Origin of the sequence: Rathayibacter sp. AY2B9, assembly GCF_002931595.1 — a bacterium.
Lineage (GTDB): Bacteria > Actinomycetota > Actinomycetes > Actinomycetales > Microbacteriaceae > Rathayibacter.
In genome coordinates this window covers 163619-277228 of record NZ_PSUB01000001.1, presented here as the reverse complement: position 1 = coordinate 277228, position 113610 = coordinate 163619, and the positions used below count along the sequence as shown (strand labels likewise).

Sequence of the window (113610 nt, the reverse complement as noted above, 5' to 3'; positions counted from 1 at the left end):
ATCCGCCCGCCCGACGCGCCTGGGGAGGAGCATCCGGGGAGCGCCGTCGTCGACAGGGCTCGTCGTCGCCGACAGGACCCGTCAGGACCCCATGCCGGTCTGCGTCGCGAGCAGCCGGATGTCCGTCGCGGTCGTCTGCCAGGCCGAGCCCCGTTGCTGCCGGAGCTCCCCGCCCTCGGCGAGGATGCGGACCTGGGTCGAGGTGTTGCCCGCGGCGATCTGGACCGTGCCCGTCGTCGTGCCGAGCGCCGTGGCGCCTCCGCCGAGCAGGTTCATCGTGACGGCGTCCTCTCCCGTCGAGCCGCGCACGACCGACACCACGTCGAGCTCGTCCGTCCAGGCCGCGGCGACCGCGGTCCCCAGGGTCGAGCGGAGGACGACCGGCTCGCCGACCGCCACCGGGTCGCCGTCCCGTGAGCGGGTGATGCCGGCCACCAGCACCGTGGCCTGCTGCCCGTCCTGGGCGAGCGCCAGCATCCGGGTGCCGTCGCGCGACACGGCGATCGAGGCGAGCGACTCGACCTCGCTCCAGGCCGTCGCGACCTGCATCGAGCGCGAGCCGTCCGCGGAGTACGCCACCAGCTGCCCGGGCGAGGCCGACGGCACCGACCAGACGTACCCGAGCGGATCGATGGACGGCGCGACGAGGCCCGACCGCGCGTCGAGGAGGACGTCGGCACCGTCGGGCTCCACGAGGCTCACGCCCGCGGCGGTGAGCACAGCGGCCGATGCGTCCGAGTCGGCCCCGCGCTGCTCGCCGAGGACCGCGGCCCGCGGCTGCAGCGCCTCGATCCGATCCGAGATCCCGAGGCCGGCCAGCCCGGAGGAGCCGAGGAATCCGAAGGCGTCGTCGGTCAGCACGAGCGGCCGGGTGTCGACGCGGGGCGAGGTCGGCAGGCCGGTGACCTCGGAGGGGACGTCGATCGGGTTCTGCTCGACCGAGAGCGCGACTCCGGTGACGTTCGAGACGTTCGCGAGGCTCCGGTTCAGCTGCAGGGCCATCAGCCGCCACTGCGCCGGATCGGCCTCGAGAGCGGCCGGGTTCAGGTCCACCACGGCGCGCTGCGACTCGACCGGGACGGTCTCGGCCGCCAGCGTCGTCCCGGTCGGGAAGGCCGACACGACGGCGGCGGAGTCCCGCAGCCACGGCGTGGGGCCGCGCAGCAGCTCGGTGACGATCGTGGTGCTGGTGGAGCTGTCGGCGCGCGAGGCGAACCAGCGCAGGTCCGGCACGAGGTACTGGTATCCGGGGTCGAAGAAGTAGAGCGCGTGCGTCGAGAAGACCTGCTCGAAGGTGGTGCGGTCGATCACCACGCCGCTCGGCGGCGCGCTGATGCGCCACTCGCCGTTCTCCTGGACGAAGCCGTAGTCGAGGGTCAGGCCGGCCGTGGTGGCGACGTCGGTGTAGACGCCGGTCGCGTCGACCTCGGCGACGGGCGTGATCGTCAGCGAGAGCGTGGATCCCGACTGCGGCGAGGCGGAGCGCTGGCCCTCGTCGACCGTCACGTGCTCGCCCGGCGTCCAGTCGGCTCCGGTGGAGAGGAACTCGCGGGCGATCTTGTAGTTGTTCTGCGGGCTCGACGCGGCGTCGATGAAGCCGGTCAGGATGTCGCGCTGCGACGCACCGACGGCGGGTCCCGACGGGAGGAAGTCGTACTGGAGGTCCTGCGGCGCGGTGTCGGGCCGTCCGACTCCGACGTCGCCGTCCCGCGGGATGCCGGCGCACCCGGCCAGCCCGAACGCGAGCAGCGCGGCGGCCGCGACGGCGCGGAGGACGCCGCGCCTCACGGGAGCACCCCCGCGGCCCCGACCGGAGGAGCCTGCAGCGGCGGGAGGACGATCGGGCCGCTGTAGGCCTGCTCGCCCGCGTCGACCGGGGGCAGCGGGAGCGGCGAGGCCTCGATCCGCTCGCCGCGGTGCCGGGGCACGGTCAGGCGGAAGCAGGCGCCGCGATCGGGCACGGACCAGACCTGCAGCCAGCCGTGGTGCAGGGCGGTGTCCTCCTGCGCGATGGAGAGGCCGAGGCCGGTGCCGCCGAGCGTGCGGCGGCGGGACGGGTCGGCGCGCCAGAAGCGGTCGAAGACGCGCACCACCTCCTCGCTGCTCATGCCGTGCCCGTAGTCGCGCACCGCGAGGGCGACCGCGCTGGCGTTGCTGTCGACGGTGACGACGACCTCGCGGCCGTCGCCGTGCTCGATCGCGTTGCCCAGCAGGTTGCGGACGATCCGGCGGATGCGGCGCGGATCGAGGTCGGCGTCGAAGTAGCCGCCCGGGGCGGAGAGAGTGAGCCGGGAACCGTTCGCCTCCGCGATCCCGCGCATCGCCTCGATCTCGTCGCCGGCCAGCTTCACCAGGTTGACCGGCTCGAGCTCGAGCTCGGCCGATCCCGCGTCGTGGCGGGAGATCTCGAGCAGGTCGGCGAGGAGGCTCTCGAAGCGGTCGATCTGGCTGTGCAGCAGCTCGACCGTGCGCTCGGCGACCGGGGCGAAGTCCTCGCGCTGGTCGTACAGCACGTCCCCGGCCAGCTTCATCGTCGTCAGCGGCGTCCGGAGCTCGTGCGAGACGTCCGAGACGAAGCGCTGCTGGACCTGGCTGAGCGTCGCGAGCTCGCTGATCCGGTCCTGCAGGCTGTCGGCCATGCCGTTGAAGGACCGGGCGAGGGTCGCGATCACGTCCTGGCCCCGCTCGGGTATCCGCACGTCGAAGTCGCCGGCGGCGAGGCGCTGGCTCGTCTCGGCCGCGACCCGGACCGGGGCGACGACGATCCGCACGACGACCCAGCTGACCGCTCCGATCAGCAGGATGAGCAGGATCCCCGCCACGTTGAGCACCTGCTGCACGAACTGGAGCGTGCGCTCCGCGTCCGCGAGGGAGTAGCCGATGTACAGCTCGTAGCGCCCGGCCGAGCTCGGCAGCTCGAGGGTCGAGCCGACGAGGATGCCGGGCTGCTGCTGACCGGAGGCGTCGAGCGTCACCGACTGCCAGTACTGCCCGTCGGAGCCCGCCTGCACCCGCTCGCGCAGCGCGTCGCTGATCACGCCGTTCTGCAGCTCGCGGTTGTAGATGTCCTGAGGCGCCAGCGAGGACGCCTCCTGGTCGGGCGAGCGCACGACGGCGATCAGCGCGGAGGAGGAGGCGTCCCGGACGGCGGTGCGCACCGAGCTCATCACCTCCTCCATGTCCTGGCGGGTGGAGACGGTGGCGGCGTCGAGGTATCCCTGCGCGGCCCGGGTCGCGCGCGACGTGTCGCCCGTGACCTGCGTCAGCCGTGACTGGAACAGGTTGTCGCTGATGCTGTACGAGAGGTAGACGCCGGTCGAGCCGATGGCGATGCCGCTGAGCAGGACCGTGATCGCGACCGCGCGGAACTGCAGCGACGTGCGCCACACCCCGAGCACGCGGCGGGGCCACCGGCGCACGTCGGGAGCGGCGAGGCGGGGCACGGTCAGCCCAGGAGGACGGCGCCGGCGCGGTAGCCGACGCCGCGCACGGTCATCACGATGCGGGGGTCGTCCGGGTCCTTCTCGACCTTGGCGCGCAGGCGCTGGACGTGCACGTTCACGAGGCGGGTGTCGGCCTTGTAGTGGTAGCCCCAGACCTGCTCGAGCAGCATCTCGCGGGTGAAGACCTGCTGGGGCTTGGAGGCGAGGGCGAGGAGGAGGTCGAACTCGAGCGGGGTCAGGCCGATGCGCGTCTCGCCGCGGCGGACCTCGTGGCCGGCGACGTCGAGGCTCAGGTCCCCGACCTGCAGCACCGCGTTCGCGGCGGCGGTGGCGGGACGCAGGCGCGTCCTGATCCGCGCGACGAGCTCCTTGGGGTCGAACGGCTTGACCATGTAGTCGTCGGCGCCGGACTCGAGGCCCTGCACGACGTCGGAAGTGTCGGACTTGGCCGTCAGCATGATGACGGGGACGCCGGACTCGGCGCGGATCGCGCGGCACACCTCGATCCCGTCGATCCCGGGCAGCATCAGGTCGAGCAGGACCAGGTCCGGCCGGGCCCGCCGGAAGGCCTCGAGGGCGCCTGAGCCGTCCGCGCAGAAGGAGACGTCGTACCCGTCGGCGCGCAGGACGATGCCGATCATCTCGGCCAGGGCGGCGTCGTCGTCGACCACCAGAATGCGCGCGCTCATCGGTCTGCTCTTCCTCGTCTCGGGTCGCGCCCGCCCACGGCGCGCACGGTGACCCGACCCAGGCTAACCGACGCACCTCTCCGTGGGCGGGGAGCGGGCTCTGCGGGCGAAGGGGGTCCGCTCGGGGGAGGACCCCGCCCGCACGCCTGTGACAGCATGGAGGGGATGACCGACGCAGCTCAGTGGCCCCCGCCCGCAGGGCGTCCGGACGACGCGGCCGTCCCGGCGCAGGACGGCGACCGGCGCAGGCCGCTGCCCGCTCCCGTCGCCCCGGCCTGGTCGCCCGCGCCGCCGAGCGCAGGCCCCGTACCACCCGGTCCCGCCGGGGGCTCCTGGTCGCCCGCCGGCGCCGGCCCCTGGTCGCCCGGACGCCCAGCGCCCGGCTGGACTCCCCCGCCCAAGCCCGGTCTCGTGCCGCTGCGCCCGCTCGGCTTCGGCACCCTGCTCGGCGCCCCGTTCCAGGTCCTCCGCCGCAGCCCCCGCACGACCCTGGGCGTCGCCCTGCTGGTGCAGGGCCTCGGGTCGGTGCTCGCCCTGGCGGTCTACGGCTTGATCGCGGTGCTCGCCGTCGGGCGCATCGCGCAGGCGGAGTCCGCCGACCGCGACGCCGTCGGCGCGGGCTCCCTCGCGGTCGTGGTCCTGGCCGCCCTCATCCCCCTCGCCGTCTCGCTCGCCAGCGGTGCCCTCGTGCAGGGCGTGGTCGTGCTCGAGGTCACCCGCGGCGTCCTCGGCGAGCGGGCGACCTTCCGACAGCTGCTCGCCCGGCTGCGGGGCCGCTTCTGGGCGCTGATCGGCTGGACGGTCCTGCAGGGCGTCGGCTACCTCCTCCTGGTGCTCCTCGCCGTGGCGCTCGCCGTGCCGCTGTTCGTCATCGGAGCGATGGACGGGACGTCGAGCGCGATCGTCGGCGGGATCCTGGTACTCGTCGGCTCCGGCCTGGTCGCCCTCGCGCTGGGGGTCTGGCTGTCGACGAAGCTCGCCCTGGTTCCGAGCCTGATCGTCGTCGAGCGGCTGCCGCTGCGCCGTGCGGTGGCGCGCTCCTGGCGGCTGGTGGCGGGCGGCTTCTGGCGCACCTTCGGCGCGCTCGCGCTGATGACCGTGATCATCCAGGTCGCCGGCCAGATCGTGGCCACGCCGTTCAGCCTGCTCATCCCGATCGCCGGCGCCCTGATCGCCCCGACCGACCCGGACGCGCAGCTCGTCACCTCGCTCGTGGTGACGATCGCCTCCGTCGCCGTGGGCTTCGTGATCGGCGCCGTCGGCACCGTGCTCCAGTCGGCCGTGACGGGCCTGGTCTACCTCGACCGACGGATGCGCCGCGAGGGCTTCGACCTGGTGCTGATGCGCCACGTCGAGGAGCGCGCGGCGGGCCGCCCCTCCCCCGATCCCTTCCCCGTGCCGGAGCGCCCGTGATCCTCGCCGCGGCCCCTCTCGAGCCCGACGCGGAGCAGGCGCGCCAACTCCTCCTCGAGGAGCTCGCCGACCCGCGCTACCGGGCGGCCGAGCCGACCCTCTTCGACCGGGTGGTGCAGGCGGTGCGCGACTGGTTCGCCTCCCTCACGCTGCAGGGCGACGGCCCGCCGGTGCCGATCGCCGCCGTGATCGGCGTGCTGGTGCTGGTGGCGCTCGTGGTCGCCGCGCTCGTCATCGCGGGACGGCCCCGCGCCGGTCGCCGCAGCACCGTCACGGGAGCGGTGCTCGCCGACGACGACACCCGCTCGGCCGCGATCCTCCGCTCGCTCGCCGAGGCCGCGGCCGCCCGCGGGGACTGGGACGAGGCGCTCGTCGAGCGCTTCCGCGCCCTGGTGCGCTCCCTCGACGAGCGGACCGTCCTGCGGGTCTCGCCCGGCACGACCGCGCTCGGCCTGGCGTCGCGCGCCTCTGCGGCCTTCCCCTCCTCCGCCGCCGCGCTGCGCCGCACGGCCGACGACTTCGACCGCGTGCGCTACCTCGGGCAGCCCTGCGGCCCGGCCGAGTACGAGCGGGTCGCGGCTCTGGACCGCGAGCTCGCCGCGGCCTCGCCGGTCCTGGACGCCCTGGCGGCGCCCCGGTGAGCGCCGACACGGTCTCCAGCCCGACCCTCGGCGCGCTGCTGCGCCGCGGACGGGTGTGGGTGCTCCTGCTCGTGATCGTCGCGGTCGGCACTCTGCTGCTCACCGTCGCGACCGGGACCCGGGTGGCCGCCCCGGACCTCGACGTCGACAGCGCGACCCCGGACGGCGCCCGCGCGCTCGCCCAGGTGCTGCGCGATCAGGGCGTCGAGGTCGTCCGCGCCGACGACCTGGACTCCGCTCTCGCCGCCTCCTCCCCCGACGCTACACTGCTCGTCGACGACCCGGACGTGGCCCTCGACGAGGCCCAGTACCGCCGGCTCGCCCGCGCCTCGGCCTCGCTCGTCCTGGTGACCCCGGGAGGAGCCGCGCTCGACGCCCTGCTGCCGGACGTCCGCTTCGCCGGCTCCCCGGCCGGCGACGGCCCCTTCCGCGCCGAGTGCCCGCTCCCCGCGGCTGAGCGCGCCGGGACGCTCCCCGCCGGAGGGAGCACGTACCGGATCCTCGACGACGGCGACGCCGTCGGCTGCTTCCCCTCGGGCGACGACGGCTTCCTGCTCGTGAGCACCGGGTTCCCGCAGGGCGCCGAGGTCACCGCGATCGGCGACGCCGACCTCCTCCGCAACGGCACCATCGGCCAGGACGGCCGCGCCGCTCTCGCACTCGGACTGCTCGGCGGTGAGGACCGGCTGGTCTGGTACCGCGCCGGAGCCGCCGACTCGGCGAGCACCACCCCTGCACCCGCCGACCTCGCCCCCGGCTGGGTGACTCCGGCTCTCCTGCTGCTGGTGGCCGTGTTCGTCGCCTCCGCCGTCTGGCGCGGCCGCCGGCTCGGCCCGCTCGCGGTCGAGCCGCTGCCGGTCGTCGTGCATGCGAGCGAGACGGCCCGCGGCCGCGCGCGGCTCTACGCGCGCGGAGCCCTCCGGCCCCGCGCCCTCGACGCACTGCGCATCGGCACCCTCCGGCGGACGGCCGCGCTCCTGGGACTCGCTCCGGCGACCGGGGTCGACGAGATCGTCGCCGTCGCCGCCGAGCGCCTCGGCCGCGATCAGGCCGCGCTGCGCCGTCTGCTCGTCGACGACCTGCCGGGCGACGACGCCGCCCTCGTCGCCGCCTCCGACGAGCTCCTCCGCTTCGAGAGCGCGCTCCGCGCCGCCCTCTCCCCGACGACCGCCCGACGACCGGAAGGCCACTCCCGATGAGCGACACCACCCCCTCCGCCCGCGACGGAGCGCCGGTCTCCGACGACGACCTGCGCGCCGAGCTCGACCGGGTCCGCTCCGAGGTCGGCCGCGCGGTCGTCGGCCAGGACGGCGCCGTCTCCGGGCTCCTGATCGCCCTCCTCGCGGGCGGCCACGTCCTGCTCGAGGGCGTCCCCGGAGTCGCGAAGACGCTGCTCGTGCGCGCCCTGTCCGTCTCGCTCGGCCTCGACACCCGCCGGGTGCAGTTCACGCCGGACCTGATGCCCGGCGACATCACCGGCTCCCTCGTCTACGACGCCTCCACCTCCGGCTTCGCCTTCCGCGAGGGCCCGGTCTTCACGAACCTCCTGCTGGCGGACGAGATCAACCGCACGCCGCCGAAGACCCAGGCCGCGCTCCTCGAGGCGATGGAGGAGCGCCAGGTCAGCGTCGACGGGCGCACCCTGCCTCTGCCGGACCCGTTCCTCGTCGCCGCCACCCAGAACCCGGTCGAGTACGAGGGGACCTACGTGCTCCCGGAGGCCCAGCTGGACCGGTTCCTGCTCAAGCTCGTGCTCGACATCCCGCCGCGCGACGTCGAGGTGGAGGTGCTCTCGCGCCACGCCGCGGGCTTCGACCCGCGCGATCTCGACGCCGCGGGCGTGCGCCCCGTGCTCGACGCCGCTCGTCTGCGCGCCGCCCAGGCGTCGGCCCGGCGCGTCGGAGCCGGCCCCGACGTCCTCGGCTACATCGTCGACCTCGCCCGAGCCACCCGCGAGAGCCCGAGCGTCAAGCTCGGCACCAGCCCCCGCGGCTCGACCGCCCTGCTCGCGGCGTCCCGCGCCTGGGCCTGGCTCAACGGCTACGGCTCGATCACCCCCGACCACGTGCAGGCGATGGTCCTGCCCGTGCTGCGCCACCGCATCCAGCTGGAGCCGGAGGCGGAGCTCGAGGGCGTCCGCACCGAGGCCGTCCTGGGCGGGATCCTGCAGCAGGTCCGCGTCCCGGTCTGAGCCGTGCACCTCACCGGACGCAGCGTCCTCGTCCTCCTCGTCGGCCTGGTGCCGGTCGTCCTCCTGGGCGGCCGCCCCGAGGTCGCCTTCGCCGTGCTCGGCCTCTGGCTCCTGGCCTGGGCGGTCCTCGTCGGGATCGACGTCGCGGTCGCGGGCTCGCCCCGGGCCGTCGTGCTCGAGCGGCGGGTGCCGGACCGGGTGCGGCTCGGCGAGCGGGCCGAGGCGACCCTCCTGGTCACGAGCACCGGCCGCAGGAGGATCACGGGGGTCCTCCGCGACGCCTGGGAGCCCTCGGCCGGCGCCCTCGAGACCCGGTCGTCCCTGCGTCTGCCGCCGGGCGAGCGCCGCGCGGTGACCACGGTCCTGGAGCCGCTCCGCCGCGGCGAGCGCCGGGCACTCCACGTCACCATCCGCTCCCGCGGGCCGCTCGGGCTGGCCGGCCGCCAGGCGACGCGGGCCGCGCCGGCCGTCGTCCGGGTGCTGCCCGCCTTCCGCTCCCGTCGCCACCTGCCCTCGCGCCTGGCGCGGCTGCGCGAGCTGGAGGGGCGGACCAGCGTGATGATCCGCGGGCAGGGAACGGAGTTCGACAGCCTGCGCGAGTACGTCCGCGGCGACGACGTCCGCTCGCTCGACTGGCGGGCGACCGCGCGGCGCCGGGAGCCGGTCGTCCGCACCTGGCGCCCGGAGCGCGACCGGCGCGTGATCGTCGTGCTCGACACGGGCCGCACGTCCGCCGCTCGGATCGAGGACGAGCCGCGCCTGGACACGGCGATCGAGGCGTCGCTCCTCCTGGCGGCCCTCGCGGCCTCGGCCGGCGACCGGGTCGACGTGCTCGCGTTCGACCGCACCCGGCGAGCCCGCGTGCACGGCGCGACCGGCACGGAGGTGCTGACCCGCGTCGTGGACGCCCTCGCCCCCGTGCAGCCCCAGCTCATCGAGACCGACTGGGCGGCGGTCCCCGCGCAGGTGCGCACCCTGGCCTCCCAGCGCTCGCTGGTGGTCCTCCTCACCGCGCTCGACTCGGTCGGCTCGGCGGAGGGGCTCCTCGCGGTGCTCCCGCAGCTCACCCGCGTGCACACGGTCGTGGTCGCCTGCGCGCTCGACCCCGAGCTGCAGCGGATGGCGGAGGACCGGAGCGACCGGGCCGCGGTCTACTCCGCCGCCGCCGCGGAGCGCTCGCTCGCGGACGTGGACCGGCTCTCGGCCGCCGTCCGCCGTCTCGGCGGGGACGTCGTGCTCGGCAGCCCCTCCGCGCTCCCGCCGGCGCTCGCGGACCGCTACCTCGCGCTCAAGGCGGCCGGACGGCTCTGACCTGCGAGAGGGGCCGTCGTCGGTCCCGGGAGCGCTGATCGACGGCCCCGCTCCGACGGCCGCGCTCGTCCGGCTCGGCTCAGCCGGCCGCGATGCTCCGCGACCCGGCCTCGAACCGGTCGAGGTCGCCCGTCTCCCCCGCCCGCACCGCGCGCCCGCCGACGACGATCATGTAGAAGAGGAACGCGCCGAGGGCGAGCGCCCCGATCCCGATCTTGAGCCACCAGGGCCAGGGTGCCGGAGTGACGAACCCCTCGATCACGCCCGAGACGAGCAGCACGAAGACCAGGCCGATCGCCACCGTGAACAGGCTCCGCGCGTCCTCGGCGAGCGCCTGGCCGCGGGTGCGCGCGCCGGGAGCGATCCAGGCCCAGAAGATCCGCAGGCCCGCAGCCGCGGCGACGAACACGGCCGTCAGCTCGAGCTGGCCGTGCGGCGCGATGTAGAGGAAGAACGTGTCGCCCTCCCCCACGTGGAACATCACCGCGATCGATGTGCCGAGGTTCTGCGCGTTCTGCAGCAGGATGTACGGCACGTAGACGCCGACGATCCCGAAGGCCACGCACTGCGCCGCGATCCAGGCGTTGTTGGTCCAGACCTGCCCGGCGAACGAGGCGGCGGGGTTCTCGGAGTAGTAGTCGATGAAGTCGCCTCGGGCGAAGCGCCGCAGCTCCTCGTCGTCGCCCAGCGCGGCGAGCAGGCGCGGGTCGCCGAGGATCCAGAGCGCGTAGAGCGTCGCCACCACCGCGGTCGCGAGGGCGACGGCGAGCGTCAGCCAGCGCAGCCGGTGCAGAGCGGCCGGGAGCGAGAGGACGACGAAGCGGGAGACCGCGGCGAGCGGCTCGTCTCGCGTGCCGGTCAGGCGTCCCCGAGCCCGCGAGAGCGAGACGGCGAGCCGAGTGCCGACGGCTGTCGATCCGGCGGTGGAGGAGATCGTGGCGAGGTCCGCGGATGCCGCCTGGTAGCGCTCGATCAGCTCGTCCGCCTCGGCTCCGGTCAGGCGGCGCCTGCGCGAGAGCTCGTCGAGGCGGGTCCACTGCGCAGCGCGGGCGGCCGAGAGAGCGTCGATGTCCATCTCCTGACAGGATAGCCAGGCACGCCGCCGAGGCCGAGCATCCGGGAGGAGCACCGTGGAGGAGCAGCGCACCGAGTTCGACGACGCCGACCTGGTCACCGGCGAGGCGATCGCGCTCGAGGTGCCCGTCACCTCCTTCGTGCTCCGCGCGGTCGGCGCGATCATCGACCTGATCGCGGAGCTCCTGCTCGCGCTGGGCCTGTTCCTGCTGGTCTCCTCCCTCTCCGGGGACGGCGGCCTGGACCCCGCCGCCTCGGCCGCCGTGGCGATCGCGGCCCTCGTCATCGCCGTGGTGATCGTGCCGGTCACCGTCGAGACGGCCAGTCGCGGCCGCTCGCTCGGGAAGCTCACCGTCGGCGCTCGCGTCGTCCGCGACGACGGCGGTTCCATCGGCTTCCGGCACGCCCTCGTGCGCGGCCTCACCGGCGTCCTCGAGATCCTGATGACCTTCGGCGGGCTCGCCGCGGTCGTCGGCCTCCTCTCGCGCCGATCGCGCCGTCTCGGCGACGTCCTCGCGGGCACGCACAGCCAGCTCGAGCGCGTTCCCCGCGCGGAGCCGCTGGTCGTCGAGATCCCGGAGCCGCTGCGGGGCTGGGCCGTCACAGCGGACACCGCGCGCCTCCCCGACGCCCTGGCGCGCCGACTGGCGCAGTTCCTCCGTCAGCGCCACGGCATGACGGAGCCGTCGCGCTCGCAGCTCGCCGCCGCGCTGGCCGACGAGACCGCGGTCCACGTCTCCCCGCTGCCCGCCGCGCCCGCGGAGGACTTCCTCCTCGCCGTGGCCGCACTCCGCCGGGCGCGGGAGGAGCGCGCCCTGCTCCTGTCCGACCAGCGCCTCGAGCGGCTGGCCCCCGTGCTCTCGAGCACGCCGCGCGGCTTCCCCGAGCGGCCCTGACGCGCGCGGCAGCGGCCTAGGCGGGCCCCGCGCCGTAGCGGACGGTCTCCCAGCCGCGCGGGACGAGGAGCCGCCGGTCGTGCTCGGCGCAGAGGTCGTAGCCGTGCGGATCCGGCGCAGGACTCAGCGGCCCGACCGCCACCAGCGAGTCGCGGTAGTCGTAGGTCAGCGTGACGACGGCCTGCGCACGGCAGCCCGTCCGCGAGCAGTGCCGTCCGGTCATCGCCGCCCACAGTAGCAATAGGCTGGAGCCATGCCCCGTGCTCGTCGTTCCGCCGCTCGCCCGACGAGCGGGTCGCGCGGAGGCTCCCGCGACCGGCACGGCCGCGGCGCACGAGGGCCGATCACCGGTCCGCACCTCCCCCTGCTGCAGACCCGCTCCGACTTCTTCGAGGCGACGATCGGCTCGGCCTTCGACTACCTGCGCGGCACCTGGCCGGAGGAGCTCGCCGGCATCCGCGTCGACGTCGCGGCGACTCCCGACGTCGACCCCGACCGGCTGCAGGGCACGGGCATCGCGCGGTGGCGCGTCGACCACGCCGCGCGCCGCATCACGCTCTACCGCGTGCCGATCGAGCGCCTGGCGAAGCTGCACCGCCGCGACGAGTGGCACCAGCGCATGCTGATCGAGAGCTACGTGTTCCGCGCCGTCGCGGAGCTGCTCGGCCGCGACCCGTGGGACATCTCCCCGGACCGCTACCGGCACCCCTGAGGCGCCGGCAGCTCTGAGGCGCCGGCACCGCCGAGGCGCCGCCGCCCCGCGTCTCAGTGCGAGTAGACCGTGATCGGCGAGGAGAGCGGTCCCGGCGGGACGATCGTGTACGAGGCGATCCGCCCGTCGCGCGCGATCGAGACCGAGGCCTGCACCGGCTGAGTGCTGCTGACGACCACGCCGTCGCCGTCCAGCGGGGTCGCGAGAGCCGCGAACGGGCCGAGCTCGAGCGTGCGGGTGCCGCCCGGGGCCTCGATCTCGACCGAGGCGGTCGAGTCGCTGCCGTTGACCAGGTGCAGCCGCGCGTCGCCCTCGCCCGTGCCGGCGACGCCGAAGGGCGTCGTGGTCGCGGTGCCGGAGGCGAACCAGGCGAAGTCCGTGCCGGCCGAGCCGGTCGAGGTCGTCCGCCCCGCCGCGACGATCGGCTGATCGGCCCGCAGGACGATGCGGTAGGAGCCGTCCGCCAGGCCCGTGAGCGGGACCTCGCCGACGAGGCCGGCGGGGACGACGACCTGGGTGGAGGTGCCCGACCCGCTCGGGTCCTCGTTGGTGACCTCGACCGAGACCGTGCTGTCGGCGTCGCCGGGGGTGAGGATGCGCAGCACGGGGCTGCCCGCGCCGCCGCTGCCGTCGTCGCTCGCGGTCTCGGCCGGAGGCGACGTGACGGTGAAGCCGGCGATCACGGCGAGCGTGTCCGGGCCGGCGGAGGGGCCGGTGGTCTCGACGCCCTCCGGGGTGAGCCCGGAGATGGCGCTGCTCTGCATGCTCGCGGCGACCTCGCCGCCGCGAGCGGTCACATGCACGACGGGCTGGACGACCCCGGGGGCGAGCCCCGCGAGCGGGAGCGCGCGGACCGCTCCGGCCGGAACGACGATGCCCGTGGCGCCGGTGGCCTGGACGGTGCCGGTCTCGGAGAAGAGCGTGAGGTCGACGGTGGAGGCGACCTCGCTCGGGTTCGCCAGGATCAGCACGGAGGTGCGCCCGACGTCGGTCGAGCCGGCCACGAGCCAGCTGTCGGCCGAGGGCTCGGCGCAGGCGCGGGCGGACAGTCCGGAGAGGGTGTCCGTGCCGATGGCCTGGACGGTGGCTCCACCGGGAGCGGGGTCGGAGCCCGCGGGCACGCTCAGACCGGTGATGCCGGTGCCCGGTGCGGCGACATCGTCCTCGTCGAGGACCGTGGGGTCCGAGGTGGAGCCCTCGGGCCGGACCGCGGTCGCCGCGCCGTCGAGGGCGCGCAGCTGCTCCGGCTCTCCGGCGTCGATCAGATCGCCGCCGCAGACCAGCGAACTGTCGGCCGCGACGGGCGTCACGACGACGCCCTCCGCGGCGCTCGAGACCAGGGGGGACGGGAGGAGCTGGGGCACGACCACGGCGGCCGCGGCGATCACGACTCCGGCCGCGCCCACCGCACCGCGCAGGGCCGTCCGGCGCCGACGGGCGGCCGAGGGTGCGCGATCGGGCGTCGAGGCCGCGGCGCGATCGGCGCGGCGCTCCGCGCGGGAGCGGCGGGCGGAGGACTCGGGCATCTGCTTCTCCTGGTCGGCGGGGTCAGACATCGTCGTTCCCGTCGTCGAACTGGCCGGTGGCCTCGCCCGGCTCGTCGTCGATCCCGGCGACCGCGCCGCTGGAGCGGCCCCGCTCGAGCGAGAGCCCGGTGGGCACCGCCAGCAGGAGGGCGACGACGAAGACGAGGAGGAGGGCGATCGTGTAGGCGATCCCGAAGGGCCCGACCACGCCGGACGGAGCGGCCTCGGTGCGGGTCCCCTCGGTGTCGACGGCCGTCCAGAGGAGCCCGTAGCGGGTGTCGCCGACGGCCGAGAACGCCGCGTTGCCGTCGAGGGAGACGGCCGCCCGCGCGCGCACGGCGGCGGCCGCGTCGCCGACCTGGGTGCCGGCCGGCACGGTCAGCACGACGAAGCGCACGCCGAGGCTCTCGAGCGCGGAGGGGACGTCGTAGCCCGTCCGCGAGACGAGGTTGCCCGCCAGCTCGTCGATCGCGTCCGTGCTCTCGGCGCCGGTGTTCGCGAGGGTCGACTGCTGGTCGAGGGTCGCGCCCGCTCCGCGCTCCAGCCGGGCGAGGACGCCGCCGTCCGCCTGCGGGACGAGCACGATCGTGCCCACCCGCGGGTCGTTCCGGGCCTCGGCCGCCACGTAGGCGGGGAGCGAGCGGTCCGACGTGGTCGACACGGACGTGCCGGCGCCGGTCGGGAAGGCCACCGCGAGCGGACCGACCAGTGCTGCCGCCGCGGCCGTGACGACGAGCGCCGGCACCACGCGCACCGAGCGCACGGCGGCGAGCGAGAGCGACGCGCCGATCACCAGGCCGAGCCAGTAGAGGCTGAGACCGGTGCCGCTCCAGACGGAGACCGCCTCGGAGCCGGTGGTCGCGACCTGCACGCCCTGGGCGAGCGAGGCGGTCACGAGACCCGCCGCCGAGACGCCGACGCCGCCGAGGGCCGAGAGGTTGTTCGGGAGGAGGAGGGCGGCCAGCGCCGCGACGATCAGCGGCACGACGAGCACGGCCGTGACCAGCGGGGCGGCGGAGGTGCCGATCCCCAGACCGCCGAGGAACGCGAGCCATCCGTCGGGCAGACCGGCCGGGAAGCCGGCGAGCAGCGCGACGAGGTCCGACTGCGCGGAGGGCAGCGGGACGCCCGGATCCGCGAGGACGCCGAGCCAGTCGCCCCGCGGTGCGCGGGCGACCACCAGCGGGAAGAGGAGGACGGCCGCGGGGATCGGCAGGCCGATGAAGCGGCCGATCCGCCGCCCCGAGGTGGCGACGACGACGAGCCAGATCACCAGGAGCGGCACGGCCAGCACCGGCGCGCACGCGACGACGGCCGCAGCCAGGATCGAGGCGCTCGCGGAGGCGGACCAGGAGCGGTACGCGCCGAACCCGGCGAAGAAGAGCCAGGGAAGCAGCACGTGCACCAGCAGCGGGGCGGGGCGCCCGTCGGCCTGCGCGGCGAAGAAGGCGGGAGCGAGGATGTAGACGAGGGCTCCGGCGGCGCGGGCGGTCGCGCGCGGGGTGAGCCGCGCGATCATCAGCCAGGCACCGAGGGCGGCAGCGGGGAGCGCGACGAGGTAGAGCAGCACCATCGAGTAGCTGGGCGACCAGAAGGTCAGCGAGCCGAGCACGGCGAGGACAGCGGCGAACGGGTCCGCCGCGCCGATGAACCCCGAGCCGAGGTCGCGCCAGCCGTAGGCCGCGTTGCGCCACAGCTCGCCGACGGTCGGCGAGAGCGTCAGCAGACCGCCGCCGCTGAGCGCGGGAGCAGCGAGGAGCGGCGTGTAGACCACCAGGCCGGCGAGCGCGGCGATGAGGACGACCCACACTCCCCCGCCCTGGAAGAAGTGCAGCGGATGGCGGTCCCGCCCGGCCTGCACGCGCACGGCGTCGTGGCGCACCGAGCGCAGCTGCCGCACCACGTCCAGCGGGATGCGCAGCGGCGCAACGGCCTTCCAGCCCACGTTCTTCGACGAGCGGAGAACGGTGCGGGCCCGCAGCACCTTCGTCCCCCCGAAGGCGACGACGAGGGCCGCCAGCAGCTCCCCTCCGACCAGCCCGGGCTGCTTGCGCAGCAGGCGCACGACCGCGCGGCCGATCGCCAGCGGGACGAGCGAGAGCCAGTGCAGGAGGAGGAGCGCGACGGGCGCGTAGGCGAGCCGGCGGTGCAGCTGCGCGGTGCGGTGCTGACGCGCCCGGCGCCGTTCGCCGCTGTCGATGCGGCGGCCGTCGGGGCGCTGCAGCCCGATGCGGGCGGTGGTGACGCGGGCGTCCGGCACGCGGCTGACCCGGTGCCCGGCGAGCCGGGTGCGGATCGAGAAGTCGAGCGCGTCGTCGACGACCGGCAGGCCGGGGTCGAAGCCGCCGAGCTCCTCCCAGAGGGAGTGGCGCACGAGCATGCCGCCGGCGGCGACGGCCAGGACGTCGGGCGTGGAGTCGTGCTGGCCCTGGTCGAGCTCGTCCTCGACGAGGTGGACGGTCGTGCCGTGCTTGGTGATCGACTCGCCGTAGCTGCGGATGTAGCCGGAGCGCGTCCAGTCCATGATCTTGGGACCGGCGACGGCGACGGAGGGGGCGACCTCGACGGCTCCCAGCAGCGCCGCGAGGGCGCCGGGCTCGGGGGCGGAGTCCTGCGCGAGCAGCCACAGCCACTCGTCCTCTCCGGCCGGCGGCTGCATCACGCGGACAGCGCGGGCCACGGCCTGGCCGAAGGGGAGGTGCTCGGCGACCTGCACGAGCTGCGTCGGACCCCAGGACGCGAGGAGCTCGTCGGTCGTGTCCTTCGAGCCTCCGTCGACGAACACCGTCGCGTCGGGCTGACGGGTCTGCGCCCGCAGGGCCGCGAGGGTTCGTTCCAGATAGGCCGCGCCGTTGCGCGCGACGAGGACGGCGGTGACTCGTGGATACATCGCGGACCACCCTAAGCGATGCCGCCGCGCCGCCCGCCTGCGGCTCGCCGCCCCGTCGGTCGGGTCGCGGCGAGGAGGGGACTAGGCCCGGCGGCGCAGCTTCCGGCGCTCGCGCTCGGAGAGGCCGCCCCAGATGCCGAAGCGCTCGTCGTTCTCGAGCGCGTACTCGAGGCACTGGGCCCGGACCTCGCACGAGGTGCAGATCTTCTTGGCGTCGCGGGTCGAGCCGCCCTTCTCGGGGAAGAAGGCCTCGGGATCGGTCTGCGCGCACAGCGAGTCGACCTGCCAGGAGAGCGCGCCCCCCGGCGCCTCGGTCGCGGTGTCGATCCCGGGTCGGACCCCGGGCACGCCCAGACGGACCGGATCGACGAACCAGTCCTCGGGGACTCCGGAGTGCTGTTCCGGAAGCGTCATGCCGTCTCCTACCCCGCCTGCGAACCGATGATCGGCGGCCACTCCTCCCGGAGCCGCTGCCTAGGTAATTACAGCGGTGTCATTCGCTCAGGTCAAGTCGCGGACCATAAACCCTCAACCCGCCGTGGAGGGTTCACGACACACCGGCGTGTCGCGAACGTGAGATCCGATCAGGCGGTCGCGGCGCTCCGTGCGCGCCAGGCGCTCTCCACCATCTCGGCGACCGTGTGCCGCATCTCCCAGCCCAGGTCGCGGGCCGCTGTCGCGCCGGAGGCGACGATGCGGGGCGGATCGCCCGGCCGCCGTGGGGCGACCTCGGGCGTGAAGGCGATGCCGGTGCTGTCGGCGATCGCGCGCATGATCTCGCCGACGGAGGCCCCGGATCCGCTGCCCAGGTTGTAGACCGGGTCGATCGGCTCGCCGGCGGCCAGGCGGCGCGCCGCGGCGACGTGCGCGAGCGCCAGGTCGGCGACGTGGATGTAGTCGCGGACGCAGGTGCCGTCCGGCGTCGGGTAGTCGTCGCCGTTGATCCGGGGCGTGCGGCCGTCCAGCAGCGCCTCGAAGACGAGGGGGAAGAGGTTGTGGGGGCTGGTGTCGTAGACGTCCGGGTAGCCGGATCCGACGACGTTGAAGTAGCGCAGGGAGGCGTGCCGGACGCCGTGCGCCCGCCCCGCGTCCGCGAGCAGCCACTCGCCGATCAGCTTCGACTCGCCGTAGGGCGATTCCGGGCTCTTGGGGGTGTCCTCGGTGACGATCTCGACGTCGACCGCGCCGTAGACGGCAGCGCTCGAGGAGAAGACGATCGAGGAGACCCCGGCGCGCTCCATCGCCGCCAGCACGCGCATGGTGCCGGTGACGTTCTGCTCGTAGGTGTGCAGGGGGCGCTGCACCGAGACTCCGGCGTACTTGAACCCGGCGACGTGGACGACGCCCTCGATGTCGTGCTCGGCGAGCACGCGGTCGAGCAGGGCCTCGTCGAGGATCGAGCCCTGGTGGAACGGGACGCCCTCGGGCACGAACGACGCGTGCCCCGAGGAGAGGTCGTCGAGGACGACGGGGTCGATGCCCTGCTCCGAGAACGCGCGCACCACGTGCGCCCCGATGTACCCGGCTCCCCCGGTGACCAGCCATGCCATGTGGATCCTCCTCGGTGCGGGCCCGCGACTCCGCGCGCCGGAAGACACCCTAGCGGCGGGGATCGACGGCGCGGATCGGCCGGATGACGCCGGGTGGCGATATCCTGCCGTCGTGCTCCGCTCCGTCGCCCTCCTCGCCCTGCCCGGCCTCGCGCCGTTCGAGTTCGGGGTCGTCTGCGAGGTGTTCGGGATCGACCGCGGCGTCGACGGAGGGCCCGCCCTCGACTTCCGGATCGCCACTCCCGATCCGGGCCGCGTCCGGACGAGCCTCGGATTCGACCTGCTGATCGCCGATGGTCTCGACGCGGCCCGGGACGCGGACCTGATCGCCGTCCCCGCCCACGGCCGCGGGCCCGCCGACGAGCGGGTCCTCGACCTCCTCCGCGAGGCTCACGAGCGCGGCGCGTGGATCCTCAGCGTCTGCAGCGGGGCCTTCACCCTGGCGCAGGCGGGCCTGCTCGACGGCCGGCGCGCGACCACCCACTGGATGCACGCCGCGGAGCTCGCCCGGCGCTTCCCCTCCGTCACGGTGGACCCGGAGGTCCTCTACGTGCAGGAGGGGCGCATCGTGACGAGCGCGGGCACCGCGGCCGGCATCGACGCGGCGCTGCACGTGGTGCGCGAGGAGCTGGGCGCGACGGCGGCGAGCGTCGTCGCCCGGCGGATGGTCGTGCCCCCGCAGCGCCACGGCGGGCAGGCGCAGTACCTGCGGACCCCCGTTCCCGAGGCGCGCGCGGACTCGCTGGCCGAGGTCACCGAGTGGATGCTGGAGCACCTCGACGAGGACCTCTCGATCGAGGCGCTGGCCCGTCGGGCCCTGATGGCCCCCCGCACCTTCGCGCGCCGCTTCCGGGCCGACCTCGGCACGACTCCGCTCGCCTGGCTCACCCGCCAGCGCCTCCTCCGGGCGCAGGTGCTGCTGGAGGAGACGGAGCTGACCCTCGAGGCGGTCGCCGCGCGGGTCGGCTTCGGCACGGCCGCGGTGATGCGCCACCACTTCACGCGCGTCCTGCGGACCACGCCGGCGGCCTACCGCCGCACGTTCGCCGCCTGAGCGGCCGGCACCGGGATCGCTGGAGGGATCAGACCGTCGCGACGAAGAGCGTGCCCCGTCCGGTGACGGCGAGAGTGCCCTCCGACGGGGTCACGAACACGCTGCCGCCGCGCTCGACGCGGACCGAGCCCTCGGCGCCCTCGAGCGAGAACGAGCCCTCGGTCGCGATCGCGATGGCGGGTCCGTGCAGGGCGACGCGGGCCGGCGTCTCCGACTCCGGCTCCACGACGGCGAGCACGAAGTCGGGGACGTCCGGACGGTAGACGCGCACGCCCGGTCCGGCCTGCTCGGCCGGGAGGTAGGGCACGGGCAGCGGCGAGAACTCGAGCACGCTCACCAGCTCGGGCACGTCGATGTGCTTGGGCGTGAGGCCCCCGCGCAGCACGTTGTCGGAGGCGGCCATCAGCTCCACGCCCGTGCCCGCGAGGTAGGCGTGGATGTTGCCGGCGGGGAGGTAGAGCACCTCGCCACGGGCGAGGCGGACGCGGTTGAGCAGGAGCGAGAGCACGATGCCGGGGTCGCCCGGGTAGCTCTCGGCCAGGTCCCGGACCGTGGTCGTCTCGAGGCGGTCGTCGCCCGCGGACGCCGCGACGACCGCGGACACCAGCGCGGCGACCTCGGCGCGGTCGCCGTCGGCGAGCAGCCACGACACGGCGCCGCGGAGGACCTCCGAGGGCTCGCCCTCGAGCGTCCGGGCGAACCGCGCGATCGCGGCCGCCTCCTCCGCCGGGGCGCGCCCGGCCAGCTCGGCGAGCAGCGCCCGGGCGTCCGCCGGCTCGCGGAAGCCGCAGAGCGCGTCGAAGCTCTCGCTGAGCGCGTAGATCAGCTCGGGCTTGTGGAACGGGTCCTTGTAGTTGCGATCGGCGGCGTCGCGGGGGATGCCGGCCTCCTCCTCCTCGACGAACCGGCGCCGGGCCCGCTCGGACGAGGGGTGGGCCTGGAGCGACAGCGGCCCGCCCGCCGCGAGGATCTTGAGCAGGAACGGCAGACGGGGAGCGCCCGAGACCGGATCGACCGACCCCTCCACTCCGGCGAGCGCCGCCTCGGGGTGATCGGCGATCCACTCGGCGAGCGTGCCGGCGCCGACCGAGGCGGGGTCGAGGATGCGCGCGGGCGAGCCCGGGTGCGCGCCGAGCCAGAGCTCGGCCTCAGGGGCGCCGGAGGGCGCGGTGCCGAGGGCCTCCGAGATGCCGGTGAGCGAGCCCCAGGCGTAGTCGCGGGGGGTGTTGCCGATCGGGATGAACACGGGAGCGCTGGCCTTCCGTCCGAGGGGTGGGTCCGAGCCGCTCAGCCGGACGCGCCGGGGCCGCTCCGCTGCGACGCTAGCAGGATCCACAACGCGGGCCCGGGAGGAGGGCCCGCCTGTTGGTGCTCTCCGCCAGCGGACGCGGCACTCGCAGGCGCGCTTCGTACGCTGGGAGTCGCAGCACTGTCGCCGTCGGAGCGGTAGCCGTGCCGCATCCGACGAGCGAGGGAGCACAGAGCATGGACAGCACGACCTTCGAGACCCTGGGGGCCGACTTCTACGGGTTCGAGGCGGCGCTCACGCCCGCCGAGAAGGAGCTGCTGGTCGGCGTCCGCGCGTTCCTCGAGGAGCAGGTGCGGCCGATCGCCGACGAGTACTGGGAGCGCGCGGAGTTCCCGCGGCAGCTGATCCCCGGGATCCACGCCACCGGCGTCATCGGCCTCTCCTGGCCCGAGACCCGCGCGATAGAGAACTCCGCCGTGTTCCGCGGCTGGGTGGCGCTCGAGCTGGGCCGGGTGGACGCGGGCATCGCGACCTACGTCGGCGTGCAGAACGGCCTGGTGATGGGCACGGTCGGCGTCGCCGGCTCCGACGAGCAGCGCGCCGAGTGGCTGCCGAAGCTCGCCTCGGGCGAGGTCGTCGGCGCCTTCGGCCTCACCGAGCCGCACTCCGGCTCCGACTCCGCCCAGGGCCTGCGCACCACCGCCCGCCGGGACGGCGACGACTGGATCCTCGACGGCGAGAAGCGCTGGATCGGCAACGCGACCTTCAGCGACGTGACCGTGATCTGGGCGAAGGACGCGGAGGACGGCCAGGTGAAGGGCTTCCTCGTCCCCACCTCGACACCGGGCTACCGCGCCACCGCCATCGCGCGCAAGCAGAGCCTGCGCACGGTGCAGAACGCCGACATCGTGCTCGAGGGCGTCCGCGTCCCGGAGTCGCTGCGCCTGCAGGGCGCGAACTCGTTCCGCGACACCGCGAAGGTGCTCCGGCTCACCCGCGCCGAGGTCGCCTGGCAGGCCATCGGCGTCTCGATCGGCGCTTACGACGCGGCGCTGCGCTACGCGAAGGAGCGCGTGCAGTTCGGCAAGCCGCTCGTCGGGCACCAGCTGGTGCAGGACCTCCTGGTCAAGAGCATCGGCAACATCACGGCCAGCATCGCCCTGGCGACCCGCGTGTCCGAGATGCTCGACGCCGGCGAGCAGCGTGACGAGCACTCCGCCCTCGCGAAGGCCTACGCGACGGCCCGGATGCGCGAGACCGTCGCCTGGTGCCGCGAGGTGATGGGCGGCAACGGCATCGTCCTCGACTACGGCGTCGCCCGCTTCTTCGCCGACGCGGAGGCCCTTTACTCCTACGAGGGCACCCGCGAGATGAACACGCTGATCGTCGGCCGCTCGATCACCGGCACCGCTGCGTTCGTCTGAGCCTCCCCGGCCGGGGAGGGTGCGGCGGCGCGCCCGGCACGCCGCCGCGCCGCCCCCGCTCCCTAGACTGGTCGCCATGATCCGACGCGCCGCCCCCGCCGCTCCCCGAGCGCTCGCGGTGGCGGTGCTGGCCGTGCTGCTGGTCGGCCAGTCGCTGCGGAACCTCGCCGGATGGTGGGGCTGGGGCGTCGTCGTCGCGGTGCTCCTGGGCGCCTCGATCGCCGTGCTCGTCCGCGCCCGCCCCCGCCTGCGCTGGGCCCGCACGCCGAAGTCGCTGGTCCTCTTCCTCGGGCTCGCGGTGCTCTCGCTGCTGTGGTCCGCCTATCCGGGAGCGAGCGCGATCGGAGTCACGGCGCAGCTCGCGACGACGCTCGGCGGCGTCGTCCTCGCCGTCACGCTGAGCAGCCGGGAGCTGCTCACGGCTCTCGGACGGGCCCTGCGCCTCTCCGTCGGCCTGTCGCTCCTTTTCGAGCTCGTGATCGCGGTCGTCGTGCGGCAGCCCGTCCTGCCGTTCGGCGTCGAGCCTCCCGCCGACGGACCGACGCCCGACGCCTTCTACTGGTCGCAGGCCGCCCTCTTCACCGGCGAGCCCGTCCAGGGGATCGTCGGCAACCGCAACCTCCTCGGCTTCCTCGCCCTGCTCGGCCTGATCGTGATCGCGATCGAGCTGGCGGCCCACTCGATCCGGCGCCGGTGGGGAGCGGTCTGGGTCGCCCTGTTCGTCGCGACCCTCCTGCTCACCCGCTCGGCGACCGTCCTGCTCTGCCTCGTCGCCGTCGTCCTCGCGGCCGCGTTCGCGCTCTGGGCTCGCCGGAGGGGCGAGTCCCGCCGGCGTCCCGTCTACCTGACCGCCGCGGGGCTGGCGGTGGCGGCCGTCGCCGGAGGCGCCGCGGGCTGGGGCGCCCTCCTCGGCCTGCTCGGCAAGAGCGAGGACGCCACGGGCCGCCTCGACATCTGGGACTCGGTGATCGCGCTCACGCTGCAGCGCCCGGTCCTCGGCTGGGGCTGGGTCAGCTACTGGGCTCCCTGGGCCGCCCCGTTCGACACCCTCGCCGAGCGCAAGGGCGTGCTCTACCTGCAGGCCCACGACGCCTGGCTCGACGTCGCCCTCCAGCTGGGAGCGGTCGGCCTCGTCCTCTTCGCGGCGCTCGCCGTCTCGACGCTGTGGCGCTCCTGGTTCCGCGCGGTCGACCGCCCGCGGCGCGACGCGACCTCGACCCTCCCCTACACGGCCGTCAGCCTCGCTCCGCTGCTGATCGTGGTCGCCCTCCTGGCGCAGTCGCTGTTCGAGAGCCGGATCCTGATCGAGGGAGGCTGGCTGCTCCTCGTCCTCTTCGCGGTGCAGACCAAGCGGCCGGCGAGCGAGACGCCCGAGGTCCTCGCCGCGACCCCGCTCCCCCTCGCCGACGCCTCCCCGAGGCGATGAGGCCCCGCCGCCCCTCGCTCCCCGCCTCCGTCGCCGACGCGACGGCGTCCCCGCAGTTCGCGGCGGCCCTCGCGCAGACCACTCTCGTCACCGTCCTCTGCGCTCCGGCGGTCCGCGGACTCCTCGGCTGGCCCGGCTACATCGCCGCCGTCGCCACGCTCACCGCCCTCGCCGCGGTCATGCTCGTCCTGCGGCGCGGGCGGCTCGACTGGGAGGGCCTGCTGCCCACGAGCATCCTGGTGTTCCTCGGCTGGATCGCGCTCAGCGTGCTGTGGAGCGACTACACCTGGGCCACGGTCTCGAGCGTCGTCTACCAGTTCGCCCTGGCGTTCCTGGCGATCGCGATCGGCCTCACGCGCGACATCATCCAGATCATCCGCTCGGTCGGCGACGTGCTGCGGGTCGTGCTGATCGCCTCGCTGGCCGTGGAGGTGCTCTCGGGGGTGCTGATCGACCAGCCGCTGCGCTTCCTCGGCGTGGAGGGCCTGCTCGCGGTCGGCGGGCCGATCCAGGGACTCGTCGGCACGCGCAACCAGCTCGGGCTGGTCTGCCTGCTGGCGATCGTGACGTTCTCGGTGGAGCTGATGACCCGCTCCGTCGCCCGCGGGCCGGCCGTCGCCTCGATCGCCCTCGCCGCGGTCACCCTCCTCTTCACGCGCTCCGCCGTGAGCGCGGGCGTGCTCGCCGTGGCCGTCGTCGTCGCCCTCGCTCTGCGCTGGGTGCGCCACGGCGACGGCACCCACCGCCGTCGGCGGCAGCTCACGGTGCTCGGCGTCGCCGCCGCGGCCTCCCTCACCGTGTGGCTCCTGCGCTACCGGGTGATCGAGCTGCTGAACGCGGGCAGCGAGTTCGAGTTCCGGCTGCGGCTCTGGCAGCAGGTCTGGCGCTTCACGGACCTCGCTCCGATCGTCGGCTGGGGCTGGGTGGGCTACTGGCGGCCCGACCTCTACCCCTTCACCGCCATCGACTACCTCTCGGGCCGCCCGCACTCGTCGAGCCTCAACGCGCTCTTCGACGTGGCCCTGCAGGTCGGCGCGGTCGGGGTGGTCCTCTTCGTCGTGCTGATCGGCCTCGCGCTCTGGCGCTCCTGGCTGATCGCCTCCGAGCGCAAGGCGGTCGTGCACGTCTGGCCGGTGCTGGTGCTGACCGTGCTGATGGTCACCGCGCTGGCCGAGAGCTCGATCCTGCTCGACGCCGGCTGGCTGCTCGTGGTGCTCTGCGCGATGCGCGCGGCCCAGGGACTGAGCTGGCGTCGGCTCCTGCACCCGCGGGACTGACCGGACTCCTCAGCGCCCGCGCCGCCGCGCCACCTGGCGGAGCACGGCGAGGTGCTCCTCCCGGCAGCGCTCCCAGCTGAAGGACCGGGCACGCTCGACGCCGAGCGGGCCGAGCTCGCCGGTCCGCTCGATCGCCTCGAGGATCCCGTCCGCGATCGAGCGCGGCTCGAGCGGATCGACGTAGACCGCGGCGTCCCCGCAGATCTCCGGGAGCGAGCCCGCGTCGGACGCGGCGACCGGGCATCCCGACGCCATCGCCTCGATGGGAGGGAGGCCGAAGCCCTCGTAGAGGCTCGGGAACGCCAGCACCGCGGCTCGGCGGTAGAGGTCGGCGAGCTCCTCCGGAGTGACGTGGCCGCGCCACTCGACGAAGTCCGGCAGCGGGCCGAGGCGGTCCAGATCCCCTCCGGTCAGCACGAGCCGGAGGGCGTGCCCCTGCTCCCGCAGGAGGCGCACCGCCTCGAACAGGCGGGCGTGGTTCTTGTGCGGCCAGGCGCGCGCCGGGTAGAAGACGAAGTCCTCGCGTGTGCCCAGATTCGCGACGAAGCGCCGGGTGTCCACGCCGAGATGCGACACGTGGATCCGCTCCTCCGGGATGCCCAGCAGCTCGACGATCCGCCCCTTGGTGAAGGCGCTGATGGTGATGACCGCGTCGGCGCGGCGAGCGGTCGCCTCGTAGGCGAGCCGGCGGAAGACGCGCTCGACGCGGGGGAAGAGGTGCGGGAGGTCGCGGTGCTGCAGGTCGAACAGCATCTGCACGTGCCCCTGCCGCCGCGACGGCCACGGGAGCGGGACCGTGAACGGGAAGTAGAGCACCGCGTCCCGGCCGAGGCGCCGGCGCAGGCGCGGCGTGCGCAGGAGCGCCTGGAGCATCCCCACGGCCCGGCGGCGGTGGCCCGCCCCGCTGACGACCCCCTCGGCCACGACCTCGGGCACGCCCTCGCTGAAGCCGCGGGCGTTCTCCGGGACGAGCACCTGCACGTCGGGCCCCTCCTCCCCCGGCCGCGGCGCCAGGAGGCGCGTGAGCGCGCGCGCGTAGGTCTCGCCGCCGCCCATCCCGCCCGGGTCGACGGTGAGCACGGCGAGCGTGACGGGGCGGAGTTCCGGCATGGCGTCCAATCGGTCCGAAGCCCGGCCAGGATACCGGCGGGCCGCACCGCTCCCGGCGCCCGGCCGTGCCCGTGGGTAGTATGTGTCCCGCTGTCATCGACCCCGACGAATTGGACCACCACGTGCCCCGCGCTTTGATCACCGGAATCACCGGCCAGGACGGCCTCTACCTCGCCGAGCTCCTCCTCTCGAAGGGCTACGAGGTCTTCGGGCTCGTCCGCGGGCAGAACAACCCCAAGTACGAGCTGGTCCGCCGCACCGTGCCCGAGGTGACCCTGCTCACCGGCGACCTCACCGACGTGTCGAGCCTCGTGCGCGTGCTCGCCGCCGCCCAGCCCGACGAGGTCTACAACCTCGGTGCGATCTCGTTCGTCGCCTACTCGTGGGAGAACGCGTCGCTCACCACCGACGTGACCGGCAAGGGCGTGCTCAACATCCTCGAGGCGACCCGCCTCTACGCCGGCTCCGACATGTCGCGCGTGAAGTTCTACCAGGCCTCCTCCTCCGAGATGTTCGGCAAGGTCCAGCAGGTCCCGCAGAGCGAGGAGACGCTGCTCTGGCCGCGCTCGCCCTACGGCGTGGCCAAGGTCTTCGGCCACTACATGACCATCAACTACCGCGAGTCGTACGGCATGCACGCCTCCTCCGGCATCCTCTTCAACCACGAGTCGCCCCGCCGCGGACCGGAGTTCGTCACGCGCAAGATCAGCCTCGCGGTCGCCCGCATCAAGCTCGGCCTCCAGGAGACGCTGGAGCTCGGCAACCTCGACGCGAAGCGCGACTGGGGCTTCGCCGGCGACTACGTCGACGCGATGTGGCGCATGCTGCAGCAGCCCGAGGGCGACGACTACGTGGTCGCGACCGGCGAGACCCACGAGATCCGCGAGTACCTCGACATCGCCTTCAACCACGTCGGCATCGAGGACTGGACCCCGTACGTGACCCAGAACCCCGCGTTCATGCGTCCCGCCGAGGTGGACCTGCTGATCGGCGACCCGGCGAAGGCGCGCGACGTCCTCGGCTGGGAACCGAAGGTCTCGTTCCCCGAGCTCGTGGCGATGATGGTCGAGAACGACCTCGCCGAGCAGTCCGCGCTGATCAAGTAGTCATGCCTGCCGCTCTCGTCACCGGAGCGAGCGGTCAGGACGGGGGCTACCTCGTCGAGCGCCTGCTCGCCGACGGCTGGGAGGTCTCCGCGCTCGTGCGCGGGACCGACGACGCCGCTCTTCCCGCCGCCGTCCGCCCCTTCGAGGGCGACCTCCGCGACGCCTCCGGCCTCGGCCGTATCGTCGCGGAGGCGCAGCCGGACACGGTCTTCCACCTCGCCGGCCTCTCCTCCGTCGCGCTCTCGTGGAAGGAGCCCGTGCTCACGGCCGAAGTGACCGGCACCGCGGTCGCCGCGCTCCTGGAGGGCTCGCTGGCGCTCCAGGAGTCGGCGGGCCGGGAGGTCCGCTTCGTCCAGGCCTCCTCTTCCGAGATCTTCGGGGCCGCGACCGAGAACCCGCAGACCGAGCGGACCCCGATCCGCCCGGTCTCGCCCTACGGAGCCGCGAAGGCGTTCGCGCACCACCTCGTCGCGGTCTACCGCGGCCGCGGGCTGCACGCCTCGTCCGGCATCCTCTACAACCACGAGTCGCCGCGTCGGCCGCTCGGCTTCGTCACCCGCAAGATCACCGCCGGAGTCGCGGCGATCGCGACGGGCGCCGAGTCGGAGCTCTCGCTCGGCAATCTCGACGCGCGCCGCGACTGGGGCTGGGCCCCCGACTACGTGGACGCCCTCGTGCGCGCCTCGCGCGCCGAGGAGGCGGGCGACTACGTCGTGGCGACCGGAGTCGCGCACTCGGTCCGCGACTTCGTCCGTGCCGCCTTCACCGCGGCCGGCATCGACGACTGGGAGCAGCGGGTCACGATCGACCCGCGGTTCGCGCGCCCCGTGGACACCCCCGAGATGCGCGGGGACGCCTCCCGGGCCCGCGAGGTGCTCGGCTGGGCGCCGACCGTCGGCTTCGAGGAGATCGTCGCCCGCATGGTCGAGAACGACCTCGAGCTGGCGCGCCGCTCCCGCTGAGCCGCGCGCACCGCGTGCAGAAGGCCCTCGCTCCTGGAGCGGGGGCCTTCTGCACGCGGTGGATCGAGGACGCCTAGGCGGTCGCGTCCGACTGCTCGGCCCGGGCCCGCTCGTCGACGCCCTCGCCCTCGACGAGGTACGACCAGACGCGGGCGGCGTACTCGTCCCAGGTGCCGCCGTCGATCGCGAGCGCCTCCGCCGAGAGCCGCGCGTGCAGCTCGTCGTCGGTCAGCAGCCGCTCGAGGGCCGCGGCGATGTCGTGGTCGTCGTGCGGATCGACGAACAGCGCGCCGCCCGAGGCGGAGACCTCGTGCATGCTGCCGAATCCGGAGGTCACGACCGGGGTGCCGACCGAGATCGACTCCACGATCGGGAGACCGTAGCCCTCGTTGATCGAGGGGAACACGGTGCACCGGGCCAGGCGGTAGGCGCTCCAGAGCAGCGCGTCGGTGATCTTGGAGAGCGAGCGGACCGGACGGCCCTGGCCCTCGAGGACCTCGAGTCGGTACTCGAACTCGGCGCTGCTCCAGGCGTTGCCGCCGATGAAGACCAGGCTGAAGCGAACGCCCCGGCGCCAGAGCAGCTCGGCGGCCTGGAGCACCGCCAGGTGGTTCTTCCGCGGCTCGTGGCTGCCGACGCAGACGACGAGCGGGAGGTCACCGGTCACCAGCGAGCGCGCGGCGGTGGCCAGCTCCTCGTCCGAGACGCTCTCCGGCTGCGAGGGCAGCAGGATCGGCCGGATGTCCGGCCCCTGCATCCCGACGCTGCCGAGCATGTGGCGCCAGCCGGAGTACTCGGTCGCGGCCGCCTCGGAGATGGTCGCGATGCGGTCCATGTGCGACACGGCGACGAGCGTGCGCGAGAAGGCGGCGCTGATGCCGGTGCTCGCCGTCTCGGCGGTGGTGACCGGCACGCAGTCGAAGCCGATGGTGCCCGTGCGGTTGCCGCTGAACTCGGCGAGGGCGGAGACGCGCGACGTCCGCTCGTCCTCCACGGCGAGCTCGGGCAGGAGGTAGGTGCCCTGCCACGGGACGATCACGCGGGAGCGGTCCTCCGCGGCGTCGGGCACGTCGCCCGAGACGGCGTTCCGGCTCTGCTCCGGGGTGAGCATGACGAGCGACTCGTGGGTCGAGTCCCAGCCGGCGAGCAGGATCTCGTGGTCGCGCGTCCAGCGGACGAGGCTCTGGCGCACCACGCGCTGGATGCCCGTGGCCAGCCCCGTGCGCGCGGTGTGGTGCACGTCGACGACGACCGCGCCGACGACCACCTCGACCTCGGGGTGGTGGAAGCGGGCGAAGACCCGGTTCGAGGCGATGGTGGATGCGGCGTGGGTGAGCAGACCGGCGGTGCCGTCCAGCCGGGCCCGGCGGCGGCCGTCGACGACGTCCTCCCGGCGCGGGAGCGTGCCGCGGAGGACGGCGAGCACCAGCCAGACCTCGCGGTCGGTGGGGGCGGGCAGCAGAACGCTCAGCTGTCCGGTGAGGGCGTCGACGCTGCCCAGCGGCTCCACAGTGGGGGCCAGGGTGCGCACCAGGGTGGCGAGGCGGTCGACCAGGTACTGCTTAGAGCGCACGGGGCGCCTCCTCGTGCTCGATGAGGGCCGAGGGGCCGATCAGGGCGGCCCACAGCTCCCGGGCGTAGTCGTCCCAGGTGCGCTCGGGCCGCTCTGCCGCCTCGAGGCGGAGCTCGTCGACGAGCTCCAGCGACGTCAGCAGGCGGCGCATGCCGTCGGTGATCTCCTCGTCGGACTCCGGGTCGATCAGGACGCATCCGCCGTGCTCGGCGATCTGCGCCGTGCTGCCGTAGCGCGAGGTCAGCACGGGGAGCCCGATCGACAGCGCCTCGGCGACCGGCAGGCCGTACCCCTCGTGCAGCGACGGGAACGCCAGGAACAGCGCCTCCCGGTAGCTCGCGATCAGGACGTCGTCGTCGGCTCCGCGGAGCACCTCGACCGGGCGTCCGGCGGCGACCAGCTCGCGCACGCGGGGATCGAAGACCTGGTGCGCCCAGGGGTTGGCCCCGCCGATGAAGCGGACGCGGAAGCGCAGGCCCTCGCGCCAGAGGACCTCGGCGGCGTGCAGCACCGCGAGATGGTTCTTGCGGGGCTCCTGGCTGCCGACGCAGAGCACGAGCGGCAGGCCGGACGCGCTCCGGCCCTCGGAGCGCAGGCCGTCCGGGAGCTCCACGGGCAGCGGGACCGGGACGACGGTCGGGCCGGTGAGGCCCTGAGCGGGGAGCGCTCGCACGAAGCCCTCGAACTCCAGCGCAGCCGCGGCGCTCACCGTGGCGACGCGCTCGGCGTGCTTGACCACGGAGAGGAAGTTGACGAAGCGCACCGTCTCCTCCGGCGGCACCGTGTCGGCGCTGACGACGGGGATGGCGTCGTGGCCGAGGACGACGACCTCGTTGCCGGAGTACTCGGCGAGGGCCGCGAGCGGCCCGCACTGGTTGTAGTCGGGCACCGAGGGGATGACGACGACGCTGCGGTAGGGCACGACGAACTCGATGCGCTCCGGATCGCCGTGCTCCCAGTCGCGCCGCCCGGCGGAGGACCAGTCGACGACGCGCTCGTGCTCGATCGCGCTCAGGCGCCGGAAGGACATCGATCCGTGAACCCAGGCGACCGGGACGATCTCGTGCTCGGCGTCCCAGCGGGACACGGTCTGGCGCACGACCCGCTGGACGCCGGTGTTGTGACCGTGGCGGGCGGGGAAGTCGACGTCGATCAGGACGGCCCCGGTGACGACCTCGACACGGGCGTCCAGATCGGCGAACCCGGTCGCGGTGCGGGAGCCCGCCTCGAGGAAGATGCGCAGCGCCGCCTCCTCGGGGGCGAGCTCGAGGGCGCGGCGGAACCAGTCGAACAGCTCGCTCGTCGGGTACGCGGCCGTGAACGACACCAGCGCGACCCAGGTCAGCTCGTCGTCCTGGCGCGAGCGGATCTCTCGGGCCACCTCGTCGAGGTACGGGCCGGGCCCGCGGGTGCGCAGCGAGGCGCGGCGCTCCTCGTCGAAGAGGAGCGCGCCGATCTGCTCCAGGCGCTGCAGCATCGCCTCCGTGCGGTGGGCGCGCGCGGCGGCCGAGCCGGCGGCCGAGACCTGCGACCGGTCGCTCATCGCGCCCGACCGGACAGGCGGCGCTTCACGAAGCGCGCGCTGTGGCCGACGGCGCCCGACAGCCCGAGCTGCTCGACGCGGATCTGGAAGGTGCGCACCAGGCGGAGCGGCTTCGTCACCCGCCAGGAGAGGGTGCGCTCGAAGCCGGAGGCGGTCACTCCGCCCACCTGGATCCGCTCGACCCACTCGTCGAAGGGGTCGTTGAGGAGGGAGTCGACCTGCGCGCGCAGGCGGGCGAGCTCCTCGTCCGGGGACTCGGGCTCGGCGAGACGGGGCTCCACCGGAACCCCGGACGTGCGCGCGGGCTCCGCCGGGACGGCGGCGGGAGCGGCGTCGCCGACGGCCGACTCGAGGCTCGGGTCGGGAGCGGGAGGAGCGTCCTCGCCCGTGCCGCCGAGGACGGGGGCGGGGTCCCCAGCGCTCTGCGGCGCCGGGTCCAGGGGGACGTCGGAAGGCTGCGTGGGCATGGCGAACACCTCGTTCGTGTCGTTCAGTCGGCGAGCGGGAGCAAGACTACCCGCCATGCGCCGCGCACCGGCACGCCAGCCAGGGGGCTCCAGGGTGGGCCGCACGTATAATGATGCGGTCCGTCGCCCGGCGGAGGCCGAGAGCTTGGAGTTCCATGCCCAGCAAAGCTGTGGATCGCGCGCGCGCGATCGCCGACGAGCCGTTCCAGATCGCCGGCACCACGTCGGCCGTCGGCGGCGGCTCGGGCGGCTTCGTCGCCTCCCTCGCCGAGATCCTGCGGCACCGCGAGCTGCTCCGCCTGCTCGTGGGGCGCGAGCTGAAGTCGCGCTACAAGGACAGCAGCCTGGGCTTCGTCTGGAGCCTCGTCCGGCCGCTGATCATGCTCCTCATCTACTACGTGGCGATCGGCCAGATCCTCGGGGCCTCTCGCGGCGTCCCGAACTTCGCGATCTTCGTCTTCTCGGGGCTCACCCTCTGGGGCCTGTTCAGCGAGATCGTGACCGCGGGCACCACGTCGATCCTCGGCAACGGCGGACTGATCAAGAAGGTGTACCTGCCGCGGGAGATCTTCCCGGTGGCGGCCATCGGCTCGGCCCTCTTCAACTTCGGTGTGCAGTTCGTCGTCCTGATCGCGGGAGCCGTCCTCACGGGCTCGCTGATCTTCGGCGTCCAGCTCCTCTACATCGTGCCCGCGCTGGCGATCGTGCTCGTGTACGGCCTCGCTCTGGCCCTGGCCCTCTCGGCCCTCAACGTCTACCTCCGCGACGTCCAGTTCCTCGTCGAGGTCGGGCTGCAGATCTTCTTCTGGCTCTCCCCCATCGTCTACGCGTGGAACTTCGTCGTCGCCGCCTCCACCGGAGCGGGCCACGGCTGGGCCGAGCAGCTCTACCTGATCAACCCGATCTCGAACGCGATCCTCGCCTTCCAGCGCGCGATCTGGGGAGACGGCTCGCGCGTCAGCATCATCGACGGCAACGAGATCGCCCCCCAGGTGTGGCCGCCGGACATGGAGCTGCGCCTTCTCATCGTCCTCGTCGTCGGGCTGGTGTTCGTGTGGATCGGCCACCGGATCTTCCGCCGCCTCGAGGGCAACTTCGCCCAGGAGATCTGATCGTGACCCTCACCAGCAAGCAGGAGTCCGTGCCCGCCTCCTCCGGCACCCCGACCGTCGTCCGGGTGCGCAACGCCTCCAAGCGCTTCGTCATCCGCAAGGACAAGTCGTTCAAGGAGCGGATCGTCAACTTCGGCCGCGGGCGCAAGCACCGCGACGAGTTCTGGGCACTCCGCGACGTCGACCTCGAGATCCCACTGGGCTCGACCGTCGGCCTCATCGGCGCGAACGGATCGGGCAAGAGCACGCTCCTCAAGCTCATCGGCGGCATCGTGCAGCCGACGACCGGCACCGTGGAGCGCCGCGGACGCCTCGCCGCGCTCCTCGAGCTCGGAGCGGGCTTCCACCCCGACCTCACCGGGCGCGAGAACGTCTACCTCAACGGCGCGATCCTCGGACTCTCGCGCAGCGAGCTGGACAGCAAGTTCGACTCGATCGTCGACTTCTCCGAGATCGCCGAGTTCATCGACACCCAGGTCAAGTTCTACTCGTCGGGCATGTACGTGCGGCTCGCCTTCGCTATCGCGATCCACACCGATCCCGACCTGCTGCTGGTCGACGAGGTGCTCGCCGTCGGCGACGAGCCGTTCCAGCGCAAGTGCATGGACCGCATCCGCGCCTTCCAGCGCGCGGGGAAGACCATCGTGCTGGTCACCCACTCGCTCGAGCAGGTCGGCGAGCTCTGCGACCGCACCATCGTCCTCGAGAAGGGCACCGTCGTCTTCGACGGCGAGACCTCCGAGGGACTCCAGGTCCTCCGCGAGAGCTTCGAGGACCGTCGGGCCGCCCGCCAGGAGCGCGAGGCCGAGGCCGCCGAGGCCGCGGACGAGCCCGCCCCCCAACTCATCGAGATCCTGGGCTGCCGACTGCGCGGCGGATCGATCGAGCACGGCGGCACGGTCGTCCGCAGCGGCGAGACCCTCGAGTTCGACGTCACGGTGCGCACCAGCCGCCCGGTCGACGACTGGAACATCGGCATGGGCATCGACACTCCCCTCGGCCAGCGCGTCTTCGGGACGAACACCGAGCGCATCGGCACGCCGCTGAGCGCGGTCGACGGAGAGATGACGGTCACGTTCACCCTCCCCGACCTGCACCTCGGCGCCGGCAACTACGCCGTGCACGCCTCCTCGGCCACCTTCTCGCAGGGCGAGACCATGCGGATCCCGGTCGCCGCGACCTTCACGGTCGAGCGGGCCTCCGTGCACGACGGCGTCGTCGACATCGACTCCACCGTCCGCCTCAGCAGGCCGTGACCGCGCGGCGCCGCCGCCTCCTGGTCGACGCGACCGCCCTCGCGGCGCCGCGCCTGACCGGGGTCGGCCGCGTCCTGCTCGGCCTGCTGCACGCGCTGGACACCGACGCGACCGCCGCAGAGGTCGAGGTGCTCCTCGTCGTGCCGGCGAGCGAGGCGGGCTCGATCGAGCGCTTCGGCTTCCGTACGCTGCGCGTCCGACCGGTGCCGCTGCCCCGGCCGGTGTGGAGCGCACTGACCCGAGTGCCCGCGCCGGGGATCGACCTCCTGCTCGGCCGCGGCGCCTACTTCTTCCCGAACTTCCGGAGCTGGCCGCTCGCCCGCTCCCGCTCGCTCACCTTCGTGCACGACGTCTGCTTCGCTGTGATGCCCGAGCTCGTTCCGCGCGAGCGCCGAGAGCTGCTGTCGCGGTCCGTGCCCCGGTGGATCCGGCGCAGCGACCTGGTCCTGACCGGCACCCCGTCCTCCGCGGCCGAGGTCGAGAGCGCTCTGGGCGTCGATCCGGCGCGCGTCCGCGTGCTGCCGACCACGATCGACGCCGACCTCTTCCACGCCCGCGGCGAGGAGGAGGTGGCGCGGGTCCGCGCGGAGCACGGGCTCGGGTCCTACCTGCTCTTCGTCGGATCGATCGAGCGCCGCAAGAACCTCGTCACCCTGGTGGACGCGTACCGGCAGGCCGAGCGGCCGGAGAACCACACCCTGCTCCTGGTCGGCGGGGACGGCTGGGACAACGAGGACGTCCACTCCGCCGTCGCTCGCGCGGTCGCCGCAGGAGCCGACGTGCGCTTCGCCTCCTCCTACGTCGCCGACGAGGATCTGCCGGCTCTGCTCACGGGCGCCGACGCCGTCGCCATGCCCTCCTGGCACGAGGGCTTCGGCCTGCCCGCCCTCGAGGCCGTCGCCTGCGGCACCCCGGTGCTCGCGGCCGACATCCCCGGCCTCCGCGACGCGCTCGCCGGGCGGGAGTCCGCCGCCGTCTTCATCGACCCGGCGGACCGCACCGGGTGGTCGGCCGCGATCGGAGAGGCGCTGCGCCGTCCCCGGCGACTCGCACCGGAGCCCATCCCGGGGTGGGACCGCACCGCCCGGCGCCTGCTCGAGCTGGCCTTCGACGACCGCTGATCAGCGCCGGGTCGTGAACAGCAGCCAGCGCCCGGAGGCGGAGGCGACCTCGGGCTCGACGTCCCCCGTCGCCGCCTCGACGTAGGCCCGCCAGCCGTCGGGGTCGTCGGTATAGCCGGCGGTGTCCACGTAGACGGCGCAGGCGCCGCTGCCCGCCACGGCGTCGGCGAACTCCGCGGGGTCGTCGACGTCGCCCCAGACGTCCCAGCCGTAGGTGCCCTCCACCGCCCCGTAGCTCCAGCGGAGGCGTCCCTCCTCGGTCGCGAGGTAGGGCAGCGCCTCGTCGTAGTCGGAGAGCGCTCCGATCCGCCCGCTGTCGGGGAAGCTCTTCAGGGGGAGCTCCACCACACCGCAGCCGTCGTCCAGCTGCGCGTCGGCCTCCGACACGAACGAGCGCATCTCGGAGTCGTCGGTCGGAGCGATCGGCACCGCGGCCGATACTCCGGCCAGCTGATCGACCACGGCGACGGCGGCGAGCAGCGCCGCCACGAGGATCCGGACACCGCCACGGGCCGTGATCCGATCGAGCAGGAGCGCGAGCACGCCGAGGACGAGGACCGCGATGACGATCGACATCCGCGCCCACGCGCGGATCGTCGGCCCCGCCACCAGCGAGACCACGACGCCCAGGCCCGTCACCGTGTAGAAGAGGAGCGCGGCCAGCGTCGCCACGGCGAGGACGCGCACGCGGGCGTCCGAGAAGAACCGGCCGACCGCGGTCGCACGGAGCGCCCGTCCGCCGCCGAGCGCGGTGATCGGAAGCGCCACGAGCGTGATCAGGAGCGCGACGCTGGCGAGGATCGAGAACCCGGGCGGTTCCGTCGTCGGCGCCACGCCGGACTGGCCCGCATAGGTGTTCAGCAGGCCGTACCCCTGCGGCAGCCCGGTCCCCGACCAGGGCAGGCCCAGCAGCACGAGCTTGCCGGCGTAGGCCTCCGACTCCCCCACGGTCCGCGACGTGAAGTACGGGCTGTAGCGCTCCCCGAAGTCGAGCGAGAGCAGCAGCAGCGAGAGCCCGACGAACACGCCGAGCGCGAGGATCGGCACCGACGAGACTGCGAGCACGCGCAGCCGCTCGCGGGAGAGGAGCCCGGCGGCCGTGCTCACCGCCCAGGTCGCTCCGAGGACCAGGACCGCGAAGACGTAGTAGTAGCCGCCCGTGCTCGCCACCAGGAGCCCGAGCACGACTCCCGGGACGACGGAGCGCAGCACGCGGCTCCTCCGCGTCGCGCCCCGCTCGGCCCAGGCTCGGAGAGGATCGGTGCGCGGTCCGGCGACCATCAGCACCATCACGCCCAGGAGCGGGATCGCCCAGTAGTTGGCGAGGAACGCGTGGCCGAATCCGATCCGGAGGAAGTGGTACGGCAGCAGCGACAGCAGGACCGCGGAGAACGCCGCGACCCAGGGCCGCGTGCGGAGGGCGCGGAAGAACACGTAGCCGGTGACGGCGACCGTCGCGAACGTGCCCAGGTAGAAGACGTTCAGGAGCGTCGTCCCGTCGCGCACCACGAGGGCCAGGACCGACACGGCGAGGGCGGAGGCGACGTCGAACTGCGCGCTGAAGAAGGCGTTGAACCCGTCGGGGAAGCCGAGCGCCGCGTTGCCGTCGAACGGGAACGCCTGCGTGGCGCTGGTGAAGAGCGTGTAGTGCAGGATCTGGTCGTCGCCGCCCACGGTCCAGCGGGCCGTCAGGTCCTGCGGCCCGATCCCGAGCGCGAGCACGGCGGCGACGACCGAGACGAGGGCGGCGACGAGGGCCCATCCGAGCTCGACGAGCGTCCGGCGCCGCCGACTCGCCGTCCGCGGGCCGCGCACGTCAGTAGCCGCGCTCACGGCGCTGCTCCTCCACGCTGGTCTGGACGATCCGGTTCAGCTCGGTCTCGCCGTCGGTGCCCGCGTAGTCGTAGATGTCGAACCCCCCGCAGGCGACGATATCGGAGGGAGCGCCGAGCGTCCCGCGCGCGAGCCCCGCCCAGTCGGGCGAGCGGTCGGCCAGGACGAAGCTGTACTGCCGGTCGCGGTAGTCGCTCAGGTTGTTCATCCACAGCTGCACCGTGAAGTCGAAGTTGACCTGCTGGACGTGCAGCGAGGCCGGCCCGTAGAGGTCCAGCGGCCGCGTTGACCAGAACGAGCCGACGCCCGCGAGCTCGCGGCCGTCGATCCAGCGCTCCAGGCAGTCGGCGTCCGGGTCCGATCGCGCCTCGGCCGCCGCGGAGGCGACCGCCGTTGTGGCCGGCACGGCGGCGACGACGAGGCCTGCGGCGGCCAGCGGAGCGACGACGCGGACGACCGGCGCCAGCCGCGCGCCCGCAGCACGCCGGTGCGCCGCCGCGGCGCCGATCAGGGCGATCACGACCACGGTCGCGGTCACCGGGATCGGCATCAGGTAGCGGCTGACCGAGCTGCCGGTGAAGACCTGCACCACCAGGAGCACCGCCGTCTGCGCCGGCAGGAACGCGCACACCGCGAAGCGCGCACGGGCCGCCTCGTCGAGGGCGGCTCCCCGCGCCAGTCGGGCGGCACCGGCCACGACGACGGCGAGGGCCGCCAGCAGCAGCAGACCCAGCAGCGCCACCTCGAGCTTGCCGATCAGCGGCGCCTTCAGCACCAGGAACTGCACGATCAGGTCGTCCAGTGCCGTCCCGGCGAGCGGCAGCCGGAGGTACCCGCCGGCGTCGGTCCCGATCAGGAAGCCGAGCGGGACCCGCAGCGCGGCCCCGAGCGCGGCGGCCCCGAGGACCGTTCCCGCGACGATCAGCACCGCTCGGGGAGCAGCGAGAGCGAGCACCAGCAGCACGACGAGGACCACCAGCAGGGGGCCGACGAACTGCACGAGGAGGAGCGGATCGGAGAGGGTCGTCGCGGCGACGGCCGCTCCGACCAGGAGCAGCGGACGCGCGGCCGGACGGCGCTCGCGCAGCGCGCCCAGGGCGACGGCGAGCCCGGCGAGGCCTGTGAGCACCGCGCCGTAGTAGTAGGTCGTGAGGAGGAAGGTGGTCGCCAGGGCGCCCTCGTTGTTGAGCGCGCGGCCCTCCGTCAGGCAGAGCACCAGCAGCACGGCGATGCCGGCGAGCGCGGCGGCGGGCCGCAGCCGGCGGTGCCGGTCCGCGACGAGCCGTCGCGCAAGCATCCGGAGCACGCCGTAGAGGAGGACGACGTTGAGCACGGCGTTGACCGCGAGCGCCGCCGCGGGATCGCCACCGGTCAGCAGCCACGCGACGCCGAAGACGGGGAGCTCGGGGAAGAGGAAGAGCTGGCTCGTCATCACCCACGCCGCGGGGCGGCCCTCGGCGAAGGACTGCAGGATCAGCGGCAGCGCCAGCGAGTCGCCGTCGCGGAAGAGCAGCGGCCGCCACGGCGTGCCGACCATGAATCCGAGCACGAGCAGGGTCCCGCTGACGACGACGGCGAGGGCGGCGAGCTCGAGGAGGGCCCTCCGGGTCCGAGGGGATCCCGTCGGACCCGCCGTCACCGGTGCTTCCCGCCGAACCGGATGGCCAGGACGAGCAGGAGGTTCTTCAGGAGGGTGTCGCTCGGGATCTTGGAGTTGCCGACCGTGCGGTCGAGGAAGACGATCGGGATCTCCTTCACTCCGCGGGCCCGGCGCAGCGCCCGGTACTTGAGCACGATCTGGAAGCCGTAGCCGGCTGCGCGGATCGTCTCGAGGTGGAGGGTGCGCAGGAGGTCCGCGCTGAAGAGGTTGAAGCCACCGGTCCAGTCGGTGATCTTCGAGCCGAGGAAGAGGCGCGTGTAGAGGTTGCCGCCACCGCTCAGCAGCTTGCGGTCGAGCGTCCAGTCGGGAGTGCCCCCGCCCGCGATGTAGCGGGAGGCGACCACGAAGTCGGCGCCCGCGCGCACCTCGCGGAGGAAGGCGTCGATGTAGTCCGGGTCGTGCGAGAGGTCGGCGTCCATCTGCAGCAGGTAGTCGTAGCGGCGCTCGGCCGCGAGGAGGTGCTGGAAGGCCCAGATGTACGCCGCGCCGAGCCCCTCCTTCTTCTCGCGCGACAGCACGAGGACCTCGAAGGTGTCGGATCCGAGCTCGGCCGCGAGCTCGCGCGCGCGGTCCGCGGTGCCGTCGGGGGAGCTGTCGTCGATGACGGCGACGGTCACGTGGAAGTCGGGGTTGCGGGACGCCGCGAGCGCGACCCGCGGCAGCGCCGTCGCGATGTTCGCGACTTCGTTGTAGGTGGGGACGACGACGGCGAGGGAGCGCATGAGGCGGGGAGGATCCGTTCTTCCGGTGCACCGGCTGACCGGTGAGAGCCCTGCGAGTATAACGAGGCGGTGCTCGCGAGCCTCCGAGCGCGCCCCGCGGCCCGCCGCCCCGTCCGCGCACTCTCTCAGGAACATGGCACCGGCTGTTCGACCGCCCGGCAGGGGTCCGCGGTTACGATGGACGACAGTGCACGGCGGTTCACCCCTTGTTCGCCTGCCCCGATGGACGCCCGTCGGAGCCCGACGGTCGGGCATCGACGCCAGAGGGGGACGGGAAAGAGCACCGCAGATGAAGAGACTCCTCGAATCGCAGAAGGTCCGCTTCCTCATCGCGGGCTGCACCAACACGGCGATCGACTTCCTCATCCTCAACACGCTCGTGCTCCTGCTCGGTCTGCCGACCCTCGTCGCCAACGTCTTCTCCGTCCTGGTCGGCATCACGATCTCGTACGCGCTGAACCACTTCTTCGTCTTCCGCCACCCGGGCAGGGTCTCGGTCGCCACGTTCGCGAAGTTCTTCCTCGTCACCGGGTTCAGCTCGCTGGTCCTGCAGTCGGCGATCATCTACGGCTTCGAGGTCTTCTTCGACACCCGCTTCGGCAACTCGCTGCTCTTCCTCCCCAGCTCCGGCGAGAACGCCTTCCTCGCGATCAATATCGCCAAGGCCGTCGCCGTCCTCGTGGGACTGGTGTGGAACTTCTGCATGTACAAGTTCGTCGTCTTCCGCCGTCCGGCGCACGATGCGCTGCCCGCGATCGAGACGGTCTCCCCCGCCGCCGTGGCCGTCAGCACCGAGCCCGTCGACATCGTCCGCTGAGGGCCGCAGGCTCCCGGGCACCGCTCGAGCCGCGTGCTAGCCTCGTCGAGTTCTTCCGACGGGGCACTCCTCCCGTCGACGCCGCACCACCCGGAGGCTCCCATCGCCCGCTCGACGTTGCCCATCGCGGTCGTCGTCGTCACCCACTTCTCGGGTGAGGTCCTCCGCGCGTGCCTCGAGTCCGTGCCGGAGGCGACGGAGCACGACGTGCGCATCCTGGTGGTCGACAACCTGACCACGGACGACTCCGTCCGCAGCGTCGTCGAGCGCCTGCCGCAGGTCGAGTTCCACGAGACCGGGCAGAACCTCGGCTACGGCCGGGCCGTCAACTACGCGGTCGACCGCCTCGGGCCCGAGGTCGAGTGGATCCTGGTGACCAACCCGGACACGGTCTTCCTCCCCGGCTCGATCGACGCCCTCTACGCCGCCGCGACGGCGGACGACCGGATCGGCTCGATCGGGCCGCGGATCCTCGACTCCGACGGCACGATCTACCCCTCCGCCCGCGCTCTGCCCTCGCTCGGCACGGGCGTCGGGCACGCCGTCTTCGCCCACGTCTGGCCCGGCAACCCGTGGTCGGCGACCTACCGGCGCTCGCGCGCGGTCGAGACCCTCCGCCACGGCCGGATGGAGGCGGGCTGGCTCTCCGGCGCCTGCGTGATGGTGCGCCGCACGGCCTTCGAGGAGATCGGCGGGTTCGACGACCGCTACTTCATGTACTTCGAGGACGTCCAGCTGGGCGACTCGCTCGGACGGCGCGGGTGGACCAACGTCTACCTCGCCGACGCGGTCGTCTCCCACCTCGGCGGGCACTCCACCCGCCTGGCCTCGGCGCGGATGCTCGCGGTTCACCACCGCAGCGCCTACCTCTACCTCGCGCAGAAGTACGGGGCCTGGTACCAGGCGCCGATCCGTGCGGCGGTCCGCGCCGGGCTGGGCGCCCGGGTCGCGCTGATGCGCCTCCGCTCGAAGAGCTGATCCGCTCCGATCGGGCGGGCCGCCTGGCCGGCGCCGGGCGGCCCGCCCACCGGATCGGCGGTCAGGACGCGGAGTCGAGCTCCGTGTAGAAGGCCCGCGCCTCGTCCCAGGTCGGCAGCAGACCCTGCGCCTCGGCCTCGGCCAGCGTCGGTGCGTCGGTGTCCTTCGGCGAGAGGAGCAGCTCGCCGGCCTCCTCCGGGAAGCGCAGGCCGATCTGCCCGTCGAGCGGGTCGATACCCTTCTCCCGCACCGGGTCGAAGGTGGCGTTCACGAGGTACGAGACCACGGCGCCCTCGGTCAGCGCCACGAAGGCGTGCGCGACCCCCTCGGCGATGTAGACGGAGCGGCGGTCGACGTCGTCGAGCAGGATCGACTCCCAGCGCCCGAAGGTCGGCGACCCGACGCGCACGTCGATCACGTAGTCGAGGACCGCGCCGGAGAAGCACGAGACGTACTTGGCCTGCGACGGCGGGATCTGCGCGAAGTGGATGCCGCGGACGGTGCCGCGCCGCGAGACGGAGGTGTTGCCCTGCCGGAGCGAGAGCGGGTGCCCGACCTTCTCGGCCAGGCGGTCGAAGCGGTAGAACTCGTAGAAGACCCCGCGATCGTCGGGGAACTGGCGCGGAGTCACTTCGTAGACGTCGGGGATGTCGAGCTCTCGGATCTGCACGGTCGCCAGTGTAACGACGGCGTGTCACGGGCCCGCGACGCCTCTCTGCGCCACCCGGCGGCGTGCCGGAGCGCCGACCGTCGGCCGACGGACCGCTCGGGCATGATGAGGAGGTGACCTTCCTCCTCACGGGCGCCTCCGGCATGCTCGGCACCGACCTGCGCGCGGCCCTCGGCTCCCGCCCCAGCACCGCCCTCGGCCGCTCCGACCTCGACGTGACCGACCTCGACGCCGTGCGCGCCGCCGTCGCGGGACACGACGCCGTGGTGAACTGCGCCGCGTACACCCGCGTCGACGACGCCGAGACCGACGAGGAGGAGGCGCACCGCGTCAACGCCGTCGGAGCGCGCAACCTCGCCCTCGCCACCGCCGAGACGGGAGCCGCACTCGTGCAGGTCTCCACCGACTACGTCTTCGACGGCTCCGCGACGACCCCCTACTCCGAGGACCACCCCCGGAACCCGATCTCGGCCTACGGCCGCACGAAGGCCGAGGGCGAGCGCCTGGTGCTCGAGGCCAACCCGGAGCGCGGGTACGTCGTCCGCACGGCCTGGCTCTACGGCGAGCACGGCGGCAACTTCGCTAAGACGATGGTGCGACTGGCGGGCGCGCACGAGACGCTGACCGTGGTCGACGACCAGCACGGCCAGCCCACCTGGACCGCCGACCTCGCCGCGCGCCTGATCGAGCTGGTCGACGCGGAGGCCCCGGCCGGCGTCTACCACGGCACCAGCTCCGGCGAGACGACCTGGCTCGGCTTCGCCCGTGCCGTCTTCGCCAAGGCGGGTCTGGATCCCGAGCGCCTGCGCCCGACCGACAGCGGCTCGTTCGTCCGCCCCGCTCCGCGTCCGGCCTACTCGGTCCTCGGACACGACGGCTGGAGCCGGGCGGGCCTGCCGCCGCTGCGCTCCTGGCAGGACGCGCTCACCGCCGCACCCCTCGAGGCGGTGACCCCGTGACCACCACTCTCCGCGTCGTCGTCGACCAGATGCTCGCCCGCGTGCCCGGCGGCATCGGCCGCTACACCGAGGAGCTCACCCGCGAGCTGATCGCGACGGCTCCCCGCGACTGCGAGGTGGAGGCCGTCGTCTCCGCCCACCCGCCCGAGAAGGAGGAGGAGCTGCGCCTGCGCCTGCCCGGCCTCGCGCGCATCCACCGGCTGCCGCTCGGGCGCCGCGAGCTCTCGCGCGCCTGGCAGTACGGGATCGCCATCCCGGCCGGCGGCGGCATGATCCACGCCCCGAGCCTGTTCGCCCCGCTGCGCAGCCACGACGGGAGCGAGGGCGAGCAGATCGCCGTCACGATCCACGACACGGTGCCGTGGACGCATCCCGAGACCCTCACCCCGCACGGCGCGAAGTGGCACCGGGCGATGGCGAAGCGCGCCCGCAAGCACGCGGACGCCGTCGTCGTCCCCACCCACGCCGTCGCCCACCAGCTCTCCCAGCTGATGGACTTCGGCGATCGACTGCGCGTGATCGGCGGAGCCGTCGGCTCCGGCCTGGTCGTCCCGGAGGACGCCGACGAGCGCGCCACGGCGCTGGGCCTCCCCCCGGAGTACGTGCTGAGCGTCGGCACGCTGGAGCCGCGCAAGGGCCTGGTCTCGCTGATCGCGGCCTTCGGAGGAGCGTCCGCCCCGGCGATCCCGCTGCTCCTGGTCGGCCCGACTGGCTGGGGCGACCTGGACGTGGCCTCCGTCGCCGACGAGCAGGGCCTCGACGAGACGCGCGTGCGCGCCCTGGGAGTCCTCAGCGACGCCGACCTCGCCGTCGTCCTCTCGCGGGCCACCCTCTTCGTCTACCCGAGCATCGCCGAGGGATTCGGCCTGCCCGTGCTCGAGGCGATGCACTTCGGAGTGCCGGTGGTGCACTCCGACGACCCCGCGCTGATGGAGGTCGCCGCGGACGCCGGCGTCGCCGTCGAGCGCGGCGACGCGAAGGACTACCCGGACCGCCTCGCCCTCGCCATGAGCAGCGTGCTCGCCGACACCGGGCTGCGCGAGCGGATGTCGGTGGCCGGCCGCGACCGCTCCCGCGCCTTCAGCTGGCGCGACTCCGCCGAGCGCGTCTGGGCGCTGCACGCCGACCTCTGAGGCGTGCGGCACCCGGCCGTCTACGGCGCGGAGTCGCCCGACAGTCCGGCGCTCACCAGCGAGTGCACGACGTCGTAGTCCGGATCCTCCGGGTCGACGGCCGGCGGGACCAGCTCGATCGGGTCCACCGGCTGCGACTTCGTCTTGAGCCCCAGCTGGACGAAGTAGCCGAGCATCCCCTGCGGGACGTCCGTCTTGATGACCTGGGACCCGGCGGACGCCACGTCCTGGAACTTGGCGAGGACGTTGCCCGGCTCGAACTGGGCGAGCAGCGCCTCCTGCACCTGCCGCTGGCGCGCCATCCGGTCGTAGTCGCTCGTGGTGTAGCGCGAGCGGGCGTAGGCGAGGGCCTGCTCGCCGTTGAAGTGCCAGTGCCCGGGATCGATCCACTGGTTGACGCCCTGCATCACGCCGTCGGAGTCGGGCAGCCCGCCCAGGGGCAGCGGCTCGTCGGCCACGTAGTCGATGTCGATGCCGCCGAGCGCGTCGATCAGCTGGGCGAAGCCCTCCATGTCGATCAGCGCGTAGTACTGGATCCTCAGATCGAGGATGCCCTCGACCGCGTCGCGCATCGCCTCGATGCCGGGCTCGCTGCCGTGGTCGACGGCGTCGGGGTAGAGCTCCGGGTGCTTCAGCTCGACCTCGGTGTAGACCGAGTTGAGCTTGCAGACGTCGACGGCGCAGTTGTCGGTGTCGTAGCCGTCGGGATAGAGCTCGTGCATCGGGCTGGTCTCGGGGAACGGGAAGTCGACGAACTCGCGCGAGACGCCGATGATCGAGGCCTTGCCGCTCGACGCGTCGATGCTGACCACCGAGATGCTGTCGGGGCGCAGACCGTCGCGGTCCTCCCCCGCGTCGCCGCCGAGGAGCATCACGTTGTAGCGGCCGTCGATCGGCTGCTCGATCGCTCCGCCGCCGAAGATCGACGACAGCGTCCCCCGGGTCACGCCGAGCAGGTAGGTGCCGTAGGCGGTGGTGCCGACCGAGATCGCCATCAGCGCGATCGTCGCGAACGCGAGCACGCCGCGCATCCGCGGGCGCACCCGGACGACGCGGATCAGGCGGAGGGTGTCGAGCGTCAGCACGGCCCAGACCACCCCGTAGACGACGAGCGCGGCCTGGAGCGCGAGCATCGAGACGTCGAAGGTCGCGAGCGTGTAGAGGCCGGTCGGGAAGACGAAGTAGAGGAGCACCGCGACCAGGAGGGCGACCCAGAGCCCGAGGGTGAAGCCGAGCCCCAGGCGCCCGAGCCGGCGGTTGCCCGCGAGGACCTGAGCGGACCCGGGCACCAGCAGGTTGACGATCAGCAGCCACCACGCCCGCCGCGTCATGAAGGCGCGGGAGGCGACGTCCGGGTGCCGCAGCGGCAGGGCGACGGCCGTCACAGGCCCGCCACCAGGGCGTCGTTCTTCGCGGCGACCTGCACCTCGAGGTCGGCGGCGAAGGCGTCGAGCGCTGCGGAGAGGGCGTCGTCCGCGGTCGCGAGGATCTTCACCGCGAGCAGTCCGGCGTTCCGCGCTCCGCCGATGGAGACGGTGGCGACGGGGACGCCCGCGGGCATCTGCACGATCGAGAGGAGGGAGTCGAGCCCGTCGAGGCGGGCGAGCGGGACCGGCACTCCGACGACGGGGAGCGAGGTCACGGCGGCGAGCATGCCGGGGAGATGGGCGGCTCCGCCCGCCCCGGCGATGACGACCTTCAGGCCGCGGCCGCGGGCCTCGCGGCCGTACGCGATCATCGCCTCCGGGGTGCGGTGCGCGGAGACGACCCGGACCTCGTGCGCCACGCCGAACTCGGCGAGGACGGCGGACGCGGCCTGCATGACGGACCAGTCCGAGTCCGACCCCATCACGACGCCGACGAGCGGCGCGGGCCCGTTCACGAGCGCGTCCGCGCTCACGAGAGGGCTCCGGCAGGGGTCGGGGAGGTCGGCAGGCTCGTCACGGCGACCATCGTACGGGTCAGTCCGTGAGAACGGCCGCCGCCGCGCGAGCCTCGTAGACCACGAGGTCGAGGTCGTCGCCGGTGGCGTTCACGTGCCCGACCTTGCGGCCCGGTCGCGGCTCCTTGCCGTAGTTGTGCACTTTCACGCCCGGGTGATCGGCGAGCACCCGCGGGTAGCGGTCGGTCAGCGACTCCCCCACCGGGCCGCCGAGCACGTTGACCATCACGGTCCACGGATCGCGGCAGCCCGTCGCGCCGAGCGGCAGGTCGAGGACCGCGCGCAGGTGCTGCTCGAACTGCGACGTGGTCGATCCGTCCATCGTCCAGTGGCCGCTGTTGTGCGGGCGCATGGCCAGCTCGTTGACCAGGATCCGGTCGTCCGTCGTCTCGAACAGCTCGACGGCCAGGACGCCGGTGACCCCGAGGCTGTCGGCGATCGTCTGCGCGATCTCGGCCGCGGCTGATGCGAGCCGGCCGGCGGACGCGGGGGCCGGAGCGATCACCTCGGCGCAGACGCCGTCGCGCTGCACGGACTCCACCACCGGCCAGAGGATGCTCTCGCCGGAGGGGCGCCGAGCGACGAGCTGCGCGAGCTCGCGGCGGAAGCCCACCAGCTCCTCGACCAGGAGCGAGCCGCCCCGGCCGTCCTCGGCGAGGGCGGTGAACCAGTCGTCCGCCTCGTGGGCGCCGCGCACCACGCGCACGCCCTTGCCGTCGTAGCCGCCGCGCGCGGTCTTCACCACGGCGCTGCCGCCGTGTTCGGCCAGGAACGCCCCCAGCTCCTCGGCGGAGGAGACCTCGGCCCACTCGGGCACGGGCACGCCGAGCTCGGTCAGGCGGCGCCGCATCATCAGCTTGTCCTGGGCGAACAGCAGGGCGTCGGGGCCGGGGTGCACGGCGACGCCGCGGGCGACGAGCTCGCGGAGGATCGGCTGGGGAACGTGCTCGTGGTCGAACGTCACCACGTCCACGGTCTCGGCGAAGGCGAGCACGGTCGCCTCGTCGCGGTAGTCGCCGACCCGTGTCGCGGCGAGCCCCGCCGGGGCGCCCTCGCTCTCGGCGAGCACGGCGATCTCGATGCCGAGCTCCACCGCCGCGGGGATCATCATCCGGGCGAGCTGGCCGCCCCCGATCACGCCGACGCGCATGGCGCTCCTCCGTCTCCGCCCGCTGGCGCGGGGCGGCTCCATGCTACCGAGGCCCCGACGCGCTCACGCGGGCGGCGGCCACTCCGGCTCGAGAACGGGAGCCGCGCCGATCGCCTCCCGCAGCAGGTCGGCCGTGAGCTCCGGATCCGGCAGGTCCCGCAGCACGAACACCTCGGCTCCCGCCTGCAGGATCCGGACGTCCCCGCACCGGGCGAGGCGCTGGCCGAGGGAGCGCTCGACCACGACCTCCATCCTCCGATCGAAGACCACCTCGGCCCGCCGGATCGACGCCACGCCCCGGCGCGCGCTGAGGCCGGAGGCGGTGACGCGGTAGCGCACGCTCGCCCAGCCCGCGATCCCGGGAGCGCAGAGGAGAAGCACCAGAAGTGCGGTGCCGAGCCCGATGATCCAGCGCTGCAGGGCGAGCTCGAACTGCGCGGCGAAGTAGAAGCCCGTCCAGGTGAGCAGGAGGAGACCGACGACCGGTGCGACCGCCCGGCGGGCGCGCGGGGTCAGCCGCGCCAGCTCGCGGTCGGCGGGGTCGGTCCTGGCCATCAGGAGCGCAGATGCGTGACGTCGCCGGCCGTGAACGAGCGCAGCGCGCCGCCCTGCTCGAGCAGGAGGGAGCCGTCCGGGGCGAGTGCGGCGGCGGTCCCCTCCTCCTGCGTGCCGTCGGGCAGCTCGAGCCGGACGCGCGTTCCGAGGGTGCCGCAGGAGGCGCGGACGGCGGCGGCCGCTCCGGACGCCTGGGGGTCACCCTGGGCGAGCAGCGGAGCCAGCAGACCCTGGAACCCGGTCAGGAACGCGGCGAGCACCTCGTCGGCGCTCGTCGTCCGCGCTCCGGCGAGGGCGAGCGAGGTGGCGGTCGGGACCGGCAGCTCCGCCTCCGTCAGCAGCAGGTTCACGCCGGTGCCGACGACGACCCGCCCGTCCGGCAGGCGCTCGGCGAGGACCCCCGCGACCTTCCGGCCGTCGATCAGGACGTCGTTGGGCCACTTGACGGCGACGTCCCCGTCGACGAGGGGTGCGAGGGCCCGGGCGAGAGCGGCGCCGGCCACGAGCGGCAGCCAGCCGGAGGCCTCGGCGCCGAGGGCGGAGGCGTCGACCAGAGTCGAGGCCGCGAGCGTACGGCCCGCGGGCGCCTGCCAGACGCGCCCCAGCCGGCCGCGCCCGGCGCGCTGGTCGCCGGTGGCGACGACGGAGAGGTGCGGCCACACGGCGGGGTCGGCGGCAGCCCGCTCGCGGAGCTCGTCGTTCGTCGACCCCGCCGACTCGAGCGCGAGGACGCGGGGGGAGACGGCGGAGGAGAGCGGGAGGAGCATGACGCCACGGTAGCGGCGGCTCCCGCGAGGCCGCTCCGAGCGCCGCGCGCGACGGCCCGCCCTTGTCCGGATCCTCCCGTCGGGAGCGGCCCTCCCTGTGCGAGTGCGACAAGAGGAGGCGTCCGCCCCGCCGGTAGGGTGAGCGGGTGACCGCGAACACCGAACGTCCCGCGCCCGATCTGTACACGACCGCGGGGAAGATCGCGGACCTCAGGAACCGCTACCACGAGGCCGTCACGGCCAGTGGCGAGGCGGCGATCGAGAAGCAGCACGCCAAGGGCAAGATGACCGCACGGGAGCGGATCGACACCCTCCTCGACCCGGGCTCGTTCGTCGAGCTGGACGAGTTCGTGCGCCACCGCACCCACGCCTTCGGCATGGAGAAGAAGCGCCCCTACGGCGACGCCGTCGTCACCGGGACCGGCACCATCCACGGCCGCCAGGTCGCCGTGTACTCGCAGGACTTCACGATCTTCGGCGGCTCGCTCGGCGAGGTGGCCGGCGAGAAGATCATCAAGGTGATGGACCTCGCCCTGAAGACCGGCGTCCCGATCATCGGCATCCTCGACTCCGGCGGAGCACGGATCCAGGAGGGCGTGGTCGCCCTCGGCAAGTACGGCGAGATCTTCCGCCGCAACACCGCGGCGAGCGGCGTGATCCCCCAGATCTCGATCATCTGCGGCCCTGCCGCGGGAGGCGCGGTCTACTCCCCCGCCCTGACCGACTTCGTGATCATGGTCGACAAGACCAGCCAGATGTTCGTCACCGGGCCCGACGTGATCAAGACCGTCACCGGCGAGGACGTCGGGATGGAGGAGCTCGGCGGCGCGCTGACCCACAACAAGATCTCGGGCGTCTCGCACTACCTCGCGAGCGACGAGAACGACGCGCTCGACTACGCGCGGACGCTCCTCTCCTTCCTCCCGGACAACAACCTGTCGCCGGTCCCCGTCTTCGAGACCGAGGTCGATCTCGAGACGACCGACGCGGACCGCTTCCTCGACACGGTCATCCCGGACAGCCCGAACCAGCCGTACGACATGCGCGCCGTCATCGAGCACATCGTCGACGAGGGCGACTTCCTCGAGGTGCAGCCGCTGTTCGCGCCGAACATCGTGATCGGCTTCGGCCGCGTCGAGGGCCGCTCCGTCGGCATCATCGCGAACCAGCCGAGCGCCATGGCGGGCACGCTGAACATCGAGGCGGGCGAGAAGGCGTCCCGCTTCGTCCGCTTCTGCGACGCGTTCTCGCTGCCGATCCTGACCCTGGTCGACGTCCCGGGCTACCTGCCCGGCACCGACCAGGAGTGGACCGGCGTCATCCGCCGCGGCGCGAAGCTGCTCTACGCCTACGCCGAGGCGACCGTGCCGCTGGTCACGGTCATCCTGCGCAAGGCCTACGGCGGCGCGTACATCGTGATGGGGTCCAAGCAGCTGGGAGCCGACATCAACCTCGCGTGGCCCACCGCCGAGATCGCCGTCATGGGCGGCCAGGGCGCGGTGAACATCCTCTACCGCAACGAGATCCGCAAGGCGGAGGAGGCCGGCGAGGACGTCGCAGCTGTCCGGACGCGCCTGGCGAACGAGTACACCTACAACGTCGCGAGCCCGTTCCTCGCGGCCGAGCGCGGCGAGCTCGACGGCGTGATCGAGCCCTCGGCGACGCGTGTCTCCGTCATCAAGGCGCTGCGTGCGCTGCGCACCAAGCGCGCCAACCTGCCCGCGAAGAAGCACGGCAACATCCCGCTCTGACCCGGCTCGCTCGGACGCCGCGGCAGGAGACGGGAGACCGTCCGTGCCGCGGCGTTCCGCTGCGCCCACCTCCTCACGGGGCGGAGGGGCGGAACGATCAGTCGGAGGAGCCGGGGCCGGTCCGTCGGGCAGCGGACTCCGCGGGAGCATCGGGCCGCACGACGGGAGCGGCCGGCTCCGCGGCCGGAGCACCCGGCTCCCCTGTCGCGGAATCGGGCTCCGCTTCCCGGGCATCCGCCCTCGCAGCCGGAGCACCCGCCTTCACCGCAGGACCACCCGCCTTCACCCCAGGACCGTCCGGCTCGGCTGTCGGAGCACCCGCCTTCGCCGCAGGAGCGCCTGCCCTGGCGGCCGGAGCATCCGGCTTCGCCGCGGACGCCTCGGACGGCTTCTCCTCCGGCTTCGCCCCGACCACCCGCGCGAACGCCAGCGCCTGCGCGGCGGAGAGGTCGGGCAGATAGGCGCGACCCAGCGCGGCTCCGATCCGGGGCAGCTGCAGCGCGTCGGGGTAGGTCATCCAGAGGCCCGCGTAGCGCGGGTGGAACTTGGCCTTGAAGCGGAACAGCGACGTGAAGCCGTAGGCCGGCTCGAGCGTCCGCGAGAGGAACTCGAGCAGGCGCGAGAGGACCGTCGGCTCCGGAGGCTCCTCCCCCTCCTCGACCGGTGCGGTGGCGAGCGGTGCGCCCGAGAGCGAGAGGAACTCGGCGCCCTCCTCCTTGACGCGCAACGCCGCGGAGGCGATGAGGAACTCCATGATGCCGGGCATCGAGTCGTCGGAGCGGCGCATGAAGTCGAGGGTCCAGCCGACCACGCGCCCCTCCCGGTGCACGGGCAGCCAGCTCGTCACCCCCTGCAGCACGCCGTCCGGTCCGACCGCGAGCAGGAGGGCGACGTCGGGATCGCGGACCTCGTCGATCCCACCGAGGGTGAAGCCCATCTCGGGCAGCGCCTTCTCGGCGACCCAGCGCTCCGACAGGTCGACGATCTGGTTGGCCATGCCGAGGGAGAGCTCGGGCCAGCTGGTCCACTGCGCCTCGATGCCCAGCTTGATGCCGCGCGTGAGCGGGTAGCGCACCTTCTGCCACCGCTTGCCGGTGAGCTCGAAGGAGGAGAGCTCGATGATCGTCTCCTCGCCGACCGAGAGGCGCGACCAGCCGAGCCGGTCGAAGACGGGGAGCAGCTCGTCGTGGATGCTGTAGAACACGGGCGTCCAGCTGCGCTCGTCGCAGAACCGCACGAACTCGGCCACGACGTCCTCCCGCCGCTCGGGAGCGCAGGCGGGATCGGAGAGGGTGATCGCCACGCCGCCGATCACCCGGTAGGCGACTCCGCCGGTCCCGTCGGCCGAGATCCAGTGCGCGTTGCCCTCCCAGGTCCCCTGGTGGCCGAGGCTGCCGGCGCCGTGCAGGGACAGGAGCGCGCGGTACCGCGCCTCGTCGCCGCGGTTCCGCTGCACGTCGGTGGCCCGGAGCAGAGCGACCACCGCCACGACGACCACGAGCCAGAACACCGGGCCGACCCACTCGAAGACGATCCGCGCAACGGGCTCCCGCGGCACGGCGAGCAGTCCGGCGCCGCCGAGGAAGCTCACCGGGACGAAGCGCAGCAGCCCGTCCAGGAGGAGCCTCCCGAGGCCCAGGAGCGGCTCGAAGCTCGTGCGCACGCCGGCCGAGAGCGCCAGATAGCCGCCGAGGGACACGACGAAGGCGATGGCGACGACCCGCGTCCAGAGCCTCGCAGCGGCACGGGGCGCGCGGATGCGGAAGTGCCTCCTCCCGATCACGAGCATCGCCACGACGGCCAGCGGCACCAGCACCGTCGTCGCCACCCAGAGCAGGTACTCGGCGTAGTACAGGAACTCGGGGTGACGGGCGGCGCGCTGGAGGGAGAAGACCTCCAGGATCGCGATCGCGATGTTCACCCCGACCGCCAGCAGCAGGCCCAGGCGGCGCCCGGAGCGCAGGCCGTAGGCGGCGACGAGCAGGAGGAGGAGCGGGACGAACGTCAGCAGGATCGGCCCGGGGGCGACCAGGCTCAGCTTCACGTGGTGCGCGCAGTGCCGGAGGGCGCGGCTGCACGGGTCCTCGAGGTCCGTCGTCCCCGTGAAGGCGCTCTGCAGCAGTCGGCCGAGGAACGAGAACGGACCGTAACCCGAGTCCGAGAGGACGGCGACGAGCGGACCGATCGCGGTGACGACGACGACCGCCGCCAGCAGCCCCCGGGACTCGCGGTGCGAGCTCGGCGCCGGACGCTGCGGACGCAGCCCCGCCGCTCCCCGCGCGAGCACCGCGCCGAGCACGAGCCCCGCGCCGCCCGCGAGGAGCCGGTACGCGTCGGCGGAGTCGCCCGCGTAGAGAACGAACATCAGCACGACGGCGAAGACGGTCACCCGGAGCCGGCGACGCCACAGAGCGCCCATGAAGGCGGTCGAGGCGATGAGGGCGCCGACCGCGCCGATCAGCGGGTCGAAGGTGTGGTCGCTGACGGTGTCGCCCGCCCACCACTCCCCGACGAGAGCGCCGATCGACTGCACGGAGGACCCGACGACGATCCCGACGGCGCCGGTCACGAGGAAGGCGAGGAGGGTGCGGGCCGAGCCGAGGCGGCGCTCCGCGGCGAGGAGCATCGGGAGCACCAGCACGACGTCCAGGAGCAGCTGCAGCGGGTCCGCCGCGATCAGGAGGGCGGTCACCGCCGTCCACGGACGGCCGTCGAGGGTCGTCATCGGGCCCGCCGCCCACCAGGCCGTCGTCTCGGCTCCCGCGGGGGCGACGAGCGTCCCCGTGATCGCGCTCGCGGCCAGGAGGACCAGGACGACCGAGACGGCCGCAGGCGACCTCCGGACCAGCAGACGCAGGGGGCGCAGCGCCGCGGCACCGCTCCTCGGGAACCACGTCGGCATGCGGGGACGCTCCTGTTCGCAACGGACGGACGACGCTCCGGCGGCATCCGGCGTCAGCATAGCCATGCCCCGCCGACCGGCGCCGTGAACGGCATGCGATAGCGTCACGGGATGACCGCCTCCGACTCCGCACCCGCCGTCGTCATCTCCACCCCCGGCCTCGACGCCGCCGAGATCGCCGCCGTCACGGCCGTCGTCACCGCACTGACCTCGCGCACCGAGGCCGAGCCGGAGACCCCGCAGGAGCTCAGCGGCGGCTGGAACGACCGCGCCGCGGCGGTCCGCAGGCCGCTCCGGCCGGCACCCGGAGCATGGCGCTCCTTCTCCGGCTGAGCGGACTCGCAGACGCAGCCCGTCGGGGAACGAGCGATCCGCGACGCGGAACGTGAAATTTGTCCCCCGATTAGTCCCCTAAAGTGCTGACTATGCGCCTCCTGGCGGAGCGAGCACACTAGTGGACGTACGGTGCTCCTCCTTCGGAAGGGGCACCGCCAATCACTCGCCGACCAGGGTAAGCAGGCGGGTGTGTTGGGGGCGAGTGAGGGTAATATTCGGGTTGTTACCCTCACTCGGGGTTTGACGGCGGGCCGGGCCCCCTCTTCGGAGGAGTGGACGGCCCGCCGCACTCCGTTAACGGGCTTTCGTCCTGACGCGCTCTGCGCTCAACGGGCTCTGCCCATGACGGCTCTACTCACGCTCGTGCCGCGCCGACGATCGGTCCGCTCCAAGAGACCGGGCGCGCCGAGACCTGAGCTGTGCTGAGAGCCGGAGCGTCCCGCCCGCGGCACCGATCCGACATCCGCACGCCCTCCGGGGCGGGTCGCCGCCGGTCGCTGAGCGTGCGGACGGCCGCGCCGTCCCGCGCGCGCTCCGCCGCTCAGACGTCCCGTCCGCCGACGCCGTCGCGCCGGATCTCGACCCAGGCGTCGACCTCGTCCCCCGCGTCGTCGGAGCCGAGGGCGCCCGCGCTGCCGTCGCCGGCCGTCCGCAGGCCCACCACTGTGACCGCCGAGGCCGAGTCGGCCGACGCGGTGCGCACCACCACGCGGTCGACCTCCTCGCGGATCCCGCTCAGAGCCTGGGCGAGCTCCCCCAGCACCCGTCGGCTCTCGCCCTCGGAGGTGCGGTCGAGGCCGCCGTCGTCGAGCACCGACACGGTCACGCCCCGCCGCCGCGCGTCGAGCACGAGACGCCGCACCTCGTCGTCCAGCAGCCGCCGGCCGCGGATCTCGTCGCGCACGGCCGCCTCGAGCAGCCGGCACTCGCGCCGCTCCTCGTCGGTGAGGCCCGGTCCCGGCTCGGCGATGCGCAGCAGCATGTCGGCGGCGAGGGCGCGCGTCTGCTCCAGCCGGACCTCGCGCTCCGTGAGGTGCGCCTCCTCCGCGGCCCGCCACGACGCGGCCGCGCGCTCGGCCGCCTCGAGCACGCGCGCCTCGGAGCCCGCGCGCCCGAGCTCGACGATGAGCAGCTGCGCGATCGCGACCCAGGCGATCCCCCCGACGACGCCGAGAGTGGCCAGCGCGGCCGGGCCGGCCCAGAACACGGTGTGCACGATCAGGAAGCCGACGCCGACCCAGGCGCAGGCCGGGCGCCGGCGGGCGCACACGATCGTCATGAGGGTGCCGACCGCGGCGATGTACCAGGTGGAGTAGCCGTTGGAGGCGCCCGGATCGAGCGACGGCGCGACCAGCAGCGGCAGCGCGACGGCGACCGCGGTCATCCCGACCGCGACGGGCAGGGCGAGCCGGGTCGTCGCTCCGGGCCAGAGGGCGACGACGGTCGCCGCGACGTACAGCGCGACCGCGACGAGGTCGGCCGGCGTGGCCGGGGAGATGCGGAAGGAGAAGAAGGCGAGCACCACGTGGTAGAGCGAGAAGCCGGCGCCGAGCGCCTGGAGCAGGGGGCGCGGGTAGGCGATCACGGCCCTCCTCCCGCGTCCGCCCGCCAGGAGAGGACGACTCGGGTGCCCTCGCCCGGAGTCGAGTCGACCCGCGCCGATCCCCGCGCGTTGTGCACCCGCTCGAGGATGGAGAGCCGGATGCCCAGCCGCTCGCGCGGGACGTCGGCGAGCCGGAAGCCGCGGCCGTCGTCCTCCACCACGACCTCCACCGCGCCGTCGCCCAGCAGCCCGTGCACGGCGCGGTGGACGCTGCCGCTCGGACCCGCGTGCTGGACGCTGTTGGCGAGCGCCTGCCAGACCGCCCCGAGCAGCGCCTCGGCCACCGGGCGCGGCAGCGTCGTCGCGCGCGGATCCACTCCGTCGGCCGTCGCGACCGCGATCTCGGTCCCGAAGGTGGACGCCGCGTGGGCGAGCTGGCGCTGCAGGAGCTCGAGCGGGACCAGCCCTTCGGGCGGCTCCGGCTCGTGGTCGGGCAGCAGCACGGCGAGGGTGCGCTGCGCCATCGAGGAGACCAGCGCGCGCTCGGCCGGCGACTCGGCTGAGGCGGCGGAGAGCAGCGTCGCGAGCACGTTGTCGTGCACCAGGGCGTCGACCTCGACCCGCTCCACCTCGCCGGCGTGCTGACGCATCGCCGCCTCGTACTGCTCCATGGCCGTCGTCTGCGCACGGTCGATCTCGTCGGCCGACTGCCGGAGCACGGTGATCAGCACCAGCATCACGAAGCCGACGATGCCCACGTAGGCGGCGTCGAGGATCGCGCGGGTCGGCTCCGCCCCGCCGCCGGAGGGGAGGACGCGCAGCAGCCCGAACAGCACGGTCGTCACCGACACGTACGCGATCGCGATCCGGAGGGGAGCGGCGATCGTGCAGAAGGCGGTGCCGATGGTCAGCAGGTACCAGATCCACGGGGTCTCGCGGTCCGCGCCCCCGGTGGAGACGGCGGCCGGCCAGGTCAGGAGGGCGATGAGGACACCGACGGCGACCAGGACCGCCGTGATCCGCGTGCCCCGCCGCAGCACGGCGGTGACCACGGCGGCGGTGAGCGATCCGAAGACCAGCACCAGCACCGGCCAGGCCACCTCGGGGCGCAGGAGGGGCAGCTGCGCGAGGATCGGCGGGACGGTCTGCACGCCGAAGCCGAAGCCGAAGAACGACACGACCGTGCTGATGATCCGGTCGATGCGCTCGCGCCCGGCGTTGCGGCGGGCGATCGGCGCCTCAGCGCCCGCCATCGCCGTCGTCCGGGTCGATGCCCGGCAGGATGCCGTCCTCCACCGCGCGCCGCAGCAGATCGACCTTCGTCGGGGCGGGACGGCCGATCTCGACGTACTTGTCGCGGATCCGGTCGAGGTACTCCTTCGCCGTCGACACCGAGATCTGCAGCCGCTCGGCCACCAGCTTCAGCGGCAGCCCCGAGGCGTAGAGGTGCAGGACGTCGCGCTCGCGACGGCCGAGCACGGCCCGCGCGAAGTCGTCGTCGGCGTCGATGGCCGAGGCCCACTCCAGATTGTTGAGGACCTCGCCGCGGGCGACCGTGCGGATGGCGGCGACGACCGTCGACATGGGCGAGGACTTCGGGATGACGCCGGCCGCTCCCGCGGCGAGCGCCTCCCGCACGGCCACGACGCGGTCGGCGATGCTGTGGACGAGGACGGCGGAGCCGCGCACCTGCCCCCACTTGACGTTGCTGGTGATGCTCGAGCCGTCATTCAGGGACAGGTCGAGGACGAGCACCTCGATCTCGGCGCCGCCGATCGTGCTCTCGAGGGCCTGGACGGTCTCGGCGGCGGCGACCACCTGCATCCCCGCGCTCTCGACGGCGGCGGCCACGCCCAGGCGCACCGACTCGTGGTCGTCCACGATCGCCACGCGCACGCGCGGGGCCTCGGCTGCGTCGACGTGGGGCTCCATCCCGCCCATGGTACGCAGGCGCGGGCCCGCGGTCAGTCCTCTCGGCGGACCAGTCGCGCAACGGCCTCCACGTGGGAGGTGTGCGGGAAGAGGTCGAAGCCCTCGAGGCGCTCCAGCTCGTAGCCGGCCCCGGTCAGGGCGCCCACGTCGCGGGCGAGCGCGACCGGGTCGCAGGCGACGTAGACGAGCTGCGCCGGCCGCAGCTCCGCCAGAGCGTCGGTGACCGCTCGGCCGGCGCCCGAGCGCGGCGGGTCGAGGACCACGGTCGCCGCGCGCCACCGCGCCCGCTCGCGCGTATCGGCCTGGGCGACGACGTCGCGGAGGTAGCGGTCGACGCGGGCGGTCACCGCGCGGGCGCCGACCTGGTCGGCCAGGTTCTCGAGCGCGTGCTCGGTGGCGCGGGAGTCGCTCTCGACGCTGGTCACGCGCACTCCGGCGCCGAGGCGGTCGGCCAGCGCCGCGGCGAGCAGGCCCACCCCGCCGTAGAGGTCGTGGTTGGCGGCCGACGGGTCCGCCGCGTCCGCGTCGACGGCGGCCTGCACGGCCTCGAAGAGCGCGGCGGCGGCTCCGCGGTGCACCTGCCAGAAGCCGGTGCGGTCGACCCGGAAGGTGCGGTCGGCGACGAACTCGCTCACCACCGTGCGGTCGCGGCGGGCGCGCTTGTCGGAGGGGTCGTGCACGAGCACTGCGGCTCCCTCGGACCCGGCCGCGTCGACGAGGTCGACCACCGAGCCGGGAGCGAGGCGCTCGCCGAGCGGTGCGGCCAGGGAGGAGTCGGCGGTCGCGAGGGGCAGCGACTCCACGGTGACGACGTGGTGGCTGCGTGCCGCGTAGGGGCCGACCCGTCCGTCGTCGTCGACGTGGAGGCGGTTCCGCGTGCGCCAGCCGAGGCCTCCGGACGCGTCGTCCCCGCGGATCGGCGAGACCTCCACCTCGACCTCGCGACGGGCGAAGCGGGAGAAGGAGTCGACGAGCACGAGGCGCTTCAGCTCGCGCTGGTAGGCCAGGTCGGCGTGGCCGAGCTCGGCGCCGCCGACGCGCTCCTCCGGGCGGCGGTCGAGGGCGGCCTCGGGCCAGACGTGCTCCACCCGGTGCTCGGACGCCTCGAGCACCTCGAGCGCCTCGGCGCGCCAGAAACTGTCGTGCCGGACCTCGCTGATCCGCGCCCGCACGCGCTCGCCGGGGAGGACGTCCGGGACGAAGACGACGCGGCCCTCGTGCCGGGCGACGAACACGCCGCCGTGGGCGACGTTGCTAATGTCGAGCTCGATCTCGGTCCCGAGTGCGTCGTCGGCCCCGTCGGGGCGGGCGGATGCTCGGGACGGGGTCTGTGCCATCCGTCGAGCATCCCACAGCGTGGGCCCGGCCGCAGGGAGCCCTCGTGCGCCTCTACCTCGCCTCCACCTCCCCCGCGCGCCTCGCGCTGCTGCGGGCCTCCGGGATCGAGCCCGTCGTCGTCCCCTCCGAGGTGGACGAGCCCGCGGCCGTCGCCCGGGCTGAGCAGGAGCGGGGCGCGGCGCTGGACGCGGACGCCACCGTCTCGCTGCTCGCCCGCGCCAAGGCGCACGCCGTCCTGCGCCCGGACATCGACGGTCTGGTGCTCGGCGGCGACTCCGCGTTCGTCCTCGACGGCGTCGTCCACGGCAAGCCGCACGAGCCCGAGCGGGCCCGGGAGCGCTGGCACGCCCAGCGCGGACGCACCGGCCGCCTCCACTCCGGCCACTGGCTCGTCGACCACCGCGGCGGGAGGATCGTCGCCGAGGCCGGAGCGGTCACCTCCGCCGCCGTCACGTTCGCCGACGACATCGACGACGCCGAGATCGACGCCTACGTCGCCACCGGCGAGCCCCTCGAGGTGGCCGGCGCCTTCACCATCGACGGCCGCGGCGCCGGCTTCATCACCGCGATCGAGGGCGACCCCTCGACGGTGATCGGGATGTCGGTGCCGACCCTCCGCACTCTGGTGCGGAGCCTCGGCGTCGACTGGACCGCGCTCTGGAACCGCTGAGGCCCGTCCCGCCCTTGTGAGGAACCGACGAAGGCCCTCCGCTTCTTTGTGGTGAGCCGCGCCGGGCCGGGCGGAGCCGCCCCCTAGGGTTGGGGACCATGCCGAAGATTACGAAGGTGCTCGTCGCCAACCGGGGCGAGATCGCCGTCCGAGTCATCCGCGCCGCCCGCGACAGCGGGATCGCCTCCGTGGCCGTCTACGCCGACCAGGACCGCGACGCCGTGCACAGCCGCCTCGCCGACGAGGCCTACGCCCTCGGCGGGACGACCAGCGCCGAGACCTACCTCGTCATCGACAAGCTGCTCTCGGTGGCGCGCCGCTCCGGTGCCGACGCCGTGCACCCCGGCTACGGCTTCCTCGCCGAGAACGCCGACTTCGCCCGCGCCGTCATCGACGCCGGCCTGATCTGGATCGGCCCCGGCCCCGAGGCCATCGAGCGCCTCGGCGACAAGGTCTCGGCCCGCCACGTCGCCGAGAAGGTCGGCGCGCCGCTGGCCCCGGGAACCCTCAACCCCGTCTCCGGTGCCGCCGAGGTGCTCGAGTTCGTGGACCAGTACGGCCTCCCCGTCGCGATCAAGGCGGCCTTCGGCGGCGGTGGTCGCGGCCTCAAGGTCGCCCGCGAGCGCGACGAGGTCGAGGAGCTGTTCGCCTCCGCCACGCGCGAGGCCGTCGCCGCCTTCGGCCGCGGCGAGTGCTTCGTCGAGAAGTACCTCGACCAGCCGCGCCACGTCGAGACCCAGTGCCTGGCCGACGCGCACGGCAACGTCGTCGTGGTCTCCACCCGCGACTGCTCCCTCCAGCGCCGCCACCAGAAGCTCGTCGAGGAGGCGCCCGCGCCGTTCCTGACGGACGCGCAGAACACCGAGCTCTACCGCGCCTCGAAGGCGATCCTGCAGGAGGTCGGCTACCTCGGCGCCGGAACCTGCGAGTTCCTGATCGGCAAGGACGGCACGGTGTCCTTCCTCGAGGTGAACACCCGCCTCCAGGTCGAGCACCCCGTGTCGGAGGAGATCACCGGCATCGACCTCGTGCGCGAGCAGTTCCGCCTCGCCGAGGGCGGCGTGCTCGACTACGACGACCCGGCGCCCCGCGGCCACTCCTTCGAGTTCCGCATCAACGGCGAGGACGCGGGCCGCGGCTTCCTCCCCGCTCCGGGCCCGGTGCACGTCTTCAAGGCCCCCGGCGGACCCGGCGTCCGCGTCGACTCCGGCGTCGTCGCCGGCGACGTGATCTCCGGCTCCTTCGACTCGCTCCTCGCGAAGCTGATCGTCACCGGCGACAGCCGCGAGCAGGCGCTGGAGCGCTCGCGCCGCGCCCTCGCCGAGTTCGAGGTCACCGGACTGCCGACCGTCCTCCCCTTCCACCGCGCGATCGTCGAGGACCCGGCCTTCGCCCCCGAGGGCGGCGCGCCCTTCACGATCTACACCCGCTGGATCGAGACCGAGTTCGAGAACACGATCCCGGCCTGGAGCGGCGAGCCCGGAGCGACCGACGAGCCGGCGGCCCGCCGGAACGTGGTCGTCGAGGTCGACGGGCGCCGCGTCGAGGTCACGCTCCCCGGCGACCTGGTCGGCTCGGGACCCGCCCGCGGGGCCGCTGCCGCCTCCCCGAAGCGCCGCGGCTCCTCCTCCGTCAGCACCGTCACGGGCGACACCGTCGCCTCGCCCATGCAGGCCACCATCGTCAAGGTCGCCGTCGCCGAGGGCGACACGGTCGTCACCGGCGACCTGGTCGTCGTCCTCGAGGCGATGAAGATGGAGCAGCCGCTCACCGCCCACAAGGACGGTGTCGTGAAGGGCCTCGACGCGACGGCCGGAGCGACCGTCCCCGCGGGACACGTGCTCCTCCAGATCGTCTGAGCCCGTTCCGGGCCGCTCCCCGCGCGGCCCGGCGCGGTCGGCTCCTCGACGTGGGGGGTACCGCAGAGCGGGTCGCGTCGCGCTGCCGTGAATCGCTTCGCACGCGATTCCCGGTCGCGCGCTCTGCCGATGAAGGGCCGCACCCCGCGCGGCCCGGCGGAGGGGCGCGTCAGGTGACGATGTGCATGGCGCGCGCGGCGTCCGAGATCGAGCCGGTGAGGCTCGGGTAGACGGTGAAGGCCCGCGCGACCTGGTCGACGGTCAGGCGGTGCTCCACGGCGAGGGCGAGCGGGAAGATCAGCTCGCTCGCCTTCGGAGCGACGATGACGCCTCCGATGACGGTGCCGGAGCCGGTGCGCGCGAACAGCTTCACGAAACCGTCGCGGATGCCCATCATCTTCGCCCGCGGGTTCGCGGCGAGCGGGAGCTTGTAGATCTCGCCCTGCGCGATGCCCTCCTCGATCTCGCGCTGGCTCCACCCGACGGTCGCGATCTCGGGCTGCGTGAAGATGTTCGCCGCGACGTTGCGCACCTCGGTCGGGTTCACGGCGTCGCCCATGGCGTGGAACACTCCGGTGCGGCCCTGCATGGCGGCGACGGAAGCGAGCGGGAGGAACGTGGTGCAGTCCCCGGCCGCGTAGATCGAGGGGACGCTGGTGCGGGCGACGCGGTTGACGCGGATGTGCCCCGACTCCGTCAGCTGCACCCCCGCCTCCTCGAGGCCGATGCCCGCCGTGTTCGGCACGGACCCGACGGCCATCAGGCAGTGCGAGCCCTCGACGACGCGTCCGTCCGAGAGCACGGCCTGCACGCCCTTCTCGGTCCGCTCGACGCGGTCGGCGCGCGACTTCGAGAGCACGACCATGCCGTTGCGCTTGAAGACGTTCTCGATCACGGCGGCCGCGTCGGCGTCCTCGCCGGGCAGCACCTGGTCGCGGGAGGAGATGAGGGTCACGCGGGCGCCGAGCGCACGGTAGGCGGAGGCGAACTCCGCGCCGGTCACGCCGGAGCCCACCACGATCAGGTGCTCGGGGACCGACTTGAGGTTGTAGAGCTGGGTCCAGCTGAGGATGCGCTCGCCGTCGGGTGCCGCGGTCGGGAGCACACGCGGGCTGGCGCCCACCGAGACCACGATCGTGTCCGCCTCGATGCGGTCGAAGTCCATGCCCTCGCCACCGGCCGCCGTCGAGACGATCAGGGCGTTCGAGCCGTCCAGGCGCCCGTCCCCCTGGACAATGCGCACGCCGTGGTGCACCAGGTTCGCGCGCATGTCCTCGGACTGCTGGCGCGCGAGGCCGAGCAGGCGCTTGTTCACCGTCGCCAGGTTGACCGCCACGTCCGGGCGCACCGGCTTGTTCTGCTCCGAGCGGGTGAAGAACTGCACGCCCAGGTCGGCGGCCTCGCCGATGGCGTTGGTGGCCTCCGCCGTCGCGATGAGCGACTTCGACGGGACGACGTCGGTGATGACGGCCGAGCCGCCCACTCCGACCCGCTCGACCAGGGTGACCTCGGCGCCGAGCTGCGCTCCCGCGATGGCGGCTTCGTAGCCGCCCGGCCCCCCTCCGAGTACAGCGATCCTCTGCGCGCGCTCGAACTCGTAAGCCATGCTTCCCATTATCCTCTCTCACTGAGTGTTCGCCCAATCGCGGGGTGTCGGATCGGCCGCGGGAGTCGCCCTCCGCCGCCGCGCAGCCCGTCGGTAGGGTGGGAGGATGTCCGACCAGACCCTGCACCCCCTCGACGCCCCCGACGCCGATCCCTTCGAGATCGCGGCCCGCGCGGCCGCTCAGATCGCCGAGGCGACAGGGGTCGAGAAGCACGACATCGCCCTCACCCTCGGCAGCGGCTGGGGCAAGGCCGCCGACGCGATCGGCGAGACGACCGCGACGGTGGAGGCCACCGAGATCCTCGGCTTCTCCAAGCCGGCCGTGCACGGGCACGGCGGCACCCTGCGCTCCGTCCTGCTCCCCACCGGCAGGCGCGCGCTGATCATCGGCGCCCGCACCCACTACTACGAGGGCTACGGCGTGCGCCGCGTCGCGCACAGCGTCCGCACCGCCGCCGCGACGGGCGCGACGGTGATGATCCTCACCAACGGCGCGGGCGGCATCAAGGAGCACTGGACGCCCGGGACCCCCGTGCTGATCAGCGACCACATCAACCTCACCGCCGACTCGCCGCTCGAGGGCGCGACCTTCGTCGACCTCACCGACCTCTACTCCTCGCGCCTGCGCGACCTCGCCCGCGGGACGCGTCCTGAGCTGGACGAGGGCGTGTACGTGCAGTTCCGCGGGCCGCACTACGAGAGCCCGGCCGAGGTGCAGATGGCGAAGATCATCGGCGGCCACATCGTCGGCATGTCGACCGCCCTCGAGGCCATCGCCGCGCGCGAGGCGGGCATGGAGGTGCTGGGCATGTCGCTCATCACGAACCTCGCCGCCGGCATCCAGAAGACCCCCCTCAGCCACGAGGAGGTGCTCGAGGCCGGCCGCGACGCCGAGGACGACCTCGCCCGCCTGCTCGCCGGGATCACGGGCGCCCTGTGAGCGCCGACGTCCGGGAGCTCGCCGAGGCCTGGCTCGCCCAGGACCCCGACCCGGAGACGCGGGAGGAGCTGGTCGGCCTGCTGACCGCCTCCGACTCGGGCGACGCCTCCGCCCGCGCCGAGCTCGAGGACCGCTTCGGCGCCCGCCTGGCGTTCGGCACCGCGGGCCTGCGGGGCGCCATCGCGGCGGGATCCAACCGGATGAACCGCGTGCTGGTCTCGCAGGCCGCCGTCGGCCTGGCCGACTTCCTGCTGGCGCAGGGCGTCCAGCGGCCCGTGGTCGTGATCGGCTACGACGGCCGGAAGAACTCGCGAGTCTTCGCGGAGGACTCCGCCGCGCTGATGGCGGGCGCCGGCGCGGACGCGGTGCTGCTGCCCCGGCTCCTGCCCACCCCCGTGCTGGCCTTCGCCGTGCGCCACCTCGGCGCCGACGCCGGAGTGATGGTCACGGCGAGCCACAACCCGCCGCAGGACAACGGCTACAAGGTGTACCTCGGCGGCGCCGACGAGGGCTCGCAGATCGTGCCGCCGGTCGATTCCGAGATCGCCGAGCGGATCCTCGCGGTCGCGCGGGACCGGCGCGTTCCGGAGCTTCCGCGCGGCGAGTACCGGCTCGCGGACGAGTCCGTGGTCGCCGCCTACATCGAGGCGACGGCAGCCGTCGGCCGCCAGTCCGCTCCGCTGCGCATCGTCTACACGGCGATGCACGGGGTCGGCTGGGAGACGGCGCACCGGGTGCTCTCCGCGGCGGGATTCGACGAGCCGGCCGTCGTGGTCGAGCAGATCGAGCCCGACGCGGCGTTCCCCACGGTCGCGTTCCCCAACCCGGAGGAGGCAGGCGCCCTCGACCTCGCCTTCTCGACCGCGCGCTCCGGTCGCGCGCAGCTGATCGTGGCCAACGACCCGGACGCCGACCGCTTCGCCGCCGCCGTGCCCGACGCCTCCGCCCCGGAGGGATTCCGGCGCCTCACCGGCAACGAGGTCGGAGCGCTGCTCGGCTGGCGCGCCGCCGAGCAGGCCCGCCGCGAGGGCCGCACCGGAGGAGCGCTCGCCTGCTCGATCGTGTCCTCCCCCGCCCTCGGTGCCGTGGCGGCCGACTACGGCCTCGACTTCGCCGAGACGCTCACGGGCTTCAAGTGGATCTCGCGCGTCCCCGACCTCGTCTTCGGCTACGAGGAGGCGCTCGGCTACCTGGTGAACCCCCGGACGGTCCGCGACAAGGACGGCGTCTCGGCCGCGCTCGCCTTCCTCTCCCTCGCGAGCGGGCTCGCCGCCGAGGAGCGCACGATCGACGACGAGCTGGAGTCGTTCGCCGAGCGGTTCGGGCTCTTCGGGTCGGAGCAGATCTCGCTCCGCGTCACCGACCTCTCCGAGATCGGCCGGATCATGGCCGGACTCCGCGCGACGCCTCCGACCGCGATCGGCGGGCTCGCCGTCGAGCGGAGCGAGGACCTGCTCGCCGAGGGCGGCGCGCTGCCCCCGACCGACGCGCTCCGCTTCTCCCTGAACGGTGCCCGTCTCATCGCGCGCCCGAGCGGCACGGAGCCGAAGGTCAAGCTCTACCTCGACGCCTGGTCGCACGACTCCGACGCCGACGCCCGCCGGTCGGCCGTCTCGTCCCGCCTCGCCGCCCTGCGCACCGGCGCCGCGGAGCTCCTCGCGTAGGTCCCCCTCCGTCAGCGGGGCGCGCGGACACCGATCCGCTCGCCCCGCTTCCAGAGCCACTCCACCGGACCGAGCTCGAACCGGCGCAGCCACAGGTGCGCCGCGAGCACGACGACCGCCGCGATGAGCAGGAACGCTCCGACGGTCGCCGGGACGCGCCACTGCGCGGCGGTCACCGCCAGCCCGAGTCCCCAGCCGTAGAAGAGGGCGCCGCCGAGCAGGTTCTGCAGGAGGTAGGCGCTCAGGGCGACCCGGCCGACCTCCCGCGCCCGGCGTGCCGCCCAGCCCTCGGCGCCCCGGCGGAGGCAGGCCTCGGCGAGGGCCGCGAGCAGGCCGAGCCCGACCAGGGGCGCGACGAGGTAGCGCTCGGCGAGCAGACCGGCGGCGCTCCCCCCGATGCCCAGCGCGAGGTCGACGGGGAGGGCGAGGGCGCCGAGGACCATCAGGCGACGGCGGAGTGACGCGCCCTCGGCGGCGAGGACCCCCGCCCGATGGAGGCGCGCGCCGAGGAGGAACATCGCGAGGCTGAGGAGCCCGATGAGCACCGGCTCCGCACGGAAGACGCCCGCGTTCTGCAGCCGGAAGAGGGCGAGGCCGAGGAACGACGCGTCCGCGTAGGGGCTCCGGCCGGTCGGCCCCTGTCCGGCACCGTCCGGGCTCGCCGCCACGAGCGCCACGAGCGCCGAGATCAGGACGACGTGCAGAGCGCCGCAGACGAGGATCACGCGGCGCTGCGTCGTCGGCCGGGTGAGCAGCAGCCAGGCGACGACCGCTCCGGTGACGGCGTATCCCATGAGGACGTCGAACTCCGCGATCAGCACGTAGTTGACCGCGCCGTCCAGGAGGAGGAGCGTCGCGCGCCAGAGGTAGCGGCCCGGCCAGCGCGTCCCGCGCCGGACCGCGGACGCGTGCTGGATCGCGAGGCCCACCCCGAAGGCGAGGGAGAGGAGGGCGAGGAACTTGCCCTGCGCCAGCGCCATCAGCAGGAGCTGCGCAGTCCCGGCGGAGGAGGAGGTCTCCGGCGTCACCGGGACGGAGAGCAGTCCGAGCATCCCCCAGGGGTGGGAGAAGATCCAGATGTTCGTGCCGAGGGTCCCGATGATCGCGACACCGCGGACGACGTCCAGGCTCGCGATGCGGCGGCCGGCTCCGGCACGGGGTGGCAATACGGTCGTATTGGTCATGTCCGAGAGCGTAGCCTGCTCGAGCAGTCGAACGAGAGGGACGCCATGCCGGATCGGCGCGAGAGCAGGAGCGACATCCTCTCGGCGGTCGTCGCCGTCCTCTCGACCCGCGGGGCGGAGCACCTCAGCATCCGTACCGTCGCGGCCGAGGCCGGCGTCTCGGTGGGGGCCGTCCAGCACCACTTCCCGACGAAGCAGGCGCTGCTGGCCGGCGCGATGGCCCGGGTCGAGGAGCGCTTCCGCGAGCGGATGCGGAGCCGCCTGGAGGCCGAACCCTCGGCCGAGGTGCGGCTGCGCGTCTTCTGCGACGAGATCGCGTGCGTCGCGGACGAGGACGTCCCCGATGCGATCGTGTGGACCGCCTTCGCCTCCCGCGCCGGCACCGATCCGGAGATCCGCGCGATCCACACCGCAGGCTGGTCGCGAACGGAGGACGTCGTCCTGGAGCTGCTGCGCGCCGCGCATCCCGCGGCGTCGTTCGGCGCCGACGACGCGGCGCTTCTCCTCGCAGTCCTCGACGGCATCGCGGTCTCCCGCGCGGCCGAGCGGCCCGCCCGCCTCTCCCCCGCCCGCGCCCGCCGCCTGATCGGCACCGTCCTCGAGCAGCTCGCCGCCCGCTGACCCCCCGAGGTCCGAGCAGCCGTCCGCGCGGGAAGCCGGCTCTCGGCACGCCGATCCGCGGCCACTCGACCAGCAGGGGCAGGGGCGCCCTCTCCCCGCAAGGTGGAGGGCGCGTCCGAGAATCGCATGCCAGCGATTCGAGGCAGCCGACGCGACCCGCTCTTGAGAACGCGCCCCGTCGGGAGGCCGACCGCGCTGAGCCGCGCAGGGAGCGGCTCAGAGTCGAGCTCAGCCCAGCGCCCGCTCGATCTTCTCCGTGATCTCGTTCTGGTCGAGATAGTTGTCGATGACGACGACCTCGGCGAAGGTGCGGCCGATGTGGTCGACGAGCTCGCCGGAGGTGAGGATGACCTGCGCGTCCGCGGCGAGCGCGTCGACGGAGGCCAGGTCGGAGGCGATCACCTCGGCCTCGAGGTCGAGGGTCTCGAGGGCGCGCTCGGCGCCGAGCTTGAGGATGGCGGAGGTGCCGATTCCGGCGCCGCAGAGGGTGACGATCTTCATGCGCTTCTTCCGTGGTGCGGGTGGTGCGGGGTGCTGTCGGTGAGGACGGCGTTGATGCTGCGGAGGGTGCGGGCGGCGGCGAGTGCACCGACCGCGTCCGGACGGCTGAGCACGTCGGCGAGCCCGGAGACGAAACCGACGTGCCCGTGCGCCTGGGTGGCGGCGATCCCGATGACGACCGAGACCGGATCGTTGGTGCTGTGCCCGAAGGCGACGGGCTCGGCCAGCGTGACGACGGAGAGGCCGTCCGCGAGGACGTCGTTGCCGGGCCGGGCGTGCGCGAGGGCGAGCCCGGGCGCGATGACGATGTACGGCCCGAGCACGTCGACCTGCTCGACCATGCGCCGGGAGTAGGCGGCGTCCACCGCGCCGGTCCGCTCGAGCGCACGGCCCGCCTCGAGGACGGCCTCCCGCCAGGATCCGGCGGAGTGGCGGAGGGCCACCGCCTCCTCGGGGAGCGCGTCGAGCGGCACCGTCAGGCCGCCTCGAAGCCGGCGCTGATCGTCTCGACGAGCTCGCGGCGCTCGTCGAGCGGCAGGAAGGCGGCGTGAGCCGCGTTCAGCTGGAAGGCCTCGAAGTCGTCGAGATCGTACCCGAACGCGTCGGACAGGAGGGCGAGCTCGCGGCTGAGGGTCGTCGCGCTCATCAGGCGGTTGTCGGTGTTCACCGTGACGCGGAAGCCCAGCTGGTAGAGCAGGTCGAAGGGGTGGTCGGCGAGCTCGGCACCCCACGCTGCGACGGCTCCGGTCTGCAGGTTGGAGGAGGGGCTGAGCTCGAGGGCGATCTCGCGGTCCTTCACCCACTCCGAGAGCTCGCCGAGGGTCACGTAGCTCGCGTCGTCGTCCTGGCGCTCGATGCGGATGTCCTCCGCGATCCGGACGCCGTGGCCCAGGCGCAGCGCGCGGCCGTCGAGCAGGGCCGAGCGGATGCTGTCGAGGCCGTCCGCCTCCCCCGCGTGGACCGTGGTCGGGAAGTGAGCCGCCGCGAGCAGCTCGAAGGCGGGACGGTGCCGCGAGGCGGGGAAGCCCGCCTCGGCTCCGGCGATGTCGAAGCCGATCGCACCGCGCTCGCGGTGGCGCAGCGCCAGCTCGGCGACCTCGAGCGAGCGGTCGGCGTGCCGCATCGCGGTGATCAGCTGGCCGACGCGGATGCGGTGTCCCTGCGCCGCCGCCTCCTGCACGCCCTGCTGCAGCCCCTCCTGGACCGCTTCGACAGCCGCGTCGAGCGAGAGCCCGGCGCGCTGGTGCTGCTCCGGCGCCCAGCGCACCTCGCCGTGCACGACTCCGTCGGCGGCGAGGTCGAGCACGAACTCGCGGGCCACGCGCTCGAGCGCCGGCGCGGTCTGCATCACGGCGACCGTCGTCTCGAAGGTGGCGATGTAGTCGGTGAGGGAGCCGGAGTCGGCCGTGGCACGGAACCACTCGGCGAGCGCGTCCGGCTCCTCGGCCGGGAGCGGCACGCCCGTCTCGCGGGCGATCTCGAGGACCGTCCCGGGCCGCAGGCCTCCGTCGAGGTGGTCGTGCAGCGACACCTTGGGGAGCTCGTCGATGAGGACGCCCTCGCCCGGGAGGAGGTACTCCTCGGTCTGATCGGTCACGGTGCTCCTCGCAGGTCGGCGGTGGTTCGCCGACCACCCTAGAGGGTCGGCGGAAGCGGCTCGCCGGGCGGCGCCTCCTCCGTGCCGGGCGGCGCGGGGCTAGGAGACGCGCTCCGCCACGAGGGGGCCGCCGTCGAGCACCTCGTCGCCCTCGTCGCCGATCCGGTAGGCACCGGCGAGCGCCTCCAGCGCCCGGGCGAAGCGCTCCGGCTCGTCGGCCGACAGCGTGAGCAGGGGCCGGCCCGCGCGGACGCGGTCGCCCGGCTTCGCGTGCAGGTCGATCCCCGCCGCGTGCTGCACCGCGTCGGACTGGCGGGCGCGTCCGGCGCCCAGGCGCCAGGCGGCGATGCCGAACGGCAGCGCCTGCTGCTCCACCAGGACGCCGTCGCGCTCGGCGACCACGACGTGGGTCTCGCGGGCCTCGGGGAGCGCCGCATCCGGATCCCCTCCCTGAGCGCGGATGACCGCGCGCCAGGTGTCCATCGCCGCGCCGCCGTCGAGGGCGCGCTCGACATCCGCGTCCGGCTGCCCGGCGAGGGCCAGCATCTCGCGGGCCAGGGCCAGCGTCAGCTCCCGGACGTCCGAGGGGCCGCCGCCGGCGAGCACCTCGACCGACTCCCGCACCTCGTTCGCGTTGCCGATGGCCAGACCGAGCGGCACGTTCATGTTGGTCAGCAGCGCGGTGGTCCGCACCCCCGCGTCGTTGCCGAGGTCGACCATCGCCCGCGCCAGCTCCCGCGAGCGCTCGATGTCGACCATGAACGCCCCGGAGCCGAACTTCACGTCGAGCACCAGGGCGTCGGTCCCCTCGGCGATCTTCTTCGACATGATCGAGGACGCGATCAGCGGGATCGCCTCGACGGTCCCGGTGATGTCCCGGAGCGCGTAGAGCTTCTTGTCGGCGGGGGCGAGGCCCGAGCCCGCGGCGCAGATCACGCCGCCGACCGTCCGCAGCTGCTCCAGCATCTCCTCGTTGCCGAGGTCGGCGCGCCAGCCCGGGATCGACTCCAGCTTGTCGAGCGTTCCGCCCGTGTGGCCGAGCCCGCGTCCCGAGAGCTGGGGCACCGCCACGCCGAAGGAGGCGACCAGCGGCATCAGCGGCAGCGTGATCTTGTCGCCGACCCCGCCCGTGGAGTGCTTGTCGACCGTGCGCTTGCCGAGTCCGTCGAACCGCATGCGCTCGCCGCTGGCGATCATCGCCAGGGTGAGGTCGCGGATCTCGTCGCGCTCCATCCCGTTCAGCAGGACCGCCATCGCGAAGGCCGCCATCTGCTCGTCGGCGACGTAGCCGCGCGTGTAGGCGTCGATCAGCCAGTCGATCTGCGCGGTCGAGAGCGTGCCGTGGTCGCGCTTGGTGCGGATGATGTCGACGGCGTCGAAGTCCTCGACGGGGGTGGTGCGGGTCATGCGGAGTCCTCGGTTCGGGAGTGGGAGCGGTGACGGCGGCGCTAGGAGGCGGCGTAGGCCTCGAGCGTGCGCGGGCCGAAGGCATCGGGGATGACCTCGTCGATCGTCTTCACGCCCGACACGGTCTGGAGGAGCATGCCCTCGGCCGAGTGCTCGAAGAGCAGCTGGCGGCAGCGCCCGCAGGGCATCAGGACGCCGCCCTTCCCGTCGACGCAGGTGAAGGCGACGAGCCGGCCGCCGCCCGTCATGTGCAGCGAGGACACCAGCGCGCACTCGGCGCAGAGCGTGAGCCCGTAGGAGGCGTTCTCGACGTTGCAGCCCGAGATCGTCCGGCCGTCGTCCACGAGCGCGGCGACCCCGACGGGGAACTTCGAGTACGGGACGTAGGCGTGGCTCATGGCCTCGAGGGCGGCCTCGCGCAGCGCCTCCCAGTCGATGTCGGTCACGACGGCTCCTCTCAGGACTTCAGGTACGGCTTGCCGGCGGCGGCCGGTCCGCGGGACTGGCCGACGAGACCGGCCACCGCGAAGATCGTCACGACGTACGGCAGCATCAGCATGAACTCGCTGGGCACGGGCGAGCCGATGACGCCGAGCACGTTCTGCAGGTTGGTCGCGAAGCCGAACAGGAGCGACGCGAGCGTCGCCTTGATCGGGTCCCAGCGGCCGAAGATGACGGCGGCCAGGGCGATGAAGCCCGCACCCGCGGTCATCTCCTTGCCGAACGCGCCGACCGCGTCGAGCGTGTAGTACGCACCGCCGACTCCGGCGATCGCCCCGGCGAGGGAGACGTTCCAGAAGCGCGTGCGGGCGACATCGATGCCCACGGTGTCCGCGGCCTGCGGGTGCTCGCCCACGGCGCGCAGGCGGAGGCCCCACTTGGTCTTGAACAGGCCCCACCACACCGCGAAGATCGCGAAGTACATCAGGTAGACGATCACCGTCTGGTTGAACAGGACGGCGCCCACGATCGGCACCTGGCTGAGCACCGGGACCGGGAGGCGGTCGAACTTCACCGGCGAGTTGAACGTCGACGCGTCGGCGGAGAGGACCTGGGAGTAGAGGAAGCTCGTCAGGCCGGTCACCAGCACGTTCAGCACGACTCCGACGATCACCTGGTCGACCAGGTACTTGATCGCGAAGGCGGCCAGCACGAACGACACCAGGACGCTCGCGACCATCGCCGCGAGCAGGCCGAGCACCGGCTGGCGGGTGAGGGAGCCGACCATCGCCGCGGTGAAGGCGCCGGCGAGCAGCTGCCCCTCGATCGCGACGTTGACGACTCCGACCCGCTCCGAGATGACGCCGCCGAGCGAGCCGAAGATCAGCGGAGTGGCGAGCCCGACGGTCCCGAGCAGCAGTCCCGAGACGGGCAGCGCGGCACCGGCCGACGCCCAGACGAGGAACCCGATCAGGAAGACCAGGGCGAAGACCGCCGAGAGCCAGAGCGGGATCCGGCGGCCGGCGCGGGTGAGCGCGGCCGAGGCGACGGCCAGGGCGACCAGGAGGATCGCGACGACCACGCCCGTCCCCCGCGTCGGGAACGGGATGTCCGGCAGCGCGAAGAAGTCGGTCCCCGCGGCGAGGCGGAACGAGCTCGTCCCGTCGCGGCCGAGGGCCACGAAGAGGACGACGGCGAGCAGCGCGAAGACGCCGAACGCGATCGGCGCCTTCCAGCTGCGGATCACGACGCGGTCGGGAGCGGTGGCGACGGCGGTGCTCATGCGGACACCTCCGAGGTGCGGCGGGTGCGGCGCTTCGGGGCTGCCCCGGGCGTCGGGAGGCGGAAGATCGCGCGCACCAGCGGCGGTGCGGCGATGAAGAGGACGATCAGCGACTGGACGACGAGGACCACGTCGATCGGCACGCCCTCGGCGGCCTGCATCGAGTAGCCGCCCGCCTTGAAGGCGCCGAAGAGGATGCCGGCGAAGAACACGCCCCAGGGTCGGGAGCGGCCCAGCAGCGCGACCGTGATCGCGTCGAAGCCGATGCCCGCGTCGATCCCGGAGGTGAATCCGGTCGTGACCGTCCCCATCACCTGGGCGCTGCCGGCGAGGCCGAGCAGGCCGCCGGAGAGCAGCATCGCGTACACGTAGCTGTTCTTCACGTCGATGCCCGCGACCCGCGCCGCGTGCGGGTTCTCCCCCACCGCGCGGAACTTGAAGCCGATCGTCGAGCGGTTCAGGAGCCACCATACGAAGACGGTCGCGAGGACCGCGAAGACGAAGCCGAGCGTGAGCGAGTAGCCGGGGCCGAGGAGCGCCGGGAAGACGGCGGTCTCCTTCATCCCGGGCGACTTCGGGTTGTTCGAGCCGGGCGCCTGCAGCGCGCCGGGCGTCCGCAGGAGGTAGGAGATCAGGTAGAACGCGACGTAGTTGAGCATGATCGTGAGGATCACCTCGTGTGCGCCGGTGCGGGCCTTGAGCAGTCCCACGAGTCCGCCCCAGAGCGCGCCGCCCAGGATGCCGGCGGCGAGCGCGACGATCAGGTGCACGCCCCACGGGAGGTCGAAGGAGAAGCCGACCCAGCCCGCGCAGGCGGCGGCGATCAGCATCTGGCCGCGGCCGCCGATGTTGAACAGGCCGACGCGGAAGGCCAGCGCCACTCCGAGGCCGCCGGCGATCAGCGGGGTCGCGAAGGCCAGGGTGTCCGTCAGCGGCTTGATGCCGTTGGCGAAGCCCTCGCGGCGGAAGTTGTAGACCGAGCCCTGGAAGAGCGAGGAGTAGGCACCGGAGACGGACTGCCAGATCGCCTGCAGGGTGTCGAGCGGCCGGGCGAAGAAGTAGCCCGACGCCGCCTGGACGTCCTTGTCGGTCGCGGCGATCAGCACGCCGCCCGCGATGAGGGAGAGCAGCACGGCGAGCACCGACATCAGCGCGGTGCCGGAGAGGATCTCGCGCAGGACACGGGAGGCGCCGCTCTCGAGCGGGCCGGGGCGCACCTCCTGATCCGGCTTCTGGCCGGGCTCGAGCCCGGACGCCTTCTCGGTCTCCGCGTCGGGATCGACCGCGGGCAGTTGCGCGTCGCTCACGCCGCCGCTCCCTTCTCGGCGGGCGTCTGCCCGGCCATCATGAGCCCCAGGACCTCGCGGGGCGTGTCGGCGGGGACGATGCCGATGATCCCGCCCTTGTACATGACCGCGATGCGGTCGGCGAGCGCCGCGACCTCGTCGAGCTCCGTCGACACCACGATCACGGGGACCCCGGTGTCGCGCGTCTCGACGATGCGCTTGTGGACGAACTCGATGGAGCCGACGTCGATGCCGCGGGTGGGCTGCGCCGCGATGAACAGCCGCAGCTCCCGGCTGAGCTCGCGCGCGAGCACCACCTTCTGCTGGTTGCCTCCGGAGAGGCGGCCGACGTGGGTGCCGATCCCCTGGGCGCGCACGTCGAACTCGCGCACCCGCTCCTCGGCGAAGCGCTCGAGCTCCTTCAGCCGCAGGCCCAGTCCCTTCACGAACGGACCGCGATCGCTGCGGTCGAGCATGAGGTTCTCGGCGATCGTGAACTCAGCGACCAGACCGTCCTCGGTGCGGTCCTCGGGGACGAAGCCGACCCCCGACTCGAGGACGCGGCGCACGGACAGCCCGTCGAGGCGGCGCCCGTCCAGGGTCACCGAGCCCTCGACCCGCTCCTGCAGGCCCATGATCGCCTCGGTGAGCTCGGTCTGGCCGTTGCCCTGCACGCCCGCGATCGCGAGGATCTCGCCGCGGCGGACCTCGAAGGAGACGTCGTCGACGACGGCCTGGCCGTTGGCGTCGCGCACGGTGAGGTTCGAGACGACGAGGGCCTCCTCGCCCGGCACCGCCTGCTCCTTCTGCACCGTCAGCTCGACGGCGCGGCCCACCATCAGCGAGGCGAGCTCGGCGTTGCTCGCGGTCGGCGACGCTTCCCCCACGACTCTGCCGAGGCGGATGACCGTGATGCGGTCTCCGACCTCGCGCACCTCGCGGAGCTTGTGCGTGATGAAGACGATGGCGGTCCCGGCCGCACGCAGCTGGCGCATGATCGCGATGAGCTCGTCGGTCTCCTGCGGGGTCAGCACCGCGGTCGGCTCGTCGAACACGAGCACCCGGGCGTCGCGGGAGAGGGCCTTGATGATCTCGACCCGCTGCTGCACGCCGACGGGGAGGTCCTCGACCAGGGCGTCGGGATCCACGTCGAAGCCGAAGCGGTCCGAGATCTCGCGCACCCGGGCGCGCGCGGCAGCGAGGTCCAGGCGCCCGCCGGCCTTCGTCTCCTCGTGGCCCAGCATGACGTTCTCGGCGACGGTGAATACGGGGACGAGCATGAAGTGCTGGTGGACCATCCCAATGCCCGCCTTCATGGCGTCACCCGGACCGGAGAAGTGCTGGACCGCGTCGTCCAGCAGGATCTCCCCCTCCTCGGCCTGGTACAGGCCGTAGAGCACGTTCATGAGCGTCGACTTGCCCGCGCCGTTCTCGCCGAGGAGGCAGTGGATCTCACCGGGTTCGACGGTGAGATCGATGTGGTCGTTGGCCACGAGCGCGCCGAAGCGCTTCGTGATGCCACGCAGTTCGAGCTTCATGGGACCAATCTAACTTTCGGTTCGCGCCACGATGCGCCGTCGGCCGGGATCGAGGGACGCAGCGGAGCCGATCCGCCCGCCGGACCGACGAAGAGGCCGGCGGTCCCGAGGTGTGCTCGGGCCCGCCGGCCTCTTCGAGTAAGCGGCTAGGACGCCGCGGGAGCGGACGGGGAGGTGACGGTGATGGAGCCGTCGATGATGCCCGCCTTGATGGTGTCGAGCTCGCCCTGCAGGTCGCCCGAGACCTTCGACTCGAAGTCGTGGAACGGCGCGATGCCGACTCCGTCGTTCTCGAGGGTGCCCACGAAGGGAGTGGGGTCGAAGTCGTCGGCTCCGGCGGAGCTGGTGACGTCGGTCGTGCCGGCCTCGATGCCCTTGAGGATCGAGGTCAGGTACAGGTCGGCGCCGTCGGGGTAGGTCTCGTACAGGTCCGCGTCCACGCCGACCATCGCGATGTCCTTGCCGGAGTCGCGGATCGCCTCGATCGCCGACTGGAAGATCGGACCGCCGACGGGGAGGATGACGTCCGCGTTCTGGTCGATCAGCGACTGCGCGGCCGACTTGGCCTCGACGCCCGCCGCGAAGCCGCCGGTGAAGGAGCCGGTCTGCGCGTCGACGTCCCAGCCGACGACCTTGACGTCCTTCCCCTTCTGCTCGTTGTAGTACTTCACGCCGTCGGCGTAGCCGTCCATGAAGATCGTGACGGTCGGGAACTGCTGGCCGCCGTAGGTGCCGACGACGCCGGTCTTGGAGTACGACGCGGCCGTGTAGCCGGCGAGGAACGCCGCCTGCGAGGTGTCGAAGGTGATCGGCTTGACGTTCGGCAGGTCGATCGACGCGTCGTCGATGATCGCGAAGTCGATGTCCGTGTTCGCCTCGGCCGCGGCCGACGTGGCCTCCGCCAGCGCGAAGCCGACGGTGATGATCAGGTTGCAGCCCTGGTCGACGAGGCTGGTCAGGTTCGGGGCGTAGTCCGTCTCGGACTCCGAGGTGACGGTCTTCGGCGTGACACCGAGGTCCTCCGATGCCTTCACGAGGCCGTTGTAGCCGAGCTCGTTGAACGACTTGTCGTCGAACCCGCCCGCGTCGGAGACCATGCAGGGCAGGAAATCGCCACCGGCGGCGGCGCTGGAGCCGCTCTCCTCGGGGGCGGAGGCACAACCGGCGAGAAGCGCGGTGACGCCGAGGGCGGCGAGACCGCCGAACGCGGCCTTACGCGAGGTGATAGTCAAGATGTCGTCCTCCAGGAATGCGGCCCCGCGCGACGAGCGCAACAGGGCGTCGATTCCCACACGTTACCCAATGTGACAAGCCGCTCAGCCGCCCGGACGGTGGTGGTCAGGAAGAGTTACACAGTGTTGATCTTCGCGACATGCGGAGCGTGTCGCGGGGCGGTCGGCTGTGCTCGATTCCGAGCCGCGGAGCGGCTCGGCGCGGTCGGCTGGGCTCGATTCCGAGCCGCGGGGCGGCTCGGCGCGGTCGGCTGGGCTCGATTCCGAGCCGCGGAGCGGCTCGGCGCGGTCGGCTTCGCGACGGGTGCGTTCCGCAGAGCGGGTCGCGTCGGGCTGGCCTGAATCGCTTGGCACGCGATTCCGGCTCGCGGCCCTCTCCCCTGCTGCCGGATGTCGAAGGCGTTCGGAGGAGCTCCGCGCTGCGCGCGGTCGGGCTCGACGCGATGCTCCTCCATGGTGGTCGAGTTGCCGCGGAAGCGGCGGATCGAGACCCAGCCACCAGCACCCAGGGCGACGACCGAGGCCCTCATCGAGGGTGGTCGAGTGGCCGCGCGAACGGCGGATCGGGACCTCCGCACGCGCATGAGACGAGAGGGCGGAACGGCGAAGCGCGGCGCCTCCGAGTGGAGGGCCGCGCTTCGACGGGTGGGACGGAGTGCTAGAGGACGTCCGTGCGGCCGGAGAGGCGCAGGGCGTCGACGACGCCCTTGACCTTCTGGGCGTTCTCGGTCGTGGTCACCAGGAGTGCGTCGGGGGTGTCCACGACGACGATGTCCTTCACTCCGATGAGGGCGATGGTGCGGTTGCCGCCGCTGACGACGATGCCCGTCGCGGAGTCGGCGAGCACACGCGCGTCCTCGCCGAGGATGGCGAGGTCCGAGCGGAGTCCGCTCGAGTGCAGCTTCGCGATGGACGCGAAGTCGCCCACGTCGTCCCAGGAGAAGTGGCCCGGCACGACGGCCAGCTTGCCCGCGGCCGCGGCCGGCTCGGCGACGGAATAGTCGATCGCGATCTTCTCCAGGCCCGGCCAGATGCGGTCGACGACCGCGCCGCGCTCCGGGGTGTCCCACGCGGCGGCGAGCTCGAGCAGTCCGGCGAGCAGCTTCGGCTTCGCGCGGCCGAGCTCCTCGAGGAGGCGGTCGGCGCGGGCGATGAACATGCCCGCGTTCCAGAGGTACTGACCGCTGGAGAGGTAGGCGCGCGCGGTGTCGGCGTCGGGCTTCTCGACGAAGGAGTCGACGGCGAGCGTGTGCGTCGCCCCGTCGATCCCGAGGTGCTTCCCCGTGCGGATGTAGCCGAAGCCCACGGCAGGCTCGGTCGGCGTGATGCCGATGGTCGCGATGTAGCCCGCGTCCGCCGCGACGACGGCCTCGGCGACCGCGTCGTGGAACAGCTGCTGACCGCTGATGACGTGGTCGGCGGCGAACGAGCCGATGATCACGCCGGGCTGGCGGCGCTCGAGGATGGCGGCGGCCAGGCCGATCGCGGCGGACGAGTCCCGCGGCTCGCTCTCGAGGACGACGTTGAGGTCCTCGAGGCTCTCGAGCTGCTCCTCGACGGCGGCGCGGTGCGCGCGCCCGGTCACGACCATGATCCGGTCGGCGCCCGAGATGGGCGCGAGGCGGTCCCAGGTGTCGCGGAGGAGGGTCTGTCCCGACCCCGTCAGATCGTGCAGGAACTTCGGGGCGTCGGCCCGGGAGAGCGGCCACAGCCTCGAGCCGATCCCGCCGGCGGGGATCACGCTGTAGAAGCGGTCGAGCGGGGCGCGGCCATCGGTCTCAGGTGATGTCATGTCCGCAGGATACAAGGGAGCCCGAGCGCGACCGTCCGTTCACCCGGGCGCGCGCCGCCGTTCATCCCGCCGCCGTAGCGTCCGGGGCGTGAGAGTCGCGGTCGTCACCGAGAGCTTCCTGCCGTCGTTGAACGGCGTGACCACGAGCGTCCTGCGGGTGCTCGACGAGTTCGCGGAGCGCGGGATCGAGGCGCTCGTCGTCTGCCCGGCCGCGGGGGCGCCGGGCCACTACGCGGGCCACCGCGTCGTGGAGCACCCGGCGATCGCCTACCGCGACTTCCCGGTCGGGATCCCCACGCTCGCCCTCACCCGGGAGCTGGCCGACTTCGAGCCCGACGTGGTGCACGTCGCCTCGCCCTTCCTCCTCGGCGCCCGCGCCATCGCCTCGGCCGGCCGGCTCGGGGTGCCGAGTGTCGCGATCTACCAGACGGACGTCGCGCGATTCGCGGCCCGCTACGGCATCCGCGGCGCCCGCGCCCTCGCCTGGCGGGTGATCCGCCAGATCCACGCCGGGGCGGACCTGACCCTCGCCCCCTCCACGAGCGCCCTCGACGACCTCGCCGCCGCCGGCATCGAGCGCACCGCCCTGTGGGGCCGCGGCGTGCAGAGCGAGCGCTTCCACCCGCGCCGCCGCTCCTCCCCCTACGCGCAGGCCGTCCGTGCCGGACTCGGCGCCGACGACGCGCTCGTCGGCTACATCGGGCGCCTCTCCCCCGAGAAGAGGGTGGAGCGGATGGCGGCGCTCGCCTCCCTCCCGCACGCGGAGCTGGTCGTGGGCGGCTACGGCCCCTCCTCCGCCCGGGTCGCCGCCGCCCTCGGCCCGGCGGCGCGGATGCTCGGCCGGCTCGACGGCGACCGGCTGCCGGCGGTCTTCGCCGCGCTCGACGTCTTCGTGCACACCGGCACGGAGGAGACGTTCGGCCAGACGGTCCAGGAGGCGCAGGCGTCCGGCACCGCGGTGGTCGCGCCGCACGCGGGCGGCCCCACCGACCTCATCGAGCACGGCGTGGACGGCCTGCTCTACGCGCCCGAGAGCGACTCCGACCTCCGCCGGCAGGTGGAGCGCCTGGTCCGAGATCCCGCACTGCGCGCCCGGCTCGGCGAGGCGGGCCGCCGCCGCGTGCTCCACCGCACCTGGAGCGCACTCACCGACGAGCTCCTCGCGCACTACGCGACCGCGGGGGCACCCGCCCTCGCCCTGCCCCGCAGCTAAGGCTCGCCTAAGCCGCGCCCGCCTGCGAGGGCGCTTAGAATCGGAGGGCGAGTTTCTCGTCGCTCCCCGCCCCGTCCCCGTCCACGCGACGTGGGAACAGGTCAGGCCGTCGGAGCACAACCAGGGAGGGTTGTTCGTGTCAGTTCAAGCTGCTCAAACCCTCGCACCCCGGAAGCAGGGGAAGATCCGGCGTCCGGCCGGCACCCTGTACCGCGGTCGCGAAGGCATGTGGTCGTGGGTGCTCCACCGGATCACCGGTGTCGCCATCTTCTTCTTCCTCCTCGTCCACGTCCTCGACTCCGCTCTCATCGCCGTGAGCCCCGAGGCGTACAACGCGGTCATCGGCACGTACAAGAACCCGATCATGGGACTCGGCGAGACCGGGCTCGTGGGCGCCATCGCGTTCCACGCGCTGAACGGCCTGCGGATCATCCTGGTCGACTTCTGGAGCTGGGCGACCCGCAATCAGCGCGTCCTCTTCTGGGTCGTCATGGGCCTCTGGGTCGTGCTGATGCTCGGCTTCGCGCCGCGCCACCTGATCAACGTCTTCAGCGAGGGGGGTGCGCATTGAGCACCGTCGCCGCACCGCGGACCCCGCACACCCCGACCCGCTCCTCCGGCACCAACTGGGAGAAGTGGGGCTGGATCTACATGCGCGCCTCCGGCGTCGTGCTGATCGTCCTGATCTTCGGGCACCTCATCTACAACCTGCTGCTGGGCGACGGCATCAAGGCCATCGACTTCGGCTTCGTCGGCGGCAAGCTGGCGAACCCGTTCTGGCAGTGGTGGGACGTCCTCATGCTGTGGCTCGCGCTGATCCACGGCGGCAACGGCATGCGCACGCTGGTCAACGACTACGCGACCTCGCCCCTGCTGGCCAAGGCCTTCAAGGGCGGCATCCTCGTCGCCGTCGTCGCGCTGATCGCGCTCGGCACCTGGGTCGTCTTCGCGTTCGACCCGTGCCCCGCCGGCACCGCCGCGGACCTGCTGCCCTCCTTCTGCGCAGCGTGACCACGGTGCCGCGGATCGGAGAGGGGCCCGCGCCCCTCCCGGTCCGCGGCACCGCGTCCCGGCACCTCCCCCTCCCATCCCCGTACGACGGAGCACCCACCCCGTGAGCACAGCAGGCCACACCCACACCGGCGCCGACCAGAGCGCCTTCGCGCAGACCGTCGGACCCGACGGCGTCCACTACCACCAGTTCGACGTCGTCATCGTCGGCGCCGGCGGTGCCGGGATGCGCGCGGCCATCGAGGCCGGCCCCAAGGCGAAGACGGCCGTGATCTCGAAGCTGTACCCGACCCGCTCCCACACCGGAGCGGCGCAGGGCGGCATGGCCGCCGCCCTCGCGAACGTCGAGGAGGACAGCTGGGAGTGGCACACCTTCGACACCGTCAAGGGCGGCGACTACCTCGTCGACCAGGACGCGGCCGAGATCCTCGCGAAGGAGGCCATCGACGCGGTCATCGACCTCGAGAACATGGGCCTGCCCTTCAACCGCACCGAGGAGGGCAAGATCGACCAGCGCCGCTTCGGCGGCCACACCCGCGACCACGGCAAGGCGCCCGTCCGCCGGGCCTGCTACGCCGCTGACCGCACCGGCCACATGATCCTGCAGACGCTGTTCCAGAACTGCGTCCGGCTCGGCATCAACTTCTACAACGAGTTCTACGTCCTCGACCTGGTGATGACCGAGATCGACGGAGTGGCCAAGCCCTCCGGCGTCGTCGCCTACGAGCTGGCGACGGGCGAGCTGCACGTCTTCCAGGCGAAGGCGATCATCTTCGCGACCGGCGGCTTCGGCAAGATCTACAAGACCACCTCCAACGCGCACACCCTCACCGGCGACGGCGTCGGCATCATCTGGCGCAAGGGCCTCCCCCTGGAGGACATGGAGTTCTTCCAGTTCCACCCGACCGGCCTCGCCGGCCTCGGCATCCTCCTCACCGAGGGAGCGCGAGGAGAGGGTGCGATCCTCCGCAACGCCTCGGGCGAGCGCTTCATGGAGCGCTACGCCCCCACCATCAAGGACCTCGCGCCGCGCGACATCGTCGCCCGCTGCATGGTCCAGGAGGTGGCGGAGGGCCGCGGCGCCGGACCGCACAAGGACTACGTGCTGCTGGACTGCACCCACCTGGGCGCCGAGGTCCTCGAGACCAAGCTCCCCGACATCACCGAGTTCGCCCGCACCTACCTGGGCGTCGACCCCGTCGTCGAGCCGGTCCCCGTCATGCCGACCGCGCATTACGCGATGGGCGGCATCCCGACCAACGTCAAGGCCGAGGTGCTCTCGGACAACACGACCGTCGTCCCCGGCCTCTACGCCGCCGGCGAGTGCGCGTGCGTCTCGGTGCACGGCTCCAACCGCCTCGGCACCAACTCCCTCCTCGACATCAACGTCTTCGGCAAGCGCAGCGGCAACAACGCCGCCGACTACGCCAAGACGGTCGACTTCACCCCCCTGCCCGCCGACCCGGCCGGCGCGATCCGCGACATGCTCGCCTCGCTCCGCTCCGCGACCGGCACCGAGCGGATCGCCTCGATCCGCAAGGAGCTGCAGGACGAGATGGACAAGAACGCCCAGGTGTTCCGCACCGACGAGTCCCTCGAGGCCGTCACCGGGACCATCCAGCGCCTGCGCGACCGGTTCCGCAACATCTCGGTGCAGGACAAGGGCAAGCGCTTCAACACCGACCTCCTCGAGGCCGTCGAGCTGGGCTTCCTGCTCGACCTCGCCGAGGTCGTCGTCTACTCGGCGCGCAACCGCAAGGAGAGCCGCGGCGGCCACATGCGCGACGACTTCCCGAAGCGCGACGACGAGAACTACATGCAGCACACGATGGCGTACCTCTCCGGTGACGCCCACTCCTCCGACGCCGGTGACCACATCCGGCTCGACTGGAAGCCCGTCGTGATCACCCGGTACCAGCCGATGGAGAGGAAGTACTAGCCATGTCGACCGCTACCCTCGAGCAGCCGCCCGCCGCCCCCGCGGCCCCGGAGGCGTTCACCGTCACGTTCATCATCCGCCGCTTCGACCCCGAGGTGGACGCCGAGCCGCGCTGGCAGGACTTCGACGTCGAGATGTACTCGACCGATCGCGTCCTCGACGCCCTGCACCGCATCAAGTGGGACCAGGACGGATCGCTGACCTTCCGCCGCTCGTGCGCGCACGGCATCTGCGGATCCGACGCGATGCGGATCAACGGCCGCAACCGCCTGGCCTGCAAGACGCTGATCAAGGATCTCGACATCTCGCAGCCGATCTACATCGAGGCGATCAAGGGACTGCCCCTCGAGAAGGACCTCGTCGTCGACATGGAGCCGTTCTTCGCCTCCTACCGCGAGGTGCAGCCGTTCCTGGTCGCCAACACCCCGGCGCCCAAGGGCAAGGAGCGCGTGCAGTCGGTCGCCGACCGCGCCCGCTTCGACGACACCACGAAGTGCATCCTCTGCGCCGCGTGCACGTCGTCCTGTCCCGTGTTCTGGACCGACGGGCAGTACTTCGGCCCCGCGGCGATCGTGAACGCCCACCGCTTCATCTTCGACTCGCGCGACGACGCCGGTGGAGCGCGCCTGGACATCCTCAACGACAAGGAGGGCGTGTGGCGCTGCCGCACGACCTTCAACTGCACGGAGGCGTGCCCGCGCGGCATCCAGATCACGCAGGCGATCGCCGAGGTGAAGCAGGCCGTCATCCGCGGCCGCGCCTGATCCTCCCCCTCGCGAACGCGTCCGGCCCGCCGGGATCCTCGGATCCGGCGGGCCGGACGCGTTCCAGCGTGCAGGCGGGCGCGTGCACGGGAGCGCCGCGAGGCCTCAGTACGCTGGAGGAATGACCGAGGCGGCCGACACTCCCCGCGGGATCCCGGGCCTGTTCGAGCGGGTCATGCGGACACGGCCGGTGCGGGTGATGCTCCACTACTCCGAGACCGGCGGGCCCCTCTTCGCCTCCGGACTCGCCTTCCAGGCCCTGTTCGCGGTCTTCGCGGCGCTCTTCGTCTTCTTCGCCGTCTTCGGCTTCTGGGTGCGCGACGACTCGGTGCTGCGCGACTCCCTCCTCGATCTGGTGACCCGCTCCGTCCCCGGCCTGATCGGCGGGAAGAACGCGCTCGTGTCGGTGGACGACCTGCTCGACTCGTCGATCCTCGGCTGGACGGGTGCGATCGCGGCCGCCGGCCTGCTCTGGACGGCGCTGAACTTCCTGGGGAGCCTGCGCCAGGCGGTCCGGCTGCTCTTCTCGCTCCCCGGACCCACGACCCTCTTCGTCCTGCTCAAGCTCAAGGACGCGGGGCTCGCCCTGGTCTTCGGGGCGGTGCTGCTGGTCTCTGCGGGTCTCTCCGTGTTCTCGACCTCGCTGGTGGACGTGGCGTTCGGCTTCCTCGGGATCGGCAGCGAGTCGATGCCGGCCCGTCTCGCCGGCAGCGCGGTCGGCCTGCTGATCATGCTCGCCCTGGACACGGGCACCCTCGCCGGCTCCTTCCGCATCCTCTCGGGCATCTCGATCCCCTGGAAGAACCTCTGGGCGGGGTCGCTGCTCGGCGGGATCGCTCTCGGCGCGCTCAAGGTCCTCGGAACGCAGCTGCTGGGCGGCGCCTCCCGCAATCCGCTGCTCGCCTCGTTCGCGGTCCTCATCGGTCTGCTGATCTGGTTCAACCTCGTCTGCCAGGTGATCCTGATCGCCGCGTCGTGGATCTCCGTCGGGATGAGCGACGCCGGGATCTCGGCGCGCAAGCTCACGCCGGAGGAGCGCGAGAAGGAGCGGGAGGAGCAGCTGCGCACCGCGCGCCGCACCCTCGCCGAGGCCGAGCGCGAGCGGCTTCGCGCCGCGCTGCCGGAGGCGTCCCTCCTGAAACGACGGCGCCTGGAGCGCCAGCTCGCGCAGCTCGAGGAGGAGCTCGAGCAGCTCGCCGCCTGACCCGGCGGTCCGCTTCCCGGTCTTCCCGGCGCCGCCGCGCCCGATCCCGCCTGCCGATTCTGTCCGTTTCTGTTGACTTCCCTCCTGAACGGGTCTAAAAAGAGGTAAACGCAGATCCGAGGTCGGCAACGACACCGCGGATCCGGCGCACCACCCACGGCGAGACGACGGAGTCCACATGTACGCACCGGAGCGGCACCAGGCGATCCTGGACCGCGCCCGCACCGACGGGCGTGTCGAGGTCCGCGACCTCGCCCTCTCCCTCGCCGTGACGCCGGAGACGATCCGCCGCGATCTCACCAGCCTCGAGAAGCGGGGCCTGCTGCGCCGTGCGCACGGCGGAGCCATCCCCGTCGAGCGGCTGGGCATCGAGCCCGAGGTCGCCGCCCGCGAGGGACACCTCGCCGGCGAGAAGGACCGCATCGCCACCGCGGCCCTCGCCGAGGTGCCCGACGGCGGCTCGATCGCCATCGACGCCGGCACCACCACGGTGCGGCTGGCGGAGCTGCTCCCCCTGGACCGCCGGCTGACGGTCGTCACCCACTCCCTCCCCGTCGCGATGGCGCTCGTCGGCCGGCCCAACATCGACCTCCACCTCATCGGCGGGCACCTGCGCGGAGTCACGCAGGCCGCCGTCGGGCCGTGGGCCGCCCAGGCCCTCTCCACGGTCTCGGTGGACGTCGCCTTCATCGGCACGAACGGCCTCAGCCTCGAGCGCGGGCTCACCACCCCCGATCTCGATGAGGCCGTCGTCAAGTCCGCGATCATCGCCTCCGCGCGCCGGGTCGTGGTCCTCGCCGACCACTCGAAGTTCGGCCGGCAGGACTTCGGGCACGTCGCTCCGCTGTCCGCGGTCGACACCGTCATCACCGACGCCGATGTCGACGACGAGCTCGCCGACGACATCGAGTCGGCCGGCCCGGAGGTCGTCCGCGCATGATCGTCACCGTCACCGCCAACCCGAGCATCGACGTCACCCTCTCCACGAGCGGCTTCGCCGTCGGCGAGGTCAACCGCGCGCACGACGTGCGGCGCGACCCGGCCGGCAAGGGCGTCAACGTCGCCCGCGCCCTCGCCCGCAACGGCGTCGAGGCGACCGCGGTCTACCCGGCCGACGCCTCCACCGGCCTCGACCTGTCCACGATGCTCCGGGCCGCCGGAGTCCGCTCGGCCAGTGCGGCGATCGCCCACCCGATCCGCACCAACATCACCGTGGTCGACGACCGGACGGGCCGCACCACCAAGATCAACGAGCCCGGCCCCGCCGTCACGGAGGAGGAGGCCCGCGCCCTCTCCGAGCTGATCGGCGAGCACGTCTCGGCCTCGCCCCGCTGGCTCGTCGCCTGCGGCAGCGTCCCCCCGGGACTGGGAGCGGACTTCTACCCCGCCCTCGGCCGCCTCGCCCTGCACTTCGGCGTCCCCCTCGCCGTCGACACCTCGGGAGCCCCCCTGACCGCGATCATCGCGGCCGGCACCGCCACCCTGGTGAAGCCCAACCTCGAGGAGCTCGAGGAGCTCCTCGGCCGCTCCCTGACGACGGTCGGAGACGTCGTCGCCGGAGCCCGTGAACTCCTGCAGCTGCCCGACGCGCGAGCGCTCGTCAGCCTCGGAGAGCACGGCGCCCTCCTCGTCACGGCGCACGCGTCGTGGTGGGCGGGCGCCCCCGCCGTCGTGCCCCTCAGCACCGTCGGCGCCGGCGACAGCACGCTCGCCGGCTACCTCTCGGCCGTCGACGCCACGGAGGCGGAGCGCCTCGCGACAGCAGTCGCGTGGGGTACCGCCGCCGTCCAGCTCCCGGGCAGCGAAGCCCCGGGTCCCGACTCCCTCCGCCTCGACGACGTCTCCGTCGTCGAGAACCCCGACCCCACCCTCCCGATTGGAGAACTGAGCGCATGACTGCTCTCACCGAGGCGTCGACGGTCATCGTCGACCTCACCGCCGCCACGAAGGACGAGGCCACCGCGCAGCTCGCGAAGACGCTCGCCGACGCCGGCCGCGTCACCGACCTCGACGGCTTCCTCGCCGACGTCCGCGACCGCGAGTCGCAGATGGCGACCGGCATGCCCGGCGGCATCGGGATCCCCCACGCCCGCTCCTCCCACGTCGTCTCGCCCAGCGTGGCGGTCGGCATCGCGAAGCAGGGCGTCGACTTCGGCGCCCCCGACGGCCCGGCCGACCTGATCTTCCTGATCGCGGCTCCGGACGGCGCCGACCAGGCGCACCTCAAGATCCTCGCCCAGCTCGCCCGCAAGCTGATCCACGAGTCCTTCACCGGTTCCCTCCGCGCCGCCGCCAGCGGCCAGGAGGTCGCGGACATCATCGCCCGAGAGGTCGTCGTCTCATGAGGATCGTCGCCGTCACGAGCTGCATCGCCGGCATCGCGCACACCTACATGGCGGCCGAGGCCCTCGAGCAGGCCGCGAAGAAGAAGGGGTACGAGATCCAGGTCGAGACCCAGGGCGCCGCGGGGTCCGATCCCATGTCGGACCGGACCATCGCCGACGCCGACGTCGTGATCCTCGCCGCCGACCTCGAGGTCCGCGGCAAGGAGCGCTTCGCCGGGAAGCCCACCCTCGAGGTGGGCACGTCAGAGGCGCTCGCGAAGGCGGCCGACGTCATCGACCGCGCCGTGGCGAAGGTGCAGGACGCGCCCGCCGCGAGCCACGCCTCCGGCCCGCGCTTCGTCGCCGTGACCAGCTGCATCGCGGGCATCGCCCACACGTACATGGCGGCGGAGGCGCTCGAGCAGGCCGCGAAGAAGCGCGGCTACCCGATCCACGTCGAGACCCAGGGCGCGGCCGGCTCGGACGAGATGACCGCGGCCGACATCGCCGCCGCGGACGTCGTCATCCTCGCCGCCGACCTCGAGGTCCGCGGCAAGGACCGCTTCGCCGGCAAGCCGATCCTCCAGGTGGGCGTCGCCGAGGCCCTGTCCAAGCCGGACGAGGTCCTCGACCGCGCTCTGGCCCTCCGCGGCTCCGGCTCCGCCGCGTCCGCCCCCGCCCGCTCGACTCCGGCCGCGGCCCCCGCCGCGCCGAAGAAGGTCGGCGTCGGCACGCGCATCCGCCAGAACCTGATGACCGGCGTCTCCTACATGATCCCGTTCGTCGCGGCGGGCGGTCTGCTGATCGCGCTGTCGTTCCTGTTCGGCGGCTACCGGATCGTCGACTTCACGGCCCAGCAGATCATCGACGACGGCTTCAACGTCGCGAACATCACCGACTGGGCCGGAGTGATGTTCCTCATCGGAAGCGCGACCTTCGCCTTCCTGGTGCCGGTGCTCTCGGGCTTCATCGCCTTCGGCATCGCCGATCGTCCCGGCATCGCGCCGGGCTTCCTCGGCGGCGCGGTCGCGGTCACCGTCGGCGCGGGCTTCCTGGGCGGCCTCGCCTCCGGCTTCATCGCCGGCTACGCGGCCCTCTACATCTCGCGGATCAAGCTCCCCGCGGCGTTCAAGTCGCTGATGCCCGTCGTGATCATCCCCCTGATCGCCACCTTCATCACCGGCTTCCTGATGTTCGTGGTGCTCGGAGCGCCGCTCCGCGCACTGAGCGAGGGCCTGTCGTCCTGGCTCTCGGGCCTCTCGGGCGGCAACCTGATCATCCTGGGGATCATCCTCGGCCTCATGATGGCGTTCGACATGGGCGGTCCGGTCAACAAGGTGGCCTACGCCTTCGCGACCACCGGCCTCGCCTCCGTCCCCGCCGACGGCGACCCGAACTCCGTGCAGTTCAAGGTGATGGCGATCGTCATGGCCGCCGGCATGACCCCGCCGCTGGGTCTGGCCCTGGCCACGACGCTCCGCAAGCGCCTGTTCACCGACGCCGAGCGCCAGAACGGCAAGGCCGCCTACCTGCTGGGCGCGTCCTTCATCTCGGAGGGGGCCATCCCGTTCGCCGCGGTCGACCCGCTGCGCGTGATCCCGTCCGCCATGGTCGGCTCGGCCGTCACGGGTGCGCTCGTCGCGCTCTTCGGCTCCACCCTCCGCGCCCCGCACGGCGGCGTCTGGGTCACCGGGCTCGTCGGGCAGCCGATCCTCTACCTGGTCGCCATCCTGGTGGGCATGGTCGTCACGGCCGTCTGCGTGATCATCGCGAAGAGCATCAAGCGCGCCCCCGTGGTCGCCGAGGTGCCCGAGCCCGCCACCGCGCAGGCCGTCCCCGCCTGATCCCCTCCGACCGACCGTCCTGAGCGGTCCCGCCGGCGGTCGCCTCCGCGCTCCTCCCCCTCTCCGAGGGAGTCGCGCGAGGCGGCCGCCGGCTTCCGCGTTCCGGGGTGCGAGCGCTGCCGGGCGGCCCGCTCCGCGGCTCCGAATAGACTGCTCCGGTGACTCGCAGCACCCTCCGCATCGCCTCCGTCAACGTGAACGGCGTCCGCGCCGCCTACCGCAAGGGGATGGGAGACTGGCTCGCCGCCCGCGACGTCGACGTCCTGGCCCTGCAGGAGGTCCGCGCCTCCACGGACGACCTCACGGGGCTCCTCGGGGACGAGTGGGACGTGCTGCACGACGAGGCGACCGCCAAGGGGCGCGCCGGAGTCGCTCTCGCCTCGCGCAGGCGCGCCACGATCCACCGCGTGACGTTCGGCGCCGACGACTTCGACTCGGCCGGACGCTGGCTCGAGGCCGACTACGAGGTCGGCGGCCGCTCGCTCACCGTCGTCTCCACCTACGTCCACTCCGGCGAGGTCGGCACCCCCAAGCAGGTCGAGAAGTACCGCTTCCTCGACGCGATGGAGGCGCGCCTGCCCGAGATCCAGGCGCACAGCGAGCTCGCCGTGGTGATGGGCGACCTCAACGTCGGCCACCGCACGCTCGACATCAAGAACTGGAAGGGCAACGTCAAGAAGGCCGGCTTCCTCCCGGAGGAGCGCGCCTACGTCGACCGCTTCGTCGGCGCCGAGGGCGACCCGGACTACAACGCCGGTGCCGGACTGGGCTGGGTCGACCTCGGCCGCCGGTTCGCGGGCGAGGTGCCCGGACCATACACGTGGTGGTCGCAGCGCGGCCAGGCCTTCGACACCGACACCGGCTGGCGCCTCGACTACCAGCTCGCCACGCCCGCGCTCGCCGACCTCGCCCGCAGCTACGAGGTCGACCGCGCCGCCTCCTACGACACCCGCTGGTCCGACCACTCCCCCGTGGTCGTCGACTACGAGCTCTGACCCTCTCCCCCGCGAACCGACCCCTCGAGGCCACCCATGACTCCCAGCACCCCGGGCGCCAAGCCCGTCATCTTCTCCGGCATGCAGCCCTCCTCCGGGTCGCTGCACCTCGGCAACTACATCGGCGCGCTGACCCAGTGGGTCGCGATGCAGGAGGACTTCGACGCCTACTTCTGCGTCGTCGACCTGCACGCGATCACGGTCCCGCAGGATCCGCAGCAGCTCCGCGAGCGCACCCGCGCGACCGCCGCGCAGTACATCGCCGCGGGTATCGACCCCGCGCGCTCGACCCTCTTCATCCAGTCCCACGTGCCCGCTCACGCCGAGCTCGCCTGGGTCCTCAACACCCTGACCGGCTTCGGCGAGGCCAGCCGGATGACGCAGTTCAAGGACAAGTCGGCGAAGCAGGGCGCTGAGGCCGCCTCGGTGGGCCTGTTCACCTACCCGATCCTGATGGCGGCCGACATCCTGCTGTACCAGACGGACGCGGTGCCGGTCGGCGAGGACCAGCGCCAGCACCTGGAGCTCACCCGCGATCTCGCCGCGCGCTTCAACTCGCGCTTCGGCGAGACCTTCGCCGTGCCGGAGCCCCACATCGTGCGCGAGACCGCGAAGATCTTCGACCTGCAGAACCCGGGCGCCAAGATGTCGAAGTCGGCGGAGTCGGATGCGGGCCTGCTCAGCGTGCTCGACGAGCCGAAGGCGACCGCGAAGAAGATCATGCGCGCCGTGACGGACACCGAGTCGGAGGTGCGCTTCGACCGGGCGGCGAAGCCCGGCGTCTCGAACCTGCTGACGATCTACTCGGTCCTCGCCGACCGCTCCGTCGAGTCGCTGGAGCAGGAGTACGCGGGCCGCGGCTACGGGGACCTCAAGAAGGGCCTCGTCGAGGTGGTCGCCGCCACCTTCGACCCGATCCGCGCGCGGACCGCGGAGCTGCTCGCCGACCCGGCCGAGCTCGACCGGGTCCTCTCCCTCGCCGCCGACCGCGCGTCCGAGACCGCGGAGCGCACGCTCGCCGCCGTCTACGACTCCGTCGGCCTCCTCCGCCGCGTCCGCTGAGGCGGCCGTGCTGCGGCTCGCGCTCTTCGACCTCGACGACACCCTCTTCGCCCATGCCCGTGCTGTGCGGGAGGGGATCGTCGCGTACGCCGCCTCGCTCGGCGCCGCCTACGCCGGCGAGCCGGCCGACGTGCAGCGCCGCTGGCACCTGCTCGAGGAGGAGCACTACCACCGCTACCTCGCGGGCGAGCTCGACTACGAGGGCCAGCGCCGGGCGCGCGCCACGGACTTCGCCGCGGAGGCCGGAGTCGGGCTGACTCCCGAGGAGGCGAGCTCCTGGTTCCGCGGGTACCTCGAGCACTACGTCGCCGCCTGGACCCTCCACGACGACGCGCTGCCCGTCCTCGACCGGCTCGACGCCGCCGGAGTCCGCCTCGGCGTCATCACCAACGGCGTGCTCGACTTCCAGCGGGGGAAGATCGAGGGCACGGGCCTCTCCGGTCGCTTCGAGCACGTGATCGCCTCCGGCGACGTCGGCGTCGCCAAGCCGGACGCGCGGATCTTCGCGATCGCCTGCGAGCGGTTCGGGGTCTCTCCGGAGGAGGCCCTCTACGTCGGCGACCGGCTCGGCACCGACGCCGTCGGAGCGGCCTCTGCGGGCCTGCGCGGCGTCTGGCTCGACCGCGTCGGCGGTCCCGAGCACGGCCGCGAGCTGCCGCCCGAGGCGGTCGAGCTGGGCGTGCGCCGGATCGGCTCCCTGGACGAGCTGGACGCGCAGCTCGGGCTGTCGGCGGACTGAGGCCCCGCCCGGTCCGGGTCTCGATAAGCCGCCTGCAGCGACTACGCGACCAGCATGCAGGTCCGAATTGCCGGGTCTCGATGAGCCGGCTGCGGCGACCACTCGACCAGCATGGGTGTCCCCGAACCACCCCGTTGCGATACTCGTTGCGCCGTCGTCGGAACGACGAAGCGCCCCACCCGACCCGAGGGTCGGACAGGGCGCTTCACCGTGAACGGACTCACGTCATCCGCTCGCCGCACGAGGCGAACGGGGAGGACGCGTGTCAGCGTCGTCCCCTAGCCGGACGCGACCCGCTCTCCGAGACGAGACCGCCTCGACGAGCCGACCGCGCCGCGGCAGGCAGGGACTGCCGCGGAGAAAACTACTGCACGTCCTCGTCGATCCAGTCGAAGGTCTTGGTGACGGCCTTCTTCCAGAGGCGGTACTGGCGGGCGGCCTCGTCCTGGTCCATCTGCGGGGTCCAGCGCGAGTCCTCCTGCCAGTTCTGTCGCAGGTCGTCGAGGTTCTCCCAGAAGCCGACCGCGAGACCGGCCGCGTAGGCCGCTCCGAGCGCGGTGGTCTCCGCGACAACCGGTCGGACGACCGGGACGCCGAGGATGTCGGCCTGGAACTGCATGAGCAGGTTGTTGGCGATCATTCCGCCGTCGACCTTGAGCTCCTGCAGGGGGACGCCGGAGTCGGCGTTGACCGCGTCCAGGACCTCGCGGGTCTGGAAGGCGGTCGCCTCGAGCGCGGCGCGGGCGATGTGGCCCTTGTTGACGTAGCGGGTGAGGCCGACGAGGGCTCCGCGGGCGTCGGAGCGCCAGTAGGGTGCGAACAGACCCGAGAAGGCGGGGACGAAGTACGCGCCTCCGTTGTCCTCGACGGTGGCGGCCAGCGCCTCGACCTCGGGGGCCGAGCCGATGAGGCCCAGGTTGTCGCGCAGCCACTGGATCAGCGAGCCGGAGACCGCGATCGAGCCCTCGAGCGCGTAGTGCACCTCGCCGTCGCCGAGCTTGTAGCCGATGGTGGTGAGCAGACCGTTCTTCGAGTGGACGATCTCGGTGCCCGTGTTGAAGATCAGGAAGTTGCCGGTGCCGTAGGTGTTCTTCGCCTCGCCCGGATCGAACGCCGCCTGGCCGAAGGTCGCGGCCTGCTGGTCGCCGAGGATGCCGGCGATCGGGACCTCGCGCAGCAGCGACGAGGACTCGACGTGGCCGTAGACCTCGGAGGAGGAGCAGACCTCGGGGAGCATCGACTTCGGGACCCCGAAGGCCTCGAGGATGTCGTCGCGCCACTCGAGGGTCTCGAGGTCGAGGAACAGGGTGCGGGAGGCGTTAGTGACGTCGGTCTTGTGGACGCCGCCGTCGATGCCGCCGGTCAGGTTCCAGAGGACCCAGGTGTCCGTCGTGCCGAAGATCAGGTCGCCCGCCTCGGCCTTCTCGCGCGCACCCTCGACGTTCTCGAGGATCCAGACGATCTTGGTGCCGGAGAAGTAGGTCGCGAGCGGGAGGCCCACGATCGACTTGAAGCGGTCAGCGCCCTCGTCGCCCGCGAGGCGGTCGACGATCGACTGGGTGCGGGTGTCCTGCCAGACGATGGCGTTGTAGACGGGCTTGCCGGTCGTCCTGTCCCAGACGACAGCGGTCTCGCGCTGGTTGGTGATGCCGACGGAGGCGATGTCGTGGCGGGTCAGGTCGGCGCGGGAGAGAGCCTGGCCGATCACCTCGCGGACGTTGTTCCAGATCTCGATCGGGTCGTGCTCGACCCAGCCGGCGCGCGGGAAGATCTGCTCGTGCTCCTTCTGGCCGGTGGAGACGATCGATCCCTTCTTGTCGAAGATGATCGCGCGGGACGACGTGGTCCCCTGGTCGATAGCGATGACGTAGTCAGCCATGAATGATTACTCCTTCGTAACGGGGGTGAAAGGAAGCGCGGCGGTCTAGAGGACCGGGAGCAGCACGAGCGAGGCGAGGCCCGCGAGCACTCCACCGACGATCGGGCCGGCGACGGGCACCCAGGCGTAGCTCCAGTCGCTCGAGCCCTTGCCCTTGATCGGCAGGAGAGCGTGCGCGATGCGGGGGCCGAGGTCGCGGGCGGGGTTGATGGCGTAGCCGGTCGGGCCGCCGAGGGAGGCGCCGATCGCGATCACCAGGATGGCGACGGGCAGCGCGCCGAGCGCGGCCAGACCGCCGTCGCCCTGACGTCCGCCGCCGAAGCCGATGACGACGAAGACGAGGACGAAGGTGCCGATGACCTCGGTGACGAAGTTCCAGCCGTACGAGCGGATCGCCGGGCCGGTCGAGAAGACGCCGAGCTTGTTCGCCGCGTCGGGCTCCTCGTCGAAGTGCTGCTTGTAGGCGAGCCAGCAGAAGACGGCACCGAGGATCGCACCGATCATCTGGGCGAGGATGTAGACGAGGATCGAGACGATGTTGACGGGCACGCCGGATCCGAACTCGGTCGCTCCGCTCGCGACGAGGCCCAGGGTGACCGCGGGGTTGAGGTGCGCCCCCGAGTTGTACGAGACGATCACACCGGCGAAGACCGCGAAGCCCCAGCCGATGTTGACCATGAGGGTTCCGCCGTTGAGACCCTTGCTCTTCACGAGCGCGACGTTGGCGACGACACCGCAGCCGAGGAGCACGAGCATGGCCGTTCCCACGACTTCGGCGAGGAAGACCACTCCGAGATTGTCCACGTTGACCTTTTCCTTTTCGTAAGACGGACGCGCACAGGCGTCCGCGGCGGGCTTCGATGCCCGACGGTGTGAAGTTATCGGCGCCCTGTCCTAGCGACAAGGAACGGCGCGTGCACGTTTGTGCGTTGTCACGACGGAAGCCCCGGTCGAGGTGGTCCTCGGTCCGGGGCTTCCGTCGATCCGCGCCTGATCGCCGATCAGGAGGCGGGCACGGCCGTCGGGGTCTGCACCGAGGTGCCCCCGACGTCGACGCCGTTGTACTCCTTGAGGTGCGCGATGGTCGCGTCGACCTCCGACGCGCGGGCGGCGTCGTCCCAGCCCAGCACGGCGCCCGTGTGCTCGGCGAGCTCCTCGAGGAGCTCGCGGCTCAGGCCGCCCGTGAAGGCGTGGTTGGTGCGGCGCATCACCAGGTCGATGAGGTGCACCACGCTCTCGCGCTGGGCGAGGTAGCGGATCTCACCGGTGGTGAAGTCCTTGTCGAAGTCGAGCGCCTCGTCGTGTCCGTCGGCCAGGGCCTCGATGACCTCCTGCGCGCGGGTGCCGTAGCGCTCGAGCAGCTGGCCCGTGCGGGCCGAGGAGAGCCCGGAGCGGTGCTGGCTGATCCACTGCGCGCGGGACGCGTCGGTGCGCGGGAAGCCCTTGCCGCCTCCGATGGGGGTCTTCACGGTGGAGACGCGACGGGTCACGCCGATCCGCTTGAAGACCTCGTTCGAGAGGTGCTCCGACAGGGCGCGGAACGTCGTCCACTTGCCGCCGACCAGGCTGAGCACGGGCGAGCCGTTGCCGGGGAGCGTCGAGGGCTCGATGCGGTAGTCGCGGGAGACGAAGCCCGGGGCCTCGTCGTCGTGGCGGGGCAGCGGGCGGATGCCGGAGAACTTGAAGACGATCTGCGAACGGTCCACGCGGATGGCCGGGAAGACGTGGTTGACGAGCTCGAAGAAGTAGTCGATCTCCTCCTCCGTGCACACCGCCGGCTTCGTGGGGTCGGCGTCGATGTCGGTCGTGCCGACCATCACGCGGCCCTTGAGCGGGTAGATGAGGACGATGCGTCCGTCGCTGTGCTCGAAGAACATCTCGCGACCCTCGCAGGCCTCGACCAGCTCGGGGTTGTCGAGCACGATGTGCGAGCCCTTGGTGCCGCCCATGAATTTCGTGGACGTGCCGAGGGCCGTGTTGGTGAAGTCGGTCCACGGTCCGGAGACGTTGACGACGACGTCCGCCGCGAAGGTGAACTCCTCGCCGGACTCGCGGTCGCGGAGGACGACGCCCTTCTCGTCGGCGCCGACGGCCTCGACGTAGTTGGCCGCGCGGGCCTTCCTGCCGCCGATCAGCGCGTCGTGGAGCACGTCGAGCGCGAGGCGCTCGGGCTCGTGCACGGAGGCGTCGAAGTAGGTGGCGGTGTACTTGATCTTCGGGTCGAGCTTGGGGAGCTCGTTCAGCGAGCGCTTGCGCCCGTGGAACTGGTGGCGCGGGACCGTGCCGCCGTCGCGGGAGAAGAAGTCGTACATCGTGAGGCCGACCTTGATCAGCAGCGCACCGCGCTCCTGCGGCTTGCCCGACTTGTGGGTCAGGAAGCGCAGCGGAGCCGCGAGGATGCCCGAGAACGTCGAGTAGATCGGGATCGTCGTCTGCAGCGGCTTCACGTAATGGGGAGCGATCTTCAGCAGGCCGTTGCGCTCGTGCACGCCCTCGTTGACGAGTCGGAACTCGCCGTTCTCGAGGTAGCGGATGCCGCCGTGGATCATGTGGCTCGAGGCGCTCGAGGCACCGGAGACGTAGTCGCCGCGCTCGACGAGGGCGACGTCGACGCCGTTGAGCGCGAGCTCGCGGAAGGTCCCGATGCCGTTGATGCCACCGCCGATGACCAGGACCGTGGCGCGGGGGTTGTCGCGGAGAGCAGCGACGCTCTCGCGCAGAGCGGAGTTTCCGGGAGTTCCGTCGGACTGTGCCACTTCGTACTCGCCTTCGTGTCGTAGGGGTGTCGTCGAGGCCTCCGCACCAGCGTGCACCGGGGAGATGACCGATTGATTTCGCGGAGGAATACAGCCATCCTTGACCCGACAACACATCCGGTCAAGACGGGTGGAAATCCGTGCAGGGAGCGCTATGACCCCGGTGAGACCGGTCGTCGAACTCGACGAGACGACCCACGCGACCCATCCCGACAAGACGCGGGACGCGCTGCGTGCGGCCCAGCTGTACTACATGCAGGATCTGACGATGGACGCGATCGCGCACGAGCTGCACACGTCGCGCTCCTCCGTCTCGCGCCTGCTCTCGCACGCCCGCGCGACCGGCCTGGTCGACATCCAGATCCGCTCCCCCCTCGACCGGGCGAGCGCCCTCTCGGCCGAGGTGCGGTCCCACTTCGACATCACGGCGCACATCGTGCCGGTGCCGGACCACACCAGCGAGATCGACCGGCTCGAGCGGGTCGCCCTGTCCGCAGCGAGGATCCTCGGGCAGTTCATCGACTCGAACATGATCGTCGGCATCGCCTGGGGCTCCACGATGAGCGCGATCAGCCGCCACCTGATCGCCAAGGAGACGCACAACACGCAGATCGTGCAGCTGAACGGCGCCGGCAACACCGAGACCACGGGCATCAACTACTCGAGCGAGATCCTCCGCCGCTTCGGTGACGCCTACGCGGCGAAGGTCCAGCAGTTCCCGGTGCCGGCGTTCTTCGACGACCCGACCACCAAGCAGGCGGTGTGGCGCGAGCGCTCCACCCGACGGGTCCTGGAGCTGCAGCAGCGGATGGACGTGGCGCTGTTCGGGCTCGGGTCGCCGTTCGCGGCGGTCCCCTCGAAGGTCTACATCGGCGGCTACCTGGAGCCGAGCGACTTCACCTCGCTCAGCGGCTCCGGGGTCGTCGGCGACGTCGCGACGGTGTTCTACCGGTCCGACGGCAGCTGGGACGACATCCCCATGAACGAACGTGCAAGCGGTCCGGACCTCTCCACCGTGCGCCGCGCGTCGCGCCGGATCTGCGTCGTCTCGGGCGCCTCGAAGCTGCCGGGCCTGCGCGGCGCCCTGGCGGCCGGCCTCATCACCGACCTCATCCTCGACGAGGGAACGGCCCGCGCCCTCATCTCGGACTGACGCCTCCCGCCCCCTCCGCGGGACGCCGCTCGGGTACGCGGCACGCCGACACAGGCGCACCGGAGCGGCGTCTCGCGGGAGCGGTCAGGACTCGCGGGCGTGCGCGTCGAGGAACTCGTAGACCTCGGCGTCGTCGATGCCCGGGAAGGTCCCCGACGGGAGCGGCGCGAGCACGTGCGCGTGCAGGCGCGCGCTCGGCCAGGCGTTGCCGTCCCAGCGCGCGGCGAGCTCCGACGGGGCGCGTCGGCAGCAGGACTCGTCGGGGCAGCGGGAGAGCTCGCGGCGGTCGGTGTCGCGGCCTCGGAAGAAACGGGCCTCGGCGAACGGGACGCCCACGGTGATCGAGAACTCCTCGGTGGCGGTCGTGCCGGTCTGCGACGCCGACCAGAAGGTCCCCGCCGGGGTGTCGACGTACTGGTAGTACTCCGTCGTCCGGTTGGTCCGGGTGAACGCGGAGCGCGCCGACCAGTAGCGGCAGACCACCTGGCCCTCGACGGCCCCGGTGACGTCGGTCGGCAGCGGCAGCCCGTCGTTCTCGTAGGCCTTCTGGATCGAGCCGTCTCCCAGCACCCGCAGGAAGTGCATCCGGATGTCGAGGTGCGAGGTGAGCAGGTTCGTGAAGCGCAGGGCGGCGGCCTCGTGGGTGACGCCGAAGCCGTCGCGGAAGTCCTCCACCGAGATGTCCCGCTCGCGCTTCGCCTCCTGGAGGAACGCGACCGCCGGCTCCAGCGGCATCAGGCACGCGGCGGCGAAGTAGTTGATCTCGAGGCGCTGGCGGAGGAAGTCGGCGTAGGTCACCGGCCGCTCGTGCCCGAGGAGGCGGTGCGCCATCGCCTGCAGCGCCAGCGCCCGCAGGCCGTGGCCCCCGGGGATCGAGGCGGGCGGGAGGTAGATCCTGCCGTTCGCGAGGTCGATCACCGAGCGGGCGGAGTGCGGCAGGTCGCCGACGTGGATGATCTCGAAGCCGAGGTGCCGGGCCATCTTCGAGACGGAGCTGTGGGTCAGTGCTCCTCCGCGGTGCCCGACGGTGCGGAGCATCTCGCCCGCCACCTCCTCGATCTCGGGCAGGTAGGAGCTGCGCTCGCGCAGCTGGAGCCGCTGGGCGGTGTTGGCCCGGCGCGCCTCCTCCGGTGTGGCACTCGCCTCGCTCCGGCGCCGTGCGAGCTCGCGGTAGACGCCGAGGAACGCCTCCAGCACGGGCGTGCTCAGCCCCTTGTTGACCTTGAACTCGGGCAGGCCGAGCGAGCGGTACAGCGACCCCTTCTGCACGCGCGCCAGCTCGATCTCCAGCGCGGCCCGCTCGCTCGGCGGCTCGTCCGAGAGCAGCGCCGCCAGCTCGACGCCGAGCGCGGCCGCGAGGCGCTGCAGGAGGGAGAGGCGCGGCTCGCGGCGGCCCGTCTCGATCAGCGAGAGCTGGCTCCCCGACACGTCGACGCGCTCGGCGAGCTGCCCGAGGGTCAGTCCGCGCCGGGTGCGGAAGTGGCGCAGGCGCTGCCCGAGCAGCACGGCGTCGGAGCCCGGGGCGGGTGTCGAGGGATCGGTCACGGCGAGCTCCAGCGGTCGGTTGTGACGGAAGCGCAAAAAGGCGGTTTCTTGACCGCCTGAGCGCCGGGAATACCTCCTGATCCTCCTCCATCCTGGCTTCAGGCGCCACTGAGCGCCCCTCCCGGCCCAGCCGGCCTCTTCCCGGCTGCGGCCGGCGACTCCCCACCCCCGTCGACGACGACCACCGAAAGCGGAGCCAGCATGAGCATCTACAGCAACACCGTCCGACTCGAGCCGAGCACCATGACCGCGCCGACGTCCGTCCCCGCGCCCGTCGTGCCGCCGGCGCCCCTCGCCCTCCGCCGCTGGGTGCGCGAGACCGCCGCGATCCTCCAGCCCGACGCGATCGAGTGGAGCGACGGCTCCCCCGCGGAGTGGTACCGCCTCACCGAGCGGCTCGTCGCCTCCGGCATGCTCCTCCCGCTCAATCCGGAGTGGCGGCCCGGCTCGTTCCTGGCCCGCACCGACCCGGACGACGTCGCCCGGGTCGAGGACCGCACCTTCATCTGCACGACCGACGAGGCCGACGCGGGACCGACCAACAACTGGCGCGAGCCCGCCGCGATGAGGGCCGAGCTCGCTCCCCTCCTCGACGGAGCGATGCGCGGACGGACGATGTACGTCGTCCCGTTCTCGATGGGGCCCGTCGGCGGTCCGCTCTCGCAGCTGGGCGTCCAGGTCACCGACTCGGCCTACGCGGTGCTGAACCTGCGGATCATGGCGCGCGTGGGCTCCGAGCCGCTGGCCGCCTTCACCGAGGAGACCCCGTTCGTCCGCGGCGTGCACACCGTGGGGCTGCCCCTCCGCGACGCGGACGGCGTCACCCGCGAGGACGTCGCCTGGCCGTGCAGCCCCGTGAAGTACATCACCCAGTTCCCGGAGACGCGCGAGATCGTCTCGTACGGCTCCGGCTACGGCGGCAACGCCCTGCTGGCGAAGAAGTGCTTCGCCCTGCGCATCGCCTCGGCGATGGGGCGCGAGGAGGGCTGGCTCGCCGAGCACATGCTGCTGATCCGCATCGTCTCGCCCGAGGGACGGCGCTACCACGTCGCCGCCGCCTTCCCGAGCGCGTGCGGCAAGACCAACCTCGCGATGATGCAGCCCGCGATCCCCGGCTGGCGGGTCGAGACGCTGGGCGACGACATCACCTGGATGCGCCGCGGGGAGGATGGACGCCTCTGGGCGATGAACCCCGAGACGGGCTTCTTCGGCGTCGCTCCCGGCACCGGGGAGACCTCGAACCCGAACGCCGTGCAGACGCTCTGGGGCAACACGATCTTCACCAACGTCGCGCTCCGCGAGGACGGCGACGTGTGGTGGGAGGGCCTGACCGACGAGGTCCCGGAGCGGCTGACCGACTGGCGCGGGCAGCCGTGGACGCCGGCGTCCGGCACGCCCGCCGCGCACCCCAACTCCCGCTTCACCGCGCCGGCCGCGCAGTGCCCGTCGCTCTCCGCCGACTGGGACGCCCACGAGGGCGTGCCGCTGGACGCGATCGTCTTCGGTGGCCGACGGGCGAGCAACGTCCCGCTGGTCACGCAGGCCACCTCGTGGCAGCACGGCGTCTTCCTGGGTGCGACCGTCGCCTCCGAGAAGACCGCGGCCGCGGAGGGCACGGTCGGGGAGCTGCGCCGCGATCCGTTCGCGATGCTCCCCTTCTGCGGCTACAACATGGCCGACTACTTCGCGCACTGGCTCGCGATCGGCGCTGAGCTCGGCGATGCGGCGCCGGCGGTGTTCCAGGTCAACTGGTTCCGGAAGGACGCGGACGGCGAGTTCCTCTGGCCCGGCTTCGGCGAGAACGCGCGGGTGCTGCAGTGGCTCGTCCGCCGCCTGGAGGGGCTGGCGGAGGCCCGGCGGAGCCCCCTCGGCGACCTGCCGGTCGCGATCGACACGCACGGGCTCCGGCTCTCCGCGGCCCAGAAGGAGGAGCTGTTCTCCGTCCCGGTGGAGGCGTGGCTGGAGGAGTGCGCGCTCACGGAGGAGTTCTTCACGCGGTTCGGCGACCGGCTGCCGCCCGAGCTGACCGCCGAGCTCCAGGCCCTGCGGCTCCGGCTCCTCGCCGAGAAGCTGCCGCTGGCGGCCTGATCCCCCTGACCGAGCCGGCTCCTGCCGGACACCCCTGTGGCCCGCGGGCGGATCATCCCCCTTTCCTCGCACCCCCGCGGGTCCACTCCCCCCTTCCGCTCCCACGTCGACGGGCACCATGACCGACCGCATCACGCTCCGCTTCCTCGCCGCCCCGCAGGACGCCACCGCCGACGGCCGCAGCGCCCAGGCCGGCCGCGTCCTCGAGTGGATCGACAAGGCCGGCTACGCCTGCGCCGTGGGCTGGAGCGGCGGCTACTGCGTGACGGCGTACGTCGGCAACGTCCACTTCACCCGGCCCATCTCGGTCGGCAACCTGATCGAGGCGACCGCCCGCGTCATCCACACCGGGCGCACGAGCATGCACGTGCTGGTGCAGGTCGCGCAGGCGGATCCGCGGACCGGCCTCTACGAGGACGCCACGCACTGCCTCCTCGTGTTCGTGGCCGTCGACGACGAGAAGAGGCCGCGGTCGGTCCCGGAGTGGCGGCCCCGCTCGATCGAGGACCTGTCCCTCGCCGAGGGCGCCGCCGCGCGCATCGAGGGCCGCCGGAGGCTGCACGACGTGATGCGCGCCCAGGAGTACACCGAGGAGGGCACCGGTCCGCGGATCGTGTTCCGCTTCCTCGCGGCACCGGGAGACGTCAACTGGGGCGGCAACGCCCACGGCGGGATCGTGATGCGCTGGATCGACGAGGCGGCCGACGCGGTCGCGCAGCGCTGGACCGGCCGCGACTCTGTGGCCGTCTACTCCGGGGGGATCCACTTCTACCGTCCGGTGCGCATCGGGCATCTCGTCGAGGTGGAGGCGCGCCTCATCCACACGAGCGCCCGGAGCATGCACCTGGCGGTGCACGTGCGCTCCGGGGACCCGCGGACCGGCGAGCTGGAGCTGACCACGCAGTGCCGGAGCGTCTTCGTGGTGCGGGGCGCCGACGGGGCGGCCGAGCCGGTCCCGCCTCTCGAGCTGCGGACCGAGGAGGACCGGCATCTGGACGCCCATGCGCGCGAGCTGATCCTCCTGCGCGCGGCGCTGCCGCCGCTCCCGCTCGCGGGGACGGCCGGCGCTAGGGTCGGAGCGTGAAGCTGCCGATCCTCGTCCTCAACGGCCCGAACCTGAACCTGCTCGGCACCCGCGAGCCCGAGCTCTACGGCTCGGACACCCTCGCCGACGCCGAGGCGCTGGCGGCGGAGGCGGCCGAGCGGCACGGCTTCACGGTCGAGACCTTCCAGAGCAGCTCGGAGGGCGCGATCGTCGACCGGCTGCACGCGGCTCGCGGCTCCGTCTCGGGAGTGGTGCTCAACGCCGGGGCGTTCACGCACACGTCGATCGCGATCCGCGACGCCGTCCTCGCGACCGAGCTGCCGATGGTCGAGGTGCACGTGAGCAACGTGCACCGGCGCGAGCCGTTCCGGCAGCACTCCTACCTCTCGGACGTCGCGATCGCCGTGATCGTCGGCGCGGGCATCGCCGGCTACGGCTACGCGGTGGACGTGCTCGCGCGAGCGGCGGAGAAGCGATGAGCGGCCTCGGACGCTCCTTCGGCAGCGCGGTCGACGCCTACGACCGCGGGCGGCCCGGCTACCCCGACGACGCCGTCGACTGGATCGTGGGGCACGCCCCCGCGCGGGTGGCGGGCGCCTTCGTCCCGGAGCGGGCCCGCGCGGCGGGAGCCGACGCCTCCGATCGGCTGCGCGCCGTGGACCTCGGCGCGGGAACGGGCAAGTTCACCGCGTCGCTCGCGTCCCGCGGCCTCGCCGTGACCGCGGTCGAGCCCGACGCGGAGATGCTCGCGCGTCTCGCCTCGAATCTGCCGGGGGTCCGCCCCGAGGAGGGGACGGCCGAGGCGATCCCCGCCGCGGACGCCTCCGCGGAGCTCGTCACCGCCGCGCAGTCGTGGCACTGGGTCGACGCCGAGCGCGCGGGAGCCGAAGTCGCCCGCGTCCTGGTGCCGGAGGGCGTGCTCGCGCTGGTGTGGAACATCCGCGACGAGTCGGTCCCCTGGGTGCGCCGGCTCGGCGAGGTCGCCGGAGCCTCCACCGCCGAGCGCTTCGAGACGCTCCGGCCGCCGCTCGGCTCCGCTCTCGAGCGGGTGGCGTTCGCGGCCTTCGAGTGGTCCTTCGAGCTGGACCGAGCCGGGGTGCGGGACATGTTCGCGTCCCGCAGCTCCGTCATCGCGATGCCCGAGGAGGAGCGCGCCGCGGTCCTCGCGGCGGTCGACGCCGTGGTGGACGAGGAGTCGGGCGGGAGCGGGACCGTCGCGATGCCGTACTCGACGCGCGTGACGATCGCGCGCCGCTCCTCCTCCGCCTGACTCCGCGCCGCGCGCCGCGGACCGCCCCGCCCGCCGACTACCCTCGGAGGGCGCCGCACCGGCGTGAGCACCGAGAGCACGAGGAGAGACGCACGTGAGCATCATCGCCGCCGCAGACGGGTCCGCACTGGGCAACCCCGGCCCCGCCGGCTGGGCCTGGTACGTCGACGACGAGCGCTGGGCCGCGGGCGGCTGGTCGCACGGCACGAACAACATCGGCGAGCTCACCGCGGTGCTCGAGCTGCTGCGCGCGACCGCGCAGGAGGAGGAGCCGCTGCACATCCTCTGCGACAGCCAGTACGCCATCAAGGCCTGCACCGAGTGGCTGCCGGGCTGGAAGCGGAAGGGCTGGCGCAAGGCCGACGGCAAGCCGGTGATGAACGTCGAGATCATCAAGGCGCTCGACGAGGAGCTGCAGGGCCGAGCCGTCACCTTCGAGTGGGTGAAGGGGCACGCCAACCACCGGATGAACGAGGCCGCCGACGTCCGCGCCCGGAGCGCCGCGACCGCCTACCAGCGCCGGCAGCCCGTCGACGCCGGACCCGGATGGCCGACGGCCGCCGCCGTGCCTGCCGCGGCCGCTGCGCCCCCCGTCGAGGACTCCGCCACCCTCTTCTAGCCGCGTTCCCCCTGGGGCAGCCGCAGCAGCCCCGTCGCCACCAGCTCGCGCACCCGCGGCAGCACCGAGTCGGACACCGCCTCCTCCTCGACCTGGAGGAGCGAGGCGACCGCCGCCGCGATCGCCGCCACCGAGAGCTCGCCGTCGCAGGCGCCGACCACGGCGGCGAGCGCCGTGTCGACCTCCTCGACCCGGGCGAAGCCGCCGCCCTGGCGCAGCCGCAGCACCGTCGGATCGTCGTTGCCCGGCCAGTAGTGCCGCTCCTCCGTGACGTCTCCGGCGACGACCAGGGCGAGACCCGCCAGAGCGCGATCGTCGATCGACGCGAGGGCCTCGGCCGCGTCGAGGCAGGCGGCGAGGTGGCCGCCCAGGCCCGCGGTCGCCATCGGCGTGGTGATGCGCTCGAGGCGGCGGATCGGCGGGCGGGGCTGCTCGGGCAGGCGGAGCGTGACGTAGCCGAAGCCGACGCCGGTCACCCCGCGCCGCTCGAAGTCGGTCAGCCAGGCGTCGACCAGCGCGTCGAACGCGGGGCCGCGGGTCGTGCCGCCGTCCCGGATCCAGGTCTCGGCGTAGACCGCCGGATCCTGACGCTCGCGCTCCACGACCCAGACGTCCAGAGGAGAGGCGGTCCCGCCCATCCAGGCGTCGAGCCCCTCGGGCCCCGCCTCGAGCGCCTGCTCCAGTGGGCTGCGGGCGTCGGCGAGCCAGTCCGCGATCCGGTCGAAGGCGTCCGCGCCCTCCCGGTACTCCCAGTTCCCCAGGAGCTGCGCGACACCGCCGGGCACCAGGTGCTCGGCTGCTCCGAGGATGACGCGGCGCACGATCTCGTCGCCCTCCAGCCCGCCGTCGCGGTACTCGTAGGAGGGGACGCCCTCGGCTCGCGGCGTGATGACGAACGGCGGGTTCGTGACGATGTGGTCGAAGCGCTCCCCCGCGACCGGCTCGTAGAGGCTGCCGAGGCGGAACTCGATGTTCTCGATCCCGTTGAGCGCCGCGGTGAAGGAGGCGAGCGCGAGCGCGCGCTCGGAGATGTCGGTGGCGACCACCTGCTCGGCGTGGCGGGAGGCGTGCAGCGCCTGGATCCCGCAGCCGGTCCCCAGGTCGAGCACGCGGCCGACGGGTCGCTGGATCATCAGGCCGGTCAGCGTGAGGCTCGCGCCGCCGACGCCGAGCACGTGGTCCTCGTCGAGCGCGCGGCCGAGGGCGAGCTCCCCGAGGTCGGAGGCGATCCACCAGGAGGCCGCGCCGCGCTGGTCGACCACGTCGTAGGGGCGCAGGTCGAGGGCCGCGGTGACGACGGCTCCGGCCTCGACGCGCACCAGGCCGAGCTCCACCGCCCCCTCCAGCGCGAGAGCGCCGAACGCCTCGTCCGCGTCGTCGGCCGAGACGGGATCGGCCAGGAGGAACAGGCGGGCGAGGGTGGCCAGCGCGTCGTGGTCGCCGCTGCGCTCGAGGGCGCGGCGGGCGGGGACCCGGTCGCCGCGGTGCAGCGCCTCCGCCGCTTCGTCGCCCCAGAGCCCCCGCACGGCGTCCACGCCGTAGCGGGCGCGGATCAGGTCGTCGCGCAGGAGGGCGATACGGGCTCGGTCGAACGGGTCTGCGGAGAACACCGCTCCATCCTCCTGCACACGGGTCGGCCACCGGGGCCGCCGCGGCCGTACGATCGGAGGCATGCCGCTGACCGGAGAGTACGAACCCAGCACGTCCGAGTGGGCCCGCGAGCAGGCGGAGCTCTACGAGCGGACCGGCGGAGCCGAGGGGAACCTCCTCCGCGGCCGCCCCATCATCGTCCTGACCACCGTCGGCTCGAAGAGCGGGAAGCTCCGCAAGACCGCGCTGATGCGCGTCGAGCACGAGGGCGAGTACGTGGTCGTCGCGTCCAAGGGCGGCGCGCCCGAGCACCCCGTCTGGTACGGCAACATGCTCAAGGAGCCGCACGTCGAGCTGCAGGACGGGCCCGTGAAGAAGGACTACTCCGCGAGCGTGCTCGAGGGCGATCTGCGCGCGGCCTGGTGGGAGCGCGCGGTCGCCGCGTGGCCGGACTACGCCGAGTACCAGACGAAGACCGAGCGGCAGATCCCGCTCGTGCTGCTCACTCCCTGGTCCTGAGCGCGGCGGGCGGCTCGGCCCGTCGCTGAGGCGGCCGTCCTCCGGTCGCGGTCGCGCCGCACGGCAGGCGCCTCACGTGGGCGGCGAGCCCAGCGGATCCCGTCCGGCCTCAGACCCGGGCCGCGATGAGGTCGAGCACCTTCGGGCTCGAGAGCAGCGCGAAGTGGCCGACCACCGAGACCGCGATGTTCTCGTGCGCCCCGGCGAGGCGGCTCCCTCCGGGGATGTACTGGTCGCGCATCCCGTAGATCGACGTGATGCGCGCGTCGGCCTCGCGCTCAGCCAGCAGGGTTCGGATCAGCGGGCGGTGGGGTGCGAACTCCCGGAGCGCCCGCGCCGGGGCGATCCGTGCGAGCGACGAGCCGTTGAACGGGGTTGAGACGGCGATCATGCGCTCGATCCGCCCGTCCTCGCGGTCGTCGACGACCATCATGTGCTTGCCGATCAGGCCGCCCTTGCTGTGCGCGACGACGACGACTCCGCGCAGATCGTGCTCGCGCAGGTAGTCCTGGCCGAGTCCGGCCGACGCGACGATCGGCCGCGTGTTGTAGCCGAGCGCGGGCAGCACGTGGATCGGATGGCCCGCCGCGTGCAGCCTCTCGGCGATGGGCCGGAGGAACTGCCACGTCTCGTAGATCCCGGGGATGAGCAGCACCGGAGCGCCGTCGCCGGACGCGTACCGCGACACGTCCCAGCCCTCCCGCAGGTGCACGAAGCGCGAGCCGTAGGCGTAGCGGTAGTCGCGGAGGTACGCGCGCCGCAGCGAGGTCGAGCGGCGCGGGCGGGCGGAGTCACGCGCCGGCATGGGCCCGCTCCAGCTCCGCGATGTCGAGGCGGCTCATCGCGAGCATCGCCTGCAGCGCGCGCGCGGACGCCTCGGGGTCGGCGCCTCCGAGCAGACGCGGGAGGACCTCCGGCACGATCTGCCAGGACAGCCCCCAGCGGTCGCGGAGCCAGCCGCACCGGCTCTCCTCGCCGCCGTCCGCGATCAGGGCGTCCCACAGCCGGTCGAGCTCGGACTGGTCGCCGACGGTCACGACGATCGAGACGGCCTCGGTGAACGGGAACCGCGGCCCGGCGTTGATCGCCTGGAACCGCTGCCCGTCGAGCTCGAACGTCACCGACCGCACCTCGCCGGGCGACGGGGAGCCCTCCGGCAGCACCTGGCTTCCGGTGATCCGCGAGTTCGGCACCAGCTCCGTGTAGAAGCGCGCCGCCTCCCCCGCGCCGTCGTCGAACCAGAGGAAGGTGCTGACCGCGCCCATCGGAGTCTCCGTCCTGCGCGGGAGGGTCTCCGCGGCTCCCTCAGTGTGCCGCGGAGGCGCCCTCCCCGCGACGGATCACAGCGGGTTGACGCCGAACGCCGTGGCCAGCTTGTCGATCTTCTTGGCGCGGCCCAGCCGGGGCAGGTCGCTGCCGTCGCGGATGACGCGGCCGCGGGCCTCGAAGTCGTCGAGGAAGTCGCGGGCCCAGGCGACGTCCGACGGCGTCGGGCTGATGACCTCGTTGATCACGGCGAGCTGCTCGGTGTCGAGGCAGAGCTTCCCGGTGAGGCCGAGCGAGACCGTGAGCGCGGACTGCTCGCGCAGCACGGGGTGGCTGTTCGAGACGGTCGGTCCGTCGATCGGGCCGGGCAGGTCGCCGATGCGCGAGGCGACGACCAGGCGCGAGCGCGGGTAGGCCATCGCGAGGTCGTCGGCGCTGGTGCCCGTGTCGCGGCGGTAGTCGCCGCTGCCGAACGCGAGGCGGAAGGTGCCGCGGGCGCGGGCGATCGAGACCGCCTCCTCGATGCCGAGGGCGGACTCGACCAGGGCGAGCACCGGGGTGGAGCCGCCGAGGCGGTCGAAGGTCTCGGTGACGTGCTCAGCGGCCTCGGTCTTGGCGAGCATGACGCCGGCGAGGCCGGGCAGGCCCTTCAGCGCGTCGACGTCGTCGGACCAGAACGGGGTGGAGTGGTCGTTGATGCGGACCCAGGCGCGCTTCTCGCCGGTCAGCCACTCCGCGACGTCGGTCCGCGCGTCGGGCTTCGCCTTGGGGTCGACCGCGTCCTCGATGTCGAGGACGATCTGGTCGGCGCGGGACGCGTGCGCGGCGTCGAACGTCTCGGTGCGGGTGGCGTTCACCAGCAACCAGGAGCGCGCGATCTCGGGGGCGACGTCGCGCCCCTTCCGCTTCGCGATGGCGGTGGTGGTGGTCTCGGGCAACGTCACGTTCGGGTCCTCTCGGTGGCGCGGTCCTCGCTCCGCGGACGCCACCGCTCTGCGACGGCGCCGGGGACAAGGGTAGCGGCTCCCCGTAGGCGGGGCTCCGGGCACTCCGGCGTCTCTCCACTCCGGGGCTGCGACGCCCCGAGCGCTCCGGATCAGCGGCCCTCCGGGCGCTCCCACAGCGTCAGCACCGTCGTCGGCACCCGGATCCGCTCGCGCGCGACGAACCCCGCCTCAGCGAGCACCGTGTCCGCCTCGCCCTCCGGCAGCGCCTGCCAGACCCGGTCCTCCCCGGCGAGCGCGGCGAGCAGGTCCTCGCCCTCCAGGAGCACGTCGGAGTACGTCCCCGTCGTCCCGTACGGAGCGGCGATGGCGACATCGTCCACGCCCGCGAACGCCTCCGGGTAGGCGGCGAGCGCCAGGCGGGGCCGGAGCGAGACCGTCCCGGAGGAGCCGAGGAGGACGGCGTCGCCCGGACGGGCCCGCTCCTCGACGGCGGCCGCCAGACCGCGGAGGTCCTGCCCGGCCGGCTTCCCGGTGACCGTGCGCATCTGCACCAGGACCGGCAGTGCGGCCACCGCGATCAGGGCGAGGAGGGCGACGCCCGTCCGGGCCCTGAACGAGTCGAGCGCGAGGCCGAGGAGGACCGCGAGGGCGGGCGTGCTCGACGCGAGGTAGCGGGGGGTGAACATCGGCTCGACGAGGAGGGTCCCGAGCACCAGCACCGAGGTCGGCAGCACGGTCCAGAGGACGAGGGCCGGCAGGAGCGGCCCGCGCAGGCCGCCCCGCACCGCGGCGACCGCGAGGAGCGCGACGGCGATCCCGGCCAGCCACCACGCGGATCCGAAGAACGGCTCGACCAGGACGGTGAACGCGGTCACGGGCTGCGAGCGGAGCCAGCCGACCTGGCCGCTCTGCCCTGCGGCGAGGAGCAGCACCGGCACGGCGCCCAGTGCCGAGAGGGCGCTCGCCGGGAGAGCCCGCACGGCACCCCGGGGCGCCGCGGCCGCGGCGAGCGCGACGAGAGCCGGCAGCACCAGCACGGAGTAGAGGAACACGGCGTCCGCCAGACCTGCGACGGCCGCGAACGCCATCCAGCGCAGGGCGCCCCCGGAGCGGGCCGCCCGCACGACGAGGACCGCCGCTCCCACCACGAGCGCGGTGGCCAGAGCGGAGGATCGCGCCTCGGTCCCCGAGAACGAGGACCGCGGGAGCAGCACGAGCACCGCGGCGGCGAGGAGTGCCGCCCGGGGCCGGTCGAACGATCGCAGCAGGACGACGACGCCCGCCGCCGCCGCTCCCGTGGCGAGAGCGGACGGCGCCCGCACCGCGAGCTCCGACTCCCCGGCGATCGCGATCCAGCCGTGCATCAGCAGGCCGTAGACCAGGTGCACCGCGTCCTTCTCCTGCACGAAGGCGAGGAGCTCCCCCACCGGGAGCCGCGCCAGGCGGAGGGTCGCGGCCTCGTCGTTCCAGTAGGAGGGGATCCAGGAGCCGACGAGGGTCAGCGCGGTGGCGAGGGCGAGGACCGCGCTCGCGGGCAGGGTCCGGAGCGCGCGCATCCCGCCAGCGTAGAGGCCGGGCTCAGCGCGCCGAGCGCTCGGCGAGACCCTTCGCGTACGCGGCCTGGCCGACGTGCTGCGTGTCGTCGTCGATCACCGAGACCAGCCGCACCCCGAGGGTCACCGGCGGATCCCACTGCTCGTCGACGACGCGCTCGAGGTCCTCGTCGCCGAGCGTGTCGAGGAGGGCGAGCGTCTGCCGGTGCACGGCGTCGGCGTACTCCGCGAGCAGCGCGGCCGGCACCGCGGCGAGCGCCGCCACCTCGGCCGGCTCCTGCCCGTAGCCGGTCTCGTCGGGCCCGAAGGGCAGGCCGGACCGGCCGTGGAAGCCGTCGGCCGTCCACACCTGCTCGTGGCCGGCGAGCGGGGCGAGGTGGTCGTCCTGCACCCGGACGAGATGCCAGACGAGCCAGGCGGGCGAGTTCGAGCGGGCGTCCGCGCGGAACGCGAGCTGATCGGGGGTGCTGTCGTCCAGGACGGCGTGCACGTTCTCGTGCACCCGGCCGAAGGCGTCGCGGAGGAGGTCGATGGCTGCGGTCATGCCGCCAGCCTGCCGCTCCCGCGCCCGGTGCGGCACCCCCTCCGCGCGCCTCGGAGGAAGTGCGGAGGCGGGTGCCCGATACTCGGCCCGTGACCTCCGGATCCTCGAACCTGGCGACGAAGCCGTGGCTGACCTCCTACGCGGAGGGCGTGCCCGCCGAGATCGACCCTCCCACCCAGACCCTCGTCGACCTGCTCGAGGACTCGGTCGCGCGGTACCGCCGCGGCACCGCGCTCGAGTTCTTCGGCGCCGAGACCAGCTACGCCGAGCTCGGCGAGCAGGTCGCGCGCGCGGCGGAGGGCCTGCGGCGCCTGGGCGTGCGCGCCGGCGACCGCGTCGCGCTGGTGCTCCCGAACTGCCCGGAGCACGTGGTGGCGTTCTACGCCGCTCTCCGCCTCGGAGCGATCGTGGTCGAGCACAACCCGCTCTACACGCCGCGCGAGCTGCGGCGGCAGTTCGAGGACCACGGCGCCCGGTTCGCGGTCGTCTGGGACAAGATCGCCGACGTCGTCGCGACCATGCCCGCCGACCTGGGCATCGAGCGCGTCGTCTCCGTCGACCTCACCCGCTCCTTCCCGCTCGGCAAGCGCCTGGCGCTGCGGCTCCCCCTGCCGTCGGTGCGCCGGTCACGCGAGAAGCTCACCGCGACCCCCCGCAGCCGCTCCCTGGTGCCCTTCGCGTCGCTGCTGAAGAACCGCCGCATCGCGCGCTCGCACCCCCGCCCGGTCCTCGGCGACACGGCCCTGCTGCAGTACACGAGCGGCACCACCGGCACGCCCAAGGGCGCGATCCTCTCGCACGCGAACCTCCGTGCGAACGCCCTGCAGGGCCGCGCCTGGGTGCCGGGCCTGCGCGAGGGCGACGAGACGTTCTACGCGGTGCTCCCCCTGTTCCACGCCTACGGTCTGACGCTGTGCCTGACCTTCGCGATCAGCATCGGCGCGAAGGTCGTGCTGTTCCCGACCTTCGACGTCGGCCTCGTGAAGGCGGCCGCGAAGTCGTCGCCGCCCACCTTCCTCCCCGCGGTGCCGCCCGTGTACGACGCGCTGGCCCGCGCCTCCGAGCGCCACGAGCTCGACCTGCGCGGCATCCGCTTCGCGATCTCGGGAGCGATGAGCCTGCCGGTCGCGACGGTCGACCGCTGGGAGCGCGCGAGCCGGGGACTCCTGGTCGAGGGCTACGGCATGACCGAGAGCTCGCCGGTCGCCCTCGGGAACCCGGTCGGCCCGACCCGCCGGCCCGGCACCGTGGGCGTGCCGTTCCCCAGCACGACGATCCGCCTCGTCGACCCCGCCGATCCGTCGGTCGACCGCGGCCCGGGCGAGTCCGGCGAGCTCCTGCTCCGGGGGCCGCAGGTGTTCCAGGGGTACTGGAAGCGGCCGGAGGAGACGGCCGAGGCCCTCCTCCCCGGCGGCTGGCTGCGCACGGGCGACATCGCGACCGTCTCGGCCGACGGCTTCGTGACGATCGTCGACCGGGCCAAGGAGCTCATCATCACCGGCGGCTTCAACGTCTCCCCCTCCGAGGTCGAGGGAGTGCTGGAGTCGCACCCGGACGTGACGCGCGCGGCCGTCGTCGGGCTCCCCCGCGAGGACGGCGGCGAGAGCGTCGCGGCGGCCGTGGTCCTGCGGGCCGGGACGGCCGTGGATCCGGAGGCGCTGCGCGACTTCTGCCGGCTGCACCTGACGCCCTACAAGGTGCCCAAGCGGATCGTCCCGGTGGACGAGCTGCCGACCTCGCTGATCGGCAAGGTGCTGCGCCGCCAGGTGCGCGAGAGTCTGCTGGACTGAGGCGACCGGAGCGGGCGGTGGCCCGCGAGGAGGAGGACGACATGGCGAGGATCGTGCAGTACGAGCGGATCGGCGGGCCCGAGGTGCTCGAGACCGTCCAGGCGCCGGAGCCCGAGGCGGGGCCCGGCACCGTGGTGGTCGCCGTCCGCGCGGCCGGCGTGAACCCGATCGAGTGGAAGGTGCGCTCCGGCCTGCGCCCGAGCCCGCCGTTCGACGGTCCGCGGAGGCTCGGGTCGGACGGCTCCGGCGTGGTCTCCGCCGTCGGTCCGGGCGTGACCGGTTGGAGCGTCGGAGACCGGGTGATCGTCAGCGGCGCCACCGGCACCTACGCGACCGCCGTCGCGGTCTCCCCCGACTCCCTCGATCCGCTCCCCGACGGACTCGGCTTCGAGGAGGCGGCCGCGCTCGGCATCCCGGTCTCCACCGCCTACCAGGCGGTGGTCTCGCTCGGCGTCGCGGAGGGATCGACGTTCGTGGTCCACGCGGGCGCCGGCGCGGTAGGACGGGCGGCGATCCAGTTCGCCGTCGACCGCGGAGCCCGGGTGATCGCCACGGCGAGCCCGGCGAACCACGAGGCGCTGCGCGCGCTCGGAGCGGTGCCGGTCGCCTACGGGCCCGGGCTGCTCGAGCGGCTGCGCGCCGCAGCGCCCGAGGGCGTCGACCGCGTGCTCGACGCGGCCGGGACGGACGAGGCGCTCGCCGCCTCGCTCGCGCTGGTGGCGGATCCGCAGCACGTCGGAACGGTGGTCGCCGGCCCTCGTGCGGCAGAGCTGGGCATCCGGGCCTGGAGCGGCGGCAGTCCCGTGCCGCTGACCGAAAAGGAGCAGCGCCTCCGCCGCGAGGGCGTGCCGCTCGCCGCCCGGCTGGCGAGCGAGGGGCGCTTCGCGGTCGCGACCGGTCCGCGCCTCCCGCTCGAGCAGGCCGCCGAGGCGCATCGGCTCAGCGAGGACGGCCACGTCCGCGGGAAGATCCTGCTCGTTCCCTGACCCGGGCCGGCATCCGGCATCCGTCTCCCCACCGCTTCCCCCGCTCTCACCGTCGAGAAGGAGTCCCCGTGTCCACTGACGACACCACCCCCGTGATCCTGGGGGGCGCCCGCACCCCGTTCGCCCGCTTCTCCGGAGCCTTCGCGCCGCTCTCGGGCGTCGAGCTCGGCGCCGCTGCCATCCGAGGGGCTCTCGAGCGCTCGGGCGCCTCCGCGGCCGACGTCGACGCGGTCGTGCTCGGCCAGGTGATCCAGGCCGGAGCCGGTCAGGGCCCCGCCCGGCAGGCCGCGGTCCTCGCGGGCCTGGACTGGGACGTCCCGGCGGTCACGATCAACAAGCTCTGCCTGTCGGGTCTCACCGCGGTGATCGACGCGGCGCGGATGATCCGGCTCGGCGAGGCGCAGGTGGTCGTCGCCGGAGGGCAGGAGTCGATGACCAACGCGCCGCACCTCCTGCTCGGATCCCGCTCGGGCCTGGGTGTCGGTCCGCGTCCGCTCGAGGACGCACTCCTCCACGACGGCCTGCTCGATCCGTTCGACCGCCGCCTGATGGGGAGGGTGACCGACGACGGCAACGCCGCACGGGGCATCCGCCGCGAGCGCCAGGACGCCTTCGCCGCGCTCTCGCACCAGCGGGCCGCCGCAGCACGGTCCACCGGCGTGCTCGCCGAGGAGATCGTGCCGGTCGCGGTTCCGCAGCGGCGCGGACCGGACCTCGTCGTGTCCGCCGACGACGGGATCCGGGAGGACAGCACGGTCGAGACGCTCGCCCGGCTGGCCCCCGCGTTCTCGCCCGAGGGCACGATCACGGCGGGCAGCTCGTCCCCGATCACGGACGGCGCCGCCGCGCTGGTCGTCGTGTCCCGCGGCTGGGCCCGCGAGCGCGGACTGCCCTGGCTCGCGACCGTCGCCGAGCACGGGCAGGTCGCCGGACCGGACAACTCCCTGCATTCACAGCCGTCGGCGGCGATCCTCCGGGCGCTCGGCCGCCGCGGTGCAGCGGTGTCCGACCTGGACCTGATCGAGATCAACGAGGCGTTCGCCTCCGTCGTCCTCCAGTCGGCGGACGATCTCGGCGTCGAGCCCGAGGCGGTCAACCCCGACGGCGGGGCGATCGCGCTCGGCCACCCGGTGGGCGCCTCCGGAGCACGGCTGGCCCTGCACCTGGCGCTGGCCCTCCGTCGCCGGGGCGGCGGGCTCGGCGTCGCCGCGCTCTGCGGCGGAGGCGGCCAGGGCGAGGCGCTGATCCTCGAGGGCTGACCGGCGGTCCGCCCCCAGGAGCGCGTCGGCGCCTCCGGCTACGCTCGCGGGATGAGCATCCTGAGCGCCGACGGCCTCGCCT

101 protein-coding genes (1 of these 101 running past the window's edge) are annotated in these 113610 nt (G+C 73.1%); 51 read left to right on the top strand and 50 right to left on the bottom strand.

Translation table 11 applies throughout. The features are described from left to right. Positions 1-81: 81 nt before the first annotated feature. From C5C25_RS16370 to mtrA, 3 genes are read right to left on the bottom strand one after another with little or no spacing between them, the layout of a single operon-like run. Entirely contained in the window at positions 82-1788 is a 1707-nt protein-coding gene (locus tag C5C25_RS16370) for an LpqB family beta-propeller domain-containing protein (protein ID WP_181065417.1), read from the bottom strand. Next, the gene (gene mtrB / locus C5C25_RS01385) at positions 1785-3443 is read right to left on the bottom strand and encodes an MtrAB system histidine kinase MtrB (protein WP_244229464.1); all 1659 of its coding nucleotides are present in this window, start codon (positions 3441-3443) and stop codon (positions 1785-1787) included. The genes C5C25_RS16370 and mtrB overlap by 4 nt, the downstream gene beginning before the upstream one ends. A 2-nt stretch (positions 3444-3445) precedes the next feature. Further along, on the bottom strand, positions 3446-4132 hold the full coding sequence (gene mtrA / locus C5C25_RS01380) for an MtrAB system response regulator MtrA (protein ID WP_104232798.1): 687 nt from the start codon (positions 4130-4132) through the stop codon (positions 3446-3448). Between the two features lie 165 nt (positions 4133-4297). Between mtrA and C5C25_RS01375 the strand changes: the two genes are divergently transcribed. The 5 genes from C5C25_RS01375 to C5C25_RS01355 are packed head-to-tail and all read left to right on the top strand — an operon-like array spanning position 4298 to position 9688. After that, the gene (locus C5C25_RS01375; RefSeq protein ID WP_146078410.1) at positions 4298-5545 is read left to right on the top strand and encodes a hypothetical protein; all 1248 of its coding nucleotides are present in this window, start codon (positions 4298-4300) and stop codon (positions 5543-5545) included. Beyond that, positions 5542-6186, top strand: a complete 645-nt coding sequence (locus tag C5C25_RS01370; RefSeq protein ID WP_104249502.1) for a DUF4129 domain-containing protein — start codon at positions 5542-5544, stop codon at positions 6184-6186. Before C5C25_RS01375 ends, C5C25_RS01370 begins: the two co-directional genes overlap by 4 nt. After that, the gene (locus tag C5C25_RS01365; RefSeq protein WP_104232801.1) at positions 6183-7385 is read left to right on the top strand and encodes a DUF4350 domain-containing protein; all 1203 of its coding nucleotides are present in this window, start codon (positions 6183-6185) and stop codon (positions 7383-7385) included. Before C5C25_RS01370 ends, C5C25_RS01365 begins: the two co-directional genes overlap by 4 nt. Next, a complete protein-coding gene (locus tag C5C25_RS01360) occupies positions 7382-8377 on the top strand; it encodes a MoxR family ATPase (protein ID WP_104224137.1) in 996 nt (331 codons plus the stop codon). Before C5C25_RS01365 ends, C5C25_RS01360 begins: the two co-directional genes overlap by 4 nt. 3 nt (positions 8378-8380) lie before the next feature. Continuing rightward, entirely contained in the window at positions 8381-9688 is a 1308-nt protein-coding gene (locus tag C5C25_RS01355; RefSeq protein WP_104232802.1) for a DUF58 domain-containing protein, read from the top strand. A gap of 79 nt (positions 9689-9767) precedes the next feature. Here C5C25_RS01355 and C5C25_RS01350 read toward each other — a convergent pair whose 3' ends face one another. Further along, the gene (locus C5C25_RS01350; RefSeq protein WP_104232803.1) at positions 9768-10763 is read right to left on the bottom strand and encodes a stage II sporulation protein M; all 996 of its coding nucleotides are present in this window, start codon (positions 10761-10763) and stop codon (positions 9768-9770) included. A 55-nt stretch (positions 10764-10818) separates the two neighbouring features. On the opposite strand from C5C25_RS01350, the gene C5C25_RS01345 reads away from it, so the two are divergent. Beyond that, positions 10819-11658 (top strand): RDD family protein, encoded by an 840-nt coding sequence (locus tag C5C25_RS01345; protein WP_104224140.1) that lies wholly within the window; start codon positions 10819-10821, stop codon positions 11656-11658. Positions 11659-11674: 16 nt separating this feature from the next. Here the strand turns inward: C5C25_RS01345 and C5C25_RS01340 are convergent, their stop codons facing one another. Continuing rightward, complete coding sequence (locus C5C25_RS01340) at positions 11675-11881, bottom strand: DUF3499 family protein (protein WP_104224141.1); 207 nt, start codon at positions 11879-11881, stop codon at positions 11675-11677. 30 nt (positions 11882-11911) lie between these two features. Between C5C25_RS01340 and C5C25_RS01335 the strand changes: the two genes are divergently transcribed. Next, positions 11912-12370 carry a metallopeptidase family protein gene (locus C5C25_RS01335; protein ID WP_104224142.1) on the top strand — a complete coding sequence of 153 codons (459 nt, stop codon included), beginning with the start codon at positions 11912-11914 and terminating at the stop codon, positions 12368-12370. 53 nt (positions 12371-12423) lie between these two features. Here C5C25_RS01335 and C5C25_RS01330 read toward each other — a convergent pair whose 3' ends face one another. From C5C25_RS01330 to galE, 4 genes are all read right to left on the bottom strand, one after another. Beyond that, entirely contained in the window at positions 12424-13926 is a 1503-nt protein-coding gene (locus C5C25_RS01330; RefSeq protein WP_146079406.1) for a DUF5719 family protein, read from the bottom strand. Beyond that, a complete protein-coding gene (locus C5C25_RS01325; RefSeq protein WP_104232805.1) occupies positions 13919-16786 on the bottom strand; it encodes a glycosyltransferase family 2 protein in 2868 nt (955 codons plus the stop codon). Before C5C25_RS01325 ends, C5C25_RS01330 begins: the two co-directional genes overlap by 8 nt. Positions 16787-16867: 81 nt before the next feature. Further along, positions 16868-17200: a WhiB family transcriptional regulator gene (locus tag C5C25_RS01320; RefSeq protein WP_104224145.1), complete on the bottom strand. Its 333-nt coding sequence runs from the start codon at positions 17198-17200 to the stop codon at positions 16868-16870. A 170-nt stretch (positions 17201-17370) separates the two neighbouring features. Then, positions 17371-18336 carry a UDP-glucose 4-epimerase GalE gene (galE, locus tag C5C25_RS01315; protein WP_104232806.1) on the bottom strand — a complete coding sequence of 322 codons (966 nt, stop codon included), beginning with the start codon at positions 18334-18336 and terminating at the stop codon, positions 17371-17373. A gap of 112 nt (positions 18337-18448) precedes the next feature. Between galE and C5C25_RS01310 the strand changes: the two genes are divergently transcribed. Continuing rightward, entirely contained in the window at positions 18449-19390 is a 942-nt protein-coding gene (locus tag C5C25_RS01310) for a GlxA family transcriptional regulator (RefSeq protein WP_104232807.1), read from the top strand. 28 nt (positions 19391-19418) lie between these two features. Here C5C25_RS01310 and manA read toward each other — a convergent pair whose 3' ends face one another. Continuing rightward, on the bottom strand, positions 19419-20636 hold the full coding sequence (gene manA / locus C5C25_RS01305) for a mannose-6-phosphate isomerase, class I (RefSeq protein ID WP_104249501.1): 1218 nt from the start codon (positions 20634-20636) through the stop codon (positions 19419-19421). A 239-nt stretch (positions 20637-20875) separates the two neighbouring features. On the opposite strand from manA, the gene C5C25_RS01300 reads away from it, so the two are divergent. From C5C25_RS01300 to C5C25_RS01290, 3 genes are all read left to right on the top strand, one after another. After that, positions 20876-22063, top strand: a complete 1188-nt coding sequence (locus tag C5C25_RS01300) for an acyl-CoA dehydrogenase family protein (protein ID WP_104224149.1) — start codon at positions 20876-20878, stop codon at positions 22061-22063. 76 nt (positions 22064-22139) lie between these two features. Then, entirely contained in the window at positions 22140-23489 is a 1350-nt protein-coding gene (locus C5C25_RS01295; protein ID WP_104249500.1) for an O-antigen ligase, read from the top strand. Then, on the top strand, positions 23486-24766 hold the full coding sequence (locus tag C5C25_RS01290; protein ID WP_104249499.1) for an O-antigen ligase: 1281 nt from the start codon (positions 23486-23488) through the stop codon (positions 24764-24766). Before C5C25_RS01295 ends, C5C25_RS01290 begins: the two co-directional genes overlap by 4 nt. 9 nt (positions 24767-24775) lie before the next feature. Here the strand turns inward: C5C25_RS01290 and C5C25_RS01285 are convergent, their stop codons facing one another. Continuing rightward, positions 24776-25876, bottom strand: a complete 1101-nt coding sequence (locus tag C5C25_RS01285) for a glycosyltransferase family 1 protein (protein ID WP_104249498.1) — start codon at positions 25874-25876, stop codon at positions 24776-24778. Positions 25877-25998: 122 nt separating this feature from the next. Here C5C25_RS01285 and C5C25_RS01280 point away from each other — a divergent pair, with 122 nt between their 5' ends. Continuing rightward, positions 25999-26982, top strand: a complete 984-nt coding sequence (locus tag C5C25_RS01280) for a GDP-mannose 4,6-dehydratase (RefSeq protein ID WP_104275317.1) — start codon at positions 25999-26001, stop codon at positions 26980-26982. 2 nt (positions 26983-26984) lie between these two features. Next, positions 26985-27944: a GDP-mannose 4,6-dehydratase gene (locus C5C25_RS01275; protein WP_104249497.1), complete on the top strand. Its 960-nt coding sequence runs from the start codon at positions 26985-26987 to the stop codon at positions 27942-27944. A gap of 73 nt (positions 27945-28017) precedes the next feature. Here the strand turns inward: C5C25_RS01275 and C5C25_RS01270 are convergent, their stop codons facing one another. From C5C25_RS01270 to C5C25_RS01260, 3 genes are read right to left on the bottom strand one after another with little or no spacing between them, the layout of a single operon-like run. Next, positions 28018-29517, bottom strand: coding sequence for a glycosyltransferase family 1 protein (locus C5C25_RS01270; protein WP_104249496.1), 1500 nt, complete (start codon positions 29515-29517; stop codon positions 28018-28020). After that, positions 29507-31060 (bottom strand): glycosyltransferase, encoded by a 1554-nt coding sequence (locus C5C25_RS01265; protein ID WP_104249495.1) that lies wholly within the window; start codon positions 31058-31060, stop codon positions 29507-29509. The genes C5C25_RS01270 and C5C25_RS01265 overlap by 11 nt, the downstream gene beginning before the upstream one ends. Then, complete coding sequence (locus C5C25_RS01260; protein ID WP_104283350.1) at positions 31057-31527, bottom strand: hypothetical protein; 471 nt, start codon at positions 31525-31527, stop codon at positions 31057-31059. The genes C5C25_RS01265 and C5C25_RS01260 overlap by 4 nt, the downstream gene beginning before the upstream one ends. 155 nt (positions 31528-31682) lie before the next feature. Here C5C25_RS01260 and C5C25_RS01255 point away from each other — a divergent pair, with 155 nt between their 5' ends. From C5C25_RS01255 to C5C25_RS01245, 3 genes are read left to right on the top strand one after another with little or no spacing between them, the layout of a single operon-like run. Then, entirely contained in the window at positions 31683-32639 is a 957-nt protein-coding gene (locus C5C25_RS01255; RefSeq protein ID WP_104223153.1) for an ABC transporter permease, read from the top strand. Between the two features lie 2 nt (positions 32640-32641). Further along, on the top strand, positions 32642-33895 hold the full coding sequence (locus C5C25_RS01250; RefSeq protein ID WP_244229465.1) for an ABC transporter ATP-binding protein: 1254 nt from the start codon (positions 32642-32644) through the stop codon (positions 33893-33895). Beyond that, positions 33892-35016: a glycosyltransferase family 1 protein gene (locus C5C25_RS01245; RefSeq protein WP_104249493.1), complete on the top strand. Its 1125-nt coding sequence runs from the start codon at positions 33892-33894 to the stop codon at positions 35014-35016. Before C5C25_RS01250 ends, C5C25_RS01245 begins: the two co-directional genes overlap by 4 nt. Here C5C25_RS01245 and C5C25_RS01240 read toward each other — a convergent pair whose 3' ends face one another. Genes C5C25_RS01240 through C5C25_RS01230 form a run of 3 tightly spaced genes read right to left on the bottom strand, consistent with a single transcriptional unit; the run spans position 35017 to position 39231 of the window. Next, the gene (locus tag C5C25_RS01240) at positions 35017-36849 is read right to left on the bottom strand and encodes a hypothetical protein (protein ID WP_146079405.1); all 1833 of its coding nucleotides are present in this window, start codon (positions 36847-36849) and stop codon (positions 35017-35019) included. After that, positions 36833-38488: a hypothetical protein gene (locus C5C25_RS01235; protein WP_104223156.1), complete on the bottom strand. Its 1656-nt coding sequence runs from the start codon at positions 38486-38488 to the stop codon at positions 36833-36835. The genes C5C25_RS01240 and C5C25_RS01235 overlap by 17 nt, the downstream gene beginning before the upstream one ends. Continuing rightward, positions 38485-39231 carry a polyprenol monophosphomannose synthase gene (locus tag C5C25_RS01230; RefSeq protein ID WP_104223157.1) on the bottom strand — a complete coding sequence of 249 codons (747 nt, stop codon included), beginning with the start codon at positions 39229-39231 and terminating at the stop codon, positions 38485-38487. Before C5C25_RS01230 ends, C5C25_RS01235 begins: the two co-directional genes overlap by 4 nt. A 289-nt stretch (positions 39232-39520) precedes the next feature. On the opposite strand from C5C25_RS01230, the gene C5C25_RS01225 reads away from it, so the two are divergent. Next, positions 39521-40048, top strand: a complete 528-nt coding sequence (locus tag C5C25_RS01225; protein WP_104223158.1) for a GtrA family protein — start codon at positions 39521-39523, stop codon at positions 40046-40048. A gap of 117 nt (positions 40049-40165) precedes the next feature. Next, a complete protein-coding gene (locus C5C25_RS01220; protein ID WP_258069309.1) occupies positions 40166-41026 on the top strand; it encodes a glycosyltransferase family 2 protein in 861 nt (286 codons plus the stop codon). A gap of 61 nt (positions 41027-41087) precedes the next feature. Here the strand turns inward: C5C25_RS01220 and C5C25_RS01215 are convergent, their stop codons facing one another. After that, complete coding sequence (locus C5C25_RS01215; RefSeq protein WP_104249491.1) at positions 41088-41696, bottom strand: dTDP-4-dehydrorhamnose 3,5-epimerase family protein; 609 nt, start codon at positions 41694-41696, stop codon at positions 41088-41090. Positions 41697-41809: 113 nt separating this feature from the next. Between C5C25_RS01215 and rfbD the strand changes: the two genes are divergently transcribed. Both rfbD and C5C25_RS01205 read left to right on the top strand, forming a co-directional pair. Next, positions 41810-42655 carry a dTDP-4-dehydrorhamnose reductase gene (gene rfbD / locus C5C25_RS01210; protein WP_104249490.1) on the top strand — a complete coding sequence of 282 codons (846 nt, stop codon included), beginning with the start codon at positions 41810-41812 and terminating at the stop codon, positions 42653-42655. Further along, entirely contained in the window at positions 42652-43788 is a 1137-nt protein-coding gene (locus C5C25_RS01205; RefSeq protein WP_244229467.1) for a glycosyltransferase family 1 protein, read from the top strand. The genes rfbD and C5C25_RS01205 overlap by 4 nt, the downstream gene beginning before the upstream one ends. A gap of 20 nt (positions 43789-43808) precedes the next feature. On the opposite strand, the gene C5C25_RS01200 is transcribed toward C5C25_RS01205, so the two are convergent. The 5 genes from C5C25_RS01200 to C5C25_RS01180 all read right to left on the bottom strand — a co-directional run bounded on the left by C5C25_RS01200 (position 43809) and on the right by C5C25_RS01180 (position 48202). Beyond that, positions 43809-45173, bottom strand: a complete 1365-nt coding sequence (locus tag C5C25_RS01200) for an LCP family protein (protein ID WP_258062231.1) — start codon at positions 45171-45173, stop codon at positions 43809-43811. Then, entirely contained in the window at positions 45170-45637 is a 468-nt protein-coding gene (gene purE / locus C5C25_RS01195) for a 5-(carboxyamino)imidazole ribonucleotide mutase (protein WP_104249647.1), read from the bottom strand. Before purE ends, C5C25_RS01200 begins: the two co-directional genes overlap by 4 nt. A gap of 112 nt (positions 45638-45749) precedes the next feature. After that, on the bottom strand, positions 45750-46880 hold the full coding sequence (locus tag C5C25_RS01190; protein ID WP_104249489.1) for a 5-(carboxyamino)imidazole ribonucleotide synthase: 1131 nt from the start codon (positions 46878-46880) through the stop codon (positions 45750-45752). 63 nt (positions 46881-46943) lie between these two features. Then, positions 46944-47435: a PH domain-containing protein gene (locus tag C5C25_RS01185; protein ID WP_104223162.1), complete on the bottom strand. Its 492-nt coding sequence runs from the start codon at positions 47433-47435 to the stop codon at positions 46944-46946. Beyond that, positions 47435-48202 carry a biotin--[acetyl-CoA-carboxylase] ligase gene (locus tag C5C25_RS01180; protein ID WP_104225464.1) on the bottom strand — a complete coding sequence of 256 codons (768 nt, stop codon included), beginning with the start codon at positions 48200-48202 and terminating at the stop codon, positions 47435-47437. The genes C5C25_RS01185 and C5C25_RS01180 overlap by 1 nt, the downstream gene beginning before the upstream one ends. Positions 48203-48348: 146 nt before the next feature. On the opposite strand from C5C25_RS01180, the gene C5C25_RS01175 reads away from it, so the two are divergent. Continuing rightward, positions 48349-49953 (top strand): acyl-CoA carboxylase subunit beta, encoded by a 1605-nt coding sequence (locus tag C5C25_RS01175; protein ID WP_104223164.1) that lies wholly within the window; start codon positions 48349-48351, stop codon positions 49951-49953. A gap of 97 nt (positions 49954-50050) precedes the next feature. On the opposite strand, the gene C5C25_RS01170 is transcribed toward C5C25_RS01175, so the two are convergent. Then, the gene (locus C5C25_RS01170; protein ID WP_181133605.1) at positions 50051-52855 is read right to left on the bottom strand and encodes a DUF2156 domain-containing protein; all 2805 of its coding nucleotides are present in this window, start codon (positions 52853-52855) and stop codon (positions 50051-50053) included. Between the two features lie 111 nt (positions 52856-52966). Here C5C25_RS01170 and C5C25_RS01165 point away from each other — a divergent pair, with 111 nt between their 5' ends. After that, positions 52967-53188 carry an acyl-CoA carboxylase subunit epsilon gene (locus C5C25_RS01165; RefSeq protein WP_104225462.1) on the top strand — a complete coding sequence of 74 codons (222 nt, stop codon included), beginning with the start codon at positions 52967-52969 and terminating at the stop codon, positions 53186-53188. Between the two features lie 544 nt (positions 53189-53732). Here the strand turns inward: C5C25_RS01165 and C5C25_RS01160 are convergent. Genes C5C25_RS01160 through C5C25_RS01145 form a run of 4 tightly spaced genes read right to left on the bottom strand, consistent with a single transcriptional unit; the run spans position 53733 to position 58003 of the window. Continuing rightward, entirely contained in the window at positions 53733-54776 is a 1044-nt protein-coding gene (locus C5C25_RS01160; RefSeq protein WP_104249487.1) for a hypothetical protein, read from the bottom strand. Beyond that, positions 54773-55987, bottom strand: a complete 1215-nt coding sequence (locus tag C5C25_RS01155; RefSeq protein ID WP_104249486.1) for a sensor histidine kinase — start codon at positions 55985-55987, stop codon at positions 54773-54775. Before C5C25_RS01155 ends, C5C25_RS01160 begins: the two co-directional genes overlap by 4 nt. Further along, positions 55974-56675 (bottom strand): response regulator transcription factor, encoded by a 702-nt coding sequence (locus tag C5C25_RS01150; protein ID WP_104223169.1) that lies wholly within the window; start codon positions 56673-56675, stop codon positions 55974-55976. The genes C5C25_RS01155 and C5C25_RS01150 overlap by 14 nt, the downstream gene beginning before the upstream one ends. Positions 56676-56698: 23 nt before the next feature. Further along, a complete protein-coding gene (locus tag C5C25_RS01145; protein ID WP_146079404.1) occupies positions 56699-58003 on the bottom strand; it encodes a class I SAM-dependent RNA methyltransferase in 1305 nt (434 codons plus the stop codon). A 44-nt stretch (positions 58004-58047) separates the two neighbouring features. On the opposite strand from C5C25_RS01145, the gene C5C25_RS01140 reads away from it, so the two are divergent. Both C5C25_RS01140 and C5C25_RS01135 read left to right on the top strand, forming a co-directional pair. Next, on the top strand, positions 58048-58674 hold the full coding sequence (locus tag C5C25_RS01140; RefSeq protein WP_181133604.1) for a nucleoside triphosphate pyrophosphatase: 627 nt from the start codon (positions 58048-58050) through the stop codon (positions 58672-58674). Positions 58675-58772: 98 nt separating this feature from the next. Next, positions 58773-60533 (top strand): biotin carboxylase N-terminal domain-containing protein, encoded by a 1761-nt coding sequence (locus tag C5C25_RS01135; protein ID WP_104249484.1) that lies wholly within the window; start codon positions 58773-58775, stop codon positions 60531-60533. 169 nt (positions 60534-60702) lie between these two features. On the opposite strand, the gene C5C25_RS01130 is transcribed toward C5C25_RS01135, so the two are convergent. Continuing rightward, a complete protein-coding gene (locus C5C25_RS01130) occupies positions 60703-62139 on the bottom strand; it encodes an NAD(P)H-quinone dehydrogenase (RefSeq protein WP_104249483.1) in 1437 nt (478 codons plus the stop codon). Between the two features lie 106 nt (positions 62140-62245). On the opposite strand from C5C25_RS01130, the gene C5C25_RS01125 reads away from it, so the two are divergent. Together C5C25_RS01125 and C5C25_RS01120 are read left to right on the top strand one after the other, a co-directional pair. Continuing rightward, on the top strand, positions 62246-63079 hold the full coding sequence (locus C5C25_RS01125; protein WP_104238027.1) for a purine-nucleoside phosphorylase: 834 nt from the start codon (positions 62246-62248) through the stop codon (positions 63077-63079). Continuing rightward, positions 63076-64743, top strand: a complete 1668-nt coding sequence (locus tag C5C25_RS01120) for a phospho-sugar mutase (protein ID WP_104249482.1) — start codon at positions 63076-63078, stop codon at positions 64741-64743. Before C5C25_RS01125 ends, C5C25_RS01120 begins: the two co-directional genes overlap by 4 nt. A gap of 11 nt (positions 64744-64754) precedes the next feature. Here the strand turns inward: C5C25_RS01120 and C5C25_RS01115 are convergent, their stop codons facing one another. Then, entirely contained in the window at positions 64755-65927 is a 1173-nt protein-coding gene (locus C5C25_RS01115; protein WP_104249481.1) for a DUF418 domain-containing protein, read from the bottom strand. Between the two features lie 45 nt (positions 65928-65972). Between C5C25_RS01115 and C5C25_RS01110 the strand changes: the two genes are divergently transcribed. After that, on the top strand, positions 65973-66548 hold the full coding sequence (locus C5C25_RS01110) for a TetR/AcrR family transcriptional regulator (protein WP_104249480.1): 576 nt from the start codon (positions 65973-65975) through the stop codon (positions 66546-66548). A 228-nt stretch (positions 66549-66776) separates the two neighbouring features. On the opposite strand, the gene C5C25_RS01105 is transcribed toward C5C25_RS01110, so the two are convergent. From C5C25_RS01105 to C5C25_RS01060, 10 genes are all read right to left on the bottom strand, one after another. After that, positions 66777-67049, bottom strand: coding sequence for a PTS sugar transporter subunit IIB (locus tag C5C25_RS01105; RefSeq protein WP_104249479.1), 273 nt, complete (start codon positions 67047-67049; stop codon positions 66777-66779). Further along, positions 67046-67522 carry a PTS sugar transporter subunit IIA gene (locus tag C5C25_RS01100; RefSeq protein WP_104223177.1) on the bottom strand — a complete coding sequence of 159 codons (477 nt, stop codon included), beginning with the start codon at positions 67520-67522 and terminating at the stop codon, positions 67046-67048. Before C5C25_RS01100 ends, C5C25_RS01105 begins: the two co-directional genes overlap by 4 nt. 2 nt (positions 67523-67524) lie before the next feature. Further along, positions 67525-68646: an adenosine deaminase gene (locus C5C25_RS01095; RefSeq protein ID WP_104249478.1), complete on the bottom strand. Its 1122-nt coding sequence runs from the start codon at positions 68644-68646 to the stop codon at positions 67525-67527. 99 nt (positions 68647-68745) lie between these two features. Continuing rightward, the gene (locus tag C5C25_RS01090; protein ID WP_104249477.1) at positions 68746-70053 is read right to left on the bottom strand and encodes a thymidine phosphorylase; all 1308 of its coding nucleotides are present in this window, start codon (positions 70051-70053) and stop codon (positions 68746-68748) included. Positions 70054-70094: 41 nt separating this feature from the next. Then, positions 70095-70499, bottom strand: coding sequence for a cytidine deaminase (locus tag C5C25_RS01085; RefSeq protein WP_104223180.1), 405 nt, complete (start codon positions 70497-70499; stop codon positions 70095-70097). An 11-nt stretch (positions 70500-70510) separates the two neighbouring features. Continuing rightward, positions 70511-71776 (bottom strand): ABC transporter permease, encoded by a 1266-nt coding sequence (locus C5C25_RS01080; RefSeq protein ID WP_104249476.1) that lies wholly within the window; start codon positions 71774-71776, stop codon positions 70511-70513. Next, positions 71773-73083 (bottom strand): ABC transporter permease, encoded by a 1311-nt coding sequence (locus C5C25_RS01075; protein ID WP_219812597.1) that lies wholly within the window; start codon positions 73081-73083, stop codon positions 71773-71775. Before C5C25_RS01075 ends, C5C25_RS01080 begins: the two co-directional genes overlap by 4 nt. Further along, entirely contained in the window at positions 73080-74600 is a 1521-nt protein-coding gene (locus C5C25_RS01070; protein ID WP_104249475.1) for an ABC transporter ATP-binding protein, read from the bottom strand. The genes C5C25_RS01075 and C5C25_RS01070 overlap by 4 nt, the downstream gene beginning before the upstream one ends. 146 nt (positions 74601-74746) lie before the next feature. After that, positions 74747-75832: a BMP family protein gene (locus C5C25_RS01065; protein ID WP_104232890.1), complete on the bottom strand. Its 1086-nt coding sequence runs from the start codon at positions 75830-75832 to the stop codon at positions 74747-74749. A 658-nt stretch (positions 75833-76490) separates the two neighbouring features. Next, positions 76491-77624 (bottom strand): mannose-1-phosphate guanylyltransferase, encoded by a 1134-nt coding sequence (locus C5C25_RS01060; RefSeq protein WP_104223184.1) that lies wholly within the window; start codon positions 77622-77624, stop codon positions 76491-76493. 88 nt (positions 77625-77712) lie between these two features. Between C5C25_RS01060 and C5C25_RS01055 the strand changes: the two genes are divergently transcribed. The 13 genes from C5C25_RS01055 (at position 77713) to C5C25_RS00990 (ending at position 90719) form a co-directional block, all read left to right on the top strand. Further along, positions 77713-78837: a glycosyltransferase family 1 protein gene (locus C5C25_RS01055; RefSeq protein ID WP_181065415.1), complete on the top strand. Its 1125-nt coding sequence runs from the start codon at positions 77713-77715 to the stop codon at positions 78835-78837. A gap of 136 nt (positions 78838-78973) precedes the next feature. After that, on the top strand, positions 78974-79408 hold the full coding sequence (gene sdhC, locus C5C25_RS01050; protein ID WP_374952907.1) for a succinate dehydrogenase, cytochrome b556 subunit: 435 nt from the start codon (positions 78974-78976) through the stop codon (positions 79406-79408). Further along, a complete protein-coding gene (locus tag C5C25_RS01045; RefSeq protein ID WP_104223187.1) occupies positions 79405-79848 on the top strand; it encodes a succinate dehydrogenase hydrophobic membrane anchor subunit in 444 nt (147 codons plus the stop codon). The genes sdhC and C5C25_RS01045 overlap by 4 nt, the downstream gene beginning before the upstream one ends. Before the next feature lie 103 nt (positions 79849-79951). Further along, entirely contained in the window at positions 79952-81787 is a 1836-nt protein-coding gene (sdhA, locus tag C5C25_RS01040; RefSeq protein WP_104249473.1) for a succinate dehydrogenase flavoprotein subunit, read from the top strand. A gap of 2 nt (positions 81788-81789) precedes the next feature. Beyond that, positions 81790-82551 carry a succinate dehydrogenase iron-sulfur subunit gene (locus C5C25_RS01035; protein ID WP_068254543.1) on the top strand — a complete coding sequence of 254 codons (762 nt, stop codon included), beginning with the start codon at positions 81790-81792 and terminating at the stop codon, positions 82549-82551. A 121-nt stretch (positions 82552-82672) separates the two neighbouring features. Continuing rightward, a complete protein-coding gene (locus C5C25_RS01030) occupies positions 82673-83755 on the top strand; it encodes a YhjD/YihY/BrkB family envelope integrity protein (RefSeq protein WP_104223189.1) in 1083 nt (360 codons plus the stop codon). Positions 83756-83933: 178 nt separating this feature from the next. After that, complete coding sequence (locus tag C5C25_RS01025; protein ID WP_104226423.1) at positions 83934-84695, top strand: DeoR/GlpR family DNA-binding transcription regulator; 762 nt, start codon at positions 83934-83936, stop codon at positions 84693-84695. After that, positions 84692-85651 (top strand): 1-phosphofructokinase family hexose kinase, encoded by a 960-nt coding sequence (locus C5C25_RS01020; protein WP_104249472.1) that lies wholly within the window; start codon positions 84692-84694, stop codon positions 85649-85651. The genes C5C25_RS01025 and C5C25_RS01020 overlap by 4 nt, the downstream gene beginning before the upstream one ends. Further along, on the top strand, positions 85648-86100 hold the full coding sequence (locus C5C25_RS01015) for a PTS sugar transporter subunit IIA (protein WP_097166616.1): 453 nt from the start codon (positions 85648-85650) through the stop codon (positions 86098-86100). The genes C5C25_RS01020 and C5C25_RS01015 overlap by 4 nt, the downstream gene beginning before the upstream one ends. Further along, on the top strand, positions 86097-87923 hold the full coding sequence (locus C5C25_RS01005) for a PTS fructose-like transporter subunit IIB (protein WP_181073451.1): 1827 nt from the start codon (positions 86097-86099) through the stop codon (positions 87921-87923). Before C5C25_RS01015 ends, C5C25_RS01005 begins: the two co-directional genes overlap by 4 nt. Positions 87924-88081: 158 nt before the next feature. Then, complete coding sequence (locus tag C5C25_RS01000; protein ID WP_104223192.1) at positions 88082-88918, top strand: exodeoxyribonuclease III; 837 nt, start codon at positions 88082-88084, stop codon at positions 88916-88918. 36 nt (positions 88919-88954) lie between these two features. Continuing rightward, positions 88955-89980 (top strand): tryptophan--tRNA ligase, encoded by a 1026-nt coding sequence (trpS, locus tag C5C25_RS00995; RefSeq protein ID WP_104232840.1) that lies wholly within the window; start codon positions 88955-88957, stop codon positions 89978-89980. A 7-nt stretch (positions 89981-89987) separates the two neighbouring features. Continuing rightward, complete coding sequence (locus C5C25_RS00990) at positions 89988-90719, top strand: HAD family hydrolase (protein WP_104249471.1); 732 nt, start codon at positions 89988-89990, stop codon at positions 90717-90719. 364 nt (positions 90720-91083) lie between these two features. Here the strand turns inward: C5C25_RS00990 and glpK are convergent, their stop codons facing one another. The 3 genes from glpK to C5C25_RS00975 all read right to left on the bottom strand — a co-directional run bounded on the left by glpK (position 91084) and on the right by C5C25_RS00975 (position 95354). After that, on the bottom strand, positions 91084-92598 hold the full coding sequence (gene glpK, locus C5C25_RS00985; RefSeq protein ID WP_104226427.1) for a glycerol kinase GlpK: 1515 nt from the start codon (positions 92596-92598) through the stop codon (positions 91084-91086). Between the two features lie 45 nt (positions 92599-92643). Then, positions 92644-93354 carry an MIP/aquaporin family protein gene (locus tag C5C25_RS00980; protein WP_374952909.1) on the bottom strand — a complete coding sequence of 237 codons (711 nt, stop codon included), beginning with the start codon at positions 93352-93354 and terminating at the stop codon, positions 92644-92646. Between the two features lie 245 nt (positions 93355-93599). Then, on the bottom strand, positions 93600-95354 hold the full coding sequence (locus C5C25_RS00975; protein ID WP_258061232.1) for a glycerol-3-phosphate dehydrogenase/oxidase: 1755 nt from the start codon (positions 95352-95354) through the stop codon (positions 93600-93602). A 154-nt stretch (positions 95355-95508) separates the two neighbouring features. Here C5C25_RS00975 and C5C25_RS00970 point away from each other — a divergent pair, with 154 nt between their 5' ends. Continuing rightward, positions 95509-96507 carry a sugar-binding transcriptional regulator gene (locus tag C5C25_RS00970; protein WP_104223198.1) on the top strand — a complete coding sequence of 333 codons (999 nt, stop codon included), beginning with the start codon at positions 95509-95511 and terminating at the stop codon, positions 96505-96507. Between the two features lie 84 nt (positions 96508-96591). On the opposite strand, the gene C5C25_RS00965 is transcribed toward C5C25_RS00970, so the two are convergent. Further along, a complete protein-coding gene (locus tag C5C25_RS00965) occupies positions 96592-98052 on the bottom strand; it encodes a helix-turn-helix domain-containing protein (protein WP_104223199.1) in 1461 nt (486 codons plus the stop codon). 243 nt (positions 98053-98295) lie between these two features. Here C5C25_RS00965 and C5C25_RS00960 point away from each other — a divergent pair, with 243 nt between their 5' ends. From C5C25_RS00960 to C5C25_RS00940, 5 genes are all read left to right on the top strand, one after another. After that, positions 98296-100140, top strand: coding sequence for a phosphoenolpyruvate carboxykinase (GTP) (locus tag C5C25_RS00960; protein ID WP_104249645.1), 1845 nt, complete (start codon positions 98296-98298; stop codon positions 100138-100140). 118 nt (positions 100141-100258) lie between these two features. Further along, positions 100259-101224 carry an acyl-CoA thioesterase gene (locus C5C25_RS00955; protein ID WP_104249470.1) on the top strand — a complete coding sequence of 322 codons (966 nt, stop codon included), beginning with the start codon at positions 100259-100261 and terminating at the stop codon, positions 101222-101224. Beyond that, positions 101221-101664, top strand: a complete 444-nt coding sequence (gene aroQ / locus C5C25_RS00950; protein ID WP_104223201.1) for a type II 3-dehydroquinate dehydratase — start codon at positions 101221-101223, stop codon at positions 101662-101664. The genes C5C25_RS00955 and aroQ overlap by 4 nt, the downstream gene beginning before the upstream one ends. Further along, entirely contained in the window at positions 101661-102455 is a 795-nt protein-coding gene (locus tag C5C25_RS00945; RefSeq protein ID WP_104249469.1) for a class I SAM-dependent methyltransferase, read from the top strand. Before aroQ ends, C5C25_RS00945 begins: the two co-directional genes overlap by 4 nt. Positions 102456-102549: 94 nt before the next feature. Next, the gene (locus tag C5C25_RS00940) at positions 102550-103074 is read left to right on the top strand and encodes a ribonuclease H (protein WP_104232847.1); all 525 of its coding nucleotides are present in this window, start codon (positions 102550-102552) and stop codon (positions 103072-103074) included. Here the strand turns inward: C5C25_RS00940 and C5C25_RS00935 are convergent. Continuing rightward, positions 103071-104684, bottom strand: coding sequence for a methyltransferase (locus C5C25_RS00935; RefSeq protein WP_258069308.1), 1614 nt, complete (start codon positions 104682-104684; stop codon positions 103071-103073). The two genes, C5C25_RS00940 and C5C25_RS00935, sit on opposite strands and share 4 nt — an antisense overlap. A 61-nt stretch (positions 104685-104745) precedes the next feature. Between C5C25_RS00935 and C5C25_RS00930 the strand changes: the two genes are divergently transcribed. Continuing rightward, a complete protein-coding gene (locus C5C25_RS00930) occupies positions 104746-105183 on the top strand; it encodes a nitroreductase family deazaflavin-dependent oxidoreductase (protein WP_104249467.1) in 438 nt (145 codons plus the stop codon). A gap of 109 nt (positions 105184-105292) precedes the next feature. Here the strand turns inward: C5C25_RS00930 and C5C25_RS00925 are convergent, their stop codons facing one another. From C5C25_RS00925 to C5C25_RS00905, 5 genes are all read right to left on the bottom strand, one after another. Continuing rightward, positions 105293-105988, bottom strand: coding sequence for a triacylglycerol lipase (locus tag C5C25_RS00925; protein ID WP_104249466.1), 696 nt, complete (start codon positions 105986-105988; stop codon positions 105293-105295). Next, positions 105975-106448, bottom strand: a complete 474-nt coding sequence (locus C5C25_RS00920; RefSeq protein ID WP_104249465.1) for a VOC family protein — start codon at positions 106446-106448, stop codon at positions 105975-105977. The genes C5C25_RS00925 and C5C25_RS00920 overlap by 14 nt, the downstream gene beginning before the upstream one ends. A 75-nt stretch (positions 106449-106523) precedes the next feature. Next, positions 106524-107387: a CoA ester lyase gene (locus tag C5C25_RS00915; RefSeq protein ID WP_208543400.1), complete on the bottom strand. Its 864-nt coding sequence runs from the start codon at positions 107385-107387 to the stop codon at positions 106524-106526. 158 nt (positions 107388-107545) lie between these two features. Then, entirely contained in the window at positions 107546-108952 is a 1407-nt protein-coding gene (locus C5C25_RS00910; RefSeq protein ID WP_104249464.1) for a glycosyltransferase family 39 protein, read from the bottom strand. Positions 108953-108974: 22 nt separating this feature from the next. Continuing rightward, entirely contained in the window at positions 108975-109493 is a 519-nt protein-coding gene (locus C5C25_RS00905; protein WP_104249463.1) for a DinB family protein, read from the bottom strand. 89 nt (positions 109494-109582) lie between these two features. Between C5C25_RS00905 and C5C25_RS00900 the strand changes: the two genes are divergently transcribed. From C5C25_RS00900 to C5C25_RS00885, 4 genes are all read left to right on the top strand, one after another. Beyond that, positions 109583-111283 carry a long-chain-fatty-acid--CoA ligase gene (locus C5C25_RS00900; RefSeq protein ID WP_104246706.1) on the top strand — a complete coding sequence of 567 codons (1701 nt, stop codon included), beginning with the start codon at positions 109583-109585 and terminating at the stop codon, positions 111281-111283. A 41-nt stretch (positions 111284-111324) separates the two neighbouring features. Then, positions 111325-112269 carry an NADP-dependent oxidoreductase gene (locus C5C25_RS00895; protein ID WP_104249644.1) on the top strand — a complete coding sequence of 315 codons (945 nt, stop codon included), beginning with the start codon at positions 111325-111327 and terminating at the stop codon, positions 112267-112269. A 68-nt stretch (positions 112270-112337) separates the two neighbouring features. After that, positions 112338-113528, top strand: a complete 1191-nt coding sequence (locus tag C5C25_RS00890; protein WP_104249462.1) for an acetyl-CoA C-acyltransferase — start codon at positions 112338-112340, stop codon at positions 113526-113528. A 51-nt stretch (positions 113529-113579) separates the two neighbouring features. Further along, positions 113580-113610, top strand: the start of a protein-coding gene (locus tag C5C25_RS00885; protein WP_104223212.1) for a pyridoxamine 5'-phosphate oxidase family protein. It continues 356 nt past the right edge of the window; the window shows 31 of its 387 coding nt (coding positions 1-31); it begins with the start codon at positions 113580-113582; the stop codon falls past the right edge of the window.

Coding starts and splice junctions, on each gene's coding strand:
- C5C25_RS01090 (WP_104249477.1), bottom strand. CDS start 70,053: ATGACCCGCACCACCCCCGTCGAGGACTTCGACGCCGTCGACATCATC.
- C5C25_RS00960 (WP_104249645.1), top strand. CDS start 98,296: ATGACCGCGCCGACGTCCGTCCCCGCGCCCGTCGTGCCGCCGGCGCCC.
- C5C25_RS00925 (WP_104249466.1), bottom strand. CDS start 105,988: ATGCCGGCGCGTGACTCCGCCCGCCCGCGCCGCTCGACCTCGCTGCGG.
- C5C25_RS01330 (WP_146079406.1), bottom strand. CDS start 13,926: ATGTCTGACCCCGCCGACCAGGAGAAGCAGATGCCCGAGTCCTCCGCC.
- C5C25_RS01145 (WP_146079404.1), bottom strand. CDS start 58,003: ATGGCACAGACCCCGTCCCGAGCATCCGCCCGCCCCGACGGGGCCGAC.
- C5C25_RS01360 (WP_104224137.1), top strand. CDS start 7,382: ATGAGCGACACCACCCCCTCCGCCCGCGACGGAGCGCCGGTCTCCGAC.
- C5C25_RS01070 (WP_104249475.1), bottom strand. CDS start 74,600: ATGAAGCTCGAACTGCGTGGCATCACGAAGCGCTTCGGCGCGCTCGTG.
- C5C25_RS01110 (WP_104249480.1), top strand. CDS start 65,973: ATGCCGGATCGGCGCGAGAGCAGGAGCGACATCCTCTCGGCGGTCGTC.
- C5C25_RS00920 (WP_104249465.1), bottom strand. CDS start 106,448: ATGGGCGCGGTCAGCACCTTCCTCTGGTTCGACGACGGCGCGGGGGAG.
- C5C25_RS01115 (WP_104249481.1), bottom strand. CDS start 65,927: ATGACCAATACGACCGTATTGCCACCCCGTGCCGGAGCCGGCCGCCGC.
- C5C25_RS01025 (WP_104226423.1), top strand. CDS start 83,934: ATGTACGCACCGGAGCGGCACCAGGCGATCCTGGACCGCGCCCGCACC.
- C5C25_RS01150 (WP_104223169.1), bottom strand. CDS start 56,675: ATGGGCGGGATGGAGCCCCACGTCGACGCAGCCGAGGCCCCGCGCGTG.
- C5C25_RS00980 (WP_374952909.1), bottom strand. CDS start 93,354: ATGCTCGTGCTCCTCGGCTGCGGTGTCGTCGCCAACGTCGCGCTCGTG.
- C5C25_RS01190 (WP_104249489.1), bottom strand. CDS start 46,880: ATGCGCGTCGGCGTGATCGGGGGCGGCCAGCTCGCCCGGATGATGATC.
- C5C25_RS01170 (WP_181133605.1), bottom strand. CDS start 52,855: ATGCCGACGTGGTTCCCGAGGAGCGGTGCCGCGGCGCTGCGCCCCCTG.
- C5C25_RS00930 (WP_104249467.1), top strand. CDS start 104,746: ATGCCGCTGACCGGAGAGTACGAACCCAGCACGTCCGAGTGGGCCCGC.
- C5C25_RS01035 (WP_068254543.1), top strand. CDS start 81,790: ATGTCGACCGCTACCCTCGAGCAGCCGCCCGCCGCCCCCGCGGCCCCG.
- C5C25_RS01320 (WP_104224145.1), bottom strand. CDS start 17,200: ATGACGCTTCCGGAACAGCACTCCGGAGTCCCCGAGGACTGGTTCGTC.
- C5C25_RS01030 (WP_104223189.1), top strand. CDS start 82,673: ATGACCGAGGCGGCCGACACTCCCCGCGGGATCCCGGGCCTGTTCGAG.
- C5C25_RS01265 (WP_104249495.1), bottom strand. CDS start 31,060: ATGAGCGACCGGTCGCAGGTCTCGGCCGCCGGCTCGGCCGCCGCGCGC.
- C5C25_RS01135 (WP_104249484.1), top strand. CDS start 58,773: ATGCCGAAGATTACGAAGGTGCTCGTCGCCAACCGGGGCGAGATCGCC.
- glpK (WP_104226427.1), bottom strand. CDS start 92,598: ATGGCTGACTACGTCATCGCTATCGACCAGGGGACCACGTCGTCCCGC.
- C5C25_RS01060 (WP_104223184.1), bottom strand. CDS start 77,624: ATGACATCACCTGAGACCGATGGCCGCGCCCCGCTCGACCGCTTCTAC.
- C5C25_RS01015 (WP_097166616.1), top strand. CDS start 85,648: ATGACTGCTCTCACCGAGGCGTCGACGGTCATCGTCGACCTCACCGCC.
- C5C25_RS00905 (WP_104249463.1), bottom strand. CDS start 109,493: ATGACCGCAGCCATCGACCTCCTCCGCGACGCCTTCGGCCGGGTGCAC.
- C5C25_RS01165 (WP_104225462.1), top strand. CDS start 52,967: ATGACCGCCTCCGACTCCGCACCCGCCGTCGTCATCTCCACCCCCGGC.
- C5C25_RS01225 (WP_104223158.1), top strand. CDS start 39,521: ATGAAGAGACTCCTCGAATCGCAGAAGGTCCGCTTCCTCATCGCGGGC.
- C5C25_RS01005 (WP_181073451.1), top strand. CDS start 86,097: ATGAGGATCGTCGCCGTCACGAGCTGCATCGCCGGCATCGCGCACACC.
- C5C25_RS01080 (WP_104249476.1), bottom strand. CDS start 71,776: ATGAGCACCGCCGTCGCCACCGCTCCCGACCGCGTCGTGATCCGCAGC.
- C5C25_RS01255 (WP_104223153.1), top strand. CDS start 31,683: ATGCCCAGCAAAGCTGTGGATCGCGCGCGCGCGATCGCCGACGAGCCG.
- galE (WP_104232806.1), bottom strand. CDS start 18,336: ATGGCATGGCTGGTCACCGGGGGAGCCGGGTACATCGGGGCGCACGTG.
- C5C25_RS00910 (WP_104249464.1), bottom strand. CDS start 108,952: ATGCGCGCGCTCCGGACCCTGCCCGCGAGCGCGGTCCTCGCCCTCGCC.
- trpS (WP_104232840.1), top strand. CDS start 88,955: ATGACTCCCAGCACCCCGGGCGCCAAGCCCGTCATCTTCTCCGGCATG.
- C5C25_RS01300 (WP_104224149.1), top strand. CDS start 20,876: ATGGACAGCACGACCTTCGAGACCCTGGGGGCCGACTTCTACGGGTTC.
- C5C25_RS01340 (WP_104224141.1), bottom strand. CDS start 11,881: ATGACCGGACGGCACTGCTCGCGGACGGGCTGCCGTGCGCAGGCCGTC.
- C5C25_RS01155 (WP_104249486.1), bottom strand. CDS start 55,987: ATGGCGGGCGCTGAGGCGCCGATCGCCCGCCGCAACGCCGGGCGCGAG.
- C5C25_RS01260 (WP_104283350.1), bottom strand. CDS start 31,527: ATGCCCACGCAGCCTTCCGACGTCCCCCTGGACCCGGCGCCGCAGAGC.
- C5C25_RS00895 (WP_104249644.1), top strand. CDS start 111,325: ATGGCGAGGATCGTGCAGTACGAGCGGATCGGCGGGCCCGAGGTGCTC.
- C5C25_RS01130 (WP_104249483.1), bottom strand. CDS start 62,139: ATGGCTTACGAGTTCGAGCGCGCGCAGAGGATCGCTGTACTCGGAGGG.
- C5C25_RS01290 (WP_104249499.1), top strand. CDS start 23,486: ATGAGGCCCCGCCGCCCCTCGCTCCCCGCCTCCGTCGCCGACGCGACG.
- C5C25_RS00945 (WP_104249469.1), top strand. CDS start 101,661: ATGAGCGGCCTCGGACGCTCCTTCGGCAGCGCGGTCGACGCCTACGAC.
- C5C25_RS01325 (WP_104232805.1), bottom strand. CDS start 16,786: ATGTATCCACGAGTCACCGCCGTCCTCGTCGCGCGCAACGGCGCGGCC.
- C5C25_RS01285 (WP_104249498.1), bottom strand. CDS start 25,876: ATGCCGGAACTCCGCCCCGTCACGCTCGCCGTGCTCACCGTCGACCCG.
- purE (WP_104249647.1), bottom strand. CDS start 45,637: ATGGGGTCGGACTCGGACTGGTCCGTCATGCAGGCCGCGTCCGCCGTC.
- C5C25_RS01350 (WP_104232803.1), bottom strand. CDS start 10,763: ATGGACATCGACGCTCTCTCGGCCGCCCGCGCTGCGCAGTGGACCCGC.
- C5C25_RS00955 (WP_104249470.1), top strand. CDS start 100,259: ATGACCGACCGCATCACGCTCCGCTTCCTCGCCGCCCCGCAGGACGCC.
- C5C25_RS01375 (WP_146078410.1), top strand. CDS start 4,298: ATGACCGACGCAGCTCAGTGGCCCCCGCCCGCAGGGCGTCCGGACGAC.
- C5C25_RS01275 (WP_104249497.1), top strand. CDS start 26,985: ATGCCTGCCGCTCTCGTCACCGGAGCGAGCGGTCAGGACGGGGGCTAC.
- C5C25_RS01230 (WP_104223157.1), bottom strand. CDS start 39,231: ATGCGCTCCCTCGCCGTCGTCGTCCCCACCTACAACGAAGTCGCGAAC.
- C5C25_RS01295 (WP_104249500.1), top strand. CDS start 22,140: ATGATCCGACGCGCCGCCCCCGCCGCTCCCCGAGCGCTCGCGGTGGCG.
- mtrA (WP_104232798.1), bottom strand. CDS start 4,132: ATGAGCGCGCGCATTCTGGTGGTCGACGACGACGCCGCCCTGGCCGAG.
- C5C25_RS00970 (WP_104223198.1), top strand. CDS start 95,509: ATGACCCCGGTGAGACCGGTCGTCGAACTCGACGAGACGACCCACGCG.
- C5C25_RS01125 (WP_104238027.1), top strand. CDS start 62,246: ATGTCCGACCAGACCCTGCACCCCCTCGACGCCCCCGACGCCGATCCC.
- C5C25_RS01105 (WP_104249479.1), bottom strand. CDS start 67,049: ATGAAGATCGTCACCCTCTGCGGCGCCGGAATCGGCACCTCCGCCATC.
- C5C25_RS01180 (WP_104225464.1), bottom strand. CDS start 48,202: ATGCTCCTCCCGCTCTCCTCCGCCGTCTCCCCCCGCGTCCTCGCGCTC.
- C5C25_RS01020 (WP_104249472.1), top strand. CDS start 84,692: ATGATCGTCACCGTCACCGCCAACCCGAGCATCGACGTCACCCTCTCC.
- C5C25_RS01335 (WP_104224142.1), top strand. CDS start 11,912: ATGCCCCGTGCTCGTCGTTCCGCCGCTCGCCCGACGAGCGGGTCGCGC.
- C5C25_RS01185 (WP_104223162.1), bottom strand. CDS start 47,435: ATGGCCAGGACCGACCCCGCCGACCGCGAGCTGGCGCGGCTGACCCCG.